Below are 115,343 nucleotides of genomic sequence, written 5' to 3' on the forward strand. Positions count from 1 at the left end.
CCACCGCAAACGCCGCCAACGGGGGCTGGGCAAGCTCACCCCAGTCGAGTTTGAGACCATCTACACCCCCGCAGTGGCGGCCTGAGAAACAGTCAGCTCCGGTGTCAACCGAAGTCTGGGCAGACCCGACCATCTACACCCCCGCAGTGGCGGCCTGAGAAACAGTCAGCTCCGGTGTCAACCGAAGTCTGGGCAGACCCCATTGCCGCGATCCGCGACAGCTCCAGCCACAGCGGTGCCGGCGGCTTCGTGGTTCCCAATGAGCTATCGCCTGCCTGCGCTCGGTCCAGCAGGTAGTCAGGGCAAGTTACAGGTCGTTGACGCGTGGCTTTAGAGCCGTGTAACGCAGGTTGGCGAAGCCGCGACTCCTGCTGTGATCGTTAACAGCGGGAGGGACGCGGCATGGCATACAGGTTCAATCCGCCACCGAATTGGCCGGCCGTTCCCTCCGGATGGACACCTCCGCCCGGTTGGCAGCCACCAGCCGACTGGCCCGCACCGCCGAAATTCTGGCAGCTGTGGACACTCGAGCCTGAGCCGCAGCCCCAAGCAGCACCAGCCCAAGCGTCGCCTGGTCCCGCGGCGTCGAGCAAGCCCGGACTGTTCGGCTCACGGAAACGGGTTCGAGAGCTCGAGGCCGAGCTCAGCGCGGAGACCGCCAAGTTTCAACAGGCGGAATCCCAAGTTCGTGAACTTAGTGCACACAACGCTTCGTTGAGCGCGAAACTGGCGAGTCTCGACGCCCGGTACGCCGAGCTCCGAGGCAAGGACGCGCTGGAGGCGGAGCGGGAAGTCCGGCAAATGCGCCGAACTCTCGCCGGCCTCCAGCAGGAAGCGCAGAAGCAACGTGACGCCCAGGCGCAGAGCCGGGTGGACGCCGAGACGGAACTGGCTGCGGTCCGACAGCAGATCGAGGAGGCAGCGAAGAAACTTGACTCACTGCGCAGCCAGATCGTCGTGACTGAGGAGATCACGCTGCTGCAGGAGGCCGGCATTTACGAGTTCCGGCACCGGCTCGCCGACGCTGTGGCCTACAAGGCAGCGCTGCAGCGCCTGAAGGACTCCATCAAGATCTCCGCCAAGAACAACCACGCGATCACCGCGAGCACCGACTGGACGGTTAACGGCTCCGCCGTCGAAGGCCAGCGCATGGTCCGAGACTTCTCCAAGCTGATGCTGCGCGCCTACAATGCCGAAGCAGACAACTGCGTGAGGTCCATGCGCCCCTACCGCCTCGACTCCGCCAAGGACCGTCTGACCAAGACCCGCGAGGTCATCTCCCGCCTGGGCAAGACCATGAACATCAACATCTCCCCCAGCTATCACAGACTGCGCCTCGAAGAACTCGAACTCACCGCCGACCACCTCGCGAAGGTCGAAGAGGAAAAGGAACGCATCCGAGCCGAACGGGAGCGCCAACGGGACGAGCAGCAGGCTCAACGGGAGTTCGAGCGCGAAAAGGCGAGACTGGCGAAGGAAGAGGCACATTGGCGCAACGCCCTGCAGAAGTGGGCCGAGTCCGGTGACGAGCAGCAGGCCGGGGCGGCACGGGCGAAACTGGACGAGATCGGTGACGCGATCAGAGGCGTCGAGGAGCGCGAAGCGAACATCCGCACCGGGTGGGTCTACGTGATCTCCAACGTCGGATCCTTCGGCGACGGTGTCGTCAAGATCGGATTGACCCGGCGGCTCGATCCTCTCGAGCGCGTACGCGAACTGGGAGACGCCTCGGTTCCGTTCAGGTTCGATGTCCACGCCAAGATCTTCGACGCCGACGCGGTGAGCTTGGAAACGCGGCTGCACCAGCACCTCGCCGATCGGCGTGTCAACCGGGTCAATCTCAGGCGTGAGTTCTTCTACGCCACCCCGTCCGAGATCCTCACGATCCTCGAAGACATGGGTTTGAAGGACAACCTCGTCGACTACGTCGAGGAGCCCGAAGCGCAGGAGTGGCGTTCCAGTCGGCAGTTGGCCCGCGACACTGACCTGCCGGCCGTCTCCGCGACGGTTGTGTAGCCGGCAACCACACAATCAGCGAGGTACAAATGGGTTTCTCTGTCAAGCTAGCTCCTGGCGTGCGGATCAGAGCCTCGAGCCGAGGGCTGCGTGCCAGTGTCGGACCACGCGCCGCGCGAGTCCACGTCGGCGGCGGCCGCGCGGGCTTCTCGACCGGCGTCGGCCCAGTGGGGTTCTACACATCGCTCGGTACCAGTCGTCGGACACCCTCCCGCAGACCTTCCACGGCATCGTCCTCCAGGTCGCTCGCCGCCGCGGTCAAAGCCCAACAAGCCGAAGCGCTGGCGTCGGCACTGCAAGCCATTCTCGCGCTGCATCGACCCGAATTCCCCGAAGCTCAACGTCCGGCCGCTCCGCAGCCGGCGGCACCGGACGAACACACGATCCTCGCCAAACATCGAAAGGCCAGCTTGTCGGGCATCAGCGTGTTCGCGCGGACAGCACGCCGGCAGGCCAAGGCAACGGCTGGGCAGGCCGCACAGGCCGAACTGGCTGCCCTTCGCGAGGAGAACCGCCTACTCCACGAGCAGTGGCAGGCCGAACTCGACGGGCTCTGGCAACGGTTGCTCGACAACGATCCAGACATCGTCCTCGGCACGCTGGCCGAGGCCTTTGAGGACAACGATGCGGCCGCTGCGCCGATCGGAGTGGAAGCAGGTGAAGCTTCCATCGTCGTCCTGGTGCCGAACACGTCCGCAGTACCCGAGCGTCGTCCCACAACGACGGCCGCGGGGAACCTCTCATTGAAGAAGCTGACCAAGCGCGAGCTTGCCGACCTCTACAAGCTGATGGTCTGCGGCTACGTTCTGACGACCGTCAGAGAGGCGTTCGCGGTCGCACCGGGGCTGCGCAGCCAGCGCATCATCGCGGTACGCAATACCGCACCCGACGCCTACGGACAGATACATGCCGAAGCGATTCTCGCCGCTCGATTCTCCCGAGAATCGCTGGACGGCGTCCAATGGGACGTCGCCGACGCGGCGGCGATCGTTAACGACGCGAGCGATGAACTCCGGGTAAAGACGACCGGCCCGAGCCAGCAACTCACCGCACTGTCCATGTCCGCGGAGCCAGACATCGCCGCCGTGATCGCCGCCGTGAACCTCGACGAGTTCCAAGAGCAGCAAAGCCCAATCAATAACACCGACAACTTCGAAGTCATCCTCGCTAACCCCGGTCGGAGAAAGATCGAAGTGATCAAGCTCGTCCGCGAGTGCGTGGACGGACTCGGGCTCCGGGAGGCGAAGGAGTTCGTCGAATCGACGCCACGGCCACTGCTCAATCACGTCAGCCATGCGCAGGCGCAAAGCGTCAAGGCCAAGCTCGAGCGCGCAGGCGCGGAAGTCGTCGTTGTCAATAGCGCCTAGAACCGGTTGGATGTCGCCGACTACACAACGAACACCAGGACATCAAACCGAGAAGGCGATCGCTCGGACATCGCTGCGTCGATGGCTACAACGTGCCCACAGCGGCCTGACTGGCGGATTTGCTCGGCCCTCAACTCCCAGAGAATCCGATGCCCGCAGCTGTGCGTGCAACCACCACCACTCAACATCCGTTGCTCGTCATTGGCTCAGAGTTCTCCGTGCTCGGCTGGGATACCGAGACACGCCGTCAAAAGTCTCGTCACCTGCCTCCATCTCGGGCGCTTGGCTACTCGTTCGGCAACGACGATGGAGTTCTCGGAGCCAGTCTCGCGAGACCGTCGCATGAGCGCATCGTTCAACCTCGTCCCGCATCCCTCGATACCCGCCAGGAGGTCAAGAGCACCACTCCTAACCAGCGGGTTGCAGTTCCTTCTGGCTATCTCGTGACAGGGCATCGCCGCCTCCGACGAGCTGCTGCGGGTCGACTTCAGTGAACATCACATCGCACTCATCATCACAGCGACCGGCCGTACGCCAGCGCCGCAGGACGCGACGTCCGTAGTTGTTCGTCCCGGCAACCCGATCAAGGTCAGCTCCGGTCGGAGTCCGCCCCGCAGCCCGTTCCGCGACGTAAAACGCCCACATCCGCTCTTCAGCAGATTCCGCGGGCGAAGACAAAGTCCCAGTATTGACCGGAGCAAGTACAGGTGAACGCTCGGATAGGACAGCGATCTGGCCCGCCTCATTGGGGTCAGAATCGGCCCGCTGCTTGCCGTTTCGGTGCCGCTTCAGCGCCCTGTTGAGCAACTCGACAGCCAGCAGCAGAGCCAGTGGCGGGCAAGCCGCGACCACGATCGAGAACACCGTCAACCGCGGCGCGGATCCAATGTTCGCGCACAACGACAGCGAGATACCGAACCCGAAAGCCGTCCAAGCCGCCCACCGTCCACCGCCACGCCGGCCATCGTTCGGCTTCCACAGCTCCACCGTCGCCGTCGTCAGCAGACCATCGACGATCAGTGGCCAGATCGCCGCGGTCGACTCATCAGCACCGAAGCGCAACGCGAACTCGCGACCATGCCGGTACGACGCATAGGCCGCGCCCAACGCGACCAAGGTCGTACACACACATTGCACCCACAGTGACGCCTGCTCACTGTCCGACTTCAACGACGTCACGAGGTGCCACCTCGACGACGTCGATCGATCTCAACCGAACCGCAAATCTGCAGCTCACGGCACCTTTGACCCCGTGAGGTTGCTGCGTGAATCGCGCCGGGGGCACCGAGATTTCCCAGGTCAGCGCCGTATTTCCCGTCGAAGCAGCGACTCAGCGGACGTGTTTACCCAGGTCAAGCCGTGTGAGTTCGAATCAGACTGTCACAATGAACCCTTCGACGACGACGCGCACGTCGGGTCACTCGCCTTCGGCCTGCTCCGGCTCATTCCTGCGGAGCGTACGAGGAGCACCGCAGCCTGATCGCCGGGTCCGGCGATCAGGCTCGTACCGGACGTCGTGAATGTGCTGCTAAGCGGCGATGTAGGTACCTCGCCAGCGGATGTCCCCGCCCTCTTGCTCGTCCATCTCGGCCGCGAAGTCCAGCAGCACCTTGGCGCCGCGCGTTCCGACGCCGTCGGCACGCGCACCGTGCAGGTTACTGAGCGCAACAGCATTACGCGGCGCGCTGACAGCGAGTGCGGCTTTCGTGCGTGAGGCGATGTAGCATCGGACGATCTTGTTTGTGGTCAGCGAGACAAAGGCGCCGATGAGACAGTTAGTGTCCTGGTCGCACCCGGGTCAGCGCCGTTTCCGGCCCGCTCTCGTCAACCACGCCCGGACGTCGCCGCGCGGTGGCATGGGCGAGATAGCCGACCTCGCTGCCGCGGGATAGCTGCACTCGGTGATCGTCCTGAAGCGGATTTGGACGAAGCTGCGGCAGGAACGTCTTCGCGACGCTGTCCGGGTGGTGGCCACCTTCATCGGTGAAGGGGGCCATTTCCGGAGCCGAGCGCGGTGACGACGTCCGCGGTCCCGGAACGCCTCGGGCGGGGCAGACGGCGCGCGAACTGCGCATGGTCCCGCTCCCGAGGAGCCGCTCTCAGGTCTTCAAGGTCTCCGTCGTAACGAATGGCGTTCACGCCGCGACCCAGTCCCCGTGACGGAGACCGATGGCGGCGACAGGAACCTCTGGGAGCGCAGCAAGGCGGCGGCGGACCGGAGCAAGCGGGAGAAGTCCGACGACACCGAAGTCCGGGTAATCGAGATGCACGAGCGCTCCCGCATGCTGCTCGGCGATTGGGCGGACAAGCTGGACCTCGCCCTCACCGACATCACCCCCGTCCACCATCCGGCAACACCCGAGAGGTGGAATGCGGGGGCGACCAAGGAACGCATCGAGACGACCTTCTCCTGCGAGGGCAGGCAGTTCACGGCCATCTACGACGGCTTGTTCCACGTGCACTTGCTCGGCAATCCGGCGAACACCGCCATTCAAATCGGTGAAGCCATCGCCAAGATCGAAAAGTCCGAAAAGCGCGTCGAAGCGGCGAAGCGTGCCAAGCGGGCGCACGCGGAAAACCGCCGCAGAAACCTGCGCTACGGCGGCATCATCGGCGCAGCCACCGTCATCGTGGCCGTCGCAGCGACGCTGATCTAGCAGGCTGCCACCAGCTTGCCGATCGAATATTCCTCCGGAGAAAAGCCCGATCGACGGCCGTGTCAGGCCGCGAGCTGCAGCGAGGACGGCAACTTCCACTGGTTCACCGAAAGCTTCAGCACCACCTTCACCACGACGGACGATGACACATTCCGCAGCACGCTCAGCTCGGGGTCACTCTGCGATCTGAAGTCCCGCTGGGAGATCACCTTGGACGGCGTTCCCTGGCGCAGCGGACACTTCGGGCAAGCGGGGCCGTCGATCGACCTGGACGTCCCGCTTCGAGGAGTGCGTGAGGTCAAGCTGGTCGCCACGGCGCCACCGCGTGCACAGAACTGCTTTCCCGAGATTTCCTGGCTCGCCAGAGACTGACGCCGGGCAGTCGATCGGCCGCGCCAGGGCCGAGGCGGCTTCGCACGGTCGCGCGTCTGGCGTAGTCTCCGGCGATACGCCGCGACCGTGAGGATCTTTCCAACTTCGGTGACAATATCAGTCCGATGATTATCGTGAACAGGACTATATCCGTCCTTTCCGGCCGCGGCTGTCCGCGAGGCAGTTTCATGACGGAAGGAGGGCAAAACCGACCCAACGTCACTGCCCGGAATAAACTCCCGCAACCCGCTGCAGCGATCACCAGTTCAGGCGACTTGACAACCTGTATCGCCAAAGTCTTGAGACCGCGAGACGGTCACGACGTAGTGCGTCGCCGAGCATCGACCTGCTCGTCGTCGTGGTCTGGAATACTGACCCGGTGGGTTATGACCTCGACCGGTGTGGACCGCACGTTTTCCAGCGGATGGCGCAGGCGTTGTGCAGTGCCGCGCTGGGGCCGGGCGTCCGGGCGATGGGTCCTGGCCCGGACGGCGGCCGGGACGCGACGTTCGACGGGCCGGTGCCACTGAGTTCACACGGTTCAGCGTGGTCGGGTTACGGCGTCGTGCAGGTCAAGCACAAAGCGAGCACCGGCGTGCGCCGGGTCGATGCGAGCTGGCTCATCGACGAAATCCGCGGTGAGCTCACCCCATGGCGGCAAGGCAAGCGCCGGAGCCGGAAGCCGGAACTGTACCTGCTCGTGACGAACGTGCGGCTGACCGCGGTCCCCGGCTCAGGGGGTCTCGACCGGGTCGACCGCGAGCTCGAAGAATTCCGGCAAGCACTCGGCATGCGTGGTTTCCTGGTCTGGGACGGCGAGACGATCGATGCGCTGCTCGACGCGCATCCTCAGGTGCGCCGGACGTATTCCGCCTGGGTGACAGCCAGCGACGTCCTGACAGCGGCACTGGAGCGGTTCGGCTCGCCCGGCGAGGGCATTGCCGAAGCGCTGCCCGCGGCGATCAGCAAGGAGCTGCTCGCCCGGCGCTCGGCCCGGCTGGACGAAGCCGGCGACGGCGGCGAGCACGCCGTGCCGCTGGCTTCGGTCTTCGTGGATATGCCCGCTCTCGCGCACACGCTCGACCAGACTCGTACGGTCTGGCTGACCTCCCACGACCAAGTCCCGGCCGACCATGACGAGCAGCCGCAACTGGTACCCGACGTAGCTGGTACCGAAGCCGAGGTCGAGGCGGCCGCCGGGGAGGTAGCGCTCGACGCCCTGCTGAGTCCCTGGGGAACAACTGCCCCGCTGGCCGATGAGAGCGATCTTGAGAACTTGACCCTGGACGAACAGCTGCTCCGTGACTTGGTCGACGCGCAAGGCACCGTCGAGACCCCGGCACTGGGCATTCTGCTCGCAGCCGGCAACCTCGTGCTGTCGGGTGATTCCGCTTCGAACCGACACAACCCCTCGCAGTGGGTAGTGGTCGGTGGTCCTGGACAGGGCAAGAGCACCATCGGGCAGTTCCTCTGCCAGCTCTACCGGGCTCACCTGCTCGCCGGGTTGCCCATCGCCCGCGCCATGCCCGAACTGGGTGCGGCGGTGCGAGCGCTGATGACCACGGCAGACGCGGAAAACCTTCCGCCGGTGCGAGCGCAGCGGTGGCCCCTGCACATCCCGCTCGCCGCCTTCGGCGACGCGCTCACGGACGGGGCCGCCACCAGCATCTTCGACTTCGCCGCGAACCGCCTCGCTGACTACCACCGCCCCGGAACGGTCGATGCGCACGATCTTCGAAGCTGGCTGCACGCCACGCCGTGGTGCGTCGTGTTTGACGGGCTCGATGAAGTGTCCGCCCCGGCCATCCGGGACCAGGTGCTCAAGGCGATCACCGACTTCCGGGTCGAAATCGCTTCGGCCGGCGCCGACGTACTGCTCGTGGCCACCACCCGGCCCCAGGGGTACAACGACGAGTTCGGGCCTGGTCTGTTCCACCACCTCCGCCTGCAACCCCTCCCGGCGCCCGTCGCGGAGCGCTACGCCACGCGGCTGGTCGAAGCTCGCTACAACGCCGACCCGGCCGGCGGAGCGAGCCTGCTCAAGCGAGTCCGAGCCGCCTTGGCCGAAACCAGCCCCGCCACCACGTGGCTGATGCGGTCCCCGCTGCAGGTGACCATCATGACGATGCTGCTCTCCCAGATCGGGGAAGCGCCGACGGATCGGGCCGGCCTCTTCAGCGAGTACTACGACACCATCTACCGCCGGGAACTCGGGAAGAACCTCACGACCAGCCGGCTGCTGCGCGAACACCGTCACGTCATCGACGCTCTCCACAACCAGATCGGGCTGCTCCTCCAGGCCCGCGGCGCGGTGGGCGCCACCACTGGATCGCAGATCGCACTCAGCACTGTGGTCCGGCTGCTGTGGGAAATCCTCGCCGACGAAGGATTCACGCCAGAAGAAACGACCGAACTCGCGAGCCGGCTGCGCGACACCACCACCGAACGCCTGGTGTTCCTGGTGGGCGCCACTGCGGACTCAGTCGCCTTCGAACTGCGCTCGCTGCAGGAGTACTGCGCCGCCCGCGCTCTCCTGGACGGGCCGGACCACCTCTTGCTACCTCGGCTGGCCGTCATCGCCGGAAGCTCCCATTGGCGGAACACGCTGTCCCTCGCCTGCGGGCTGGTGTTCACCCGCCGCCGGTCCTCGCGTGACCTGATCATCACGTTCTGCCACGACCTCGACAGCACCGACGTCGCCTCCTCGGCGCCTGCGGCGTGGGTGGATCCAGCGACCGGGGAAATCCTCGCCGATGCAGTCCAGCCCGGCGTTCTCGGCGGCCGGACCACCAGGGCGGGCGCTGAGCTGGCCGCGACTTTGCTCGCCGATGGCGTCGCCTACAGCCAGCCCCGCTACCGCAATCACCTGCTCTCCATTGCTCACGGGCTGTTCGATCGCACCGACAGCCTCGCGGTCAAGACACTCCTCGAGCTGGCAGCACGCGCCGACCTTCGCGCCGGTATCCGTGCCGCGGCCGTTGACGTCCTCCACAGCGCTGAACCGTCGCGACGCCTGACCGCGCTGTATTCGCTGTTCGTCCAAGGCAGCCTTGTCGATGATCACGAGGCTGATGTCATCCTGAGCAGCCACCTCGCCGGTACGCAGCTCGCCGTCCGCCAGGAGTACGTGCTGCAGGCCTTGGCGGCCGATCTGCGGCTGATCGTCCGGCGCCTAGCCACCGACCTCCTGCAAATTCCGCTGGCGGAGCTCATCCACGCCGTCACGACGCTGGATCGACCATTCACCGGCTCGATGCAGCGCTTGGACGATGGTGCGGCATCACTCGTGCTCAACACCCTCGCGCGATTCGGGCGCGCGGAAACTCTCCAGGAGCAGCTGCCGCTCGAGCCCGGGCCCACCACGACCGACCTAGATTGGATGCCAGCCGACGGTTGGCGTCATATCTCGACGAGCAGCACCAACAGATTGGCCACCGGCAGGGGATGGAGCTGGCTGCGATCAGCAATCGACTACGCGCGCAAACCCACCCGCCACCACCTGCGGGCCGCGGTCGAAGCGGTGGACAGCGCCGACCTAGACGACACCATGCTCGCCTGGGTCCTGTCCTGCCTCCCGTGGCCCGTCACCGCCCTGCACGGCCACCGCGAAGATCCCGCACACCATCCTCGCGACCTCCTGTCCACCTCGCCCAGGGCGATCCGGACGATCGAACGGGAATGGGCCACGGGTATCGAGCTCGCGGATCTCCTGGCCCCGCACGCCGACGGATCCTTTCCCATTGCTGCGAGCCGGGTTCCCGGGGAATTCAGCGAGGAAGCTCCCCGCGCCCATCCGATCCACACTCACGAACACCTCGAAGCCGTGCTCGAAGCTGGCCGTGCTTTGCGCGACACCCCGTGCGGCGCTCACGTCTCGCGCCGAGCGCTGTGGCTGTTGCAGCAGATACCACCGTGCACTCCACCGGAGCTGCTCGCCGGCGACCCAGCCCGTCGCGCGCTGGCGGCTCTGCGCCAGCACGCCATCCACATCGACCGGTGCGGGGTCGGCTGGATACCCGCGCTGGCCGTCGACCCAGGGCACGGCATCGACCTCGAATGCCTCGGCAGGCGAACGACGTTCCTGACCGTCGCTGGCACCACCGCTCCGTGCTGCGAATCCCCGGTGCAGTGGACCGTCGACACGCTGGCAGCCGACTGCGTTCGCGATCCACACCGGAACTGGGGCGTCGGACGCCTCGCCGAAGCTCTTCACGACCTGGTGCCCGGCCACCTCATCGAAGCCGCCGGGACAATCGCCGGACCGCACGGCTCCACGGGTCGACGTCTTGTTCGGCCTCGCCCTCCGCGCGGACATGTCGCAAGTCGCCGTCGACAAGCTCGATCCGGCCTGGTTTCACCACCCCCTGCGGAGCACCACCGTCGCCAGGATGCTCGCGATTCCCGAGTTCACGTTGGCTTTGAGCCGGCACACCGACCCCACGGTCCGGGTTGAAGCTCACGCCGCGTTGCAGCGGCACCAGGTGAGCGAAGGCAAAGATCTGCTCGACCCGACCACCCTCAGGTTGCTTCGGCTACCGCCGCTGCAGGGCTACAACACTGGATGCTGAGCCCTGTAAGCACGGTTCGCGACCCGCCGATGAGCGTCCGGTGCGAGGCGCCCAAGCCGGAAGCCGGGCGCAGCTTGGTGCCACCGGTAATCGGCACGGCTCCACTCTCGGCCGACAGAACTGTGGCCCGCGTCGGCGAGGCGACCTCGTTGCTCATGTATCGTTGTCCACACCTTTGGGTGACGTTGAGTGCACATTACCGGGCGTGTTAACCCAAGCGGGTGCCGCAGCAGCACTTAACACCACCCGTCGTGGCTTGCCCGCAGTTGAATCGGCACGCAACCACCCCGGATCGACGCCCGACATCGGTCGGATACCACCCGCACGACCAGGAACAGGGTTGCGTAACGTGCCTGGTCAGGATCACCGGCGGCCAACAGCTCCAGAAATGGCGCCAGAATCGCGAGGAAGGGTGGGCCAGAACCGAGCGCTGCTGAGCGGGTTGGGAGAACCCTTCCCGAATCGCGCCTGGTGAAGAACCGGAGCTGGACGGTCCAGCCTGGCCGCCGCTCGATCCGCAGTGGAATTTCCCGGCGATTCACCGATGTGGCCGTCGACGAACACAGCGTCGCGCACGCCTTCGACTTCCACCTCGTGTCGAACTATACTTTTCTGCGCCCCGCTCGTTTCAGCGCTCGCGCAGCGGCGCTTAGCCGCCCCTCTTGCGCACAAGCCGAAGGACGGCGAGGGAGCGCCGCGACCGGCGCTCGTCACGGCCGAAGAGCACTGTGAGCGAGGCCAGGACAACGACGACGGCGTCCGTGGCACGGCGGAGGGCTGCCGCGACCACGATCGGGATCGGAACCGCAGCGAGGACTTCGGCGAAAGTGGACATCGATGAGGCTCCTTGGCAGCTCGCGTGGACTGTGACGGCGACCAGGCAACCGCGGATCTTGCCGCTAGCGGTGTTGTCCACCGTTGTCCGTGAGTTGTCTGGCTGGCGTAGCGGCCTGGCCAGGAGCAATATCGACAGCGAAGGCCTCGAGGCCGGACAGCTGGACAACGCGGGGAGGCAGTGATGGCCCGGTCGGCGGACGAGCAAGCGCCGGGTGACCATCTGACAACGTTCTTCCAACGCGTCCGCGACGAGAACGGTGCGAAGTCGCTCCGGCAGATCGGCGCCGCGATGCTTCTCGACCACGTCCGGGTCTCGAAACTGCTGAAAGGCACAGCACTGCCGGTCTCGGTGGAGCAAGCCCGCGATCTCGCCCGCGCCCTTGGCGGCGGCACGGACGAGCAGGACACCGCCGAGCGGTTGTTCCGGGCAGCCAAGGACGTGACGGCGCAAGCCCGCCTTCACTCGGTCGAGCGATGGCGGCCGAGCCGGCTCGGGGTGCACCGGGCGATTTCCATCGCCGGCGCCGATGGCTTGCCCGACCTGACGCCGTATGTTGAACGCCCGCACGACCGACGGCTTCGCGGCCTTCTGAGCAACCTGGAGCAGCCGTTGTTCGCGGTGCTGGTCGGTGAGTCCTGCACGGGCAAGACGCGAGCGATGCTCGAAGCCGTGCGGGCCTGCTTACCGACGTGGCCGATCGTGCGGCCCACGGGCCCGGCCGACCTGGTGCGCGCGTCACGCACGGTCACGGCGCGGTCGGTCCTGTGGCTCAACGAAACGCAGCACTACTTGGACGGTGGCCGGGACGAAGTCGTCGACGCGCTGCTCCGCGTGCTCGACTCGGCCGAGCCGGTGGTGGTCCTTGGGTCGATGTGGCGAGCCGGGCAGTGGGATCGGTTCACTCGTCGCGGAGCCACCGAATCGCCACGGCTGCGAGACCTCCTGCTCGAGGAAGCAGTGCGCATCGATGTCGCGACGGATTTCAGCGATCCGGTCGCTGCCGGGCACCTCGCCAAGCAGACCGATCCCCGACTGGTCCGCGCTCGGAAGACGTCGTATCGGGGACGCGTCATCCAGGTTCTCGCGGGCGGCCGCGACCTCACCGATCGCTACGACGGCGCTGCGGCTGCCGACAGCTTCTGGCGAGCGCTCGTGACAGCCGCGATGGACGCGAACCGGCTCGGTGTGCCAGGCCTGATCGATGAGGAGTTCCTTAGGGAGGCCGCCGTCGCCTACCTCTCGCCAGCGGAACGTGTGACCGAAGACGGCAGACTCCCCCGGGCCCTCCTTGAGGCCCGCACGCCGAACGACTTCGGCATCTCCGCGTTCGCCGCCGAACGGCACCGGCCCGGCACTGGCCCAGCCGACCACTACGCGCTGCACGACTTCCTCGCTCAACACGGTCACACGACCCGCGCTCACCTGCCGATTCCCGGCCCTGTCTGGGACGTGTTGCGCAATCACGCGCACCACCAGCGGCACCTCGAGGCGCTGGGAAAGCAGGCCGTAGAGCGAGGTCTGTACGGCCTGGCCGGTGAGTTCTACCGCCGCGCGGCAGGGCAGGGCAGCTTCGATGCCGCCGATCGCCTTGCCGACCTCCTGGAAGCGTCCAGCGACGACGCGAAGATCACCGCGTTCACGCTCGCCGCCGAAGGTGGCGATCCCGCGTCGATGGAGTACCTCGCGGACGAGCTCCGCGCAGCGGACCGGAAGCAGGACGCGTATCGCTGGCTCGCGCGCGCCGCGGACGCCGGCAGTATCAGAGCGCCATACAACTTGGCCGTTTGGTATGACGAAGACGGTGATTCCGACACGGCGGAGAAGGTTCTCGCCATGGCGATCGGGCGCGCGGACGCCGAAGACGATGTCTCCCTCGAATGTGCATTGCTGGCTCGGCTGCTGGCCGATCGCGGGGAGACCGACGCCTCAATCGACGTCTGGCGATCGTGCGGGGACGTGGCGACGGCGGCCTGCGAGATCGCCGACCTGCTCGAAGAAGCCGGCCGAGTCGACGAGGCCGTCTCTTCGCTCCGCGAAACCCTCGCAGCGGACTTGGCGTCCGAAGAACACGAAACGGTGCTCGAGCGCCTGCTGAGTCTGCTGGCCGAGGACGGTCGTCACGACGAGATCGGCGCGGTGGTGCGCGAGGCAGCCCGGTCACCGGATCGCCGGGTCCGAGTACGAGCGGCGGAGCTACTCGGCAAACGAGGTGACTGGTCGGGCGCTGCCGCCTCGTGGCAGGCCGACGCGGACCGAGGCGATCCGGCCGCACAGCTCGCCCTCGCCAACGCGCTGGTCCAGCTCGACCGGACGGATGAAGCGGAAACGTGGCTCCGCCGTGCCTCCACGTCCGGCGACCTCACGGCCGCCAGCCGCCTCGGCGCCCTTCTCCATGCTGAGGGCCGGACCGCGGAAGCCGTACTCCTGTGGGGGAAGACCGTGCTCCCGGACGGCCCCTGGGCAACCCTGCCGACATGGTGGGCCCTCCGTGAACTCAAGAAGGCTGCACGGACGGATGAAGCGCTTGCCTGGCTCGAGCACGCACTCCGAGCGAGCGACCGGACGGCCTTCTGGATCCACGACCTCACGTTGTGGCTCGGGCGGTGCAACCGTCTCGAAGAGGCGGTCCGGCTCTGGCAGCCATTGGCCGAAGCCGGCGACACGCACGCCGCCCGGGTGCTCGCTGACCTGCTTGCTCAGGGACAACGGCGCGACGAAGCGAGGCAGTGGCGGGAGTGGGCGGCCGCCCGTGGCGACGCGATGGCGGTCGCCGAACTCGTCGCCGACAGCGGCGACGAGCCCGCGGAATGGCTGGCTTCCGCCGCGGAGCACGGCAGCCTGCTCGCGATGTCTCGGCTCGCCGAGACCTTGCGCGGCGCCGGCCGCTTCGACGAAGCGAAGGTCTGGCAGGACCGAGCGGCCGACGCGGGAGTCCCGGCCGCACTGCGACTGTTCGCCGACGAAGCCGACGCAGAAGAGGACACCGCGATGGCGTTGAGCTGGGCCCGCCGATCCGTCGAAGCTGATTTGTCAGCCTGGCACAACGCGTCTCGGGCAGGTGGCTTCTTTGTCGGCTTGGACCCCGGGATCGCCCACCAAGCCCGCAGCGGGGGCCGCGCCGAAGAGTGGCTTCCCCGCGCGGAAACCGGTGACGTAGAAGCGATGTGGCTGCTGAGCCACGCATTGGCCGACGTCGGACTCCCCCGGCAGGCCGAGACCTGGCGCCAGCGTGCGTGTGAGACACCTGAAGCGCTCGCGCGTTGGCGTGAGCGCGCCGAGAACGGCAGCGAGCTCGCGGTCCGCCGCTTGGCCGAACTCCTGGTGGAGCGCGGCCAGGACGCCGAAGCGGAGCGGTGGCTGCGCCGAGCCGTGGAGTGCGGTGACACCCCGGCTCTGGTGCGGCTCGCGGAAGTGCTCCGGGGTGTCGGCCGCGCAGCCGAAGCGGACGCGATGCTCCGCTTCGGTCTCACTCCCGGCGGCGACACCGCGACGGGGATCGAGTAGTCTCCGCAGCGGCGAGCGGCTTTCGCTGCGATCAGGGCGAGCAGACCGGTGCAGCCGCTCCGGACGGGTAGAGCAACGTCTTGAGCAAGCCACACCCGAACAACGTCACGGCCGCAACTGCGTGCCCTTCGAGCCCGTCAGGCCACCTCGAGAAGCGCCTGTCCTCGTATGAGCTGGGTCGTCACACGCAGCCCGGACCGGACGACACAATCCGGCAGTTGCGAGCCCGAGGGGGAAGCCCGAGAGCGCACGTACGCGCCAGTAGACGGCGATACAAGCCGACATCGCCGCGACCCGACCACCGAGGAAACGACTTTGTCCGACATCATTCGACGCCGTCCGACACATCCGGACGGAGCCTTTAACCGGCGGGTTGCAGTTCCTCTGTTCGTTCCTTCTCCACCGTCTCCTCCGACAGGACGGACCTGCGTTGTCCGGCCGCCGGCCACAAAGTTGCGCATCCGTTAGGGCCGTGACCGCTAGCACGCCACCGCCGCAGGACCCGCCGCCCGTAGTTATTCGTACCAGCGAAACGATCAAGATCCGCCGGTCGGCGTGCGACCCGCCGCTTGCTCCTTGACGTAGTACACCCACATCAGCTTCTCAGCAGACTTCTCGCGCGGCACGGTCAACTCCGGAGGCAGGTCGGCATAGCAACCTGCTGGCAGTGAGCAGTCGGCCAGCTCACGCTCGCCGTGCTCCTGCGGGCCTTCGTCTAGATGCTGACTGCTACCGCGATGCCGCTTCAGCAACTCCACCGCCAGGAGCAGGGCAACTGGCGAGCAAGCCGCCACCACGATCGAGAGCACCGTCAGCCGAGGCGCCGAGCCGATGTTCGCGCACAACGGCAGCGAGATGCCAAAACCGAACGCCACCCACGCGGCCCACCGCCGCCCCTCGCTCTGCTTCCACAACTCGACCGTCGCCGTCGTCAACAAGCCGTCCCCGATCAACGGCCAAATCGCAGCTGTCGCCGCATCAGCACCGAAGCGCAGCGCAGTGTCACGACCATGCCGATACGACGCATACGCCGCACCCAGCGCCACCAGGGTCGTACACGCACTCTGAACCCAGAGTGACAGCATCTCACTCTCCGGCCTCAACCACGTCACGAGGAACCACCTCGCCGACGCCGTTCGACACCGACTACACCGGAAATTTGCAGCTCACAGGCCTTTTCGAGCCGTCGGGTTCTGAACGGAACCGCGCCGATGATTCCTGCGCCCCTCGACCCTAGCGCCCCGGCCCAGTTGGTCGCACTCGAGCAGGCCGCCACCGTGCTCCCCGGCCTGGGAGGCCGTCGCTGACGCGCTCCGCCGCGAGAGCTACTCCTTCGACCCCGGACTCCTCTCGTCGAGGATTCGGTATCCCACAGAGCCGCTCCCGCGCGGTCTCGTGGCGAAGCGTCCGGTACTGCCGCGCTCCCGACGCCGATCCATCACCGTCTCGTGAAGGGCGTTATACAGGCCGAGGGCGACCCGGCCCTCCTACCCCGGGCTCGATGGCCGAGGCACTCGGGTGGCCGGCCGGGCTCGTCGGACTCCCGCGGCTCCGCGCTCCGGGCGGCCGAGCCATCACGATCAACGGCACCGAGCACCGCGCCCGTGCCCTCCGCGGCACCAACCAAGGCCCAGAGCTGCCGCCGCCGATCCCAGAACGGCGAAATCGACTCGAAGCCCGACCGCGACACGGTCGAGGAGGCCGCCAGACGCTACGTCCTAGCAGCACTCCTTGACGGACTGCGGGCTGCGTCACACGCAGAACTCGTGACGCCACAGCCCGCGGGCAGTCCATGGCTGCGCCGCACAGGAGGTTCTCGAAACAAGCTGATCGCCAGGGCGGCAGCCCCGCCTCCGATCGCGAGGCAGCGACGTCGTCGCTGCCTCGCGTCCCCAGAGTGGGCGTAACGCTCGTGGCCACCCACTACGACTAGAGGGCGAACGAGTGCGCAGATGGAGGTTTGCGAGTGGAGCCGTGGCTGATCATCGTCATCGTCGTGGCAGCTTTCCTGCTGATCGCCTTCGGAACAAAGATGATCCATCGGATCTCCGTTCGCAGCGACGGCGAGAACAGCGAACTCACCGCAGAGGCCCACGGCGGAAGCGCACCAAGTTCAAGATGCGTGATTCTATAAACCTCCGAACCAGACATAAGATCCGCGGATCCGAGGTGGACATCGAGGGCAGTGATTTCACGGATTCCTCGACTGATATTCGATGAGACTGAACAGCGTTTTCAATTTCGTTCAGTTACTCGATGAGCTGGCAAACCACGACTTGGAAGCCGACCCGTATACCATACTCACCGGACCACAATCGTCTGGCAAGTCAACCATTCACGCCGAGACTTTGAGATCCTTGAAATATCGAGGATTAACCTTGGAAATCGATGCAAGAGAAACTGCGATCGAGGACCAGCTCGTGAGTCGCGCACTCAGTTGTGCCACCAAAGACGAATTGATCCCAAGTCGCATACTACTGCAATCAACTCGCACCCAGATTGTTATCGCAAACTCTTCACTGAACCACTCCAATCTGAAAGTCCGCAACCAACGTTGGCGACGCGGGCGCTCGGATAGCACAAGAAAAGAAGAAGTCGACGCAGGTGCCCGAGTTTCTCTACTTATCTCCGATATCATTGCCGTAAGCAGAGAAGTATTTGTAGTTGTCGACCACCGGGGCGACGCCGAGCCTTTTTACGAAGCTTCATCGGCGACCTCGCCCAGCGATTGGGTACGCTAGGAAACCTGCGCATTATGCTGGCCTGCGACACCGACGCCGCGCCAGACAAACCGCTGGGCGGCATGCGTCCTATTCAGTACAACGTACCCAAGCTGGACTGGGAGGCCGTTCAGCTATGGGGGCGCCAACTCGATCTCCGTGTCAGTGAGACCAATGCACGGATGCTGCATTCTCTGAGCGAAAATGGATGCGCCGGTATGGTGAGAACCTATCTCATGACGCTCTTCGAGAACCCTGATTGGCAACATGAATCCCACTCACTGGGAGCACCATGAACAACATCAGGTTCGAATTCCCAGCGGGGAAGCTACTCGATCGACTAGGCCCCACACTCGCCCGTCTCATTCTCTTGAAACGCTTCTCGCCCACCGAAGCTATCCGATACTCGAACGGCCAGTTCAATGATACTCGTTTTGCTCGATACATTGAGATGGTCTTTACGCAAGACCCCCTGACGGACGACTTCTATGTGAGACCAGAACTGGACGCGTCACTCCTAGACGCCATCGCCAATCGCTTTCCGAGAGTCCCGCAGGATCTCACACATCTATTGCTCACCGAGCGCGTCGGCCTTGAGGTACTTGAGCCGGAAGAATTTCTTAGCTGGATAGTTAGAGAAAGACTGAGCACAGTCAGCCAGGCGACAGTTGCAGGGATGGCCATCTACGGCGAACTCGAAATCGCGCCGGCCCTCCGTGCTCTCATGAACGACACAGCCTCCCGATCGTCTTTGGCCACGACACTGAGCACTTACGCCCTACCGGCTAGGCGATGGCTCGCCGCTGGCAGGCCTCGCCACTCGGCCGGCGCCGCCAACGTCCTGGCCAACCTTCCCGATTCGTTAGCAATGCGGCCACGGCGACGTTCCGATTTCATGCTGGACAACGGCCTCGAGCCCCAACGTTGGGACTTTGTCCGCCCGAGACGCACCCGGGAAACCGTGCAACTTGAAATGGTCCCGCTGCCCACTGCGGGCCTGCTCGGCAGCTCGAACAGTTTACAACTGCCCAGCCCCGAGTCGGACAGGTTCACGGCCGGTGTCGCACTGAGTGAAAGCACAGTGAAACTACTCCAGTTGGTGATGGGCGACCGAGGCCAGACCCATATCACCGATCGACTGCAATTCGATATTTCTCGGCAAATGGTCGAACGAACCGCCTCGGTAAGCATCGCGGCGACCGCGATAGTCGATGATACCGCGTTCGTCCACCTAGGCGCTGCTCCCCGATCCGTTGGCAACGCATTGACGCGGACAGTAACTGTGGACAACGAGCCCTTGACATGGGGCGGCGGAGCTATCATAAACCGCTATCTCCAGGAAATGACCATACTACTTACCGAACAGGCTTCCCGACTTTCGAGTGGCGACGCGTTGTCAGCCAGCGACTGGTACCGCCTGGAACGTTCGGTACGAGAGCCATGGCGATTCCTTAGCACGAAGCGCACATTCATCCACTTCGGGGTCGCCGAGTTGAGTTGGACGACAAAATTGAAGAGCGACGAACTGACCCGCAGCTTCGACCTGTGGCCATTCGACGGATCATCACTCAACACAGTCGCCGCCGAAGGATTCCGCTGCGGAGCCGATGATGGCTATAACGTGCACGTCAACTGCGTGGACACGAGTGCTATCGTGTCCGTATCGATCGACACAGTTAATCGGTCCCCTCAGATACCGGCTCTCGAACGCCCATCCCGGATCCGAACGTTCCTCGTCTGGCCCCTCGCAATCTACTGCATCGCCCTCCTGTTGACCGTGGTTTGCGGCGCGATCCTCATCGCGACCGGAATCAGTGCCGAGCAGGCGAGCCAGCTCGACAACGGCGACATCAACGTGACTTTGTCCATCTTATCATTGGCCACAGGACCCGTCGTGGCATGGTTGACAGCAGCCCAATTTAACAAGCACGGATCTCGAGTGGCTTACATTCGCCAATATGGCCGCATGGGACTTGTGGTAATCGGGACGATAACTCTTATAGTGCTCACGCTGATCGGCTCCCGCCATTCGATTGCGCGCGAGTTACTCAGTGTCGTCGACATAGTTGTCGGCGTATACCTCGGCGTCGCGGCCGCCTTGTCGTCGGGCCTCCGACTGGCCCGGACGTCAATTGTCCGCCACCGCTTGGCCGACAGCGAACGCTAGCTGGTCCGGTTGACCTATCTGCGAGCACCGAGGCGCTGCCACTGGGCTCGCTCGGCGCCCGCCCAGACCCGGACTACGCCTCAACGTCAACCTGCTAAGAGCCCGAGGCGCTCAGATGCGGCGACAGACCGCGACACAGGGTGACACCGCAAGAACCTGGCAGCCGAGGAGGACGACCTTGTCCGACACCAGCCGGCACCATCCGACTCGCCTCGAATGTGAATCTTAGCCAGCAGGTTGCAGCACTTCTGCTCGTCGCTCGTCCACGGGCTCCTCTGTCAGAACAGACCGGCGCTGTCTAGCCGTGGGCCGCGACGCTATGCGTCCGTCGGGGCCGTGCCCACCAGCACGCCACCGCCGCAGGACCCGCCGCCCGTAGTTGTTCGTTCCGGCGACTCGATCAAGATCCGCACCGGTCGGGGTTCGACCCGCCGCTTGCTCCTCGACGTAGTACGCCCACATCAGCTCCTCAGCAGACTTCTCGCACGGCACGGTCCGCTCCGGATGCGTGTCGGTGGAGCAAGCTGCCAGCCGTGGGCGGTCGACGAGCTCACGCCGGTCACGATCCTGCGGGCCTTCATCTGACTGCTGGCTGCTACCGCGATGGCGTTTCAGGGCCCGGTTCAGCAACTCCACCGCCAACAGCAGAGCAAGGGGCGGGCAAGCTGCTACCACGATCGAGAACACCGTTAGCCGCGGAGCCGAGCCGATGTTCGCGCACAACGAGAGCGAGATACCGAACACGAACGCCGTCCATGCTGCCCACCGGCGGCCTTCGCTCTGCTTCCACAGCTCGACCGTCGCCGTCGTCAGCAGGCCGTCCACGATCAACGGCCAGATCGCGGCTGTCGCCGCATCAGCGCCGAAGCGCAGGGCGAAGTCACGTCCGTGCCGATACGACGCGTACGCCGCACCCAACGCCACCAAGCTCGTACACACGCACTGCACCCAGAGTGACAGCTTTTCACTGTCTGCCCTCCACGACGTCACGACGATCCCCCTCGACGACGTCGCTCGACCTCAACCGAACCGCAAATCTGCAGCTCACGGCACCTTTGACCCCGTGAGGTTGCTGCGTGAATCGCGCCGGGGGCACCCGCAGCAATCACACCAGCGTCGACCTGCGGTTTCGCCATCCGGACGACTTCTGCGTCCGCTGCGGCGGTGGCCACCTCCTCGATCCTGTCGCCGGGCAGTGTGATGTCGATCATGGCGTGGTCCGTTTCGTGGTCGATGTTGACTCGGAGTTTCGTGAGCTCGTAGAGCCGGACCTGGAGTTCGGCTGGCGCGCGGTGAAGGTTGACTGCCAGGTGCGGCAGCAGGTCGAGAACGTCGAGGTCCTCGCGGGTGGCTGTCGCCGGTGATTCCTGATCGTCTTGATCGAGTTGGGCGATCTGGTCCAGGAGGAGCTGCCGTTCGGCCCCGATCGCGTTGTAGCGGTCCTTCAGGCCCTGGGTGAAGGGATCAGTGGGGTCGGCGTCTTCGGCTTGGCTGAGGATGTTGCTCTGCTTGCGCGCGAAGTCCGCAGCTCGCTTCTCCAGCCGCGCCCGACGCTCGCGCCGTTCGGTGCGTTCCCGATCGTCGGCCTGATCCAGCTGCGGGGTGAGCAGGTCGATGCGGCGGTGGCCGAACAGGTACTCGGCATACACGTGGTTGACCGCGGCGAGGATGGCGTCCTCCCGCCAGCAGGCGTGGGCGGACAGCGCCGGCATCACGGTCCTGCGCGGCGAAGGCCGGCTGGCCGGGCCGCACACGGTCGCCGTCGGCGGCCAGGCCTGCACCGCCGGCCACGTCGTCGTCGCGACCGGCTCCGCACCCGTGATCCCGCCGGTGCCCGGCCTGCGCGAGCTGCCGGGACTGTGGACGAACCGCGAGGCGACCGGCGCCACCGAGATCCCGCGCCGGCTCCTCGTCCCCGGTGCGGGCCCGACCGGGGTCGAGCTGTCCGAGGCGTTCACCCGCCTCGGCGCCGAAGTGACGCTCGTCGACGGCGCCGACCGGGTGCTCCCCCGCGAACCCCGCGCGCTCGGTGAAGCGCTCGGCGACGCCCTGCGCGCCGACGGCATCACCCTCCACCTCGGCCGGCACGCGAGCGCGGCGCGAGAGCGACGAGTACGTCCTCGACTTCCCCGACGGCACCCAGCTGCGCGCCGACCGGCTGCTGGCCGCCACCGGGCGGCGGCCGCGCGTCGATGGCATCGGGCTCGACACCGTCGGCCGTCGACGCGAACCCGCGCGGGATCCCGGTCGACGACCGCATGGCCGCCGGCGACGGGCTGTGGGCCGTCGGCGACGTCACCGGGCAGTGGAACCTGACCCACGTCGGCGAGTACCAGGACCGGGTCGTGGCCGCGAACATCCTCGGCCGGTGCCGCCGCGGCGGCTTCGTCAACTGCACCGACCAGCCCTGGACCGGCACTACCACCGACGGCGGTTACGCCGAAGTCGCCTACGCCCGCGCCACCGGCCTGGTCCGCATCCCCGACGGCGCCCAGCCCCTCGACGTCGCACCGCTGCTGTGCGCCGGGCTCACCGTCTACCGCGCGCTGCTCACCGCCGACGCCCGGCCCGGATCGCTCGTCGCCGTCCAAGGCATCGGCGGTCTCGGCCACCTCGGCATCCAGTACGCCAAACACTCGGCCACCGCGTCTCGGCCATCGCCCGCGGCACCGGAAAAGCCGGACTGGCCGCGGAACTCGGGGCCGACGAGTACATCGACAGCACCACCCGGCCAGGAGCTCACCCGGCTCGGCGGCGCAGCGGCGATCATCGCGACGGCGGCCAGCGGCGCGTCGATGTCACCGCTCGTGGCCGGGCTCGGCACCCGAGGACAGCTGCTCGTCGTCGGCGCCGCACCCGACCCGATCGAAATCCGCACCCCGGACCTGATCTTCGGCACCCACGCGGTGGCCGGCGCCCTCACCGGATCCGCCATCGAGAACGAGGACAGCGTCCGGCTGGCCCACGACCGAGGAATCCGCAGCCGCAACGAGATCATGCCGCTGTCGGAGGCGCCGAAGGCCTACGAACGGATGATGTCGGGCAACGCACGCTTCCGCGTCGTCCTGGACACCCGCGAGTAACAGGTGCACCGGCTTGCTCACCCGCGCACGAGGGCCCGCGAGCGCATCGCGTTCGCGACCATCGCCACGCCCTCCTCGGTGAACAGCGACTCCGGGTGGAACTGCACGCCTTCGATCGGGAGCTCGCGGTGCCGGACGCCCATCACCTCCCCCGCCGGCGACCAGGCCGTGACGACCAGGTCGTCCGGCAGCGAAGCCGGGTCGATCACCAGGGAGTGGTACCTCGCCACCGTGAGCGGGCTACGCAGGCCCGCGAAGACACCGCTGCCGTCGTGGGTCAGGGGTGCGCACTTGCCGTGCATCGGCTCGGCCGCGTGCACGATGCGGGCACCGAACGCCGCGCCGATCGCCTGGTGGCCCAGGCACACCCCGAGGATCGGTACCCGCCCGGCCAGGCCGCGGACCAGGTCCACCGAGATGCCCGCGTCCGCCGGGGCGCCGGGGCCGGGTGAGATCAGCACCAGCTCCGGCCCGAGCGCGGCGACGTCGGCCACCGAGACCTCGTCGTTGCGGTAGACCTCGCACTTCGCGCCGAGGTCTCCCAGGTACTGCACCAGGTTGTAGACGAACGAGTCGTAGTTGTCGAGCACGCAGATCATGCCGCCGCCCCTTCCACCGTCACGCCGAGGGCCCGGGCGCCGGACCCGAGCTTCGCGAGGCACTCCGCGTACTCCTCGGCCGGGTCGGAGTCGTGGACGATGCCGCCGCCGGCCTGGAGCCGGATTTCGCCGTCGCACCACACCATGCTGCGGATGGTCAGGTAGAGGTCCACATGGGACACCCCGAACGAGCCGACCGCACCCGAGTACAGCCAGCGCCGGGCCGGCTCCAAGGCGTCGATGATCTCCATCGCGCGCACCTTCGGCGTCCCGGTCATGGTCCCCGCCGGGAACGTCGCCCGGATCAGCTCGGCGGTATCGCGGTCCCCCGACGGCTCGCCCCAGACATCCGAGGTCAGGTGCATGACGTGCGAGTACCGCTCGACGGCCAGCAGCCGCTCCACCGACACGCTGCCGGGGCGGCAGACCCGGCCGAGGTCGTTGCGGGCGAGGTCGACCAGCATCCGGTGCTCGGCCAGCTCCTTCACCGACGAGCGCAGGTCGTCCTCGGCGAGCCGGTCGGCGTGGCCGTCGCGGCCCCGCGGCCGGGTGCCGGCCAGCGGGCGGATCAGCGCCCGGCCGCCCGAGAGCGTCAGGCACGGCTCCGGCGAGGCGCCGACGGCCTCGAACTCGGGGCCGCCGTACCAGAAGTGGTACGGCGACGGGTTGATCTCCGTCAGCCGGTGGTAAACCCGCAATCCGTCCACAGTGGCCGGTGCGGTCCAGGGGTTGGACAGGACGAGCTGGAAGACGTCACCGTCGAGGATGTGCCGCTGCGCGCGCCGCACGGCGTCGGCGTACTCGTCGTAGCCGAAGCCGAACGTCCCGGCGCCCACCGCGATGGCCCCGAGCGGGGTCACGACCAGCCGGTCGAGCGTCCGGGCGACCTGCTCGGCCGCCTTGCGCGCGGCCGCGGGGGTCGTGCCGCGGCCGATCACCCGCCCCTCGGTGACCAGCACCTCGGGCAGGAAGAACTCGTACACCGGCCGGCCGCCCGACGGGTGGCGGCTGGGCAGCCGCTCGAAGTCGCGCGCGGCGTCGTAGGCCAGGAAGCCGTACCAGGCCGCCTCGGCGTCGGTCGTGTCCGGCGGCAGGTCCAGCCCGCCCAGCAGGTCCACCGCCGCGGTGAGCGGCGCGGGCCCTTCGCCACCGGGGTGGGAAAGGACGGCGAGCTCGCCCGCGGCCAGCACCGCGTCCCGGCCGCCCGGCCCGGCGGTGAGCATGACGCGCCCCGCCGGGCGCAACGCCGCGGCGGCCGCCACCGGGTCCACCGTGGACACGAGCGGGACGACGTGGCGGTGCAGCCGGGTTCCGGGTGACAGCTCGGACGCGATCATCGTGCGCCCGCCGGCACCCGGAACTGCGTCCGCTCGTGGGCGCCGACGGGCTTGCCCATGGCGTAGCGGAACGCGGCGAGCTGGATCGCCCGCGGCGGGCAGCCTTCGACGAAGATGCCCAGGTCCCGGCTTTCGTACAGGCAGTTGCCGACGAGGACGACCTCCCCGCGCAGGGGCGGGTGCGAGACCTGCGGCCCGGAGATGATCGTCATTTCCCCGTCCCACTCGCACAGTTCCCCGGCCAGCGCTTTCATCGCCCCGGCGACGAACCGGCTGCACGCCGGGCAGGCGTGTTCGGCGTAGACGTGGATCCCCTCGCGCGGCACGACGATCTCGACCGGCGCCTTCACCATGTCGAACGCCAGGTCCTCGAGCGGGGTCCCGAGCAGCTCGATGTCGTCCAGGGAAAGCGGTCCCATGCCCCGCTCGTGCGCGTCCCGCAGGTAGGCGACGCTGTCCGGGTCGAAGCCGGCCAGCGTCCCGACGGCGACGTCGAGCGCGACGGCGTTGCGGCTCGCGGCCAGGAAGCCGACCTCCCGCGCCTGCCCGTCCATCGGGTAGTTGCCCTCGATCACCGTGGTCCCGTCGCACACCACCAGGTCCTGCGGGCGCATCAGGTTCAGGTCCACGGTGGACTCGTCGACGCCCGCCATGTGCACGATCCGGGTCGTGTACCCGGGCAGCAGCCCCACCAGGTTCTTCATCGCGTTCGAGTAGACGACGCTCGCGTGCGTGCGCAGCTGCGGGACTCCGATGAAGTAGTCGCAGTCCAGGATCACCTCGGGGACGGCGATCGGCACCCGCAGCGACGTCGCCTCCGGGATGCCGGTGATGCGCAACGGCAGGTCGTCGAAGCTGACGACCCGGGCGTACTTCGCGGCCTCGTGGTCGCGCAGGATCTCGTAGATGGCGTGCGTGCGCTCGGCGATCACCGGGCGTGCCCCGTGCTCGGCGACCACGCGGGCGATCGCGGCCAGCAGCGCCGGCCGCACGTGGAACCCGGGCGCCGTCTGGAACAGGTTCGGCTTGATCAGCACCTCCGCGCCGGCCGGCAGCCCGGACAGCGGGCCGCCGAGCAGGGCGAGCAGCCGGTCCAGGCCCGCCGGCACGTCGGTGTCGCCACCGACGGCCGTGAGGGCGACCGCCTCAGTCATCGGTGTCCTCCACCGCGATGACGCGCGCCGGGGCGGCCTCGGCGCCCGCCACCTTGGTCGGCAACGCGATCAGCTGGACGACCGGCCGGGTCAGCTCGTGCATGTTGGTCACGTACTCCAGCAGCGGGATGCCGGCGGCGAGCAGCGCGTGGTGCACCGGGGATTCCGCGTCGCCGGGCCGTTCGGTGAGGCAGTCGAAGCCGATGAGGACGGCGCCGTTGTCGATGGCCCACCGCGCGGCCGACGGCGTCAGGTAGGGCGGGCGGTCCCAGTAGTCGGGCCGGCCCCAGTTGTGCCGCAGGTAGTCGGTGCGGATGAGGAGCCGGTCGCCGGGCTGCCACACGGGCCGCAGCGTCTTCTCGAGGTCTTCGCCGGTCACTTCGTCCAGTTCGCCTTTGTAGGACAGGTCGGCGACGCAGGCCCGGCCGATCAGCGTCTCGAGGGGAACCTCGTCGATGCCTTCGGTGCCGGGGAAGAAGTGCAGCTTGTACTCCATGTGCGTCCCGTTGTGCGGGAACACGTGCAGGTAGGAGAACGTGCGCTTGGTGCCGTACGGGTCGGTCTCCGGTGTCATCGAGCGTTCGCTGACGAACTTCGGGAACCAGTCGGCGGGGTAGGACGGCATTCCGTCGTAGAAGCCGTGTGTGAGGTCGACGAATCGGGGCACCGGGGTTCTCCTTGCTCAGCAGGTGAAGAGACAGGTGTTGCGGACGTCCGGGTTGTTGATCATCGTGATGACGGTGGTGCCGCCGGGCGGGATCGCGCGCACGCCGCCGCCCGACAGCCCCGTCGGCGTCATGAACGCCGCCCACAGCGCGTACCACTCGGTGCGCTCGCCGGTGTCCGGGTCGATCACCGTCTCCAGGTTGGGCCGCACGATCTCCTGGACGAGCGACCCGGTCCGCGAACCGGCTTCCAGGGTTTCCCGCCAGGTCGCCGCGTCGACCTCCTGGCCGATGACGACGCCTTGGCCGCCGTAGAGGCCGGTCGGCTTGAACACCAGCTGCTCCTGCCGCTCGAGGCACTCCTCGATGCGGCCGGCGTCCGGGCCGGCGCCGGGGCGGCCGAGCATCCGGCACCACGGCAGCACGCGCTCGATCGCCGCCCGCTCGGCCGGCTCGAAGGCGTCCAGGAACTCGGACAGCATCGCGAGCGTTCCCTTGTTGCTGAACACGTTCGTCGGGGTCCAGACGACGACCTGGCCGTTCTCGTGCGCGCGGAACACCGGTTCCAGCAGCGCGTCGCAGTCCGGGTGCGCCAGCATTTCCTCGAGGCCGTAGTAGCGCAGGATGACGTCGACGCCCGTACCGTCGAGGTACGGCTTGCCCGACCGGAACTCCAGGTCGCCGATCTCCCCGACCCGGCAGACGACTTCGTTTTCCTCCAGCAGTTCGGCGATCGCGCGCCGCTGGTGGCCGTAGGTCGTCATGCCGCCGGGGCCTTCGACGATCGCGACCACCGGCTCGCCGGCGCCGATCGACTTGCCCGCGGTGCGCAGCGCCCCGGCGAGGTCGGAGCCCATGTCCAGGAACCCGAGGCCGTGCTCGGCGGCGAACTCGGCGACCGCCGGGACCCGCAGGTACGCCTTGGGCAGCGTGCCCACCATGTCCAGGCCGCCGAGCGCGCTGCCGATGTTGTACTCCAGCAGCTTGAACGCCGTGCCGTCGTAGTAGACGTCGGCGCGGCCGTACAGCGGCGGGGGTTCCTCGCCCAGCAGCCGGGTCATCAGTGCCGCGTGCCGGTCGTCGATGCCGAGCGAGCGGCGGAAGCGGTCGAAGTCGCCGCCGAAGAGCCGCCGCGGCAGGCCGCCGACGAGCTCGTAGACGGTGACGAGGTCCCGGCCGAACGCGCGGTACTCCGCCTCGTCGACCACGACCGGCCGCGGCAGCAACCGGGGCCAGGAGAGCCGTTTGGTCTCCGACAGCTCCAGGCTCGCCCGGGCGTGGCGCAACGGGCTGTCCGGTTCCGCGCACGCGGCGAGGTAGGACTCGGTGATCCGATCGGACCGTGCCGACATGGTTACCTTCCAGGGGTTCAGGCGGAGACCGCGACGGGCGTCTCGCGGCGGGCCAGGATCACGCGGTACTGGAGGATGATCACGACGCCGAAGAGCAGGTAGATCCCGGCCATGCCCTGCGTGCTGACGATCGCGCTCAGGCTGATCAGGATCGAGTTGACGATCTGGCCGAACCGGATGTGCAGGTAGTACGCGGCCAGGTAGCGCGGCCGGCCGTCGTCCGGGGCCAGCTCGGCCAGCAGGGCCTGCTGCACCGGCAGGTTCATCAGCTCACCGGCGGTCAGCACCACGACGGCGACGAGCAGCAGCCACGCGTCGTCGGTGACGGCGAGGACCGCGAACCCGCCCGCGTACAGCGCGATGCCGGCGTAGAGCCGGGCGCGGTCGGGCATCCGCTTCAGGAGCGTGTTGACGACCAGCGCGAACGCGACGACCAGCACGGTGTTGACCGCCTTGAGCACCCCGAGCATCTCCACGCCGGTGACTTCGCCGAACGGGAACACGGGCTGCACCGGGAAGTCCGTCGCCAGCCGGATCCCGATCGCCGTGCTGAGCTGCCCTTCGAGGGTCAGGATCAGCGTGGCGGCGATGATCAGCCGGCGGAACGTCGAGTCGGCCAGCACCACCCGGTAGCCCTGGACGAACTGGGCGACCCCGGTGAGCTTGGTGGCCGGCCGGGGGGTCTCCGGCTTGGTCTCCGCCACCAGCGTGACGGTGACGGTGAGGGCGAACGCCATGCCGATCGCGCCGCCGAGGATCACCGCGCCGAAGTGGGCGCTGTACAGGAACGCACCGAGCAGCGCCCCGGTGCCGAGTGCGAGGTTGATGACCCAGTAGTTGACCGTGTAGACGAACTTGCGCTCCTCCGGCGGCGTCACGTCGATGATCGTCGCGTCGTTGGCGGGCAGCGCGAGGTTCGTCCCGAACTTCACGACGGCGTAGCTGAAGTAGACGGCGAGCGCGCCCCAGCCGGAGTAGTAGGCGACCGCCATCAGCGCGAGGAACCCGGTCCCGACGACGTCGCCGATGACGAGCACGGGACGGCGTCCCCAGCGTTCGGACAGGTGCCCGCCGGCGAGCATGCCGACCACGGCGAACGCGGCGAACACCAGGATCAGCGCGCCGGCGACCGCGACGCCGACGTGCGCGGCGAGGTAGATCGCGATGAAGGTGAGGATCATCGCGTCGATCAGCTTGTGCACGAACGCGAGGCCGATCCGGACCCGGACGTTGCGGTGCAGGGCGAAGAAGGCCCTCATCGGACTTCCACTTCGATCAGGGCGCGGACGTGGTCCGCGCGGGCTTGGGCCTCCGCCGCGGTCGCGGAGCCGGTGAGGATGACGAACCCGTGCCGGGTCTTCGAGCTGACCGTCTCCGGCAGGACGTCACCGGGGACGAACGGGAAACTGAGGGTGTCCACGTAGTCCAGTGCGCGGGCTTCGCCGAGCCCGGTCACCGACCACAGCACCCCCGTGGGGAAGGAGAAGTACGCGATGTGCCCGACCAGGCCGCCCGGCTCCGGCAGCGACGTCCGCCCGGCGAGCGCGGCGAACATCGCCCGCTTGACGTCGAAGCCGCGCGCGTGCCCGATGATGTCCGGGATCTTGTCCCCGCCCAGCCGCGCCTGGGACTCCACGATCCGCGGGCCGTCCGAGGTGAGGATCACCTCGGTGTGCGTCGGCCCGCACTGGTAGCCGACGGCGTCGAGCAGCTCGACCGCGAGCGCGGCGGCGGCCCGCGTCCCGGCCGTCTCCGGCTCGCCGAAGAGGTGGCCGCGCTCGACGAAGTGCGGCAGCGGGCCGAGCAGCTTGCGCGTCACGCCGAGGACGTGGTGCTCGCCGCGCACGGTCATCGTCTCGACGCTGAACTCGGGTCCGCGCAGGTACTCCTCGACCAGCAGCGGCCCGGAGTAGGCCAGTGCGGCCAGCTCGTCGCCCCACGCGGGGAGATCGGCGGGGTCGGTGAGCAGCCGCGTCCCCCGGCTGGCCGACAGCGCGGCCGGCTTCACCACGACGGGCAGGGAAAAGTTCACCAGCAGGGGTTCGATGTCCTGCCAGCGGTCCGCGACGGCGAACCGGACGGTCGAGATGCCCTTGTCGCGCAACAGGGTGCGCATGGCGAGCTTGTCGTTGAGCAGGAACACCGAGCGCGGCGAATTGACCGCCACGCCGAGTTCGTCGGCGACCTCGTAGGCGAGCTGCATGCTCTCCTCGCTGCCGACGTGCCAGACGTGGCGGGCACCGGTGTCCCGGACGGCCGCGCGGATCGCTTCGGCGTAGGCCGCGCGGTCGGTGAAGTCGACCAGCCACAGGCTCTCGGCGAGGCTCTCGACCTCCTTCAGGTATTCGGGGGCGTCCGCACCGAACAGCCGCGCGGCCTCGGCCGGGTCCCAGATCGCGGTGATCCGGAAGCCCTCCGCCCGCGCCTTGCCGAGGTATGCCTTGTACGGCATGACCATCACGAGGTTGGGCATGTCTGCTCCTGTCCGGGCTCGGAGTGATCCAGCCTCGCCGACGCGGCCATCAGCGGACCATCGGCGACGCATCGGCGCGGGTGCCGACGACGATCTGCTGGGCGGCGGCTTCGGCGATCCGGCCCGCCAGGTAGGCGTCACCGGCCGTCGCCAGGACGTGACCGACCCGGTCTTCGTTCACCCGCAACGGATCCACCCGCCCACCGGGCGCGACGGACACGACGGCCTCGCGGACCCCGGGCAGCGCGGCGGCGATGCCCAGGCCGGTCACCTCCGTCACGACGCCGGGATCGGCGGTGAGATAACGGATCGCCGCGCCACCCCGCGGTTCGAGGCCGGCGTCGCCGACGGACTCGCCAAGGTACTGGCGGATCAGCAGCTCCATCGTGGACTGCCCGAAGCTGTGGTCCATCAGCTCGGTGATCCGGTCGCCCGCCGGGCGCGGGTTGATCTCGACGAGCTTCGGGCCCGCGCCGGTGTACTTGATTTCGACGTGCGCGATGCCGAGGTCGAAGCCCACAGCCGTCGTCGCGGCCAGGGCGGCCGACTCCAGCTCGCACCGGACCGCGTCCGGCAGCGCCGTCGGGAAGCTGTGCCCGAGCTCGATGAACCGGTTGCGCCCGCCGAGGATCTTGTCGGTCACCCCGAGCACGCGGACGGCCCCGGCCTCGGCCAGGACCTCCACGCTGACCTCGAACCCGACGAGGCATTCTTCGACGAGCACCTCGGGCGAGCGGGCCTGACCACGGCGGTTGGTCGTGGCGGACCGGATCGCGGTGAAGGTCGCGGCGACCTCGTCCGGCGTGGTGCAGCGGACGACGTGCGCACCGCTGGTCTCGTCGACCGCCTTGACCACGCACGGAAACCCGATCTCCTCGGCGGCCCGTGCGGCCTGCCCGGTCGTCGTGACGACGCGGAACTCCGGCACGGGCACCCCGCGCTCGACCCACCGCCGCCGTTGCGCGGCCTTGTCGCGGGCGATCCGGACGGCGGCCGGGTCGGGGCCGGGCAGGCCGAGCTGACGAGCTGCCTCGGCGGCCTGGATGACCTCGTACTCGGCCACCGAGAGCAGCGCGTCGAGCGGCTTCGCGGCGTCGACCGCCTTCACCGCCTCCAGCAGCGGTTCCAGCTCGTGGGTCGGACAGGCCACGACCTCGTCGACGCACGTTTCGAGCACCTCGGTGCCGCCCGGCGTCGCGTGGTAGCGGTCCAGGCCGCAGCTGAAGAAGGTGACGTGCAGCCCCAGCCCGCGGGCCGCCCGCAGGGCGTCGAACCCGGACCCGGACCGGTTCGACTCGACGAACCCGATGCGTCTCATGTCCGTTCCCTCATTCGTAGTCCAGGCCCGGCGTCCGGGCGCGCTTCAGCTCGAAGAAGTGGGGGTTGCGGGAAAGCGCGACGACGCCGTCGAAGAGGTTCAGCGCCTCTTCGCCGCGCGGGATGGCGTTGAGCACCGGGCCGAAGAAGCCCGTGCCGTCGACGTGGATCGCCGGCGTGCCGAGGTCCGCACCGACCGGCGCCAGCGCCTCGGCGTGGCTCTTGCGCAGGGCCTCGTCGTGGTCCGTGCGCTCCATCGCGTCGGCGAGGGAAGCCGGCAGGCCGACCTCGGCCAGCGCCTGGGCGACCACTTCGTGGAAGTCCTTGTTCCGCCCGTTGTGGATCCGGGTGCCCAGCGCGGTGTAGAGGTCGCGCAGCACCTCCTCGCCGTGGTACTGGGCAGCCGCGACGCAGACGCGGACCGGGCCCCACGAGCGGTCGCAGAACTCGCGGTACCACGGCTCGAGCTCGCGTTCCTCGTTGAGCACGCCGAGGCTCATCACCCGGAACCGCAGGGTGAGGTCGCGGTGGCGTTCCACCTCGAGGATCCACCGCGAGGTGATCCAGGCGAACGGGCAGGCCGGGTCGAAGTAGAAGTCGACTCTGGGGGACACGGGATTCCTTTCACTCCGGGGTGACGGCGTGCAGCCAGCCGAACTCGTCGGGTGCCTGGCCGTACTGGACGTCCAGCAGCGCGTTCAGCAGGCGGCGGGTGACCGGGCCCGTGGTGCCGTCGCCGATCGCCCACTCGCGCTCGGGGGTGACGGCGTGCCCGACCGGCGCGACGGCCCGCGCGGTGCCGCACGCGAACGTCTCGGTGATGCGCCCCTCGCGGCAGCCGCGCTCCCAGCCGTCGAGGGTGACCGGTTCCTCCGCGACGGTCAGGCCGAGCCGCCCGGCCAGCCGCAGGATCGAGTCCCGGGTGATGCCGGCCAGCAGCGTTCCGCTCAGCGGCGGGGTGACGAGCCGGTCGCCCTCCACGAAGAACAGGTTCGAGCCGCCGACCTCTTCGACGTACCGGCGCTCGCGCGCGTCCAGCCAGACGACCTGGTCACACCCGTGCGCCGCGGCCTCGCGCTGCGCGATGTACGACCCGCCGTAGTTGCCGCCGCACTTGATCGTGCCCGTCCCGCCGTCGGCCGCGCGGACGTATTCGGGGGACGCCCAGAGCCGGATCGGCGCCGGCTCGGCCGCGGCGGGCCGGGCGGGGCTGCCGATGACGGCGAACAGGTATTCCTCGGCGGGCCGGTTGGACAGGTGCGTCTCGGCGGCGATCAGGAACGGCCGCAGGTAGAAGCTGTGGCCGCGGGCGCTCGGCACCCAGGCACCGTCGACCCGCAGCAGCGCCTCGACGCCTGCGACGAAGTCGGCCTCCGCCAGCTCGGGCATGGCCATCCGGCGGGCCGAGCGCGCGAACCGGGCGGCGTGGTCGCGGGGCCGGAAGAGCACGCGCTGCCCGGCCGGGCGCCAGAACGCCTTCAGCCCTTCGAAGACGGTCTGTCCGTAGTGGAGCGCCATGGTGGCCGGGTGCAGGGTGAACGCGGCCAGCGGCCCGGTCCGGGCGTCGTGCCAGCCGCGGCCGGCGGTCCACCGCGCGGTCACCATGTGGTCGGAGTAGAGCGAGCCGAACCCGGGCATGCGGAGCAGTTCTTCGCGCTGCTCGGCGAGCATCGGCTCGACGCGCTCGGGCGCGAACTCCAGGGTGGTCATCAGAACTCCTCGCGTTCGAAGCGGGCCAGGGCCCGGTCGGCCAGGGGGCCGGCGAGGCCGGTGTAGCTCGCCGGGTCCAGCAGGCCCGGGGGCACGTCCGCGCCGAGCACGCCGGCCAGGTCCGCCCCGGTGCGCTCGGCTTCGGCGGCCGCCTCGGCCAGCAGGCGCTTGGCCGCGGCCTTGCCGAGCTTCGGGGCCAGGAAAGCGTTGACGCGTTCGGAGACGATCGCGCCGCGGGTGAGCCGCAGGTTCGCCGCCATCACCTCGGGGTGCACCTGCAGCGTCTCGGCCATGCGGACGGCGTTCGCGGCGGCGCCGGCCGTGCCGCGCAGGGCGTCCCGCAGCGGCTGCCACTCGGCGTGCCAGCCGCCCGAGGACCGTTCGTCCTCGGCCGTCATCGACTGGAAGAGGACGACGGCGAGCGGCGGCAGCTGCCGGGCCGCGGTCGCCACGAGCGTCGCGAACACCGGGTTGTGCTTCTGCGGCATGGCCGAGGACGCCCCGCGGCCCGGCGCCCGCTCTTCGCTGACCTCGCCGATTTCGGTGCGCGACAGCACGAGGACGTCCGCGGCGATCTTGCCGAGCGCGCCCGTGGTGCCGAGCAGCGCCGACGCGACGTCGGCGATCGGCGTCCGGATCCCGTGCCAGGGCAGGGCCTGCGGGGCCAGGCCGAGCTTCTCCGCCACCCGGTCGGGCAGGGCGAGCGCACCGGGTCCGTACTGTTCGTACGCGGCGAGGGTGCCCGCCGCGCCGCCGATCGACACCGGCAGGGCCGCGCGCGCCCGGCGCACCCGCTCGACGGCGTCGAGGACGCCGTGCAGCCAGGTCGCCGCCTTGAGCCCGAAGGTGACCGGCACGGCGTGCTGGGTCAGGGTGCGCCCGGCCATCGGCGTGTCCCGGTGCGTCCGGACCTGGTCCGCCAGGCTCGCGGCGGTCGCCAGCAGATCGCCTTCGACGCGCTCGAAGGTGCTGGCGCAGAGCAGCATCAGGGCGGTGTCCAGGATGTCTTGGCTGGTGCTGCCGCGGTGGACGTACTCGGCGGCGGCCGGATCGACCGCGGCGGTGAGCCCGGCGACGAAGGCGACCACGGGGTTCGCCGTCTCCCGCACGCCGGCGGCGATCGCGTCCGGGTCGAGGTCGGCCACGGTCACCGCTCGGATGGCCTTCGCCGCCTCCTCGGGGAGCACGCCCAGCTCGGCTTGGGCTTCGGCGAGGGCGACCTCGACGTCGAGCATCGCGGTCAGCAGCGCGTGGTCGTCGACGAGCGCGCCGGCACCGGTCGCGGCCCACGCGGGAGCGAGCAGCTCGCTCATGCAGTCCTCCCCAGGTCGTCGTGTTCCAGCGCGATCCCCAGGCACGACCGCGCGATGGCATCCGAGTCGCCGAGGATCACCGAGTTGACGCCCGGCCGGATGCCCGCCGCGGTCACCCAGTGCACCGCCTCGGTCGGTACCCCGAACGCGAACCGCCGCGGGTGGGGCCGGCCTCCCGCGTCCACGACGTGGTACGGCCGCCGCGTGACCGCCAGCCCGCCCGTCTCGAACTCGCCGATGCGGTACGGGCGGCACTCCCCGCGGGCGAGCAACGTCCGCAGCAGCGGGTCCGTCGTGTGCCGCAGGTCGGTGTCCGGCAGGCGCGCCTCGATCAGCGTCTTCGCGTGGATGACGACGTCGGGGCACGCGGCGGACCACGCGGCGAACCGGCCGCCGGTGCCTTCGATCCGCAGGTCCGGGCCGAGCACTTCGAGCACGCCCGCGTCCAGCAGCGCGCCGAACTGCTCGACGCGTTCGGCCGGCGGCCCGATCGACAGGTACGCGTTGAGCGGCATGTACCAGCGCCGCAGGTCGTCGCGGTAGGAGGCGCCGGAGATCCCGCCGTGGTCGACGACCATGCGGATCTCGTTGCGCAGATCGCGCAGGACGTCCGTCGCCGCCTTGAGCGGGCCGGTCACGTTGCCCGTGCGCGCCTCGGCCAGTTCGCTGTCCACATAGGACCGAAGCCAAGTGCGGAACGCTGCCGTCGAGGCGACGTCGGCGGCCGAGTACGGCGCCGCGACCCCCCTCCAGTCCCAGGTCCGCTCGATGCCGAACTTGGCCAGCACGATCCGCTGGGCCTCGGTTTCCCGCACCACCAGGGGATCCGCGGACACCTCTGCGGGCCCGGCCGCCGCGAACGCCTCGGTGAACTCCTCGGCGTAACAAGCACATCCCTGCTCCCGCGCCACGGCCGCGTAGAAGACCGTGCGCACCTCCTGGTCGATCAGCGGCCAGACATCACGGCGGAAGTCGGCGCCGCCGGCCAGCCGCCCGATCACCGCGGGTGTGAGGAACCGCGGTTCGTGCCGGCCCGACGCGCCCTTCTCGTTGCGGGCGCGCGCCTGGTACGGGACACCGCGCCGCGACCCGGCGACCAGCCGCGGTTCCCGACCGGAGGGCACGTACGCCAGCGCGCCGCCCGGCTCGCGGGTGAACCGGCCGCCGCGTCCGAGCGTGAGCAGGGCCAGGTGGTCGAAGAAGTTCAGGCCCATCCCGCGCAGGAGCACCGGCTCCCCCGCGGGCACGTCGTCCGTCGGCTCGTCGGCCGGGTTGCCCGGCCCGAAGTAGCGCAGGCCGTGGCGTCCGGCGTACCGGCTCAGCTCCGCTTCGGCCGGGGTGAGCTCGTGCGGCTGGTGCCCCAGCGCGAGCACGACGGCGGCCAGACCGGCGAGGATCGTGCCGTCGTCCAGCACGACGTCCTGGCGGCCGGCGCGGCCGTCCCGGACGTCGGCCGCCCGCGCCTGGTGGGCCACGAACCGCAACGCGGGCGGCGCGGTGCGCGCGATCCGCCGCCGCGTCCAGCGCAGGTAGTTGCCGTAGAACGCCCGTGACGGGTAGTCGTCCGGGCCGAGCGCCTCGGCTTCGGCCCGGACGGCGTCCGGCACGTCCGGGCTGCCGAGCAGCGCGATCGACCGCGCCCACTCGTACAGGCTGGGACCGCGCACGACCGGGCCCGCGCAGTCGACCGTCTCGTCGACGAACATGGTCACCTGGCCGGCGACGGTGTTCATCAGCAGCAGGCGGTCCTGCGTGCTGCGCCACACCTGGCCGCCGTCGGCCAGCCGCGGGTCGACGAGGTGCACCACGAGCCGGTGGCCGGGTGGCACGAGCGCGCCGGCGTTGGCGCTCAACCGTTCCGCGACCGACAACCCGCGCGGGCCGAGCCCGACCACCGCGATCTCCGACGTCTCCCCGAACACTGTCTCCCACTCCCGTACTGGTGACTTGGTCAGCGTCTCTGCAGGCTCCGGCCGAGCCCGGCCGCGACGCCGGCGAGCCGGGTCGTCAACCCGGCGAACTGCTCCGGCCGCAGCGCCTGCTTCGCGTCGCACAGGGCCTCTTCCGGCCGGACGTGGACGTCGATCAGCAACGCGTCCGCCCCGGCCGCGACCGCGGCGAGCGACAGCGGCTCCACCAGCTCCGGCCGTCCGCCCGAGTGGCTCGGGTCCACGATGACCGGCAGGTGGGTGCGCTGCTTCCACAGCGCCACCGCCGTCAGGTCGAGCGTGAACCGCGACGACGGCTCGAACGTGCGGATGCCGCGCTCGCACAGCACCACCTGGTCGTTGCCTTCGAGCAGCAGGTACTCCCCGGCGGCGAGCGTCTCCTCGACGGTGCAGCCGAACCCGCGCTTGAGCACCACCGGCAGGCCGCTCTGGCCCACCGCGCTCAGCAGCGCGAAGTTCTGCATGTTCCGCGCGCCGATCTGGAAGCCGTCCACCACCTCGGCCAGCCGCTTGACGTGTTCCGCGTCGACGACCTCGGTGACGAACGGCAAGCCGGTCTGCTTCCGCGCCTCCACGAGCAGCTCGAGCCCGCCGAACCCGAGGCCCTGGAACGAATGCGGTGACGTCCGCGGCTTGAAGACCCCGCCCCGCAACGCGACGGCGCCGTGCTCCGCGACGATTTCCGCCGTGGCCAGCATCTGCTCCGGCGTCTCGACCGCACACGGTCCGGCGATCACCGCCACCGAGCCGTCCCCGATCGTCGTCGGCCCGAGGGTGACCTCGGTCCCGGCCGGGCGCAGCTCCCGGCGGCCCAGCCACGCCTCGCCGCCCCGCGGCACGCGCCGGGTCGGCGACGGCAGGTCCGCCGCCGCGGCGAGCAGCTCGGGGTTGTCCACTCCGGACACCGGGAGGACGTGGCTCGCGCCGAGGCGGTACACTTGCGTCGACATGCCGGCGGACTCCAGGTACCGCAGCCAGCCGTCGACCCGGGCGCGGGTCACGGTCTCGTCGAACACGAGCAGTTGGTCTTGCTGAATCACGGCGATTGTCTCTTCTCCGGTGGTCACGCGAGCGCGTCGCTCGTCGCGAGGTTTTTGCCCCGGCGGTCCCGGACGTGGACGGCGAGGTCCTTGTACTTGTCGCGCAGGAAGCGCTTGAGCGACTTCCCGGTCACGCCGAGCGGGAAGTCGTCGCCGCCGGTGGCGACCTCGACGACGGACAGTTCGGGTTTCCCGTTGGCCCGCAGGGCTTCGTTGGCCGCGAACAGCACCTTCTCCGCGTCCACGTCCCGGCCCGTCACGACGGCCACGGCCACCTGTTCCCCGTCGTGGCCGCCCGCCACGACGGTGCAGTCCTCGATGCCGGCGACCTCGTTGAGGATGAGCTCCTCCATCAGCACCGAGTAACCGGGCCCGGCGGCCGTGTGCACGACGTCGACCGCGCGGTCGACCTGGTAGAAGTTGCCCTCTTCGTCGCGGTAGGCGACGTCGCCGGTCAGCCAGTAGCCGGCGAGCTTGCTGCGGTAGTAGGTGTCCTGGTTGCCCCAGTAGCCCACGGTCATCGACGGCGGCTTCGCGCCGAGGAAGCCGTACTCGTACGGCTCGGCGAGCGTCCCGTTCTCCCGCACGATCGCGACTTCGGCGAACCCGACCGACTTGCCGACGCAGCGGTCGTTGCGCTCGGTGGCGAGGGTTCGCGGCTGCATGAGCACGCCCCAGCCCAGCTCGGTGGTGCCGAGCCGGTCCAGGAACGCGGCCGGCGGCAGCTCCGGCGACCGCCGCCCGAGGATGTTCTTCAGGTGCCGCTCGTGGATGGCGTCCGCCATGGACACCCAGATGTTCACCGAGTCGAGCGCGCCCTTCGGCGTCTCGATCGCCGCGAGCTCCGGGTAGGCGTGGCCGAAGGCCATCACCATGGTTGGCTGGTGCGTCTCGACGGCTTCGGCCAGCTCGGCGCCGGAGACGTCCCGGTGGACGACCATCGGCTGCCCGCCCAACACGGCGTATGCGTTGAAGGACACACAACCCTGGTGCGACTGCGGAAGCGCGTTCAGGATGAGCGCGTCCGGCTCTTCCTTGTAGTTCACCGCACGCCACTTCGGACCGTCCAAAATGGTCTTGTGGGTGTGGATGACGGGCTTCGGAAGGCCGGTGGTGCCGGAGGAGTGCATGAGGCCCACGGGGTCGTCCGGGTGGTGCCGGAAGCGGTCCGCGTCCGGCAGCACGGCCGACGGCGGCCCGGACTGGTCGGTGTGGACCCACTTCAGGTTCAGCCGGTCGAGGTCCGGGGCGATCCGGGCGAGCCGCTCGGCGTCGGTGTAGAGGCCGGTGGCGCCGCTGCGCTCGATCAGAGCGGCGGCACTGTCACGCTTCGCGTTGCTGTTGATGAGCATGGAGATCGCGCCGATCTGCGCGAGCGCCGAAAGGTGCAGGAAGTACTGGATGGAGTCGGGCGGGAAGACGGCGACCCGGTCGTGCGGCCGCACCCCCCGTTCGAGGTACCAGACCGACCAGCTCTGCACGAGGTGGTCGAGGTCGCGGAGGCTGAACCAGTGCTTCGTTTCCCCGTCGGTGTAAGGGATCGGCGTGAGCGAATGGATGAAGGGCTCGTCCGGGCAGGGGTTGAGCTCGAGCATGGCGGGCAGCAGGTTCCCGCCGCCGATGCTGGGGTCGGCGAGGACCTGTGCCCGCAGTTCCGGGCTCAGGACGGTCTTGTGCGTGAACTCCATGGCATCACTTTCTGCTGCGGGACCGCGGGCTTTCGACTCCGCCACCGAGGCTGCCGGGTCCGTCCATCGGCGACGCATCAGTGCTGCATCAGCGAAGACGGCGTTGCGGGACAACGGATATCGGAGTCGCACAGCGCGTTCACCCGGTCACCGGCGGGCAAAAGAAAACCGTCCGGAGCCGGTCGGCTACGGACGGATCGTTGTGGCCCAAGCGGTTCAGCCGATGCTGCACTCCAGGTCGCCGACCGCGGCCAGCGTGGTCCGGCCGAACGTGGTCAGCAGCCCGTCGCCCAGCTCCGGTTCGTCCACCTTCGTCCGCGCGTGTTCTTGGACCAGGTCGTGGAAGTGGTAGCGCCCCGCCGCCCGCTGGCGCAGCAGGTGGGCGTCGAACAGCGCCTCCAGCGACCGCTCCGCCTCCGGCACCGGCCGGCCCATCAGCCGCGCCGCATCGGCGGCGTCGAACTCCTCGCCCGGGCGCGTGGTCGTGCCCAGGACCCGGAACAGCCGGCGCTGCCCGGCCGGCAGCCTCCCGTAGGACACCTCGAGCCGCGACGCCACGCTGCGGTCCTCCAGGCTCAGCTCGGCCAGGCGCGTGACGCGGTCGCGCAGCCGGAACACCAGGTCGTCGAGGGACCACGCCGGCCGGTTGTGGAACCGGCACGCCGCGATCGCGACCGCCAGGGGCAGGTACCCGCAGAGCGCCACCACTTCCGCGACCGCGTCCGGCCGGCCCGCCGTGCGGTCCACGCCGGCGATCCGGGTGAACAGCGCCGCCGCGTCGGGCGGACCGAACACGTCCAGCGAACGGGCCGTCACCCCGTCGAGGCCGGCCAGCCGGCGGCGGCTGGTGACGATCACCTGCGCCTTTCCCGTGCCGGGCAGCAGCGGCCGGACCTGCCGGGCGTCGAGGGCGTTGTCCAGCACCACGAGGACCCGCCGCTCGGCGAGTTCCGCGCGCCAGCGCGCCGCGCGCTGGCCGCAGCCGCCGGGGATCCGGTCCGGCGCGAGCCCGAAGTCCAGCAGCAGCCGCTCCAGCGCCGCGTCCGGTTCGAGCGGCTCCCGGCCGGCCGTGTGCCCGTGCAGGTCGAGGTAGAGGTGTCCGTCCGGGAACCGGTGCGCCAGCTGGTGGGCGAGCCGGACGGCCAGTGTCGTCTTGCCGACGCCGGGCATGCCGTCGATGGCCAGAATGCTCAGCGCGGTTCCCGCCGACCGGTGTACCGACAGGGACCGCAGCTCCTCGGCGCGGCCGGTGAAGTGCGCGGTGTCGTACGGCAGGAACGACCGGCCCGGGGCGGGCTCGGGCCGCCGCTTCGGCAGGTCGTCGCGCAGGATCCGCTCGTACAGCTCGCGGATGCTCGCGCCCGGGTCGACGCCCAGCTCGTCGCGCAGCATCCGGCGGCCCTGTTCGTAGGCGTTGAGCGCGTCGGCCGTGCGCCCGCACCGGTGCAGGGCCAGCATCAGCAGCTTGCGGGACTCTTCCCGCAGCGGGTGCCGCGAGACGAGCTCGCCCAGCTGCGGCACGAGCGCCGACGCCTCCCCGCCGTCCAGGCGCAGCGCGGCGAGCCGTTCGGTCGCGGTCAGCCGGTTCTCCTCGAACCGCGCGGCGGCGATCTCGAACACGGGATTGTCCAGTCCGGACAGCGCAGGCCCGTTCCAGAGCGCGAGCGCCGCCTCCAAGAGCTCGACGGCCGCGGCGGCGCGCCCGGCGGCCGCCGCCGCGGAGGCCGACGCGACCATCGCGGTGAACCGGTGCGCGTCGACGCCGTGCGGGTCGACGGTGATGCGGTAGCCGGGACCGTCCTTGACGACGAGGTGCTTGGCGGTCCCGAAGCTGCGTCTCAGCGCGGCGACGGCATTGTGCAGCTGTCTTCGCGCCGTCACCGGCGGCTCACCGTCCCACATGGCCTCCAGCAAGCGGTCGGCGCCGACCACCTTGTTCGCACTGAGCAGCAGCATCACCAGGAGCCGCTGCTGGCGCGGGCCGCCGAGGTCCACCCGCTCGCCGTCGCGCTGGACCCGCAGGGTGCCGAGCAACTCGAAGTACATCCGATCCTCCCCCACCGTACGCGTGCGGCCACCGTACGCGGCAGCGCACGCTGAACCGGAAAACTTAGCCGAAGAAAGCATTCGGCGATACGTAATAATCGACACGGCGTTTTCGGCACGGTATCCCGTTGAATGATCGACACGGACCGCACCCGAATCACAACCATGGGTCGATGAACGGATCCAACACGATAGCTGCGGATTCGGTCGGCCGACTTTCCCTTGGCGTTCGGTGTCGGCACAAATGACTACTCCGAATGCGCGGGCGAATAGCGCCTATGGCGGCGGCGCGAGTGCGGGCGCACGATAGGCCGCGACCACACCCGGGCCGCTCAGGCCCAGACCACCGAGCTCGCCGACGACCGCGGCCGCGAGCCCCGGCCGCGCTTCGACGGCCGCGTGCGCAGGACCATCCACCTCCACCCGAAAGCCGGCACCGAGCAAGCGGACGCGCAGGTCACGAGGGCGGATCCCCGCTTCGGCCAGCCGCGCGCCCACCGCGATCTCGGCGCGTTCCACCAGTCCCAACCTTCCTAAAGAGACGGGGACCCCCACGGAGATACGTGACGCCAGGCACGGCGTCGACGGCTTGTCGGCGACGGCCAGCGACCACGCGGCCGCCAGCGCACGAACGTCGCCCTTGCCCAGCCCAGCTTCGGCCAGCGGCTCGACGACGTCCAGTTCACGGGCCGCGCGCAGGCCAGGGCGGTGCAGGGCGCGGTGGTCGTCGGCGTGCGTCCCGGTCGCGACGTGCGCGAACCCGCGCCGGAGCGCGAGGTCGCCGACCGCGCCGAGCACCGCCTGCTTGCAGAAGTAGCAGCGGTCGCCGGCGTTGTCCCGGTACCCGGGCACGGCCAGCTCGGCGGTCGCGACCTCGGCCAGTTCGACGCCGAGACCGGCCGCGATCCCCCGCGCGGCGCCGAGTTCCGCCCGTGCGAGGCTGGGTGAGTCGGCGATCACCGCGAGTGCGCGGCCGGCCGGCAGGGCCCGCGCGGCCGCGGCCAGCACGAGCGCCGAGTCGACGCCGCCGGAGAACGCGACCGCGACGCTCCCGAGCTCGCGGACCCGGCCCAGCAGCCGATCTTCGATTCCGGCGCCCATTACTCTTTCTCCGCTGGTCGCGCGTTCGCGATGATCATTCTGCGGCTGAATAACAGCACTTTTTCCCCCACTCGATGTGCCTTGCGCGTGACGAGCCGATCACCACAGGTCGACTCCATTCCCGGATTCGTACGGCACCCCCGAAACAGTTTACATACGGCGCGCCGGAACGCTAACGTCTCGAAGGTGGTAACGACTGGGGTTACGGCGGCGACCGCCGATCTGGGCTTCGCGCGATTGGATCTCGACCGGGCCGCCCGCACGGGCGATCCGGAAGTGGTGTTCGGCGCGGGAAAGACGCCGGAGCAGATCACGGCCGCGCTGGCGCGGCTGCACGAGGCCCATCCCGGCCGCGCGGTGCTCGCCACGCGGGTCGGGGAGCAAGCGCGGGCGCTGTGCCGGGAACGCCTGCCGGAAGCCGGCGTCGACGACGCCGGCCGGACGGTGACGCTCGGGCCCGTACCGGCACCGCGCGGCCGGGTGGCCGTGGTCTGCGCGGGAACGTCGGACCTGCCCGTCGCCCGCGAATGCGCCACGACGGTGGCCGTGTTCGGCGCGGAGCCGGATCTCGTCGTCGACGTCGGCGTGGCCGGGCTGCACCGCCTGCTGGCCGAACGCGACCGGATCGCCGGCGCCGACGCCGTGGTGGCGATCGCCGGGATGGAGGCGGCGCTGCCCACCGTCCTCGGTGGACTGTGCGGCACGCCGCTGATCGCCGTGCCCACGAGCGTCGGCTACGGCTGGCACCTCGACGGCCTGACCGCGTTCCTGACCATGCTGAACAGCTGCGCCCCCGGCGTGGTGACGGTCAACATCGACAACGGCTTCGGCGCGGGCGTCGCCGCCGCCCGCGTCGCGCGGCAGTCGGTGGCGTCGTGACCGTCGCGTGGATCGACGCCGGGAACGGCTGCGCCGGCGACATGCTGCTGGCCGCGCTGGTCGACGCGGGCGCGGACTTCGCCGAAATCGTCGACGGCCTGGCCCGGCTCCGCGTCGAGGGTGTCCGGCTGACCGAACAGGTGGTGCGGCGGCACGGGCTTCGGGCGCGGCAGGTCGTGGTCGAGGCGCCCGAGACGCGGCACGCCCGCCACCTCCCGGAGATCCTCGACCTGATCGCGTCCGCCGCGCTGCCCGGTGCCGCGCAACGCTTCGCCACCCGGGTGTTCGACACGCTGGCCGACGCGGAAGCCGCCGTGCACGGCATCGAGCGGGACCACGTGCACTTCCACGAAGTCGGCGCGCTCGACGCGATCGTCGACATCGTGGGCTGTGCGCTCGGCCTGCAGGCGCTGGGCCTGCTCGAGGCGACCGTGACGGTGTCGCCGATCGCCGTCGGCGGCGGCACGGTGACCGCGGCGCACGGCCGGCTCACCGTGCCGCCACCGGCGGTGCTCTCGCTGCTCACCGCGGCGGGCGCACCGGTCGCCGCACACCCCGCCGCACGGGAGCTGTGCACACCGACGGGGGCCGCGCTGCTCGTCACGCTGGCGGACGCGTACGGCCCGATGCCGGCCTGCGTCCCGGTCGGCGTCGGCGTCGGCGCGGGAACGGCCGATCCGCCGGGGCACGCGAACATCGTCCGGGTGGTCGTCGGGTCGGCCGCGGAGCCGGACCGGACGTGGGTGCGCGCGAAGATGACCGTCGTCGAGACGACGGTGGACGACCTCGATCCCCGGCTGTGGCCCGACGTCCTGGCGGCCCTGCGCACCGCGGGCGCGGCCGACGCGTGGTGCACGCCGGTGACCGCCCCGAAGGGCCGGCCGGGCATGGTCCTGACGGCACTGGCGGCGGACGACCGCGTCGACGGCATCTGCGCGGCGGTGTTCGCCCACACGTCGACCCTGGGCGTGCGCCTGTCCCCCATCGAACGGCGGTCGCTGCCGCGCGACAGCGTGACCGTGGACTACCGCGGGCGCCCGGTGAGCGTGAAGCGCGGGTACCTCGACGGAGTCGTCGTGACCGCGCAGCCGGAGTACGAGGAGGTGAAGGCCGCCGCGGCCGCCACCGGGCAGCCGCTGCGCCGGGTGCTGGAGGAGGTCCGCGCGGCCGCGGGATCGTGAGCGAGGCTCGGCACGGGAGCCGGGCGGTGGGAACACGGGTGGGTGGACGTTCCGAACGACCCTGGCGCGGCCGCGGCGGAAGCCGGGCGGCGTGCCGCCGGGCGCGCCGAGGCCGCCAGGCATTGGCGGCACGCGCTGGCCCACCGCGACGAGAACGGCGACGTCGAAGACGACGAGCCGTCGCGGGCCTTCCCGGCTTCGGATGATTCCCGGCAGCGCGAAGAAGCCGCGCGCACGCTCTGCCGAAGCACACGAGCGCGCTGCTCACCCGGGCGGTGCCACCGGAGCGGAACACCACCGCAAAGCGGAGACGCACCGGTCGGACGCCGTCGTCGACCGTCGGCGCGCTGATGCGCTCACCACATCGAACGCGCCGGACGAGTGGTCCTAGCACCGGCTTCCTTGCCAGCCATGGTCGGCGATCCTTCCGCGAAGCCGACCTGAAACCGGGATCGACGCAGGCAATGGGACGACCGGCAAAGCTGAAGGTCATTTCCCGCCCGCCGTCGCGACAGGCGGAGCAAGCGGTACTTCGGGGCGGCAGGCGTGCGAGCACTCGAGGGCGCGGTGAGCCGCGCCTGCGCCGAGCGCCGCCGGATCGGCATCGTCTCCGCCGTCCGCGCGGTCCTCGGCCCGCTGCGGACCTCCGGCCTCGACAGCCGCGTCCGGATCTACCCGTCCTCGCCGACGAGCAGCACCTGCATCACGGTCGGCAGCAGCAACCCGGCCAGCGCCAGAGACGCCTTCTCGGCCAGGTGGTGCTCGATGCCCTTACCGGTGACCGCGAGGTCGTTGCGTAGCTTGCTGTTGGGCAACCCGAGGGCAGCCAGCGGCTTGACGAACGGGCGGCCCACCCGCAGCGCCCAACCGTCGGATTCCGCGGTGAGGATCGGCGGCGGCGCTGGCGCCGAGTGCAGCCGGTCGACCAGGGCCCGCAGCGGCGGCCGCGGCGGGAACACATAAACCACGAGCGCCCACAAGCCGACGCCGAGCCCGGCTCCCCATAGCAACGCCTCGATCATGATGACGCTCCCTTCCCGGTGAGCAGGTCGTCGACGTCGGCGTCGTGCTGGCGGATCGCGCTCAGCTCGGTCAGGAACCTCTCGGGTTCGCGCTGGCGCACGATCCGCCCGCGACCTGCACGCTGGTCCGGGTGCGAGCACGGCCGGCCTCAACCCGCATGCACATGGACGCCTGCTCGCGTGCCTCGCCGGCCAGTTCGCCGAACAGGTGACCGCGGCCGCGAGGCCACCCTCGTCTTCACCCGGCTGAGCTGACCGCGCCTGCCCATCCGGGCAGCCGGGTGTAACCGAAGGTTTGCCGCTACGCTGCGTGCTTGGCACGCCGAGCGGCCCTCACGGATCGGGTCCGCCGGGCAGTTCGAGAAGCGGCGGGGATGGGCGTCAGCGGGACAGTGGGCAGACCGGGAACGGTTCGATGTCCGGGATGAAGCGTTGCCATTCCGCGGTGGTCAGGTCCCGGCCGAGGGCCGAGCACACGCGCGCAGCGGCCTCCTCGGTACGAGTCGACCACAGGATCGCTGTGTGGTCGCGGCCGACGGAGGCCAGCGTGCCGCTGTCCGGGCTGAACGTGACTGCGGCCGCTGGTTCGGTGTGCCCGCTCAGCCTGGCTACGGAGGCGCCTTTCTCAACGTCCCACAGTGACACAGTCTGGTCCTCGCTGGTGAAGGCGAGTAGCCGGCCGTTGCGGCTGAAGTCGATGCCGGTCGCCGCGTCGGCGTGACCGGTCAGGGTCGCGATCGGTCTGCGCTCGGCCACGTTCCACAGCCGAACAGTCCGGTCGATGCTCGAGGAGGCGAGGACGCGGCCGTCGGGGCTGAACCTGACGTTTCTCACCCAGCTCTGGTGGCCAATCAGGGTCACGAGGTGCCTGGCGTTCCGCACGTCCCACAGCATCACCAGCTCGTCGTGCCCCGCGGTCGCCAGTGTCCGGCCGTCCGGGCTGAAGGTCACACCGTTGACAGCGCCGGTGTGGCCAAGCAGCTCCGCCGTCCTGATCCACCGCTTGGTGTCCCACAGCATGACGGTCCGGTCGATCGAACTGGACGCCAGCACAGCGCCGCCGGCGCTGAACTCCAGGTCGAGCACGGCGTCCCGGTGACCGGTGAGCTCGGCCACGCGGGTCATCCTCCGCGTGTCCCATATGTCGACCGTCGACCGGTTACCGCCGGATGCCGCCAGGTACCGGCTGTCCGCGCTGAACGCCACCGTGTCCACCGCACCGGGCACGACGGCGAGCGGCGATCGGGTCTGTGCATCCCACAGCATGGCCTGCGAGCCGCCTGCGGTTGCCAGCACGCGCCCGTCAGGGCTGTAGCTGACGTCGCCGACGTCGTTGGGTTCACCGGCCAGGAACAACGTCGGCCGGGCCAGGTCCCACAACACGATCTTGCGGTCTTCTCCCACGCTCGCGACCTGGCCGGTGCGAGGATGGACCGCCAGCGCGTACACGTTGTGCGTGAGCCCGGTCATCCGAGCCCGCGCGACCCGCATGCGGATGTCCCACACCATGACCGTGTGGTCGATTCCCGTGGAAACCACCGATCGGCCCTCCGGGGTGAAGGCGACGGCTCTGACCTCGTTGCTGTGCCCGGTCATGCGGGCGACGGCGCCTCCGTCGGAAGGCCGCCACAGACCCACGGTCCGGTCGTAGCTCACGGTGGCGAGGAACTCGCCGTCCGGGCTGATGGCCAGATCCGCGATCGGCGCGGAGTGCGCCGCGATGGTGAACCGCGCCGTCCTGCCCGGCAGGTCCCAGAAGTGGGCGTGCCCGTCCTCGACCGCGATCACGAGTGTCCGGCCGTCGGGGGTGACGGACATCGCCCTGACCCGCCCGCCGGAGACGGTCGCGGTGGCCGTCGGCGTCCAGGTTCCGGTCTCCCAGAACAGGATCGTGCCGGAATCGTCGGCGGTGACCAGGGTACGGCCGTCCGGGCTGAACACGATCGCGCGAATCCGGTCGCGATGTCCGGTCAGGGATGACATCTTCGTGCGCCGATCGAGGTTCCACACGACGGCGGTGGCGTCGTCCCCGCCGGTGATCGCGTACCGGCCGTCCGGACTCAGCGCGACGGCTCGCAGCCAGGTGTCGTGCCCTGTCAACCTGGCGATGAGCTCTCGCCTGGTGACGTCCCACAAGGCCAGGGTCTGGTCGCGGCTGACCGTGGCGAGCACAGTGCCGTTGCCACTGAACACGGCCTCGGAGATCGCGTCGGTGTGTCCCAGGAGTTCGGACTGGTAGGTCTCCGCTGCCGCGGTGCTCAGCACGGCACCGTGTGCCTCCATTGTCGGTGACATCCGGAAAGCCGCCGTGCTCAGCAGTTTCGACATATCCGGCTGGGACGTCCGCATCGCCACGGCCTGACCGGCGACCTGCCGGGACACGGCGATCCGGTGCATCGCGACCGCGTCCCTTCGCTGCTGCCAGGCGACGAAGCTGAGGCCGACGGCGATCACCAGCAGGATCGAGAGCCCGGCGGTCAGGCGGTGCAGCACCCGCGCCCGCCGGGCCGCCTCCGCCGCTGCGGCGTCCGCGTGCCTGCCGCTCGTGTCGAGGAACTCGCGCTCGACGGAGGTGAGGTCCGGGCGGTGGTCGGCGGCCCACTCCCTGGCGATGGCGAGGCGGGCACCGCGGTAGAGGGCACCGTCGTCCCGGTCGAGTTCCGTCCAGCCGCGCGCTGCTTCGGTGAGCTGGCGGTGCACCCGGAGTCCGTCGCGGTCGTCCACGAGCCAGCCGCCGAGCCGCGGCCAGGCACGAATGAGCGCCTCGTGCGCCAGGTCCACTGTGGACTCGGCGATGGTGATCAGGCGTTCCCTGGCGAGAACGTCGAGGAGCGGGTCGGCGGAAGGTTCCAGTTCGGCGCGCGCGATCCGGCGCCGGGTGTGCGGGCCCTCTTCGCCGAATGCCGTCAGCCGGAGGAACAAGTCCTTGGCAGCACGTTGCTGGTCGTCGGCGAGTGCCGCGTAGGTCCGCTCCGCGGTGGCGGCGAGGGCGCCGTCGATGCCGCCGGCCGCCTGGTAGCCCGCCAGAGTGAGGGTGTTCCCGCGTCTGCGCCGCCACGTCTGCAACAGTGCGTGGGAGACAAGTGGGAGAGCACCCGCCTGCCCGGTCGCTTCCGCGACCATCGCGGTCACCAAAGCACCCTCCAGCACATAGCCGTTCTCACGGGCCGGGTTGACGATGACCTGCCGCAGTTCCTCCGGGCTCAGAGGACCGACGAGCACCTGGGCGTCCCGCAGTGCCGCGACGAGATCGGAATGCTCGGCGCACCGGGCGAGGAAGTCCGCACGTACGCCGAGCACCACCCGCACCGGGCCGAACGGCTCACGCGTGACGGCCGTCAGCATCGCGATGAACGCGGCTCGGACGGTCTCGTCCCGGCAGAGGGTGAAGACTTCCTCGAACTGGTCGACGATGACGACGAACTCGTCGCCGGCTTCCGGCAAGGATTTGCGCACCATCCGGTGCAGACCGTGCGGGTCCGCCGTGATCTCCGCGCGGACGGCGTCCAGCGGTTCGCCGGATGTCCGTGTGAGCCAGCTCGCGCACGCCTCGACCGGGTCGGGACCTGGAGTCATGACGACGACGTGGGAAAGCCGCGGCCCCAGCCCGGCGCGGAGCAAGGACGACTTGCCGACACCGGACGCGCCGAACACGGCTGTGAACGGCTGGTTCGACACCCTGGCCGCCAACTCGGCGACGAGCTGCTCCCGGCCGAAGAAGCGGTCGGCGTCCTCGGCCTGGAACGTGCTGAGTCCCAGATACGGCGCGGACTCATCGTCGTCGGCAGCCGGCGCGCGGAGGGCAGCCAGCTCCGCGGACACCGCATGCCAGCGGGCTTTCCACTCGTCGGCCGCGCCACCGCACGCCCGGACATAGGCCACGGTCACGGCGAGGCTGGGGAACCGCTCACCGCGCGCGGCCTCCGCGAGGGTTGTCGGCGAGTAGTGCGCCCGCCTCGCCAGCTCCCGGTAGCCCGGACCGCCGGCGCGCTGGCGAAGCTGCCGCAGCTGTGCTGCGAACCCCGCGACCGGACCGTCACCGGCATTCAACGGACGCTCAGGCCGAGGCACCGTCGTTCCCCCCTCCCCTTCCCCGTGCCCATTGTGCGGTGTTGTTTGTGCGGTGTCCAGGAGCCGATACCGCACAACGTTTCCGCGCTAGACATGCGGCATCCCGCACGGTGCGGGACCGATTTTGGGGAGGAATCACCTTGTCAAGAAAGAAGATCACGGCGTTCTTCGCGGTCCTGGGAATGACCGCCGGAGCCTTCCTCGTCACGGCGAGCCCGGCCGCCGCCGTTTCGTGCAGGTCTCCTGGAATATTCACCGCGGCAATCCTCGAGCTCTCTCAGGACATCGGGCACAACGGGCCGCGAACCGTCAAGCTGCAGCTGGTCAACATCAGGAGCAGCGACTACAGCTACGCCTTCCTGACCGGGGCGGGAGGCACCGGCGTGCAACGAGGTGACTCGATCTGGGTCGAGTGGAAGAACACCGCGACGAGTCCATGGGAGAAGTGCCCGGCGTCGACAGCGGCCACCGACGCTCAGACAGCTGTCAGGTCCACCGGCGCCCACAACGTCAACCACCCGATGCGGGCGTGCCTGTCGTACTGGGCCACCCCGATCTACCGCAGCACCGTGTGCACCGGGTCCTTCACCGATCACCCTCAGGAGTAGTGAATCACCATGATGACGAAGAAACCGGCGGTTTCCGTTGTCGCGCTGGCGGCCATGGCAAGCCTGATCGCGGGAACGGCTCCGTCTGCCGCGGCGGCCACCGGCCCGGGCGACAGGCAAAGTGGTGCGGCACAGGCTCTGGCCACGACCTGCGTGAACGTGCCGGTCAGCTTCCGCGATATCCAGCGTGGGTACCTCTACGGCTGCTTCACCGCCTACAAGGACAGCATCGGCCCCTGGGTCGAAGGCGATTTCCGCGTCTGTGACATCGAGGACGAGCCTGCGGAGACCAACATCGTGCGCGCCCAGGTGGTCGCCGCCTTCAGCAACGGCAGCTCGTGGCAGTACCCGACCCAGGGCTGGTTCCCCGCGTACGGAGACGGTCTCGGCTGCAACTACTACGGCTACTTCCAGGACGGGCCGCACAACACCGCCTGGAGCGCGCGATACATGAAGATCACTGTCCAGGCGCCCGGAAAAGCCGAGAACGTGCAGCGCCCCGGGTTCTGAGGGTTTCGGAGGAAAGAATGATCACAGGATTCAGGCACAAGCCGGCGAGGTGCGCGGCCGTCGTCGCGGTCGCCGTTCCCGCGGCCGTCGTCATGTTCTCGGCGCCGGCATCCGCGGCACCGGTGGCGGACACCGTGGAGTGCACCGGCCCGGCCTGCGGCACCATCAAGAACTCCAGCTCGTCCGACGGTGATCTGTGGATCATCAACAACTGGCCACCGGAGAACGCGTCAGGTGCGTTCCTCCGGCCCGGCGAGACGTCGACGAAGTACTTCAGGGACACCGACGGCGTGTACATCCCCAGCGGTTGCAAGGGCGTCCGCAGCTGGGCACCCGACTGGCCGGGCGGTGTCTGGTACAAGTTCTCCGACCTGTTCAACGAAACCGTTCGCCTCGACTGCTGAGCGATGGCCGACGAGGCCACGACCGAGGGGCTCCGAGGCAGTGCAGTAGCTCGAGGACAGGGCCAAGGGAGAACGCGACGAGCCGCCCGGCGCGACTTACGCCAGGCTGAAGTCCAAGCCTGGCCCAGGCGGCGGCGACGGGATCGGCGTCGTCCGCAACAAGGGCGGTGTCCTGAAGTGGTACCTACGCGACCCGCCACCGCCGACACTCACAATTACCTCGTGAGCTACGGCTCGCCGACGTGAACTCCGCGGGCGTCGCCACTTCGGCGGCGCCCGTGCACGAATCTCATGTGGACAGGCACACTGGTGCCGCGGATTCGTGCGTCATCGACTTCAGCCGGACCGCAAGTGCCCACACCGAGGTGCGCCGATGAGCGAGAACCCAGCAATAGCCCGGTGCTGTCCCAAAGCAGGCCTCAGACGGCACCGGCCGCAGCACCACCCTGCACGTCACATGTGGTCTCTCCGTCAACCGGGCCACCACGAATCTCCACCCGGCACCCCGCACGAACGATCTTGACCAGCCGACGCGCTCGACTCGCACCGATACCAGTCCGTCGGGCAAGGCGATTGGTGTGATTGCCGCCGGAATCTCACCGGGAGACCCGCAGCAAACCGCGCCGGGTGATGTCCGGCAGCCGATCTTCGGGACGTGTGAGCTCTGCACAGGGCAGGCCGTGCTCGGCGAACGAACCCGCGAGCGCCGGAGCACGGCCTTGACCTCGGCGGGCTCAGATCTTGTAGAAGTCCGTGTAGTGGTTGGGCGAGAACCACACCACGCCGGTTGTCAGGTCGACGACGATCCGGTAGGCGTCGCGGGCCGCGCCGCATGTGCGCGGGTACACGTCGAACTCGCGGAACGAATGGCCGGCCGGTAGCTCGCCCTCGCGGTTCTGGTAGGTGCCGCCCGCGTAGTTGCACTTGCCGCCGGGCCAGTCGTACCAGCCGCGCGTGCCGGGGTAGCCCTTGCTCTGCCAGGTCGTGTTGGCCGAGCGGGCATCCGCGCAGCGGGTTTGCGTGCAGGAGCTGTACACGGTGGCCTCGGCGGCTGTGGCGCAGACACCGAGTGTGGCAGCCACCGCGGTGACCGTCACGGCGAGCCGCTGCGCGGTCCGGGAAAGCAGGGAAGCGGGCACGGAACCTCCTCGTCTCGTACGGGCACCGGAATGGTGACTGCCGCAATTCGCCGGAAGGAGACCGGAAACGTGCCGATCCGGTGAACTTCCAGCGACAGGCTCACCTTGGGCTCCGTGCGGAGGGCATCAGCCGAGGCGGATGACGATTCCGGTCAGATCGCTGAGGACGCTTGCCACCCCGGCGCGGACGGCCGCCGCCGCGCGGGCCGGCGGTCGAGGTGGCTGGCCGTCACCAGGGCCGGCGCGTCGACGAGGTCCTTGCCGGCGCCGATGATCAGGCCGGGGCGCAGCCGCAGGGCCTCGTCGATGCTCTCGGTGAACCGGCCGGGGTCCGCGGCACTCACGGTCTTGATGCTGACGCCCTCCTGCCCGGCCCAGTCGGTCACCGACACCGCGGCGCACTCGTGGGCGCTGCCTTGGACACTGGCGGCAATCGTCGCGGTCTTCGCCGGGCTCGTCGTCGCGCTGTTCGTCCGGCGCCGCCGCCGACGGGTACCGGAGTCTTCGAACAGCGCTTGAATTCTTTCTGTTCACCTCGGGTTCACCTCACGGTCGTCTCATGGGGCATGTTGTCCGTACCACGGCCGACCGGAAGGTGAGCGATGAGCACGTTGGACACCATGGCCTCGGAGCAGCTCGACGTCCACCTCGCCCAGCTCGAGGAACGCTTGGACCGGGACTACGCGAACGTCACCCGCGCCCGGCTGCACGCGCTGGTCGATCGCGAGCGCGCGCGGTTCGACGGCGCCCGCATCCACGCCTTCCTGCCCATCCTGGTCGAGCGGGCGGTCCGGGCGTCGCTGGCGGCTACTTGAAGATCGCGATGGGGTGCACGATGAGCTCCCCGCGGTGCGGGTCCCAGTCCTCGACGCGGCCGAGGCACTGGGCGTGGAAGGTGCCCTCCGGGACCTCGTCGGCGTCGCGGAACCCGCGGATGCCGCACCGGAAGCGCACCCGCGGCCCGGCGAGGGGGTCGGCCGGGTCTCCGTAGGCGGCGATGAAGGTCGTGTAGCCGGGTTCGTCGGAGCGGACCCTGCGGAACAGGCCTTTCATCGACACGAACGCGTCCAGGCCGCGCAGCCGTGCCGTGCGCAGCCGCGTGCTGTCCGGCCCGTCGGCCCAGCCGAGCGCGGTGACCAGGGCCTTGTTCTGCACCAGTTCGCGCTTGACGAGGTTGACGTACACGATGTCGTCGCGCTTCTCCAGCACTTCCATGACCATGCCGATGACGGTGATCGGCTCGGCGCGTTCGATGTACCGGCTGAAGACCTCTTCGGTCTTCTTCTGCTCCCCGGCGCCTTCGCCGGCCGGGAACTTGATCTTCCCGCTGATCGACCGGCCGCGGCTGGTGCGCTTTTCGATCTCCTTCTCCAGCGCGTCGCTGTAGCGGTCCTGCTGGTAGAGGCCCATCACCGAGTTGTGGTGCAGGTAGAACGCGATCCCGCTGATCGGCCCGGTCCCCTGCCTGCCATGCGCGCGGCGCCAGTGCCGGATGAGGATCGCCGCGGCGGCCAGCACGAGCAGCAGCGTCAGGATCCACACGCCCCACCAGATTCCCCAGGTGCTCCAGTAGCGGGAGCTGTCATCGGCAGCCACGGGTCTCCTTGAAGGCGTCGAGCAGGGACGTCGCCGTGGCGTCGGCCAGCCGGCCACCGGTCGCCGCGGCGACCCGGCCGAGTTCGGCCGGGTCCGCCTCGCCGAACCGCACGGCGTAGGTGTGCACCCCGGGTGGCACAGGACGACGCAGGAACTCGTCCACGCGCAGGCCCGCGTTGTTCTCGCCGTCGGTCATCAGCACGATCGACACCGGCTCGGTCTTCGCGAACTCCGCCGCCTTGTCGTAGGCGTGCGCCAACGCCGACCAGACCGCCGTGGCGCTGTCGAATTCTTCGGTGTCCAGGAAGCCGCGCACGGCCGCGAGGTCGGCGGGCCCCTCGACGGCGAAGTCGCGCTCGGCGAGGACCCGGCCGCCGAAGCGGATCATCGTGACCTTCTCGCCGCGGTGGAACCGCTCGAACTCCGCCGTGCCGGCGCCGGTCAGCGCGTCGAACGCCGTGCGCAGCGCGGTGATCCGGCCGCCCCGCATCGAACCGGAGAAGTCGAGCACGAAGACGACGCGGCCGGGCGTGCGGCCCCGCGGGTCCGCGTAGTAGGCGAGCAGCTTGTCGACGACGTCCTGGTCGTCGGGGAAGTACAGCGCGGTGCCGACGCTCTTCGGCAGGCGTGGTTCGAGCGGCACCCCTTCGGTGGCCGGACGGCGGAGCGTGCGTTCCATGATCTTCCGCTGGGTGTCCGGCCGCTTCAGCCAGTCCGTGACCCGCTCGTACGCGCCGCGCTTGCCGGGGTCAAGCAACAGCAGCGGGTACTCCGACTGCATGATCCCGTCCCGCGGGTAGATCAGCTCCAGCGGCGCGGCGAGCTTCCCGCTCGCGTTGAGCGACAGCAGCGTGGACTCGTAGCCGATCACGGCGTCGACGTCGGTCTGGTGGGCGGTGAAGAGGTCGGCCAGCGCACCGGAGCTGTTCGCGGTGAGCGACTGCCCGGCGCGGAACCCCCGCAGCCGGTCGCAGGCGACGTCCTGCGGCCGCAGCGCGGCGCCGGTACCCGCGGCCGCGGTCGCGACGCCGACCAGCGCGGACAACCCACTCGCCGATCGGGCCGGGTCGGCCATGGCGAACCGCAACGTGCCCGCCGCGGCGGCGTCGGCGAAGTCCGCCCAGGACACGTCCGCGTGCCGGCTGCGCAATGCGCTGGCGACCGGCGGCTTCACGCCGATGACGATGGGCGAGAGCATGATCCGCGTGGCGGCCGGGCGTTCGCCGGTGAAGCCGGACTTGCGCAGCTTCAGCTGGAAGTACCGGTCGGTGGACAGCCAGGCGAGGTCGTGGTGGTACTGCCCGGGGGTGAGCGCGGTCCCGGCGTCGACGGTGCCCCGCAGGTCGAGGTCCAGCCGGATCCCGGTGTCCGCGCGCAGGTCGTCGAGGATCGGCCCGAGGTCGGCGAGCTCGGAGCTGGCCAGCACGCTCAGCCGTTGCCCGCCCGAGCCGCCGGTGCAGGCGGTCGCCGTCAGGACCGCGGCCAGCAGCACCGCGACGAGCCGCTTCACGGGCAGTCACCGACGGTCTTGATCATTTCTTCCAGGACCGGGTTCGCCGGCAGCGGCGTGGTGCTGTCGTTGTCGGCCTGCTGCGGGGTCGGCAGCCCCTGTTCGGCGAGGAAGCCGTACAGCCGCCCGCTCTTGTTGCTGCCCGCCGGGGTGGCGACGCCGAAGCCGAGCTCCATCGCCCGGCGTTGCAGGTCCGGGTCGAAGGTGATCAGCTCGCCGAGCCGTTCCGCCTCCGGCCGCAGGGGCACGAACTGCGGTTTCGTCAGGATGTTGTCCTTCGGGTACAGCAGCACGTGGTCGGGGTCCGGGCGGCCGGTCGCGGCCTTGATCCGCAGCTGCTGTTCGAGGTACTGGTGCTCGTAGATCACCACGATCGGCTTGTCGCCCTCGGCGAGGTTCCAGTACGACTCCGAGAGGTCGGCCGAGGCGAAGCCCTGCCGGTTCAGCAGCGGCTTGACCCGGTTGGCCAGCTCGTGCGCGTTGCGCAACGTCGCCGGGCCGGCCGGTCCGCCCGCCGGGGCCGGGTCGGCCAGCGGGACCTGCCTGCCGTTCTCCAGGTAGGCGATCAGCGTCAGGTAGGTCGCGCCCGAGTTGGAGTCGCAGACGTTCGAGGTCTGGGCGAGCACCAGGTTGCTGTTGTTCACCCCGTCGATGCCGAGCGAGTTCCAGGTGGCGCCGGCCTTCATGGCCTGCACGAGCTTCTCGGTGTCCAGGGTGTAGTAGAGCGGCTCGCCGGCTCCCGGCGGCGCGGACGCGATGCCCTTGCGCAGCAGCGCTTCGGCGTACGGGCGGTAGGTGGCGAGCACGATCGGGCTGGTGAAGGGCTGCCGGACGGTGCCGCCCAGCTTGTCGGCCCGCGCCGTGCGGACGAGGCCGGCCGCGGGTTCGCCGGAGAGGAACGCGAAGTCGTACTTGTCGAGGTCGTGGATCGCGGCGTCCCGGGAGCCCGTGCGCGTGACGTGGACCCGGATGCGGTGGCGCATCAGGAGTTCCTGGACCTGCGCGTCCGCGAAGAAGTCCGCCTTGGAGCCCATCTTGCCGGCCAGTTCCAGGGTCCGTTCGAACGGGACGAGGACGTTGCCCGACAGCAGCAGCGTGACCAGCCCGGCGACCGCCAGGCCCAGGACCGGGCCGAACGACCGCAGGAACCGGCGCCGCAGGAAGAAGGCCGAGGGGCGGGGCCGGACGGTGAGGTGCGGCTCTTCGAGGGTGGGGCTCTCGGTCGTCACCGAATCGGACCTCCGGAGGGGATTCCGCCGCGAGAAGCGGACGTTTCGCCCGGGAAGTCTATCGAGCCGGTTCGTTCGTTACAGTCAATTCTCCGCAACAACGGGACGGCCGCGGCCGGAATGTTCTTCCCACCGCGGCCGCAGGACCGGACAGCCCTTAGTTGTAGCCCATTTCATCGGGCGACACGCCGTTGTAGCCCATCTCGGCGAGGACGGCGGCAGGCGCCGCGCTCTCGGCGGCGACGGCGAAGGTCGCGGAAGTTCCCAGGACACCAGCCGCGAAGAGGGTCAAGGCGACCGCGGCGACCGCTCGGCGAACCGACATCATTCCTCCGGTGGTCAATCGGGACGAAACTGACTTCCGTGCCCGGCAGACGCTCCCAGGCCCGGCACAACCGGCCGACAACGGATGGTTAAGGACCCGCCAACGCCAGGCGGCCAAATCATGCCCGGGCGGATTTTCGAACAATGGCCGAACCGCAAATTTCGAGAATCGGAACAGCGGGTTTCCGAACAGTCGCGCGGCAATACTCAGTACACCTCTTGTTCAGCAACTGTTCTTCTTCTATTATCGAGTGTGTGCAACCGCTCACGGACGGTGTCGACCTCCTGATCGGCCGGGACGGTGAGCTGTCCCGGCTGGCGAGCTGGGTGCGCGACGTGGCCGCCGGCCGCGGGCGGGCGGTCCTGGTGGACGGCGAGCCGGGCATCGGCAAGTCCACCCTCGTCCGGGCCGCGTGCGCGGTCGCCACCCGGTCCGGCTGCCAGGTCTTCCGGGGCGCCGGCGACGAACTGGGCCAGGCGCTGCCCCTGCTCCCCCTGCTGGACGCGCTGCGGATCACCGGGTCCGCGCCGGATCCCCGGCGGGGAGCCATCGCCGGGCTCCTGCGCGGCGACACCGCGCGGGGCACGGGAACGGATCTCGCCGCGGCGGCCGCCGAACAGCTGCTGACCCTGGTCGACGAGCTCTGCCAGGCCGGCCCGGTGGTGCTGGTGGTCGACGAGCTGCAGTGGGCCGACCGCGCGACTGTGGCGGTGTGGGGCAGGCTCGCCCGCTCGGTCCGGCAGCTGCCCCTGCTCCTGATCGGCGTGCTGCGCCCGGTGCCCCGCCGCGACGACCTGCGCGCGCTGCGGCGGATCGTCGGCCCCGCCGAGCGGCTGCGTGTCGGCCGGCTCACCGAACCGGCGGCGCTCGACCTCGTCGCGAAGCTGGCCGGTGGCAAACCGGGCGACCGGCTGGCACGGCTGGCCGACGGCGCCGCGGGAAACCCGTTGTACCTCACCGAACTGCTCGACGCCCTGACCCGCGGCGCCGGGCTGGCCGTCGACGAGGCGGGAATCGCGGAGCTGACCGGCGGGCCCACCCCCGACTCGCTGCCGGAGGCGATCGCCGACCGGCTCGGCTTCCTGCCGGAGCGGACGCGCACCGTGCTGCGGGCCGCTGCGCTGCTCGGCGTCGGCTTCTCGGTCGCGGACCTGACGATCGTGGCCGAGACCGAACTGGCCGTTCTCCTGGCCGCGCTCGACGAAGCGCGGGCGGCCGGCGTGCTGGTGGCGGCCGGCGACGACCTGGCGTTCCGGCATCCCCTGATCCGCCAGGCCCTGTACGAAGAGCTCCCCGCGGGGGTCCGGGTCGTCTGGCATCGCGCCGCGGCGCGGGCACTGGCCGACGCCGGTGCCCCGGTCGTGCGGGTCGCCCGCCAGCTGCTGCCCACGGTGTCCGGCGAAGACGACGGCGAGCCGGTACCGCGCTGGGTCGTCGGCTGGCTGCTCGGCGCGGCCGTCCCGCTGATCGGCCAGGCCCCCGAAGTCGCGGTCGCGCTCCTGCGCCACGCGGTGCGGGACGACCACGCCGCGACCCCGGCGTTGGGCTGCCGGCTGGCCGACGCGTTGTACCGGGTGGGCGACTTCGCCGAAGCCGAACGCGTCGCCGTCCGCGCCCTGCCGCGGGCCGCCGATCCGGAACTGCGCGTCGACCTGCACACCACGGTGACGCAGTGCCGGGCGATGACCGGGCGCTCCGCCGAATCCCTCGCCGAGCTCAACCAGGCCGCGACCGCACCGGACCTGCCCGCCCGGCACCGGGCACGGCTGCTCGTGCTCACCGCCCGGACGCATCGCGACCTCGGCGAAGTCGACACCGCCGCACGGGTCGCCACCGCCGCGCTGGCCGATGCCGGCGACGACCACTGGGCGACCGGGTGGGCCCTGCACGTGCTCAGCCTGGTGGCGATGATGCGCGGCGAGTGGACCGCGGCGCTGCCGCTGTTCGAGCGCGCGATGGCCACCGCTTCGGACGATCCCGCGCTCACCGACCTCGGCCTGCTGCTGCGCGTCAACCAGGCCGTCACCTTCGGCGCGCTCGACCGCTACCCCGACGCGCTCGCCGCCGCCGAACGGGCCCGCGAACGCGCGGACCGCGCCGGCAGCGTGGTGCGGCTGGCTCAGGCGCAGAGCGCGCTCGGGCAGCTGCTGCTGGGCAACGGCCGGTGGGACGACGCCGTCGCGGAGGTCGACGTCGTCCCGGACGAGCTCAAGGATCCGAGCGTGGCGTGCTGCGACCACGGCGTCGCCGCGATCATTCACTTCCACCGTGGCGAAACGGCGGCGGCACAGCGGCACCTGGACGCGGCGGCACCGTGCGCGGACCGGATCGGCGGCCGGGTCGTGGAATCACTGGTCCTCGCGCGCAGCCTCGCCTTCGAGCAGGGCGGCGAACCGGACCGGGCACTCGCCGCGCTGACCGCCGCGCTCACGAGCGAAGACGAAGGAGAGGGCCTGCTCGGTGACGCCGTCCGGCTGGCCGTGGAACTCGGTGACACCGCCACCGCGGCCGCGGTCGGCGCCCGGGTCCGCGCGATCACGGCCGGGGCGGACGTCCCGCACCGCCGGGCACTCGGCCGTTACTGCCACGGCATGACCGAGCGGGACGCGGCGACCTTGCTGCGCGCCGCGGACGGCTACCGCGACGCGGGCCGTCCCCTCCCCCGCGCCAAGGCCCAGGAAGCCGCCGCGATCGCGTTCGCCGAAGCCGGCGACCGCGGCTCGGCGCGGGCCGCCTTCACCCGCACGCTGGACCTGTACGGCAGCTTGGGCGCGCACTGGGACGTGGCGCGGCTGCGCGCCCGTTTCCGGACGTTCGGCATCCGGCGTGGCCCGACGGTGAAGCACCGCCAGGCCACGCACGGCTGGGAAAGCCTCACACCGACGGAGACCAAGATCGCCGGCCTCGTGCTGGAAGGCCTGTCGAACCCGCAGATCGCGACACGGTTGTTCCTGTCGCCCCGCACGGTCGCCACCCACGTCTCGCACATCCTGGCCAAGCTCGGGGCGCACTCCCGCATCGACATCGCCCGCGAAGCGACCCGGAACCCGGCGTCGGGTTAGCGGTCTCCGGAGTGGCGCATCCGGCTCCACAGCGGGACGACGAACCACCACAGCGCGAACCAGCCGAGCGCGCCGGCGGTGAACCACGCGGCGAGCGCGGGCCCGAGGGTGACGCTGAGGATCAGCAGGAGCGCGGAGCCGATGGAGAGCATGAGCAGGGTCAGCCCGCACAAGGCGAACCGGCTGGACGCGAGCACGAGCTGCCGCTTGAGCCGCCGCTGGTAGACGAGCCGGTGAAAGGCCGCCGGCGCGATCAGCAGCGCGGTGGCGGCGGCCCCGAGCACGAGCGCGGCCACGTAGACGCGCCGTTCGAACTCGGTCAGCGTCGCGAAGCGCGGCGTGAAGGCGACGGTGAGCAGGAAGGCGAGCAGCAGCTGCACGCCGGTCTGCGCCACCCGCACTTCCTGCAGGATCTCGGCGTAGTTGCGGTCCAGCCGCTGCGTCGGCGTCTCGCGACGCACCGCGAAGTTCCACTGGTCGTGGGCGTCCGGCGGCTCGGCCGGTCGGTCCGCGAAGGTCTTGTCGATCTCGTTCACCGTCATGCGGCCACGGTCCCGCGAACCACGGATCAAGACATCGGTCGATCAAAGTATGCCGGAAGGCCATCCGCTCATCCGACGTCATGAGAAACCACCTCGACGACACCTCGTGAGGTTGCCTCGGCCAGCAACAGCCTGGAGTTCGGGGGCTCGTGGTACGGCGGGAGCCCGCTCGACATCGCCGAGATCCGGGTCCGCTGACGGGTGAACCAGGACCGCTGCCGGCCTCGATCCGTACGGACCGTCGCACGAACACCCGCCGATACGGCTTCGAGGCAGCCGGTGCCCCGCTGTGCTCGCACCGACATCTCCGCCACCCCACCGTTCGGGTGCTCGCCACGGTGGGCTCGTGCCCGAAATCGGTTGACGCTTGGAATTCCGGTCTGGTTTTCGCTCCAGCGAGCGGTCACCGGACCACCGGGTGTTCCCGGACCACAGCACGCCGGCGGGTGAGGTGCCCGGAAAGGTCCACCACGCGAGAACAGCGGTCGGCCACAGCGTCGTCGTGCGTCGCGATGATGATGGTCTTGCCGGACTCGTTGAGTTTCCCCAGCAGGTCGAGAATGACTTCGCGGTTCTCCGCATCGAGGGAGCCCGTCGGCTCGTCGGCCAGGACTATGTCGCACGGCTTCAGCAACAGGCGAGCCACGGCAATGCGCTGCTGCTCGCCGCCGGACAATGAGAAGATCTTGCGATCCTCCGCTCCCGGCATTCCCACCCGGGCGAGCGCTTCGGCGATGCGTTCCCGCTTCGGTGTTCCGCGCTCCGCATAGGTGAGTGCGACACGGAGGTTGTGCGCCACCGACTCGTTGTCGATGAGGGCGAAGTTCTGGAACAGGTACCCCAGCCGATACCGGCGATGGAGGTTCGCCGCCCGGGTTCGGGGCCTTGGGGCTTCCTCGCCGAGGATGCGGACCTTGCCGGAATCCGGGGCGTCCAGCAGTCCGATGAGGTTGAGGACGGTGGACTTCCCCGTTCCGCTCGCGCCGGTGAGGACGACGAACTCCCCCTTCCCGACCCGGAGATCGAGATCCGTCAAGACCGGCCGGTCGCCGTAGCTTTTCCGGACTCCCAGGAGTTCACAGGCGAATTCCACTGTCACAGCTCCTTCAATCGCCTACTTGCGTTTCGGCGCTCCACCGTGAGGACGGTTACGACGACGACCAGAGCCTCGATCACCAAAGTCACGACGGCCACGGCCACCAGTGCCGGTGCCTGGTCGAACGAGCTCGCTTGATCGCCGGGCATCGAGTCGGTGCTCGTTGCCAGTACGACGAGTGCGAGACCGGCGAGGAGGGTTTGCCCGAGCCAGGTCCCGCCCAGCGTCAGAAGCAGTTCCCGGTAGGTTCGAGCGAAACCGACGCCGTGGAATCTGCGCACGGCCAGTCTTCCGCGCAGCCGGTCGGAGCCGATGATCGTGATCGTCGCCGTCAGCGTCACCATGACGAACAAGGCCGCGCCCCCGAACACCGTGACCTCGGTGATGCCACTGTGAACGTCGTTGACCTGCGTGGTCAGGGCCTCGTGCACGCTCACGAGGTGCTGGAGATTGTCGGCGAGCTTGAGTTCCTGCAACTTCGGGGCGAGCCCGTTCAGGACGGCCGCGGGGTCTTCGTCGACGCGGACCTTCAACCCGGTGTTCAACCCGCCGGTGATGGAGTTGAGCCGGTCCACTGTCAGGCTGTTCGACGGCGTCATGATCTGGATGACGGGGTCCGTGATCCGGTTCCCGTCCCCGGGGTTGACCCGGGGATCGAAGCTGAACACCTTTTGCCCGGCGGCCGTCCAGATGATCCGGACCTGCTGATCGGTGAACCATTCCGGCGGCCGTTCGCCGGTTATCCGCTCTTCCGCCTGCACCGCGCCGGTGATCCCCGATCCCCCGGTGCGCGTTTCCCGCAGCAGTTTTCTGATCTGCGCCTCGCGCGCCTTGAACTGCTCGGGCACGGCGACCACCCAGGCCCGTTCGTCATCTTCGATGTCGACGACTTTCCGGGATTCGTCCAGGATGGGGTACTGCTCAAGGTAATTGGTGTTCACCTGGATCGGCGGCGCCGGCCAGCGTGACGTGGGGTCCGGAGGCGCGCCGGGCTCGTAGTTCGCGGCGTCGATGAAGATCGCTCCCGCGCGGTCGAGTACGGGATAGAGGTCACGCGCCTCCGCGACCGACGAGGCGTTGCCCCCGGTTTCGAACTCCTGCTGGTCGTTCCCGATGAGCCGGGGGTAGAAGATTCCATAGCCTTGGACCTTCTCCCAAGGCGCGATTTGTTCCCGCTGATTCTCCAGATCGGCGAACTGCTGCCACGCCAAGACGGCCAGGACGGCCACCACCGCTCCGCTCACGGCTTTCACGACCGCGAGCACCGCGGTGGCCAAGCCGGCGGACGAACGGCTCCGGGGCGTGCTGTGCCGCGTTCGATCGTTCACTGCAGGCTTCCTTTGACGAGGTCCGGGACTTGCACACGATTGACGACGATCAGCCCGACACCCAGCGTTGCGGCGAATCCGGCCGCCGTCACCGGGATCACCGTGCCGGCGAGGGAACGCAAGAACACCGGGTCGACACCGGGAACGGCGAGAACGATGGCCGAGCAGGCGACCAGCCCGCCGAGGATCGACGCGGCCTGCACTCGCCCCACGACTTCGTACCAGATACGCGTCGCGGGGTGGCCGAGCAACCGCAGCACGCCGATGCGCTTCCCCTCACGCAGGAGGATGAAGACGATGATCAAGGTTGCCGCGACGGCGAGGAGGGCCGTCAGGGTATTCAGGCTCGCCCGCTTTTCGGCCGGCGCTCGGCTCGGATCCGGCGTCAGATCCGCGGTCGTCAGGCCGGCGACCCCCGCCTCGGCCAGTCGCTGGTGGACGATGGCGAGGAAGCGTTCCGTGGCGGCGCGGTCGGGAGTCTCGACCACGTACCGGCCGGCGGCCGGCAAGGCGTCGAAGGCTTGGCGCAATGGTGCGAACGTGAGGTCGTACCGGTCGCCGAGGACCGACGGCACACCCACGTTGCCCGCTTCTCCGGCGCGCGCCGAGGAAACGGTCACCGGACCGCCGCGCGATTCGGCCGCGGTCAGCCAGCGCCCCTCGCTCAACGTGAATTCGTCGGTCAGGGCCGTCCGGTCCCGACCGAGCAGAACGTAATGCGTGATGTGCTTCCGTTCCGAGGGTGACGTGGTCACGGTGGTACGCAGCACGGCGGCGTTGGTCACCGTGGCCGCCTCGGTGAGGATGCGCAGCGCCACGCCGGGATCGTCGGCGCGTGGACTCTCGGGCCAGACGAACTCGGCTCCGAGGCGATACGCGGCGGTTTCGCCTTCCGATTCCCGCTCGAGGACCTTGCCGAGGAGAACCACCACCGGGATGGCAAGCATGACTCCCGCGAAGAGGAGGCACAAAGTCAGTCTCATCTGTGATCACTCTCGTCGAGCGGGCCGCCGCGGGTGCCGGATCCGGCGCTCACCGAAACCCGGCACCCGCTTCACTCGATCATTCCCAATGCGTCAGAGCAGAATCACGCGTTCTGGTTGTACCAGGTGTTGCAGGTCCACTTGAAGCCGTTCGTGACATAGGCTTTGGACCAGGAGCCGGCGTTGGCGTACCTCTTGTCGACCGCAGCTCCGAGAGCCGCGGTCGAACTGTGGTAGTTGTTCGGGTGGTTGTAGTTGGAGTGGCACGACTTCTTGAGGCCGCTGATCCCGGAGCCGTGGCACCAGTCGCCGCCACCGGCTCGTTCACAGTCGGCCGCCACGGCCGCCGGCCGGCTCGGCGCGGCCTGTGCGGTCGAGACGACCCCCACGGACATGAGCAGCGCGAACGATGCGACCGACGCCACCTTCGCAGCTTTCCCGGACGTGAAACCCGTTGACATTTTCATCCCCATTCCCTCGATTTAATTCCGCGCACAGAGTGCACATGAAACGTCGCCGGCGTTCTCGGTGTCCCCCTCTCGTCAGCGCACTTCGCCAATTTCGGCGATTGACAGCCGACGTTCACGAGTGGCGGCGGGGCCACGACGCGATGCCGTGCCCCGCCGCCGTCTCCCCCTTGCCCCCAGATTCGACGGGACACCTGGCCATGGAACCCGTCGCGCTGTGGTTCCACCTTGGGCCCGATCGGTTGCGCGGTCCAAGGGGGTGGCCGTCGCCTGTCCTGCCGGCGCCGGGCGACGCCTGGGAATCGGGCGATGTGCCGGCCCAGACTGAGTGACATGCAGCGACAAGGACAGGCCCGGATTCGGTCGCCGATGTCCGGGCCAGGCCCCGGGGCTAGGCCATCGGCGTCCTCGGCCACTAGCCTGGCACTTGTTTCTCACCAGTCGATGGCACCGGGGGTGCACATGGCTGAACAGCCGGACGCCTTTGGCGCGGAACTGCGGCGCCGCCGGACGGCAGCGGGATGGTCGCTGGCGACACTGGCCAAACGAGTGCACTACAGCAAGGGCCATCTCGGCAAGATCGAGACCGGGACCAAGCTGCCGGGCAGCGATCTGGCCCGGCGCTGCGACGCGGTCCTCGAAGCCGGCGGGCGACTGGTAGCCCTGGCCGGCAAATCCCCGCCCGACAGCCCATCGACGGTTGTCGCGGCCGAGCACGGTGGCGAAATGTGGGTGATGAGCATGGCCCCGGACGGATCGAGCTGGCTGGTACCCATGGCTCGGCGCGACGCGCTGGCGACCGGTGCCGCCTCGTTGTTCGGGCTGAGCCTCGGCGGTCAGGGCGTCGCGGCCGCGGCCGAGCACGGCGCCACGGTCGCGACCTTCCGCGCGTTGTTCGAGCAGATCCGGCAGCTGGGTCAGACCACCAGCCCCAGCGTGGTGCTGCCCACCGTGATCGCCCAGACCCACACCCTGCGCGGGATGGCGAACGCCGCTTCCTCCCCCGCACGGGAAGAACTGCTCCGGCTCGCCGCCCGCTACGCGGAGTACGCCGGCTGGATGGCCCAGGAAGCCGGCGACGACCGGGCCGCGTTGTGGTGGACCCGCATCGCGGTGGAAACGGGCACCGCCGCCGGTGACCGGGAACTGGCCACCTACGCCTTGATCCGGCAGGCGCTGATCACGCTCTACCGCGACGACGCCGCGGGCACCATCGACCTGGCCAGGCAGGCGCAGGCCGATCCTCGGATGTCACGACGCGTTCGCGGCCTCGCCGCCCTGCGCGAAGCCCAGGGCCACGCGCTGGCCTGCGACTACGACCCGTGCCGGCGGGCACTCGACCGAGCGGCGGAACTCCTGGACAACCCGGAGACCACCGCACCGGACGGCCCGGTGATGGGTTCGGCGTCGGTCGCGGGCGCCAGCCTGAGCGCCCTGGTGACCGGTTGGTGCCTGCACGACCTCGGCCGGCCCCAACAGGCGGCGGACATCCTCGACGAGCAGTTGCTCGTTCTGCCCGACACCGCTCGCCGCGCCTACGCCCGCTTCGGTGCCCGCCGGGCACTGGCCCACCTCGCCGCCGGCGAGGTCGAACACGCCAGCACCCTCAGCCAGCAGGTCCTCGACGCCGCCGTCCTGGTCGACTCCGCGACGGTCCGCCACGACCTGCGGCGCCTGGCCCAGTCCCTCGGCCGCTGGCGCACCCACCACTCGGTACGAGACGTGTATCCCCGGCTGAGCCGAACACTCCGCACACCGGCCCTGTAACGCCCGCCCACCACCCGGCACAGGGCCATTCGGCCGAGCAACCCCTTGCCATCCTCGGACATCACTGCGAGCCTCGGTACCTTCGGCGACCGATCCATCACGCAATGGTGTTCGTGGGAGATCATGTGGGCGGGGTCTTCATCAACTACCGCACCGGAGACGGCGAGTTCGCGGCCACACTCATCACCAGGGTGCTCTCCTCGCGGTTCGGGACGGAACACGTGTTCCTGGCCAGCAGGTCGATTCGTCCCGGCGAAGACTTCGCCAAGAAGATCCTGGAACGCCTGGCACAGTCCGACGTCCTGCTGGCCATCATCGGATCACGCTGGCAGTTCGTCACCGAACGGCAACGCCGTCGTGAGCTCGAGGCACCCGACGACTGGGTCCACCGTGAGATCGCCGAGGCGTTCCGCCACGGCCTGCGGGTCATTCCGGTGTTCCTCGACCACGCGATCGCCCTGACCGAAGCCGAGCTCCCCGCCGACATCGCCCCGCTCGCGCGCTGCCAGTTCCTGCGGCTGAGTCACCGGAACGACGCACGGGACCTCGCCAGGCTGGTGGAAGAGCTCGCCGACCTGGTTCCCGATCTCCTCTTCGACCGGGTCTTCATCACTTTCCCGGAGCCGAGCCGGAACCTGGAACCCACCGCGTGGTTGCGCCCCGAGTACCGGATCGCGCCCTTCACCGGCCGCCGCAGCGAGCTCGCCGAGCTGACCGGGTGGCTCGGCACCCCGAAACCCGTGTCCGCACAGCTGATCACCGGACCGGCCGGGCAGGGTAAGACGCGCCTCGCCCAGGAGCTGTGCCAGGACATGGCCGGCTACGGCTGGGTCGCCGGGCTGGTCCACGACAACGCCGCCATCGCCGACCTGACCAACCTCGGCAAGATCGGCAGTCCGCTGCTGGTGGTCGTCGACAACGCCGAGGCCCGGTTCGAGGAGATCCACGCACTGGCCGCCGCGCTGATGGAGCGTGCCACCACCGCACCGCCGGCACGGTTGCTGCTGCTCAGCCGGGAGACCGGGGAATGGCTGAGCCGGTTGCGCACCCACACCAACGACCGCGTCAGCAGTCTGTTCCGTGCTCTCGACGAGCTCGTGCTCGGCCCGCTGGCCCCCACCGTGACCGAACGGCGCGCCGAGTTCCTCCGCGCGTCGGCCGCCTACGCGGACTATCTCGACCTGCCCGCCACCGCGCTCACACCGCCGGCCGACCTGGCGCACCACCGCTACTCGTCCACCCGGAGCATCCACGCCACCGCGCTCATCACGCTGCTCGACGAACACGGCGGGCGCACGGAATCCCTGCCGGCACCGGACCCGGAACTACACCGCACAGCACGACCCGAATGTCCTTACCGCGGGCTGCGACCTTTTCGGGAAAAGGACGCCAAGTTCTTCTGGGGCCGCGATCCGCAGATCCGCCAGCTCGAAACACTGCTCGAACAACACACCATGGTCATGGTCACCGGGGCGTCGGGCAGCGGGAAGTCGTCACTCGTGCGCGCCGGCCTCCTCCCGGCACTGCGCGAACAGGACATCGCGGTGACCGTGCTCCGGCCGACCGCCGACACCGAGCCGTTCGAACTCCTGACCAACGCCGTGGCACCGATCGTGAGGGACGACCTCACGAACAGGGACATCCCGCTGCTCGCGGACTCGATCGTCGAATCGGTGGGGCACTGGGTGCTGGTCGTCGACCAGTTCGAGGAACTCGACGCGGCGGCCCCCGAGGCCGCGCGGGGCATGCTCGACCTCGTGGCCGACCTGCTGCGCGCGGCCCCACCCCGACCGGCGGGGACACCCGCACTGCGGGCGGTGTTCACCGGTCTCTCCGCTGACGTCGTCTCGATGCCGCACACCGTCCCGCTGCCCAGGATGGGGCCGGCCGAGCTTCGCGCGGCCGTCGTGGGACCCACGAACCTGGTGTCCTTCGAACCGGGTCTGGCCGACCGGATCATCGCGGACGCCACGGACGCCCCCGCTCAGCTCCCGCTGGTGGAGCTCACGTTGACGCGGCTGTGGGAGTCCGCGCAAGGCGGAACGCTGACCCACCGCGCCTACGACGACCAGGGCGGTGTGGCTGGGGCCCTGGCCTCCTACGCACAGGAGTTCCACGCCCGGCAGCTGCTGCCGGACGAACAGAAGATCGCCGAGCGGCTCCTGGTGCAGCTGGCCAAACCGGCGGAGCACGGCACCTTCACCCTCACCCCCGTCCGGCTCGACCAGCTCGACGCCGAGTCACGGGAAATGGCCAGGACACTCGCGAAACACCACCTGGTGGTGCTCCGGCACGACCCCGACGAGCCGGAAGTCGTCTCACTGGCACACGAAGCCCTCGTCCAGCAATGGCGGCAACTCCACGAGTGGCTTGTCGCGGCACAGGATTTCCGGTCCTGGCAGGAACAGCTCAGGACCGCGCTGCGGCAGTGGCGGCAGTCCGGCCGGGATCCCAGCGCACTGCTGCGTGGCGTCCCCCTGACCACAGCCGAAGACTGGCTGGCCCAGTACCCTCCCGGCCTCACGGGCGAGGAACGGGACTACATCGTCGCCAGCCGTGTCCGCCGGCGCCGGAGTGTGCTCGGCTGGCGGGTGGTCACGGCTCTGATCAGCGTGCTCGCGTTGACGGCGGCCGCGTTCGCCGTGGTCGCCGTCAGCCGCAACCGGCAGCTCGAAGACCAGCTGCGCCGTGCGGCCGCGATTTCCCTCGGGCAGGACGCGCAGCGCCGCGTGGACACCGAGCCGCTGACCGCGCTGCAGTTCGCACAGGCGGCCTGGCGCCACGACCCGGCCAGGCCGGAGGCCTATGCGGCGCTGCTGCGACAGTACGTCGGGTACGCGGCGGTCGACGAGATCCGGCCGGGGTTCTGGTCCGGCACCGTCAAGGTGGCCGCCAGCACCGAGGACGGCCGGGTGACCGCCATCGCCGAGGAGGACGGGAAGGTCACTGTGTGGACCGGCCTGTTCGGCCCGGCGCCGCTACGCTGGTTCGTGGCCACCATCCCCCAACAGCGGGGATTGCTGCTGAGTGCGGACGGCCGGTGGCTCGCCGTCGCGAGCGAACGCAACGGGGTCACGCTCTGGGACATCGACCAGCACACCGGCCCGCTCCCGTTGCGCCCCGACGAAACCGACGTCCTCGTGAAATACTCGATACGCAGCGCGCGGTTCTCCCCGGACGGGAAGGTCTTCGTCGTCACGCTGCAGCCCAACAGCCACCTGGACAGCCCGGAGGCCGCCAACCTCGTCGAGGTGTGGGACGTGCCGTTGCGCCGGCAGATTGCCGGCCACGTCAGCCCGGAACCCTCGGTAACGACCGGCTACGTGCGGCGAGTCGAGCCGGACGGCAAGCGTGCGTGGTTCGAGGAGGACCGCGCCGGCCGAACTCGGCACTCCGTCCTGCGTGATCTGGCGACTGGCGCCGTCCTCGGCGAGACCGCCGCCGGGTTCGTCACACCGGACGGCCTGTTCGTCGGCTGCCAGGACGGCACGCCCCACCACCTCACGGTCCTCGACCGCGCCACCGGGGAGCCGGAACTCACCGCGCCCGTGTTCGACTGCCCCGAGCCGGACACCGGCTGGCTCACCGATCTCAGCGGCAGGTACGCGCTGACCGGCAGCCGGTCCGCCGAGGACTCCTTGCGGCGGCTCACCCTCGCCGATCTGCACACCGGCCAGTCTTTCCTGCTGGACGTCCCGCCGGACCCCCCACAGCACCAGGTGAACACTCTGGCCGGCCACCGCACGCAACCGATACTCGTGCTCCCCAACGCATCCGGATCGGGTCCACCGACGGTCTTCGTCCTCGCGAAGGGAACACTGCTGCGCACTGCGGCACCGACCCCGGTCGACGACGCCACCTTGGCGGCCTTCTCGCAGGAACTCGCCGCCACCGCACTCAGCCCGGATGGCCGGGTGCTGGTGGCACTGACCAACGAGAAACCGGACTTCGGGATCTACGCGGTGGACACGAACACACGGCGGCGCATCGCGGGCACCGCCGCCGGCACGCTGCGGCTGGGGACGAATCCGAAGATCGCCTTCAGCCTTGACGGGAAGACGCTGCTCGCGACCGGCAACTCGGGAGAGCTGACGGTGCTGCTGGCCTCCGACCTGAGCGTGGTACGCACGATCCACCTCGGAAAACCCCAGCTTCGCGACGCGAGCACCTCCATCGTCCCCCTGCCCGGCGACAAGGTGGCGGTGCTGCACGACCGCGGTCTCACGACATGGCGAATCAGCACCGGCGAGCAGCTCGCGGGGGAGATCCCCGCATCTTACGGCTTCTTCATCGAGGATGACCCCAGTGGCGAACGGCGTCCCACGGCGGTTCGCTGGCCTGTCCGTCCCGAACAGGTGCTGGTCTCCACGACCGCCGACGTCGAGCTGTGGGACCTGAACAGCAGCTCGGCCGTCCGGCAGTTCCAAGGCGGCTCGGGAACCGGGGCGCCGGCCATCCTCGCCGACCCGGCAAGATCGCGGGTCGCGGTGCACTACCAGGCTTCCGGCCGGCTCGAGTTCTGGCACCCGGAGCGGGCGGACATCCGTGACCAGCCCATGCCGGTACCCGGCGACCAGTCAGCGGTGGCCTTCACGGGTGACGGCAAACTGCTCACCGCATCGAGCGGCGATCTGCACGTCTGGGACGACGGCGTGCGCAGCCAGATCGCGACCCTCCGGGCACCAGGGGCGCCGACGAAGTGGTTGATACACGACAACACGCTGGTGGCACCGTCCCGGCAGGGGCTGCTGACCATGGACATGGACCCGCGGCACTGGATGGAGCACCTCTGCCGCATCAACAACCGTGGGTACACGTCGCAGGAAAGCGACCTCCTGCCCACCGGAGCCGATCCCACGGCGCCGTGTTCGGCCACTCCGTGATGGCACAGGTCAGCCGGGAAGGCAGACGACACCACGGCAACCGAGAGGATCGCCCGACGTCCTGTTGCCTCCTTCGTCCACCACGAGTCCGGGCTCGGCGTTGATGCCGTACCTGGCATTGTTCCTGGTGTGGTTTCCGGCCACCTTGATGATGCTGCCGGGACCGGCGCTTTCGACACGAATACCATCCAGCCCCGTCCACTCGTCACCACCGGTTCCGTTGCCCTCGAACACGTTGCCGGAAATGTCAAGCGGACCTACCGGAACATCGTCGCCGATAGCTCGCACCAGTACACCGTTTCCCTGCTTCCGCACAAAACTGTTTCCTGACACGACCCCTTTCCCCGAAAACACATGTATTCCACTCGACCCTCCTCCGGTGAACACGTTTTCGACAATAGTGAAAGAATTCCACAATGCAAGCGATTCGTCCTGACTTATGGTATTGCCCGATAAATAGGTGTTCGTCGCACTTGCGTCAAAGAGAAGGTTTATCTTGCTGTCCCGCACCGTGACGGTCGTACAGTAAGGACCGAGGTAGGCGACGCTTACGTCGTCGCTTCCGACGATACTCACTGATGAGCTGGTCCGCTCGGGGTCATCGTTGGGGCAGCCAACGGAATACACGTGAATGGAACCACCCTCCACGACGCACGTACTGTCGTGCCGGCAGCGTGCCACGCCTCTCCCCGTGTCCCCCGAGATGATCGACCTCGTCATGACGACGGACGAGTTGTGACTGAAGTCGAACGGATGGAACGCCGACACGGCAACGCTGCGCAGTCTCACCTCACTCGCCCGCTCACCCACGATCGCCCACGGGCCGGTACCGGCCATACTGGCCGACACCGCGACGTTCTCGACGGTCACGGCCCCCACATCGGTCATGGCGATACCCGTCGGATACCGGCTGATCGAGCCGTTGCGCACGGTGATGTTCCTGATCGCCCTCCCCGTTCCGATCACGATCCCCTTCGCGTCCTCCGTGGGCCGGTCCGTGGAGATGGTGTGACCACCCAGGTCGAGGACGACGTTGCCGGCGGCGATCGTGAGGCCGGCTCCGGGACAGACAAGGTCCTGCGTCACGATGGAGTCGGCGGTGACGGTGTCCCCGCACCTCACCTCGTGCAGTCCGGGCGACACGGTGAACCGCCTGGTCCGCCGGTCCGACGCGGCGCCGGCGCTCACGGTGAGGGTCACGGTGTACTCCCCCGGCGCGGTGAACGTGTACCCGAACCGCGGCGCGCTCGACGTGGTCTCGGTACCCCGGTCACCGGTCACCGTCCACTCCGTACGCCGTGGCGGGCCACCGGTCAGGTCCGCACCGAACGACACCCGCCGGCCGGCCCGAGGCGCCTCCGGCTCCACGCTGATCCGGGCGATGCGGGGCGGGGCGCTCGGATCCTCGACCACAACCCGGACGGTCGCGGTGGTGACCTGCCCCTGACGCAGCCGTGCCGTGACGCTTACCTGATAGCTTCCAGGCCGGTTCCACCGGTACCGCACCTTGCTGCCCGTGGCCCCGGAGCCGTCGCCGAAAGTCCACCGGGCGCCGGCGATGCCGGAGCCACCGGTGGCGAGGGCGGCGAATTCGAACTCCTCACCGACCACTCCGCGATCCCGTGGGCTGACCGAAATGGACACCGAGCTCGCCGGCCGGGGGCCGGGACGGGTGTCACCGGCGACTTCCCCGGGCGACGTGTCACCGTCCGGCCCGGAGACGGCCTCGGTGGGTGCTTCCCCCGGCAGGTGCTGTCCGGACCGGTACTTGACGATGGGTCGTACCCCGCCTTCGGGGTCGATGACGCCGGCCTGCTCGCTGCCGGGGTCGTTGTAGAAGATCACGCCGTCGCGGGTCAGCAGGTCGAACCGCACCGGACGGTCGAACAGCCGCGGTCGCGCGACCACTCGCGACGTCGTGAGGTCGATGATCGAGACCTCGCCGGTCGAGTAGTCCGGTACCGCGGCCCGGTTTCCGACCTCGACCGCCTGCCCCAGCGTCGAAGGGCCGTCGCCCAGCGAGACGGGTTTCGCGCACGAGCCGGAGTCGAAGGCACAGCTCAGGAACAGTCCCCTCGAACTCACCGAGATCAGCAGCCTGTGCTGCTCAGCGGATCCGGTCACCGCAACGGTGTCGCCTGCCCGCAGGTCCACCGCGACGGCCTGCTCGACCGCATCGGTCTCCGGATCGAGCAGTGCCATCGTGCGACGTCCGGGGTCCAGCAGTACCGGCCGGCCGGCCACGATGGCGAGCCGGCTCTCGCCGGGTGTGGCCGCGTGGGCTCGCGAGTGCCGGCTTTCGCCGTCGAACCAGACCAGGTCACCGGTGTGTTCGTCCAGTACCCAGAAACGTCCTTCGGCGTCGATGACGGCCCCGTCCTGTGCGGCCTTGACGCCGAGCGGATACGGTTTTCCCTGGCTCTCCATCGTTTTCGGATCTGCTTTGGCGAGCAGGCCGCGCTGCGTGTCGAGCGCGTAGAACGCGTGCGGCGTCGGGAACACGGCGAGCTGATCACCGCTCTGCGCCACCGGTGACGTCGAACGGGAAGGCTCCAGAGTCGCACCGTCGACCCGGACGACCGACCCCCGGGCGCGGTTGAGGGCATACCCGGTCGCCCCCTCCTGGGCGGCGTACAGCGCAGTCCCCGGCTGGTCGACCTGGACCCCGGCTGCCACTTCGGCCGAAGCTCCGTCCAGCAGGGTCAGCTGCCCCACCTCGTTGGACGCCACCCAGGCCACCCCGGCGTGCAGCCGCACACCCGGTAGGACGTCGTGCGGGTCGTCCCGGCCGACGACGATCCCGGCCACCATCGTGCCGGCCACGACGATCCCCGTCGCCACTCGCGGCCACCGCGAAGCGGTGCTGAACGGAGACTTCATGTGATCACCTTGTTTCCCCGGTCACCTCGACGACTCCCCCTGCCCTCGCGCCCACCGGCGATGAGCGGCCGGGGATCGACACCGGCTCTGAGCCTGCGCCACGAGAGACGCGCCGGGTACAGCCGGCGTCGCAGTTCCGACTCCAGCTGCCATGCCTGTTCGACAGCGTGGTCGTCCGGCTCCCCCGGTGCGTAGACAGCTGCCGTGACCAGTGGCGCCAGCCGCACCAACGGGTCAGCGGCCGCACCCAGCACCCGAGTGGCGCGGTCCGCCACCTCCTCGGCCGTCAGCGACGCCGGCATCGGAATGCCGCGTTCGGTCAGCCGGTCGACGGCCTCCTGCCAGGCACCCGCCACCCGCGCCGCGTTGCCGGGCGCGTGGCGGTGCCGCCGGCGCCGGCGTGCCTTCATCGCCAGGATCCACGTCACCACGAGCACGGCCACCACCATCGCCACACCGGTCACGAGCGCCGCGTAACCCAGCACACCATGCCGGTCACTTCCCGGTCGGACGGGTGTGTTCTGCCGGTCCGCCGCGGGAAGCGGCGTCACCGCCGGCGGGTCCGGCAGTTTCTCCGCGGCTGCCGGGTCGTCCGGCGGCTCACTCGAACCGGCCGGCGTGCCGGTGGGTTCGAACGCCACCCAGCCGTAGCCGTCGAAGCGCACCTCCGCCCACGCGTGGGCGTCGCGGGTGGTCACGGTGTGGGTGCCGGTCGAGCTGTCGCCGAGCCGGTAGCCGACGACGACCCTGGCCGGGAAACCCGCGGCGCGGGCGAGTACCGCGAACGCGGAGGCGTGTTGCTCCGCATAGCCTTCGCCGCTTCCGGTCAGGAGCCGGGTCAGCGCGGCATAGGAATGTCCTGGTTGCGCGTCCAGTTGGTACGGCAGGCCACGCAGGTGCTCCTCGATCGCCACCAGCTTGCCGTACGGCGTGGTCTCGGTCGCCGTGAGCTGCCGGGCCAACGCCTCCAGCACCGGCGGCAGGCCGCCGGGCAGAGCCGTGTACTCCGGGGCGGCACTCGGCGACGCCCGCAGGAGGCCGTCATCTCGCTCGGCGACCTCCCCCACGAGGTCGTAGCCGAGCCCGTGCAGTGCCGGCACAGTGCTGACGAGAACGCCGGAAGCAGTGCTGAAGCCGATCGGATTCCCGGCGTCGTTGGCGATGTCGAGCCGGGCCGGCCGGCCGGCCACGGGCAGGAACGGCCCGTCGAGATCCTTGACCTCGAACCGCGCGGACACCGTCCGCGACCTGGTCAGCGCCGGGTCCGTGGCAAGGTGGTGGCCGGCGACCAGGAAGCGGTCCGCCGAGGTCCACGACACGCCGTCGAACTCGTCGAGGGCAGCGACGCTGATCCGGTCGACCCGGGTGCCGCCGGCGATCCGGACGGTGAACAGGCTGCGGGGTGGTTCCGCACGCAACTGCCCCTTGAGCCCTGCCAGCGGGGTGAGCATGTCGGTGACCCGCACGGGCGGCGGCAGCAGCGCACGGAGCTCGAAGCGGTGCGCACCGGAGGCCAGCGGCAGGTACAGCCCGCCGAGCACACCCGACAGGACCACCACCACGACGACCGGCGCACCGAACGCGAGCCTGCCGGCTGTCACCCGGCTCGGTTCGCCGCCCGTCCGGCCGGCGCGCAGCAACACCAGTGCCAGTGCGGCCCCCAGGAACAGCGCGGTCGCGGAGACCTGGACACCGGGTTGCCTGCCGACGAACAGCAGTGCGGTGGCGAACGCCAGCAGAGCAGGCAACACCGGCGCGAACGCCATCCGGGTGCGCAGGACGAGCGTGCTCGCCGTGAACGCCGTCGCCCAGGTGATCAGAACCGGCGTGATCAGCAGGTCGCCACTCGGGTCGGCCGGTGGCGCCACGGCCAGCATCCGCGTCCAGCCGCCGAGCACACCCCGCGCGATCTCCGCCGCGGTCTGCCGGGTCGGCAGGCCGTGTTCGATGGTGCTGCGGAAAACGCCGTAGCCGGCCAGGAGGACGAAGCCGCCGATCGCCACCAGCAGAGTGGAGTGCGTCCGCCAGCGCCGCACCCCGGCCACCGCGGCGGCCGCGGTCCCGGTCAGCACCGCGGCACACACCGGTGGCAGGTATTCCGTACCGGCGAAGAACCGGCCGTACAGCAGGCCACCCGCCGCTGTCGCCGCCGCACACAGGAGGACCTCGGTGAGCCGGTACGGCGCCACCGATTTCGGCTTCTCCCGGCTCACAGCGGGAACAGCCGGTTCCATCTGACCGCGAACTCCGTGCTGGTGCGTGCGTCGACGGTGAAGACGCCGGCCACGGCGGACGGCGAACTCGGCTCCGTTCGTCCGATCCGGACGAGCGTGACGGTGGGAAAGTCCCGGCGCATCGCGGCGAGGATCGCCGGCTGCCCCGGGTCGGCGCGTCCGGTGACGATCGTGAGAGCGGCACACTCTCCGGTGGCGACCGCGTCGCGGACGAGGTCGGTGAGCGCCGGCAGGCCACGATCCTCGGTGGACCGCTGTGCACCGGCCAGGAGATCCAGCGCGGAGGTCACCTCGCTGTCCCCGGATCCGTCCCCCTCGGCCGGGTTCGCCGTGATGCGGCAGGCGAGGGGGAAGTTCGACCGGCCCGCCGCCACACACACCGACGCGGCCACCTGCACCGCCTCCTCGAACGACTCGTTGTCGTAGGGCTTCGCGCTGGTGTCGAGGATGATCAGCTGGCGTGGCTCGTCCGGGACGGCGTTGTGCCGGACCATGAGCGTGCCGTTCCGCGCCGTGGACTTCCAGTGGATACGCCGCCAGTCGTCGCCGGGCTGGTAGCCGCGCAGGCCGTGGAAGGCGACGCCACCCTGCGGCGAACCGGCGGACGTCGCTCCTTCCACCTCACGAGGCCCACTGACGGGCACCGGGGCGATGCGGTGCACCCTTGGGTGCACGTACAGCACCGACTCACCGCTCCCGGCGCGTTCGACCTGGAACAACCGCAAGGGATCGGTGTGGCCGAGCGTCAGCGCGGGGATGACGTACCGGCCACGACGACCGGTCGGCAGCGGGTACACCGTTTCGAACTCGTCCCCCGCGGCCAGGCTCGGCAGCGGCACGGTGACACGGCGGCCGGCGACGGTCTCGACCACCAGCGAAGGAGGACTGCGTCGCCTCCCTGTGTTCGCCACGGTCATCACCCCGTAGGCGGAAGTCCCCACCTGTACCCGGCTCGGGCTGACCTCCCGCACCGCGGCCAGCCTCGGCCGCGTGAGCATCCACACCCCCGCCACCACCAGCGCCGCGACGCCGGCCAGACCCAGCATGACCAGCTCGGGGTAGTCGGCCCGCATCCCGGCGAGCAGCAGCACCACGGCAGCCCCGGCGACCACGGCGCCCGCCCGGGTGATCACGAGCGCGCCCGCTGTTCCGGCTCACGGGGAACCGGGACGCCGTGGAGGATTTCCGTGACGATCGCCTCGGCTGTCCGCTTCTGGAACCTGGCCTCCGAGGTCAGCAGCAGCCGGTGGGCCAGCACCGGCACGGCAACGGCCTTCACGTCGTCGGCCGTGACGAACGCCCGCCCCATCGACCCCGCGTAGGACTGGGCCGCGTTGGCCAGTGCGATGCTGCCCCTGGGGCTGACGCCGAGGCGTACGTCGGGATGTTTTCGGGTCGCCCGGGTGATCGTGGCGACGTAGGCTTGCAGCTTCGCGGAAACGTGGAGCTGACGCAGGTCGCTGATCATCGCGCGCAGCTGGTCCAGCTCGATCACCGGCTTCAGCTCCTCCGGGCTGCGCCTGGCGACCCCGTCCGCGATGATCGCCACCTCGTCGCCCAGCTCCTCCGGGTAGCCGATGGTGACCCGCATCAGGAACCGGTCGAGCTGAGCCTCCGGCAACGCGTAAGTACCCTGGTGCTCAACGGGATTCTGGGTCGCGATGCAGAGGAACGGGTGCGGCACCGCGTGCGCCACACCATCCACCGTCACCTGGTGCTCAGCCATCACCTCCAGCAACGCCGACTGCGTCTTCGGTGAGGCCCGGTTGATTTCGTCGCCGAGCAGGATGTTGGCGAACACCGGCCCCTGCCGGAACTCGAAGGTCCCCCTCGCCTGGTCGTAGACCTGCACACCGGTCACATCGGTCGGCAACAGGTCGGGGGTGAACTGGATCCGCCGCACCTCCGCACCGGCGATGGACCTCGCGATCGCCTTGGCCAGCGACGTCTTGGCCACCCCCGGCACGTCCTCGATCAGCAAATGTCCCTCGGCGAGCAAACACACCAGAGCGAGGCGAACGACGTCCGGCTTACCCCGGATGAATTCCTCGATGTTTCCGGCCAGAGCGTGCAGGCGCCGTTGAAATGTCGCTGGTTCGGGCACTTGCATCGCTCCAGACCTTCGCTGTTGCTGCTGCATGGTGCACACGGCCTCGCGCCGAGATTTTCACCTTATATGATAATCAGTTTCCGCCTTCACTTCGCCGGATCACCAGGCGTCGCCCGTCGTCCACCACCGAAGGCAAGGGCGACGGCCGGCTCCCGGTTTGGTACCCGCCGGTCCGGGGTACTACTGCTCTCGTAACGCAACCAGTTTCGAGGTGAAAGCGGTGAAGGAAGCCCGGTCGCGGTGTCCGATCAACCTGTCGCTGGAGATCTTCGGCGACCGGTGGACGCTGCTCGTCCTGCGTGACGTCGTCTTCGGCGGGGCGCGGCACTTCCGGGAGTTGCTCGGCGGTGCGGAACGGATCTCGTCGAACGTGCTGGCCGACCGGCTGGCCGTGCTCGTCGAGCACGGGCTGCTCACCCGGGCCGGGGACACGTCGCACAAGCAGAAGGTCATCTACAGCCTGACCGAACGCGCGATCGACCTCGTCCCGGTACTCGTGCAGCTCAGCGCCTGGGGAGTGCGGCACCTGCCCGTGGCCGACGCCTACGCGGCCCGCGCGGAGGTGCTGACCGCCGGCGGTCCCCCGCTGTGGGAAGCCTTCATGGACGAACTGCGCGAAACTCACCTCGGCACCCGCCGCGGACAGGCGCCGGACGGACCGACCGTCGCCGAGCGCCTCGATGCCGCCTACGCGGCCTCCGTGGCCGACCGAACGGAGTGACGATGGAAACCCGGCTCGACGAACGGTTCAGCGATCCCGGCACCCAGGCCACCGGCTGGGCCGAAACCACACGGGCGCTGGAAGAGGCCCAGATCAGCTGGCTCACGACCGTCCGCGCCGACGGCCGGCCGCACGTGACGCCGCTGGTCGCGGTGTGGCTGGACGGGGCGGTCCACTTCAGCACCGGCGCCACCGAGTAGAAGTACCGCAACCTCACGGCGAACCCGAACGTCGTGCTGACCACGGGCCGCAACGCCTGGGACGACGCCCTCGACGTGGTCGTCGAGGGCGTGGCCCGCCGCGTCACGGACCGCCCGACGCTCGAGCAGCTCGCCGCGGCGTGGTCGCGGAAGTGGGACGGCAGCTGGGTTTACGAGGCGACCGACAACGGATTCCGGCAAGGCGACCACGACGACGTCGCGGTCTTCGCCGTCGAACCGGCGAAGGTCCTGGTCTTCGGCCGGCAGCGGACGAACCCCTCGGAGACGTCGATGCTGTCCACTGTGGAGTTCACCCACACCAGCCACCGGTTCTGACGGGCCGACCGCGGCCCCGCTGACGATCAGTGGGTCTTGTGCGCCACGACACGGCGGGATATTTCCGCCGGGCCGAACATTTTCGCGAACGGTATGGCGCTGCAGTCCCGGCACAGCGTCGCGCACGCCACGCGCAACCCCAGCGGGACGCCGATCGCGCAGTCCTCGACAACGGCGCGCAGGCTTCCGGTGCGGGACGAGCAGTTCTCGCACCTGTCCCCGGTCAGGCAGGGACTGGGTACCGGGTCCCGGCCTGCCTGTGATTCGCGCCGGCGGATGTCGATCGCCCGGCGGCGCTCCAGCTCGCCGTCCAGTGCGGCCAGCGCCGGGGGCAGTGCTCGCAGGTACGTGGCGCGCGGCGCCTGGAACACCCGGCGCCACCACGGTGCGAGGAGGCCGAAGGCCACCCGGCGGCCCTCCAGGAACGCTTTCAGCAAGCGGGGGTCGTGGCCGGTTCTCAGTAGGTGCACCGCGCTGGTCAGGCTTCGGCACAGCTCCGGGAGCGCGGCGGGGTCGCGGGACCCCGGCAGCGGATGGACCACCGTCTTCCCCGCCGGTTGCGCCTCGGCGGCAGGAGGCCGCTTCCGCTTTTTCGGCGGAGTGCGGTGCCGTGGCTTCCGCTTCGTGGACCGCTGCATGCCTGCTTTCTAGTTCACCGGCGCGGGGACCGGTCCCAGCCCGGGCCCGCTCCGGCTGCCCGACGCGGTCGTACAGCGCGGCCGCGCCGGCCGCGTCACCCCCGGCCTCGCAGGCCTCGGCGAGGGCGGCCGCCGGGGCGGGTTCTGCCGCCGCCTCCTCGACCCGGCTCCACGCCCGGTGGACGTCCCGCCGGGCGCCGCCACCGCGCACGAGGTCGCCGAAGTGCCGGCGCGTCACGCCGAGGAGCGTGGCACGCAGGTCGGCCGGCACCGTCCGGTTCCGGGCGTCCCCGCCGTGGTCGAGGACCTGCTGCAGCTGCCGGGCGGCCTCGGCGAAGTCCTCCCTCTCGATCAGCTCGTGGACGCCGGCCACCAGCCGGTCCACGAGCTCGTCGTACCGCTCGTCCTGGCCGGGTGGGGCCAGCCGCAAGGCGGTGCGGTAGGCGCGGGTCGCCCGGTCGGCCGGCGGCCGCCGCCGAGCAGGTCGCGAACCGTGGCCGCCGTCGTCCCGGCTACAGCGGTGGATCGGGGAGCTCGAGCCATTCCAGGTCCATCGGCACCAGCGTCGTGGACAGCACCAGCTCGCGAAGGAGGTTCACGGTCAGGGTCAGCCCCACCGGCTCCCCCACCTCCTCCCGGCGCAGCCCATGTACCCCGGCGTCGGAAAGCCGTTGCCGGACCCGGGAAACGAGGTGCTCGACGCGCTTGGCCGTCCAGTTCTCGCGCGGCCGCCGTTCGGCGAGCTCGGCGGCCGCCTGCTGCCGGGAGAGCGGCAGCGGCTGGGGGTCGTAGCCGAGGTAACGCTGCCCGAGCACCGCCAGCACGAGGTGCTCCTCCGCCGACAGCCGCCAGCGTTTCGGCGGTGCTGTCGGGTGCGTGGGGCGGCGCGTGACGAGATCGGTGTCGCCGTCGGAGACGAGCAGCTCCAGCACGTGCTCCCGGGTGCCGCGCAGGAACAGCGCGGTGTAGCCGGCGGCCAGCGGCAGCGGTTCGGCGTCACGGTGCAGCAGGACGCTGTCGGACAGCCGGATCGGCGAGCGACCGGTGTTGCTCAGCCACCAGCGGTCCCGCTCGCGCACGAGCTGCCCGTGGAGCCGGCTGATCCGCAGGTCTTCCTCGCCGACGCAGACGTCCACCTCCAGCCGGTTGCGCCCGAAGGTCACCCGGCTGCCGGGCGACGGCGGTACCGCCACGCCGCCGGTGACGGTGAGCGCGCTCAACGTGCCCGGTACGACGCCGGCGACGCCGTGGCGAAGACTGTGCTGGCGGTGCGGGTCCAGGCGTCCGGTGGTCACCACGGCCTCCGCTCGCCGGCACGTCGGATCCGCGGCCCCGGTCCGGCGGCCCCCTCGGCCGTCGGACCGGCCGTGGCGAGGTGCACCACGTCGATCCGTCCCGGTCTCGCCATTTCCGTCCTGCCTCCTCCGGTCCCGCTCTTTCTAGCCGGAGCCGCCGGGGACCGGTCCCCGGCTCACGGCAGCCGCCGGACGAGGACCTCCGCCAGGGAGCGGGCGGGCACGCACAGCGCGTTCCCGTCGGCCGCCCGGGTGTCTTCGACCGTCACGGTGGCGACCTCGTCCCGGCTCGGCGGGGTGCCGCGCAGCACCGGCAAGGCCGGGGTGTAGGAGTGGTGGACGACCTTCACGGCGCACTCCGGGTTCCCGCCCGGCACCGGCGCCACGACAGCGCTGCGGTTGCCGACGCGGATCCGGTCGCCCGGCACCTCGTCGTCCTCTTCGATCGGCCATTCCCGGCTGTACTCGACGGTGATCGTGCGCGGGGCGTGCTCCCAGGTGCAGCCCCAGCCGCCGAACCCGCGGTCCGGTCGGGTGACCCGGCCCAGCACACCGGTCGTCGAAGCGTCGTCGAGCAAGCCACAGGCTTCGACGTGCGCCAGCGACCCCTCCGGAAGCGGGGCACGCCGCGGCAGCGGCCCGTTGGCGAGCGCGGTCAGCACACCGGAGAGCACCGAGTCCGAGTAGGAGCACACCGGCGCGTCCTGGGCGCCTTCGATGGCGCGTGAGGTGACGACGATCCGGTTGGCGTCGGCCAGCGAGATGGCCCGCTCGCAGGAGCCGTCCCGTATCTCGGGGTACTCGATTTCGCCCATCTTGCCGGGCACCGGCGGCCGGGGCGGGTACCGCAGCGGGCCGGTCAGGTCGAGCCGGGTCTGCACCTGCCCGGCCTCGTTGGGCAGCGTCGTGGTGACCACACAGCTGCCGAAGTTCAGCACCTCCGGGTCCACGAACGGCTCCCCGAACCCGGTGAGCGAGTTGAGCGAGATCGCCGCGCACGGGTCCGTCGCGGCCGGGTCGGCGCCGAGGGTGTTCGCCGCGGCCGGGACGCTGCCGGTGGTGGTCCACAGCGGCTGGGCGATGACGAACCCGGCGACCAGCGCGGCCACCGCCGCCACCGCGGCCCCGGCGAGCAGCCGGCGGCGCAGCCGGCGACGCGGCCGGGGCACGGGCACCTCCGCCGCGAGCAGCGTGACCACTTCGGCGGCGCCGGGCCGGTCGGCCGGGTGCCGGGCCATGAGCGCGGCGGGCACCGGCGCGAACCGCCCGGCGCGCTCGGCGGGCGCGGGCCGTCCGGCGGCGGCGCGGCGCATCTGCGCGAACGGGCCGTCCTCACCCGAGCCCCACGGCGAGCGGCCTTCGATCGCGGCGTAGAGGGTGGCACCGAGGGAGAAGACGTCCGAGGCGGGGCCGGCTTCGGCGCCGTCGGCCACCTCCGGCGCGACGTACCCGAGCGTGCCGGTGAGCTGCGCGCCACCGGTGCGGGTGACCTCGGTCCAGCGGGCGATGCCCAGGTCGGTCAGCTTGGCGACGTCGTCCGCGGTCACCAGGACGTTGCCCGGCTTGACGTCGCGGTGGACGATGCCGCGCGAGTGCATGTCCGCGAGCGCCGCGGCGAGCTGCGCGCCGATCCGCCGGACCCGGTCCTCCGGCAGCGGCCCGCCGTCGTCGACGAGCTCCTCGAGGCTCCGCGCGGCCAGGTACTCGGTGACCAGCCATTGGGCGTCCCCGTCGGTGACCGTGTCGAACACGGTGACGACGTTCGCGTGCAGCAGCCCGGCCCCGATCCGCGCCTCACGCCGGATCTGCCCGGCGTCCTCACCCAGCGCGCGTTTGAGCGTCACCTGCCTGCCGAGCTCGAGGTCGACCGCCCGCCAGACGACGCCCATCCCACCCCGGCCGAGCTCCTCCTCCAGCCGGTAACGGCCGGCCACGACTCGCCCCTCGCTCACCCGAGCAGTGTACGAAACGTGTCATCCTGGTGGCGGGCCGTACCGGTTCTCCTCCGGCTTGCCCCGTCCGCTCCAGAAGACGGTCAGGACGATCCAGCCGACGCAGGAGATGACGCCGACGCACCACCAGCCGGACCGCCCGGTGTCGTGCAGCCGCCGGACCCCGACGCTGACGAACGGCACCAGCCACGGCAGGTACAGCACGGTGCCGAGCGTGTAGAACCAATCCTGGTCCACGACGTTCTCGACGTACCCGAGCGTCAGCACCAACGGCACGTAGGCCAGGAAGAAGTACCAGAACTCCGGCCGCGAGGCCCGGCCCCGGAACCGGAAGCTCAGCCGCACCGCCCGGGCGAGCGCGGCGCCGAAGCCGATCCTGCTCCGCCCGGCGACGACCGGCGCACCCTCGATCCGCATGCGCCGAGCCTGGGGCGCACGGGCGGGGACCGGTCCCCGGGATCCCGCCCCACACTGCCGAAACATCGCGCAGCACCGGAAGCCGTGAGGGAGCAGTGACCGAGACAGGCGAGTATCCGCGGGTGCGGCCGGCCTGCGTCCACAGCGAACGACACCGCGAGTACGTCGTCATGGCCACGACCACCATCCGGTCCTCGCTGAGCGACATCCCGGTTTCGTGGCCCGCCACCGGCCTCGTCGAAGCCACGGTGACCTGCGGCTCGTGTGAAAGCCGGCTGCGGGTGCGGGTGTTCAGCCCCGCCCGGCGCCTGCGGTGGAAGCTGACGTGGTTCGGGCTGGCCGTGCTCGGGGCGTCGATCGCCACGCCGTCGATCATCCGCCTGGTCGCGCTGGACGCGCTCGACGAACCGGCCGCGCTGCCGATGCTCACCAACCTGCTCGGCTTCGGCGGGATTGTCGTGGGAGCGCTGTTCTTCTGCACCGACGACGGTGTCCGGCCCACCTCGTTCTGGAGCGAGCCGGACACCGTCTTCGCCGTCAGCCGCCGACGTACGGGTTGTGCACGACGTTGCCCAGGTGGCAGCCAGACGACTTGCAGATGACCAGACCCATATCGGCGATCGTGTCCCCGCTCAGTGAGAAGCTCAGGTTGGTGTAGGTGGTGAAGTCACCCGAGTCGCACCCCGAGTGGTCGTACCGCTTCGTCGGCGTGTAGTCCCAGCGGTGCGTTGACGAACCGAGGCGGTAGAAGAACTGCGCATACGGCGCCTCGGCGTCGCATCCCCAATCCGCGACGACGAGGTCGTAGACGTAGAAGCTACTGGGGCCGGTGAAGTCGATCCCGGCGCCGGCGTAGCCGTAGGACTGGCTGGCGCTCAGGTTCAGCTCGGCATGGGCGACACCAGGAGCCACGACCATCACCATCGTCGCTGCGAGGGCGGCGAGGGCCGATCGGAGTCCTGTCCGGCTCAGCCGCTTGCGCCGTGCTCCGCGATCTCTGTTTGCACTACGACGAAACAACATCATGACCTCCAGCCAAGAAGTGGACAGGACGGAAGTTTGCCCGGAAACGTTGGGTGGGCGCCGTCGTTTCGAGTACGGTCTAAGCGTCGTTTTCCGGTAACCGCGGAGTCCTTGGGGAGGGGCACTCGTGCCGCAGTTGCGCATCCACTTCACCGATCTCGATCTCGCTCGAACCCGGCTGAAACTCGAAATGGATCTCATGTGGGAGATCGTCAGCAGCGTCCAGCTCCTCCAGCACACGAAAGAGGGGGCGTGCTTCGATCCCTGGCGGCGCCGGGTCCGCGACCGCGTGAGCCGCGACAGCGTGCTCCGCTCAGCGGTGCTGACCCTGATGACCGTGGCCCCCCACGCCACGTACTTCCCGGATTTCCTCACGCCGGCCTTGGACACCGCCGACATCGACGCGGCTGTCGACGCGGTTCTGTCGGCACCGTCCGCCCGCCGGACGCGTGAGGTCGGCCGGCTCCGGCCGGCCGATGGTGCGGCGGCGAACTGGCTGAACGAACTCGCCGCCGGAAAGGTGCCGGCCCTCCGCCATTTGCGACAAGCGCTGCGGGTGTATTTCCGGTCCCTGATCGAGCCGAAGCTCCAGACCATCGACGGCGGGCTGCAGAAAGAATGGGCAGACGGCGCCCAACGCTACTTGCGGGCTGGGCCCGAAGGGTTGCTGCGGTGGTTCAGCCCCGCTGCGACATGGGAGCCACCCATTCTCACGATCGACTACCCGCTCGATCGCGATCTGTACCTCGGTGGCCGCGGGCTGGTGCTGGCTCCCTCCTACTTCTGCGCGCTCCACCCCGTTGCCCTGGCAGATCCCCGGCTGCGCCCCATTCTGGTGTTCCCGATCGCGGCCGGAACACGGCTGCTGGCCGCCGGGCACTGCGACGATGGCAATTTGAGTGCGTTGCTGGGCGCCACCAGGGCGACAATCCTGCGTGCGGTCGTGAGCGGCAGCACTACCACCGGTCTGTCGAAACTCGTCGGCGTCGCGCCGGCGACCATCAGCCACCACACGGGCGTCCTGCGGGCCGCGGGGCTTATCACGACCCACCGGCACGAGCGGGCCGCGACGCACACCATCACCCCGCTGGGACTGCGGGTTCTCACCTCGAGCCCCGTCGGCGCGGAGAAATCACTGGGAGCCGCTGGTGGCCGCGGGTAGGGTTCCCGTGCGTGACCGGTGATGACGTGTTGCAGGACCAGCCGCATCGGCGTGTTGTCCGCGTCGGCGACACCGTCCGCAGGCCCACCTATCCGTGGTCGCCGGCAGTCCATGCCCTGCTGCGGCACCTGGCGGCCGTGGGCTTCCCGTCCGCACCTCGGGTGCTGGGCGTCGACGAGGACGGCTGCGAGGTTCTCACGTATCTGGAGGGCGAGTCCGGACCACAGGGCTGGGCCAAGGTGGCCGACGACGCCGGCCTGACGAGGTTCGCCCGGTTGCTGCGGGACTACCACGACGCGGTGGCCGGTTTCCGGCCGGCCGATGAGCTCAGGTGGTTCACCGGCGAAAGCGGCACGGGTGGCCACGAGCTGATCTGCCACGGCGACTTCGGCCCGTGGAACGTCGTCTGGCAAGGCGAACAGCCGGTGGGAATCCTTGATTGGGACTACGCCCGTCCTGGCACGCGGCTCCACGACGTCGCCTACGCATTGGAGTACGTCGCTCCCTTCCGAGACGACGCGGAGTGCCTTCGGAGTCTGCGTTATCCCCATCCGCCCGACCGGCGGCACCGCTTGGAGCTGTTCGCCGGTGTGTACGGCCTGACGTCCACCGCCGGACTGGTCGATGCCGTGCTCGAGGTCCAGCGGGACGGCGTCGAGCAGGTCCGGCGGCTGGCCGGTGCGGGATGTCAGCCCCAGGCCGACTGGGTCGCCGAGGGTCTTCTGGTGGAGTTGACGAACAGGCTCGCCTGGAGCCAGGCCCATCGGCATCTGTTCGAGTAGGCGGTCGATCAGCTGGCCGGCTTCCGTCAACCTCTGACGGGTGCCCGGGAACGGCGGTCCGTTCCCGGGCACCCGGTGACCCTCACGCGAGGGTGCAGGCCGCGCCGTTGAGGGTGAACGACGTGGGTGCCGCGGTGTTGCCGGTGTGGTTGGCCTGGAAGCCGATCGTGGTCGACGCACCGGGCGCGATCTCGGCGTTGTAGGCGACGTTGCTCGCCGTCACCTGACCGGACAGCGGTGCGTAGCCGGCGCTCCAGCCGGACGTGATGGTCTGGCCGCCGGGCAGGGTGAACACCAGAGACCAGCCCTTGACCGCGGCCGAGCCGGTGTTCGTGATCGTGATGTTCTCGGTCAGACCGGTGTTCCACGCGCTGACCGCGACGCCGACCCGGCAGGTTCCCGGCGGCGGGTCGTCCGGCGGAGTGGTGGAGCCGAACTGCGAGAAGAACTGCCACACCAGCGCCGGCACCCAGGTCCGCGACCCGCTGTCGCCGGTCGCGCCGTCCTGCGGGGCGGCGATGTGTCCCTCGTCGAACGCGGCCCACTGCACCGGGTACCCGGCCCGGCAGCCCGCGTAGCTCGTCACCCGGTGCGTGAGGCTGCCCTGCGCCGGCTCGGGTGGGTTCTGCGCGGTACAGCCGTTGTTGCGCACGAACCGGTCCCGCATCGACCGGCCGCCCGAGATGTTCAGCACGTTGTCCCGGAGGCCGTGCACGCCGAGGTACGCGACGGGCTGGGTGCCGCCGTTGCACCCGCTGAGCACACCGCCGGACTGGATGGCCACCGCCCGGAACACCGTCGGGCGGGAACACGCCAGCGAGTAGCTCATCGCGGCGCCGTAGCTGAAGCCCACGGAGAACAGCTGGGTCGTGTCGACGCAGAGGTCACCCTGGACCTGCCGGATGATGTCGTCGGTGAAGGTCACGTCCTCGCCGCCGGAGTTCGCCCAGCCGTTGTTGAACCCCTGGGGCGCCACGAAGATGGCACTGTTGTTCGCCAGCCGCTGCAGGCCGTAGTACGCCCAGGCCCCGGTCTGCACGGTCCGGCCCGTGTCGACGTCGGTGGACGAACCGCCCAGCCAGTGGAAGCCGAAGATCAACCGGTAGGGGCGGGTCCGGTCGTAGCCGTCGGGGATCCGCAGGATGTAGTTGCGGCTCTTGCCGCTGGTCTGGATCGTCCGCGTGCCGCTCGTCAGCGTCGGGGCCTTGCCACAGCCCGCCGACGCGGCTTCGGTCCGCATCGGTTCGCTCGCGGCGATCCCTCCCGAACCCAGCACGAGGAGCGCGGCGGCTACCGCCACCACGACCTTTCTCATCATCACCTGGCTCCTTCCGGTCGGCGACAGTCCGGTCGGCTGGGAGCGCTCCCATCGATAACGATATCGGCCCGCGCGGCGGAGCAGAAGTGCCAAGTCCCCCGCGCCGGGCCGACGCACCTGACGGGAATGCCGTCCGCCGGGCGGTGGGCCCGCGACCAGCCGGCCACGACCGTCCACACAGGACGTCAGGCGCCGGATGACCTGCCGGGTGCGAGCCTCGTCGGGGCCCGGGACGAGCAGCACCACACCGTGGTCCAGCCGGGCCGCCGGCACACCCGGCCCGGCGGCCTCGGCCGGCTCGGGACAGTCGCCCTCGGCGTCGCCGAAGCCGACCACGGCGATCAGGTACCCGGCGGCCCGCACCTCCGGGGGACAGCGCGGCCTTCGACGAGGTCGCGGGCCCGGGCCACCGTCGACGAAATCCTGCAGCATGTCATCTCCGTTCCACCGGAGCGCTACCCGCGGTCACGTCCGCCGCCGGCCGCGCGCCGGACCCGCGCCGCGGCCTCGGCGAGCCGGGCGGCGAACCGCTCGTCGGTGTGCGCCCGGCCGGCGATCCGGGCGGCGATCCCGGCGAGTCCCGGGCCGCCGGGCAGCAGGAGCAGGTCCGCGCCCGCGTCGAGCGCCGCCATGACGGTCTCCAGCTCGGAACGCCCCCGGGTGGTGGCCGGGGTGTCCAGGTCGTCGCTGACGACGAGGCCGGTGAACCCGAGCTCGCGGCGCAGCAGCTCCACCGTCGCCGCCGAGGTCGACGCGGGCTCGGCCGGGTCGATCGACGGCACCACCACCGGCCCGGTCATGACCGCGCCCACGCCGGCCGCCACGACCCGCCGGAACGGTTCGAGGTTCACCGGGACCGACTTGTCCACGGCCGTGTCGTGCTCCGCGGGGTCCAGGGCGAGTTCCGGGTGGCCGGGGAAGTGCTTGGCCACCGCCAGCACCCCCGCGCTCTGGACGCCCGTCACGAACGCGGCCCCGATCCGGCCGGCCTCGTCGTGGCCGAAGGGCAGCGTCCGGCCGGTCAGCCACGGGTTCTCGCCGGAAAGGACGTCGAGCACCGGCGAGAGGAACACCGTCACGCCCAGCGCGCGGGCGGCGCGCGCGACGGCGGCCGCGGCCGCCGCGATCTCCTCGCCGGGCAGCCCGGCCAGGGTCCCGGCGTCCGGGAAGGCGGGCACCAGGTCGTGCAACCGGGCGATGCCCCACGGCTCCTGGTCGACCGCGAACACGAGCGGTTCGGCGGCGACGGCGTCCAGTTCGGCGACGAACGCCGCGAAGTCCGCGGCCGACTCGCCGGCACGCCGCTCGGACGTCATCGCCTGGGCGACGTACTCGTCGCGGGTCTCCCCGATCAGGACCGCCCGCGTACCGCGTCGCACCAGGTCACGGAGCCAGAGCTCGGCCGTCAGCTCGCCGGCGACCGGCAGCAGCACCGCGTGCGCGTCACGCTCGAACTCGGTCACGCTGGACTCTCCTCGACTTCGCTGGGTAGTTGGTGATACGAATAACCTGATACAGAGAGTACACAGTCCCGTCAAGCCCCCGTCCACCTGCGGAACCGAATCGAGGAGACTGGCCGATGGTCACGATGAAGGACGTCGCCCGGGCCGCGGGTGTTTCGCAGGCCGCGGTGTCCTACGCCTACAGCCGGCCGGAGAAGCTCTCGGCGGGCCAGCGCCGGGCCATCATGGCGACCGCCGCCCGGCTCGGGTACGCCGGACCCAACGCCGTCGGCGTCAGCCTCCGCTCCGGGCGCAGCGGGGCGATCGGCGTGATGCTGATGGACACCCTCGAGTACGCCTTCACCGACCCCTCCACGCGGTGTCTCCTCGAGGGCATCGTGCGGACGCGGCGCTTCGACGACCTGGGCCTCACCCTGCTGCCGCTCCCCCACGACGGCGGCGACCAGGCCGCGCTGCGCGGCCTGGTGGACGGCGTGATCGTGCACAGCCTGCCCGACGACCACCCCGCCCTGCTGACCCTCCGGGCGCGGGACATCCCGATGGTCGTGGTCGACGCGCCGCACCTGCCGGGCGTCCCGCTCGTCGGCATCGCCGACCGGGAGGCCGGCCGGTGGCAGGTCGAGCACCTGCTCGACCTGGGGCACCGCCGGCTCGGGATCATCGCCGAACGCCTGGTGCCGGACGGCCGGCACGGAATGGTCGACGCGGAGCGGCGCGCCCGGTGCGCCGAACGCGTGGTGCGCGAGCGGATCACCGGCTACCAGGAGGCCTGCGAAGCCGCCGACCTGGACTTCGAGCGGATCCCCCTGGTGGAGGTCGGCGGGTTCGACCTCACCGCGGGCGTCGCGGCCGCGCACAGCCTCCTGGCCGGCCACGACGTGACGGCGGTCGTGGCGACGTCGGACACGATGGCGCGCGCCGTGCTGGACGCGGCGGCCGAGCGCGGGCTGCGGGTGCCCGGAGACCTGTCGGTGATCGGGTTCGACGACGCCCCCGAAGCCGCGCCCCGCGGCCTGACCACCATCCGGCAACCCATGGTCTACAAAGGACAGCTGGCGGCGGAGCTCCTCTTCACCCAGCTGCGCGGCGACCCGAAACCGGACGACGTGTACCTGCCCACGGATCTGGTGCGGCGCAGCACGACCGGCCCCGCGAGCCTGCGCAGTGGCTAGCCTGGCGGGATGAACCGATCGATCATGTCCCTGGCCGATCTGGCCACCCCGATGGCCGTCCGGGTGGCCGCGACGCTCGGGCTGGCGGACCACGCGGGTGCGGAGGGCGCGACGGCGAACCGGCTCGCGTCCCTCACCGGGACGTCGGCCGCGGCGTTGCGCCGGCTGCTCGATCACCTGGTGACAGCCGAAGTTTTCGCGCTGGACGCGGAATCCGGCCGCTACCGGCCGACGGATCTCGGCGCCCAGCTGCGGGAAGACGCGCCCGAGGGGGTCAAGCCGCTGCTCGACATCACCTGTGCCGGAGGCCGGGCCGAGCTCGCGTTCGTCGATCTCCTCGAAGTGATGACCGGCGGCGCGCCCGCGTACCCGCACCGGTACGGCCGCGATTTCTGGGCCGACCTCGACGCCTCGCCGAAACTGCGGAAGTCGTTCGACGCCCAGATGAACTGGCGGTTCCGGGCGCACGCGCCGCTGATCGCCCGGAACTTCGACTGGAGCCGGTTCCCCGAAATCCTCGACGTGGGTGGCGGCGACGGACCGCTGCTCGTCGAGATCCTGCGGGCCCACCCGGGCGTCCGCGGCCGGATCCTCGACCTGCCGCCCACGGCCGCGGCCGCCGCCGGACGGCTGACGGCCGCGGGGTTCGCCGGCCGGGCGAGCGCCGTGCCCGGCAGCTTCTTCGACCCGCTGCCGCCGGGGGCCGACGCCTACCTGCTGTCCGACATCCTCCACGACTGGGACGACGAGCACGCGCGCAAGATCCTGGTCCGCTGCCGCGAGGCCGCCGCGCCGGACGCGTCCGTCGTGCTGATCGAGCCGGTGCGGGGCCACGGCGCCGGCACCGCGATCGACCTGTTCATGCTGATGTGCTTCGGCAGCAAGGAAAGGACGGTCGAGGAGCTGACCGAGCTGGCCACCGGCTGCGGGCTCTCCTTCCGCGGCGCGGCCCCGGTGACGGACGGCCGCTGGGCGCTGGAGTTCACGGTCGCGCCGCGGTCGTGAGCCGCGGGTGCGGGGTTCAGCCCGTCATCGGCGCCGACATCAACGGGGGTTCGCACATCCACTAGTGGGATCGGCGGCGGATTTTCTTCCGCGTTCTTCGGAATTTCCGGCTACTCCCGAGTTCCGGCGCTGCCACGAGAGCGGTGCACCCTATGCTGCGGCTCCTCTCCGCACAGAAGGTGTAAATGGATCCGGAATTCATCGAGGTCAACGTCACCGTGCCGCGAACGCCGGCCGAAATGTGGGCGGTCGTCGAAAAACTTGAATTTTATTCGCGATTTGTCCGGGGAATCACCTGGTGCGAGCGGCTGGCGACGGGGCGGGGACGGGGCACGCGGTACCGGTACCTCGCCGGTGGCGGCGAGGACGTCGTGGAGATCATGACCCACCGCGCCCGCGAGCAGCTGGCCTGGGCGAGCGTGGAGGCGCGGCACCACCGGCTGTCCGTCACGCTGCGCCCGGTCCCCGGCGGCTGCGCGGTCACCGTCTGGCTCGCGCTGCTCGGCACCCCGGCGCCGGGGACGTCGGAGATCCGGCGGCGGATCGTCGACGCGATCGCGGCCGTGAGCGACCACGTCGGTGGCGTCCCGGCCGCGGACGTGCTCCCGCCGCACCGGTCGCGGCTCGAAATCGGGCGGTCCCTCGTCAAGGCCGGGGTGCTCACCCCCGCCCAGCCCGCCGGGATGCTGCGGCAGCTGAAGGCCGTGAGCCGCTGGGGACCGACCCTCGCGGGCGGGTTCGAGTCCGGGGCACGCCGGGCGCCGGGCTCGCTCGTGCTGTGCGACGAGCGGTCCTGCCTGCGGTTCGGCGAGCTCGACGAGCGCACCACCCGGCTGGCGACCGCGCTCCGGCGGTACGGCGTCGACGACGAGTCGCGGGTACTCCTGATGTGCCGCAACCACAACGCGATGGTCGAGGCGATGATCGCGTGCGGCAAGCTCGGCGCGGACGTGCTGCTGATGAACACCGGCCTGGCGCCGGCCTCCGTGGCCGATTTCGCGGGGCGGCACCGGCCCGCGCTCGTCCTGGCCGACGACGAGTTCGCCCGGCACCTGCCGTCCGCCGTTCCGCGCGTCAGCACCTGGTCGTCCGGCGAAGAGCCCGGCCCCACCACGGAAGAGCTGATCGGCACGTCGCCGGCCGGCCGGATCACGCCGCCGGGCAGCCCGGGCCGGATCGTCGTCCTCACCTCGGGCACGTCCGGCCTGCCCAAGGGCGCCCGCCGGCCCACGCCGCGCGGTCCCGCGGACGCCGCCGCCGTCCTGTCGGTGATCCCGTTGCGCGCCGAAGCACGCATCCTGGTCGCCGCCCCGTTGTTCCACACCTGGGGCCTCGCCGCGCTCCAGCTCGGCATGGCGCTGCGGGCGAGCCTGGTGCTGCGCCGGCGTTTCGACGCGGAAGCGACGCTGCGGCTGGTCGAGAAGTACCGGTGCACGGCGTTGTTCGCGGTGCCGACCATGCTGCGGCGCCTGCTGGACGTCCCCGAACACGTCCGGGCCCGCTACGACCTGTCGTCGCTGCGGGTGGTCGCCAGCTCCGGCGCCGCCCTGCCGGGCCGGCTGGCCGAGGAGTTCATGGACGCCTTCGGCGACATCCTCTACAACCTCTACGGCTCGACCGAGGTGTCGTGGGCGGCGATCGCCACCCCCGCCGACCTGCGGGCGGCGCGCAGCACGGCGGGCAGGCCGCCGATCGGCACGCGGGTCCGGATCCTCGACGACACGGGCACCCCGGTGCCACCGGGCGCGACCGGACGGCTCCACGTCGGCAACAAGATGCTGTTCGACGGCTACACCGACGGGGCACAGCCGGCCGTCCGCGACGGGCTCATGGACACCGGCGACCGCGGCTACCTCGACGCCAACGGCCGGCTGTTCGTCGAGGGCCGAGCGGACGAGATGGTCGTGTCCGGCGGCGAAAACGTGGCACCGGCGGCCGTCGAAGAAGTCCTCCTGACACTCGACGCTGTCCGGGAGGCCGCCGTGGTCGGCGTGCCCGACACGAAGTACGGGCAGCGCCTCGCGGCGTACCTGGTGCTCGCCACCGGCGCGGAGCTCGACGCCGACACGGTCCGCTCCCACGTGCGGCACCGCCTCGCCCGGTTCGCGGTGCCCCGCGACGTCGTGTTCGTCGGCGAGCTGCCCCGCAACGAGACCGGGAAGGTCGTGAAGGCCGCCCTGCGCCGCACCTACCGGTGGTAGCCGAACCGGTCCACAAAGGACAGCTCAGGCAGATGCCCGTCACCGGCAACCGGGGACTACTGCTTCGCGGCCGCCCAGGGCATGAGCTTCTCGACGAGCGCCCGGCTGAACGGGCGGACCAGCTCCTGCAGCTCGACGCAGGCGGGCTCGCCGATGTGCGCGTAGGGGGCCGTGCTGTTCTCGTCGGTCGCCTTCTCGAGCTCCGCCCGGCGGGCCGCGCCCGTGGACGTGAACGTGGGGGCGGCGTCGCCGGTGAGCCAGTCCCGCTCGCGGAGGGCGGCGACGGCGGAGTTCCAGTCCTCTTCGGACCACGACCGGGATGTGCGCAGGGTCTCGGCGGGGACGGCGCCGGACGCCGCGTGGGTGACGAGGGCTTCGATGCCGCTCAACCCCGCCGTCAGCAGGGCGGCGATGTGCGCGTCGCCGCGGTATTCCCGGAGCAGGGTCTGCGCGTGCCACAGCACCAGGTGCGGCTCGGTGGGCCACGCCAGTGCCGCGTGGGCGGCGAAGAGCGGGCGGCCGGTGACGTCCCCGGCGACCGTCTCGGCGGCCGCGCGCGAGAGGGCCGCGGCCTGACGCATCTCCGGCGAATCGATCGCCTCGCCCAGGACGGCGCGCAACGCCCGGTCGGCCGCCGCGTACCGCGCGGCCAGGACGGCCGCCGGGTCGGTGGTGGACCAGGCCTCGGTGATCGACGCGTGGACGAGGGCCGGGTTGAAGTTGTAGAAGGTCGCGACGACGACCGGAGCCGGGACCGCGCCGAGCGCCGCCGACCGCGACGCGAAGTAGCCGGCGCGGCCGGTGAGACCGAGTTCCGCGTAGGCGGCCGCGGCTTCGGGGGCGAAGTAGATCATCCCGTGGTAGGGCTCGAGGAGTCGCCAGGTCCGGCGCGCCGCTTCGATCACGCGGTCAACATACCATCCAGTCGGTACGGCGGGGGTCTCGCGCCGGATCGGGTGTGGGCGGCCCTCGGGAGGGGGCCGACGGCGGCGAAGCTCCCGGTGGCCTGGACACTGGTGACCGACGACGACTTCGTAAAAGCACTGCGGGCCCGCGGAATCGACGTGGCCGTGACGCCGCCACCGCTCAGGGAACCGGCGTGAAAACCAGCCGGCCGTCCAGACTGGCGGTCGCCAGGTCCAGCCGTGACCGGCAGCCGGTCTTCGCGAACAGCTTGGTCAGGTGGCTCTCGACCGTCTTCTCGCTCACCCGCACCGCCGCCGCGATCTGACGGTTGGTCAGGCCCTGCTGGATCAGCCCGATGATCCGTTCCTCGTCGCCGGTCAACGCCACCACCCCGGACCGGCGGGACGGCGCCGCGACACCGCTTTCCTTCATCGACGCCGTGACGCTCGTCCGCAGCCATTCGCCACCCAGCTGCTCGGCTATTTCGTACGCCTCGTGGTACCACGGGCGCGGGTCCTCGGCGAGGAAAGCCACCGTGATCAGCGCGCGCATCAGCTCGGGCCGGTTCCCGTGCCGGCGCAGGACGTCCACGGCTTCGGCCGCGGCCGCGCGATCGTTCTCGGCCAGGCCGCGCAGGATCAGCTCGGCGATCCCCAGGGTCACGCCGGGGTGGCGGGCGTGCAGCCGCTTCGCGTCGCGGCAGAGCACCTGCAGCTTCCCGACGTTGCCCGCCTGCTTCTCCAGGTAGCCCATCCGGACGAGGAACCACCGCAGCCCCACCAGGTCGCCGGGGTGGACCGGGTCGCCGACGATGTCCGGGTACGCGGCCCAGCCCCGTTCACGGGCCCGGTCCCAGTCGCCCGCCCGGTAGGCGATGCCGATCTCGACCCAGGTGCGGATCGCCCGGAACGGGAAGTCCGCACTGACCTTCGCCAGCCACTGTGCCGCCCGGTCCGGCTCGCCCCACGACGCATGGATCTCGGCGGCGATCACCCTGGTGAACTGCCGGAGTGGGGACGGGATTCCGCCGGTGAGCTCCAGCCGCCGGGCGTCGGAGGGGATGCCGGCCCACTCGCCACGCGTGAAATTCCGGGTCAGCCGGCCGAAAACGGCCATCGGGCCGCTCTTCGGCTCGCCGTACCCGGGCCCGACCAGCAGCCGGTTCAGGCTGAGGATGTCGTGCTGGTCGCCCGCCTGCTCGAGCCCGCGCGCCCAGTCCGCGCCGACGGGTTCACCACGGAAGGCACCGAAGGCGGCCTCCCCTGCGAGCGCGTAACTCCCCGCGCCGAACGCCGCGGCGAAGTCCAGGGCCGCCCGGCCGGACGCCTCAACCGCGAGCGCGCTCCGGACCGGCTCGGGCACCGGACCACCCAGGTGCACCGCGACGAGCGCGGCCGAGACGGCCAGCTCGTACCGCACGCCTTCGGCGAAACCCGCGGCCACCGCTTCGGCGACCACGTCCCCGAGACACCGGTAGTCGCCGGTCCGGATGAGCAGCCGCAGCGCGGTGCTCAGGACCCGGCTGTGCGTGGCCGAGCCGGGCTCGCAGTGCCGCAGGGCCGCGCGGTGGCAGCGCGCCGCCGTCGCCGGGTCGTGCCGGCCCACCCGGTCGGCCTCCCGCTCGAGCAACGCCACGAGAGCGGGGTTCGGCGGCAGGGCCGGCCCGGCCAGCGCGACGTGCTCGGCGACGATGGCCGGCTCGGCCGGGGCGATGTGCCCGGCAGGCTCGGCCAGGGCGACGTGCTCCGCGACGACGGCCGACTCGGCCGGGGAGACGTGCTCGGCAACCCCGGCAGGCTCGGCCGCCGCTACCTGCCCGGCAACCCCGGCAGGCTCGGCCCCGGCTACCCCACCCGGCCCGGCCCGCAGCAGGTGCTCGGCGATGGCCCGGTGCACCGCAGGCAGGTCCACCGGGCACGCCCGCACCACGGCGGGCACCAGCGCCGGGCACGGCACGCTCAACCTCCCGTATTCGTCGTGGTCCAGTGCGCCGGCGACGACCAGGTCGTCGACCGCGCGACCGCACCTGTCCAGGTCGCGGCCGGTGGCGGCCGCGAATGCAGGCAGGTCGTCGACGCCGAACAAGTCGCTTCGGTGCGCCAGTGCGACCAGCTCGGCCCCGAGCTCGCCGAACCTCGTCACGTGGCGGACCAGCGGGTGGCCGGACGGCAGCGCGATCGGCCGGTCCGGATCGGCCAGGCACCGGTGGCCCAGCACCTCGGCGAACCGGCCGTCCCGGACGAGCTCGCCGAAGACGGCCGACAGCGTCCCCGCGTTGCCGGCGAGCGAGCCGAGCGCGGTGAAGACGGCCGGCGCCACGGCGTCGTCCAGCCGTCCGCCCGCCAGTGCCTCGAGCAGGCTCGCCGTCTCGTCCGCCGGCAGCGGGGGCAGGTCGAGGATCCGCCGGGCCATCGCGCTCAGCCGCGCCGGCCCGCCGCCCGCGTCCGTGCGGCAGGCGGCCACCACCGCGCACCCGGCCTGGTACGCCGCCTCGATGATCGCTTCGGGCCGTGGCGCGGTGTGGACGTCGTCGGCGAGGACGACGACCGCGCCGTCGCCGCGCAGGGCGAAGAAGAACCGGACCAGGTCGGCGAACAATGCCGCCCGCGCCGGTGCGGAAGAATACGTTTCCGGCGTACTGCCCCGGGCCACCGCCGCCACCGCGGCCGCGACGCGCGCGTCACCGATCTTCGGCAATTCGGCGCGGACGGCCGCCATCACCGGCACCGTGCCGAAGTCGTCCCATTCCGGGACGTCGCCGCAGCCGAAGGCGATGACGTGGGCCCCGCGGCTTCTCGCGCGTTTCCGGAATTCGCGTAGCAGGGCGGTTTTCCCGGCGCCGGCGCCGGCTCGGACGAGCACCAGGCCGGCCGTCTCCACGCAGCCGTCGAGAACCCGCAACTCGGCGTCCCGGCCGGCGAACTCCCCGGAAACCCGCATCCCCGCCCTTTCCGGCACCTCGCCATTCTCGCACGGACACCGTCCCGAAGGGACACTCCCGTCCGGACCGGCACCGAATATGAAAATAATTCGAAACGGTGCCGGTTCATCGGCACCCGGAAGAACCCGTATCGTTCACACAGCCCTCCCCCGACCGTAAGAGCCGCAGAGCCGTAAGAGCCGCCGTGCACCAGGTAAGACCTTTTCCCGCGCAAGAACGTCTGGCCGCCGAAATCGTCGAGGCGATGCGGCGGCCCGGTCGTGCCTGGCTGACCGTGGTCGCCGGGCCGGCGGGCTTCGAAGGCGACCCCGTGGCGGCGGCGGTCTGCCGGCGGTGGCACGAGACGCCGGACGGCGGCGGCGCGACCTTCACCGTCGCCTTCGACCCGGACGTGACCGAGCTCCCGCTCCCCGCCCCCGCCGTGCTGCGGTGCCGGCCGGGCAGCGTCCTCTGTCTCAAGGACGTCCACCTCCTGCGGCCGGCGGCCTTCGGCGCGCTGGAGGCGGCCGTCCGGCAGCTCGCCGGCCCGGGCACGGCCTGCGTGGCCACCGTTTCGCTCCCGGTCGCCGCCGCGGCGCGGCCGGAGATCGGCCGGGTCTTCGCCCGGTTGCGCGACGACGGCCTCGCCCGCCTCGCGGTCGTGCGTCCCCTGTCCCGGGCGCAGTTCGAGGCCGAGCTGACCACCGTGCTCGACGCCAAGCCCGAACCGGCGCTGCTGACCCGCCACCGGGCGCTCAGCCGCGGCTGGCCGGCCGCGGCCGCGGAGGCCGGCCGCATCGCCGACGAACACGACATGATCCGCCTGGTCGACAAGCACGCCTTTCTCCGGCCCGGGCACGGTTACCCGCGGTTGAGCGAGTCCGACGAGGTCGTCCGCCGGCTCCGGCGGCTGGGCGAGGAAACTTGGCGCGCCGCGAAGGCCGTGGCGGTGCTCGGTCCGCTGGGCGAGGCGCTGCCGGCCCTGCTCGCGACCGCGGTGGGAGTGTCCGAAGCAGACGCTCAGGACCTGCTTGCCCGGCTGCGCGACGCCGGCGCGCTGCACCACCACCGGGTCGCGGCCGAATGGCGCTTCCGGATCCCCCTGGTCGGCGCCGCGCTGCGGGCCGCGCTCGGGCCGTACGAGCGGCGGCTGCTGGCGAAGATCGCCGTCGAAGCGCTGTGGCGGGGCGCCGCGCGGTGCGCCGATCCCGGTTACCTCCCGGACCAGATCGCCTACGCCGGCAAGCTGATCGACCCCGTCCGCGCGCGTGAAGAGCTGCTGAAGCACGCCGAGCGCACGGCGAGTGCCCCGAGTTTCGAGACCATCGCCTGGCTCCGCGCCGCGGCCGGCCTCACCGTCGATCCCGCCGAGCGGAGCCGGCTCCTCTACCGGCACACCCTCGTCTGCCTCTTCCACGGGTGCGCCCACCTCGCGCTGGAGTCCTCGACCCTGGTCGTCGAAACCCTGCCGGCGGGGTTCACCGAGGAAGAGCGGGTGGACGCGCTGTTCATCCACATGATGACCCTCTTCGGGGCCGAGGACCTCGGCACGCTCGCGCGGATCGCGCGGGGCGAGCTCTGGCCCTGGTCCGGTGGCCCGGCCGAACGCGGTGCCTGCCGCGCGTTCGCGCTCTTCCTGCTCGGCCGCTGGCGGGAGACCCACGACCTGCTCCAGCGGCTGCGTCAGGCGCCCGGCGCCGAGGTCATCGCCCGGCACATCGGCTACCTCGGCCCGATCGCCGACCTCTGGCTGGGGCACAGCGGCGAGTTCCGGCGCGACGTCGCCACTCTGCCCGCCCGCGCCGCCGAGGGCGGGCCGGCCGCGGTCGCCGAGGTGCTGAGCCGCACCGAAGCGCTGCTGGTCCTCGGTGAAGCCGAAACGGCGGAACGCCTCCTGGCCGCGACCCCGCGGGTGCCCGTGCCGGTGTCCGTCCCGGCGCAGATGGCCACGGCGTTCCACCGGGGCGAGTTCGACCTGGCGCTGGAACTGGCCTGCAAGAGCATCGCCACGAGCTCGCCGCACGGCTGCGACGCCCCGCAAAGCACGATGTTCCAGCTGGCCGCACTGGTGCAGATGGCCAGGGGAAAGCTCGTCCGCGCCCGCGAACTGCTCGCCACCGCCCAGGCCCGGCACCCCGCCTTCCCGCACGCACTCGCGCTGCCCGAGGCGTGGCTCGACGCGGTGTTCGCCGACTTCGAACGGTCCCGGTCCGTCCTCCGGGCCGCGTTGGACCGCGCCGACGAAGAAGGCGTCGTCGTGCACACCGACGCCCTGTGGATCGCCCTCGCCGACCTCGCCGTCTCCCGCGGGATCGACGCGCACCTGCTGCCGGAGTACCTGCGCCGGCTGGAGCGGGCCGCCACGCGGCTGGGCACCGGGTCCGCCGAGATCCACCACCTCACCCTGCGGGCCTTCGTCGAGTCGGACACGCGCGCGGCCGCCGCGGCGCTCCACCTGCTCGACCGCCGCGGACAGCCGTTCGAACAGGCCCTCGGCTGGGAGCGGCTCGCCCGCTACGGCGTCGCCGGCCCCGAGACGCTGTCCCTCGCCTACGAGCGGTACGGCTCGATCGACGCGCTCATCCGCCGGTCCCGGCTGCGGAAGAAGATGCAGCGGCAGGGGATCCCGGTCCCCGGACGGCAGGCCACCGTCGCCGAGAACGAGCGTCTACTCGCGGTCCTGGTCTGCGAAGGCCTCACCAACAAGCAGATCGCGGTGGTGCTGGGCGCGAGCGGCAAGAGCGTCGAAGGCCGGCTGTCCCGGCTGTTCACCCGCACCGGCTACCAGTCGCGGGTCGAGCTCGCGACCGCCATGCTCACCGGCCGGTTCGAAGCCGGCGGCTGACCCGGTTTTCCGCCCCGAGGTCTTCGGCTGCGCGGACTCCCGCGACGGCGCGAAAGCCGTTCCGCGTTTCGCGGAAAACCCCCGGTTTCGCCGTGCGCCGGCCGGCGGGCATCGATAGCGTCACGGACGCCATGACCAGCACTGTCCTTTCTGTACAGCAGTGGCTCAACGCCACCTACCGTGCCGTCGCCGGGTACGAGAAATGTCCGGAAGACGGCGTTCCCGGCCGGTCCACGACCTTCGCGCTGATCCGCGCGCTGCAGCACGAGCTCGGGATCACCACGCTCGCCGACAACTTCGGCCCGTCGACGCTGGCCGCACTGGACCAGCGCGGCGGCGTGCGGCGCGACGACCCGGCGCCGAACCTCGTCCGGATCGTCCAATCGGGACTGATCTGCCGGGGCTACGACATCGCGGCACTCGACGGCAGCTTCGGCAGGTCCACCGACGCGGCGATCACGGCGTTCACCGCCGACACCGGTGCCACCGCCCCCGCGGACGGCTCGTTCTCGCCCAAACTGCTGAAAGCCCTGCTGTCCCTGGATTCCCACCGGCTCGCCCGCGGCGGCGACCGGCAGGTCCGCGCGCTCCAGCAGTGGCTCAACGGGCAGTACCCCGCGCGCCGCGACTTCTTCGTCGGCGCCACCGACGGCCTGGTGTCCCGTGACCTCGTCACGGCCGTGTCCTACGCCATCCAGTTCGAGCTGGGCATGACCGACGACAACGCCACCGGTACGTTCGGCCCGGCGACCCGGGCCGGGCTCAAGACCCACACGGTCGCCGAGGGCGACACCGGCGTCTGGACCCGGCTCTACACGGCGGGCCTGGTCATGAACGGCCACGGCTCCTTCACCGGCGTGTTCGGCTCGGCGATCGCCGCCGCGACCAGGCGGTTCCAGGAGTTCGCCGCGCTGGAGGTCACCGGGAAGGGCGACTTCCCGACCTGGGCCCTGCTCATGGCGTCCAACGGGGACCCGGACGGCCCGGGCGCCGCCTGCGACTGCGCCACCACGGTCACGCCCGCCCGCGCCAAGGCGCTCCACGACGCCGGTTACCGATTCGTCGGGCGCTACCTCGACCAGCGGCCGGAGAGCAAGCTGGACAAGAAGATCAAGCCGGGCGAGCTGCAGGTCATCTTCGACAGCGGGCTCAAGGTGTTCCCGATCTCCCAGTACGCCGGCGACAGCCTGGGCTACTTCACCCGCGAGCAGGGGCGGCAGGACGCCGCGGACGCCCACCAGGCCGCCGCCGGGTACGGCTTCCCGCCCGGCACGGTGATCTACTTCGCCGTCGACTTCGACGCGACCCGCGCCGACGTGGACAGCAACGTCGTGCCCTACTTCGAAGGCGTCGTCGCCGGGCTGGCCGCGGCCGGGCACCGCTACCGCCACGGGGTCTACGGCGCCCGCGACGTCTGCGCCCAGGTCAGCGCGCGCACGCACGCCTGCTACTCGTTCGTCGCCGGGATGTCCACCGGCTACGCCGGGAACAAGGGCTTCCCGCTCCCGGAGAACTGGGCGTTCAACCAGGTCCAGACGCTTTGGGTGGGCGACGGCGACGGCCGCGTCCAGATCGACAAGAACACCTACCGGCCCGGGAGCGACCCCGGCGTCGCGTCGGTGACGGCGGGAGCGAGCGAATGACGACCTTGTCCCGGCGGAGCGTGCTGGCCGGCGGCCTCGGCGTGACCGGCGCGCTCGGCGTGGCCGGGCTCCTCGGCACCACCTTCGCGGACGCCGCGGAACCCGGCTGGTCCGGCGACGTCAGCCTCAACGGCTGGCCCGTGGTGCCCGAGGTGCCGTCGTTCCCGGTGGAGGGCACCGACCTCGCGGTGGCGGTGCTCCCCGGCGACGTCGCCACCACGCTGCTGCACTGCGCCCGGCGGTTCTGCTACGAACTGGGCGGTTCCCTCGCGCCCGGCGACATCACCGGGCACACGACCGACCGCGCGGCGGCGGCCGGGTACGAGAGCAACCACCTCTCCGGGACGGCCATCACGATCCGGCAGTCCGCCTACCCTCGCGGTGCCGCGGGCGGCTTCTTCCCCCAGGAGCTCGTCGTCATCCGCGACATCCTCGCCGAGTGCGAAGGCGTCGTGCGGTGGGGCGGCGACCTGAGCCCGGTCAAGGAGTCACACCTGCAGATCGACGTCCCCCCGGGCGACGAGCGGCTCAGCCGGGTGGCGGCCAAGATCGCCGGCTGGAAGCTGGAACCCGGCGCCGGCGCGGGCAGCGACCTGGACCCGTTCACCGAGCCCCGGCGGGCGACGGCCCGGCTGCTCGAACGCGCCCAGCGCGGCGCACGTTAGGAATCGGTAACCCGCGCGGCCGGTGCCGGTGGGCGTTTCGTCCCGTTGAATGGACCCCCCCCAGAGGGCGACAACGGAGGAAAACGAGATGAACCGAACCCGGCGCTGGATCCTGGCCATCACGGTGACCGGCCTGGTCGCCGTGGCGGCCGGTCTGTACTGGTTCCAGCCGTGGCAGCTGGTGGTCGACGAGACCGTGCAGGAGGATCTGCCCGCCGCCGCGCCGGTGGCCGCCGCGCCGTCGCCGTCCGCCACGCCGTCTGCCACGTCGCCGACCTCGCCGTCCGCCACGCCGACGTCGCCGTCCGCCACACCGGCCGCGCCGGCCGAAGTCGCGAGCGGCAGCCTGATCAGCCACGAGCACCGGACCACCGGGACGGTCCGGGTCATCCGGGCGGCCGACGGGTCACTCGTGCTGCGCCTGGAGAACCTCGCCACCAGCAGCGGCCCCGACGTGCGCGTCTGGCTCTCCGACGCACCGGTGAAACCGGGCAAGGACGGCTGGGACCTGTTCGACGACGGCAAGTACCTCGACGCGGGCAAGCTCAAGGGGAACAAGGGAAACCAGAACTACCCGCTGCCCGCCGGCACCGACCTGAGCGCCTACACCAGCGTGAGCCTCTGGTGCGACCGCTTCAACGTCTCCTTCGGCGCCGCGGAACTGGACCGGCGCCCGGCCTGACCCGCGTCAGCCGTCCACGCCCTCGACCGGGTCCGGCACCGAGGTGACCGCCAGCATGTGGGGCCAGATCGCCGCACCCATCCGCTCGGGCGTACCGGGACACCCACGACGCAACCAGTCGATGACCGTACCCAGCACGGCTCCCGCGATGAACGCCGCCGCCGGATCTTCCTCGCCCTCGGCGAAACCACGCTTCACGTGGGTCGCCGTCGTGATCCGCTCCAGCAGGTAGTTGATCACCCGGGCACTGCCGCCGTCGCCGAGCAGGGTGCGGTAGAGGTGCGCGTTCTCCGCGACGTGCGTGAACAGCCGGGGCAGCGGGTTGGCGACGGAACTGCCGCCGGCCAGCGGGGCCGTCGCCACCAGCTCGTCGAACAGGGCGGTGCACGCGCACGCGGCCAGCTCCGCCAGGTCGGTGTAGTGCTCGTAGAACGTCGAGCGGTTGACGCCGGCGCGCTTGGTGACGTCGGAGATCGATATCTGCGGCAGGTCCCGGTCCACGATCAGCTCGCGCAGGGCGGCTTCCAAGGCCGCGCGCGAGCGCCGGGTGCGGGGATCGACTGGCGGTGCGGGCACCCGCGCATCCTATAGTTTCCGACAGATGTTGGTTATCCATCAGTTGTCGGATAGGCTGGCCTTCCAAGATCAGGGAGGCTGTCATGTCGGTTCTGGGCGCGCCGCCGGTGGCGGCGACGCTGGCCCGGGTCATGCAGGGACTGCACCCGCTCGGCTCCGTCGTGCTCAGACGGCGTGCCGAGGCGAAGTTCCCGGAGTTCCCCGGCGACACCCGGGAAATCGCCGTCCCCACCGCCGTCGGCCCGGCCCGCGCGGTCGTCTACCGCCCCGCCGGGCCGGCCGCGAACCCGCCGGCGCACGTCAACTTCCACGGCGGCGGGTACGTCATGCGCGGCATCGAACTCGACGACCCGCTGTGCCGGTACCTGGCCGCCGAAGCCGGCGTGGCCGTGGTGAACGTCGACTACGCGGTCGCCCCGCGGCACCGGTTCCCCGCGCCGCCGCACCAGGCGTTCGACGTCGTCCGGTGGGTGGCGGCGCACGGCGGCGAACAGGGCTGGGACGGCACCCGGCTGACGGTCGGGGGCCAGAGCGCCGGCGGCGGGATCGCCGCGGCCGTGGCGCGGCTGGCGCTCGAACACGGCGGCCCGGCCATCGCCCTGCAGGTCCTGCACTACCCACCGCTCGACCTCACCGTCCCGGCCGCCGGCAAGCCCGCGGCGATCCCGAAACCACTGCTGCGGCCCTGGATGGGCGAGATCTTCGACAACGCCTACGTCCCCGACCGCGCCGCACGCGCCGACCGCCTGGCCTCCCCCGCCGGCCCGGCCGACACCGCGGACCTCACCGGCATCGCCCCCGCGCTGGTCATCACCCCGGAGTACGACCGGCTCCACGCCGAAGGCCTGCGGTACGCGCGGCGGCTGCGCGCGGCCGGTGCGCTGCGCGAGCACCACGACGTCCCGCGGGCCGACCACGCCTACGACATGAACGACATCGACCAGGCCCGCACGAACTACGCGCTCATCGCGCGGCACATCAGGACGGCCACCACCACGGCCACCACCAGGGAGGAATCATGAGCACCCCGCTTCCGGTCTACCCCGGAACCCGGTCCCCAAGCTGCCCGTTCGACCCGCCCGCCGCGTACGCGGACTGGCGGCGGGCCGAGGGCCTGCAGCGGGCCACGCTGTGGAACGGCGCCACGGCCTGGGTCGTGAGCCGGTACGCCGACGTCCGGGCCGTACTGGCCGATCCCCGGGTCAGCGCCGACGCCCGCCGGTTCCCGGAGCTGAACCCGGGCGCCGGGCAGGGACGGCCGCACGCCTTCCCGCGGATGGACGACCCGGACCACGCCCGGCTGCGCCGCATGCTCACCGGCGAGTTCACCGTCAAGCGCGTCACCGCGATGCGCCCGCACATCCAGGACCTGGCCGACCGGTTCCTCGACGCGATGATCGCCCAGGGGCCGCCCGCGGACCTCGTGCGCGACTACGCGCTGCCGATCCCGTCGCTGGTCATCTCGGTGCTGCTCGGCGTGCCGTACGCCGACCACGAGTTCTTCCAGGCCCACAGCACCACGATGAACCGCGCGGAGGCCTCCGCCGAGGAGAAGGGCGCCGCCGGCGCCGCGCTGTTCGGGTACCTGGCCGAGCTGGTGGAGCGCAAGCAGCGGGAGCCGGGCGACGACCTGATCAGCAGGCTGCTCGCCGACCGCGTCGCCACCGGCGAGCTCGCGCCGCAGGACGTCGCCATGAACGGCATGATCCTGCTGTTCGCCGGGCACGAAACCACCGCCAACATGATCGGCCTGGCGACGCTGGCCCTCCTGCGGAACCCAGCCGCGGCCGACCGGATCCGGGAGACCGACGACCCCGCGGTGATCGCCACCGCCGTCGAGGAGCTGCTGCGCTACCTCTCCATCGCCCAGGACATGATCCTGCGCGTGGCCGCCGAGGACATGACCATCGGCGGGCAGCCGGTCAGGGCCGGGGACCTCCTGACGATCAACCTGCCGGCCGCCAACCGGGACCCCGAGCTGCTCGAGGCACCCGACACCTTCGACATCGGCCGCGTCACCCGCGGCCACATCGCCTTCGGCCACGGCGTCCACCAGTGCCTCGGCCAGTCACTGGCGCGGGCAGAACTCCAGCTCGCGCTGCCCGCCCTGCTGCGGCGGCTGCCGACGCTGCGCCTGGCGATCCCGCTGGAGGACGTCCGGTTCCGCCACGACATGTCCGCCTACGGCGTCCACGAGCTGCCCGTCACCTGGTGAGGCGTTCGCGCCGGCCTGCGCTTGACCTTGACACTGTGACAAGGTCTTCACTGCGGGGAGGAGGTGGTCACCATGAACCACGCAACGGACACACACCTGCTCGACGCACTGGGCGCCGGGAACTCGTCGAGGCGCCTGGCGGCGGCGCTCGCCGCGGGCACCCGGCCCGACCCCGCGCTCGCCGGCGCGCTCGTGGACCGGTGCGCGGTCGAGCCGGACTTCTTCGTGCGCGACATGCTGACCTGGGCCCTGACCCGCCTCCCGGCGGAGGTCACCGTGCCCCGGCTCGTCGCGGAGCTGGGTTCCGGCCGGGCGCAGGCCCGCAGCCAGGCACTGCACACGCTGTCCAAGATCGGCGACCGGACGACATGGCAGGCGATCACCCGGGCCCTGCTGCACGACCCCGACGACGAGGTCGCGCGCAGCGCGTGGCGGGCCGCCGTCGTCCTCGCCCCGCCCGGGGACCACCCGGAGCTGGCCGCGGACCTGGCGCACCAGCTCGGCCGCGGCGACCGGGACGTGCAGCTGAGCCTCAGCCGGGCCCTCGTCGCGCTCGGCGACGTCGCCGAGCCGGCCCTGCGGCCGGGCCTCGCGAGCCCCGACCCGGCGGTGCGGGCGCACGCCCGCGCCACCGAACAGTTGCTGCGCGACCCGGACAGCGCGTTCGACCTGGCCGTCGACGAGGCGAAGCGGATCGTCGCGCTCGGACCGGACGCCGCCGCGTGCTGATCGGGGAGGTGGCCCGCCGGTCCGGGGTGAGCACGCGGATGCTGCGGCACTACGACTCCCTCGGGCTGGTGCGGCCGACCGGCCGGACCGTCGGCGGCTACCGCGAATACTCCGAAGCGGACATCCGCCGGATCTTCCACGTCGAAGGCCTGCGGTCGCTCGGCATGTCGCTGCGGCAGATCGGCCAGGCGCTGGCGGATCCGGCCTTCACACCGTCCACTTTGGTCGGTGACCTCATCCGGCGGACCGAGGACCGGCTGAAGCGGGAGCAGGAGCTCCTCGAGCGGCTCCGCGCGATCGACGCCTCGGAGCCGGCCGGCTGGGACAGCGTCCTGCACGTCGTCGAGCTCCTGCACGGGCTCGACTCCCCCGATCCCTCACGCCGGCAGCGGGCGGCCCTGGCGCCGGTCGAGGACGTCCCGCTGCTCGCCAAGGCGGTCCTGAGCGAGGCGAACCCGAACGTCGCCGGAGCCCTGCGCTGGGCACTGGCCCGCGCGGGCGCCGACGGCCTGGCCGGCCTGACGGCCGGGCTGCGTTCGGCCGACGTCGACGTCCGGCGGCGCGCCGTGCAGGCGATCGCCGAGCTGCCCGGCGACGAGGCGACCGCGGTGCTCACCGGCGCGCTCGAGGACGCGGACCCGGCGGTCCGCCGCCACGCCGCCCTCGCCGCCGGCAACCGCGGCACGACGGCCGCCGTCCCGGTCCTCGTCGGCATGGTGATCGAGGGCACCAACGACGTCGAAGCGGCGGAAGTGCTGGGGACGCTGGCGGCGGACGCCGAACTCGGCGAACGCATCGTGCGGGCACTGACCGAGGAGCTCACCGGGGCGCCGGCGGTGCGGATCCGCGTGGCCCAGGCCCTCGCCGAGCTGCCGGGAACGACCGCCCGGGACGCCTTGCGGCGCTTGGGCGACGACGAGGACGCGGCGGTCGCGCTCATCGCCTCCGCGCTGGCCGGGGAGCAGTGATCACCGCACCGCGGAATCCTTGGCTCGATAAGTCGACTTCTTCGCCTGGTTCCCGCACACGCCCATCGAGCACCACCGCCGCGTGCCCGGGCGGGACGTGTCCAGGAACAGTGCCCCGCACCGCGGTCCCGCGCACCGCCGCACCCGCGCGAACTCCGGCGACGTCACCAGATCCAGCGCGTCGCGGGCCAGCAAGGCCAGCATCGCCGACGCGGGATCCTCAGCCTGCCAGCGCAGTTCGCCCGACGGCGTGAGCGAAGGCGCCGGGACCGGCGACGCCGCGAACCGGTTCAGCCGCTGCCGCGTCGAGGGGCGCACCGACGTCGTCAACAGCTCGTGGATCGCCTCGCGGACCGCGCGAGCGTCGTCGGCCGACGCCGGGCGGACCGGCGTCGCGAACGGGCCGAACCGGTCGATCCACGCGCCCCAGGCCGCCGCGTCCGGCAGCTCCTCCGTCTCCGACGGTGTCGCCCGGTACCGCAGCGTCCGGATGAAGTCGAGGCACAGGCGGCCGGCTCCCGAGCGGAATCTGTCCGTCATACGCGTCACAGTACGCCGGAACCGGTTTGACTGGTACCGTCGGGAACCGATCAAACCGGTTCCAATCCGGTGACAATCCCGAGGGGGCGCGCGCATGACCGAGACCGAGCAGAAGGCCCCGCCCGGCTGGCTCGTGCTGCTGCTGGCCGTCTCCTGTGGACTGACCGTCGCCAACCTCTACTACGCCCAGCCGCTGCTCGCCGAGCTGCGGCACACCTTCGGGGTCGGGGAGGCCGCCGCCGGCGGGGTCGTCACCGCCACCCAGATCGGGTACGCCGCCGGGATGCTCCTGCTCGTCCCGCTCGGCGACCGGCTCGAAAACCGCGGGCTCGTCGCGACGCTGCTCGCCGTCGCCTGCGCCGGGCTGGTCGTCACCGGCGTCGCACCCGGGTTCGCCGTGCTGCTCATCGCCTCGCTGGCGGTCGGGGCGGCGTCGGTCGTCGTGCAGATCCTCATCCCGTTCGCCGCCGACCTCTCACCCGACGCCATCCGCGGCCGGATCGTCGGCAAGGTCGTCAGCGGGCTGCTGTTCGGGATCCTGCTCTCCCGCGTGGTCGCCAGCCTGCTCGCCGAGGTGACCGGCTGGCGCGTGGTGTTCCTGATCTCGGCCGGCGCGATGGCCGCGCTCGCCGTGGTGCTGCGCTTCATCCTGCCGCGCCGCGCACCGAAGACCGGCGTCCGCTACGGCGAGCTGCTCCGCTCCACCTTCGCGATGGTGCGGAAACACCCGGCACTGCGCCACCGCGCCCTCTACCAGTCGGCGATGTTCGGCGCCTTCAGCGCGTTCTGGACGACCATCGCGTTCGTCCTCACGGCACCGCCGTTCAACTATTCCCAGCTGGGCGTGGGCCTGTTCGCCCTGGCGGGCGCGGCCGGCGCCGCGGTGGCGCCGCTGGCCGGCCGCTGGTCGGACCACGGACACGGCCGCAAGCTCACCGCGGGCGCGTTCGTGCTCTGCGCGGCGGCGTTCGCGCTGGCCGGCTTCGGGGCGCACAGCGTGATCCTGCTGGCGATCGCCGCGATCGCCGTCGACACGGCGGTCCAGGCGACACTGGTGACCGGCCAGCACGTGATCTACCAGCTCGACCCGTCGGCCCGCGCCCGCGTCAACAGCGTGTACCTGGGCACGTTCTTCATCGGCGGCGCCATCGGTTCCCAGGCCGGGTCGATCGCCTACCACCTGGGCGGCTGGACGGCGGTCGTCGTGTTCGCCGGCGTGCTGCCGCTGCTCGGCCTGGCCGGGATGACCCGCACGCGCGTCTAGGTTCAGTGACGCGGCTTGAAGTAGTGCCTCGTGATGTACTTGCCCACGCCCGTGCCGAGCGTCGTGCCGTCGACGTCGGCGGAGCGGAAGTGGATGCCGGCCCAGACGCGGGCGCCGACCACCTCGGCCGTGGCCTGCGAGAAGCTGCCGAAGTGCCGGGTGGTGCCGCTGTCGACGCTGTACGCGCTGAAGGGAACCTTGTCCCGGCCGAAGAAGTGCGCGTAGGCCGTCATCTGCGCCGCCGTGCGGCAGGTGTGACCGGACGGGTAGTCGGGGTTCGGCGGGGTGACCACCAGCGGCGTCCAGCCGGGATCCGGTTCGGTGGCCGGGTTTCCGTCGGTGCCGGCCTCCCGGATGGCGGTGACCGGCCGCCAGAAGTGCCAGAACTCCTTGTCGTTCGCGCAGGCGATCGCGCCGTCCGTGCCGGCGAAGTCCGCCAAGGCGTAGAACCGCGCGGTTTCCAGGACGCCGAGCTTCTGCGTGCGCGCGAGGTCGCGCTTCATCTCCCAGCTGACGGAGCGCCGGTCGTGCCACCACAGCGCCGCCTCGGTCTGGTCCGCGGTGCGGGCGGTGCTCGTCGCCGAGCCGAGCCGCTTGACCTCTTCGACATCGCGGGCGTACGCGCGGCTCGTGACGGCCGGCGGCCCCGGCGTCCGGAACATCGTCGCGTCCGGAACGGCGAACGGCTTCAGGAACCCCACCCAGGCGCCGGTGTTCTCGAACGCCGGCGGGGTCGGGCGGTACTGCCCCGGCTCGGTGCCGACCGTCCAGGGGCGGGGGTCGAAGGCGCCGTCGTCCCGCCGGTCGGCGATCATCGCGGCGGCGGCCTGGGCACCGACTCGGATGCCGCCGCGCTTCGCCGGCCCGTCCGGGAGGCCGGCGAGCCACTCGTCGTACTGGACGCGCAGCCTTTCGCGCTGTTCCGGGAAAATGGCGTCCAGCACGCGGTAGGCGGCCGTGCCGACGGCGGCGTCCACCGACTCCCGGCCGCCGGCTCGCGGGGCGACGAGGTAGGGCTCGTACGGTGTGCCCTCGATCGCGTTCACCGCGTCGTAGACCGCCCCGCTGACCATCGCGAACCCGCGCCCGGCGATCTGCGGCGGCGCCTGGTGCGCGACGTCCCAGATGGCTGTCTGCGCGTTGAGGTCCCAGACCACGACCGCGTTCGGTGCCGCGCCGGCGGCCGAGGGTGCGACGACGAGCGGCGCGGTGAGCGTGAGCGCGGCGAGAACCGCCGCGCAGCGTGCCTTGACCATAGTCAACCCCATGCGGTTCGCATCGACACTGCTACGCAACGTATCGCCACCCCGCCCGCGGAGGCAATCCCCTTTATGCGAAGACTGCCCGATTCGCCTCGACCCACTCGGCGTACGTCGTTCCCGGCCGGCCCAGCAGTTCCTCGACGACGCCGGTCGGCACCTGCGGGTACCGCAGGGATTCTTCGAAGCCTTCGAGCAGCCAGCCGACGGCGTCTTCCGGGACGCCGTAGGCGATCCACCGCGCACGCTGCTCGTCCGGCGTCAGCTCGCGGAACCGGATTTCCCTGCCCAGCACCGACGCCAGGGTTTCGACCTGCCGCCGCTGGCTGATCGCCTCCGGTCCACTGAGGACATAAGTGGCGCCGATGTGCCCTTCGGTCGTCAGCACCCGGGCGGCCACCGCGGCGATGTCGCGGAGGTCGATGGGGGTCGCCGTCGCGTCGCCGTAGGCCATCGCCACCTCGCCCGCCTGGACCATGGGCGCCCAGTCGAGCGTGTTGTTCATGAACATGCCGGGCCGCAGGAAGGTCCAGGCGAACCCGGCGTCCCGGACGGCGGCCTCGACGGCGGCGTACTCGTGGCCACTGGACCCCTCGTGCTCGTCCCCGACGCTGCTGCCCGACAACGCGACGACCCGCTCGACGCCGGCCGCCGCGGCGAGCTCGCAGAACCGCCGGACAGTCCGCGCCATCGGGGCCAGGTAGACCGCGGAGACGTCCTTGAGCGCCACGGGCAGTGTCGACGGCCTCGCCAGCGACCCGACGACCACCTCCGCTTCGGCCGGCAGCTGCGCGCGTTCCGGGTCGACGGTCAGCGCCCGCACGGGCACGCCCGCCGCGACGAGTTCGTCGACCACCAACCGGCCGACGCTGCCGGTCGCGCCCGTCACCAGGATCGTCATGAGCAACCTCCTTGTTCTCGTATGCCGTACGGGATCGTACGCCATACGAGAACCCGGGTGCACGGGAAAACGAAACTTCAGGAGGTGATGGTCGGCAGTTCCGGTGCCGCGACGTCGTAGATCTTGCCGTCCTGCGTCAGCAGGGCCGCCAGGACCTTGGCCTTGCGGTCCGTCTGCTCGGCGGTCCCCCAGCGGACGATCTTCCCGTTGGCCAGCGTGAACTCCACGCTCGCCGGCGTCTTCGCCGTCGCCGTCGTGACCTGCTTGAGCAGCTGCTCCGGGATCACCCCGAGCACCGCCGTCACCGCGCGGGTCACCGGGTCGTCGGCCGAGACCTTCGGCAGCTTGAGCTCCGGCAGGCCCGGTGGCCGGGCCGGGATCGTCTTGAACACCACGCCGCCGCCGTCGACCAGGTGGACGCCGTCGCCGCCCGGGCCGCTGTCGAAGAACGCGATCGCCGTCCGCTCGGTCACCGTGATCTCGACCGTGTTCGGCCACGAGCGGGACACCTCGACCGTCGCGATGCCCGGCATCGCCGCCACCCGGTCGCGGATCTCGTCGGTGCTCAGCCGCAGCATCGGCTTCTCCGCCGGGACCGCCGCCACCGCGCGGATCTGGTCGGCGGGCACCGTGCGGGCCCCGTTGACCGCGACGTCCCGCACGCCCAGCATCGAGCTGAAGAACAGCAGGTAGACCAGGGCCACCACGGTGAGCACCGAAAGCAGCGCGACCCACCGGCGGCGGATCTCCACCTGCCGGGTGGGCCGGTTGCGCGGCGACGGCCGCGCGGCGACGCGGGTCCGGCGGCGCTCCTCCTCGGAGCGCCGTCCCCGGCGTTGCCGGGCCAGGGAAGCGCGATCCGGCACGTCTTCCGCGCCGCCGGAAGCGGAAGACGGACGGCGGCGTTCCCTGGTCGGACTCATGGCTTCAGCGCTTGTCCAGCTCGGCGAGGATCTCCGGACCCAGCTGCGTGACGTCGCCCGCGCCCATGGTCACGACGAGGTCGCCGGGCTTGGCCAGCCCGGCCGCCAGCGGCGCCGCGACGTCGAACGCCGGCTCGTAGTGCACCGACGCCGTCACCTTGTCGGCGATCAGCGCGCCGGTGACGCCCGGTACGGGTTCCTCGCGCGCGCCGTAGACGTCCAGCACCACGACCTCGTCGGCCAGCGACAACGCCTCCGCGAACTCCGTCGAGAACGTCTTGGTCCGCGAGTACAGGTGCGGCTGGAACACGACGATCACCCGGCCGGACCCGGCCGCCGTCCGCACCGCGCGCAGCTGCGCGGCCACCTCGGTCGGGTGGTGGGCGTAGTCGTCGTAGACGCGGACGTCGCCGGCCCGGCCCTTGAACTCGAAGCGACGCCGGACGCCGCCGAACGCCCCGAGCCCTTCCACCAGGCCTTCGACCGGCGCCCCGAGCTCGATCCCGGCCAGCAGGGCCGCGACCGCGTTGAGCGCCATGTGCACGCCCGGCACCGCGACCTTGACGTCGATCAGCTCGCCCCGCAGCGAGAGCTGGACGATCCCGCCGTCCGGCAGCGCCTGGTAGGACCTGATCCCGGCATCGTCGGCACCGCCGGCCCGGCGGCCGTACCGCCGCACCCTGACACCGCGCTCGGCGGCCTCGTCGCCCAATGCGTCCGCGCCCTCGTCGTCGGCACAGACGATGAGCAGCCCGCCCGGCACGATCCGGCCGACGAACTCGGTGAACACCTTCGTGTAAGCCTCGGCCGTGCCGTGGTGGTCCAGGTGGTCCGGCTCGACGTTCGTCACGACCGCGACCGACGGCGAGTAGGTCAGGAACGACCCGTCGCTCTCGTCGGCTTCGGCGACGAAGACGCCACCCTCGCCGTGGTGGGCGTTGGCGCCGGACTCGTTGAGGTCACCGCCGATGGCGAACGACGGGTCGAGCCGGCAGTGCTGCAGCGCCACGGTGAGCATCGACGTCGTCGACGTCTTGCCGTGCGTGCCCGCGATGCAGGCGACCCGGTGGCCTTCCATCAGCCCGGCCAGCGCCTGGGCCCGGTGCAGCACCGGGATGCCCGCCGCACGCGCCGCGGCCAGCTCCGGGTTCGTCTCCTTGATCGCCGTCGAGACGACCACCGCGGACGGCGGCTCCGCAAGCGCCGCGATGTTCGACGCGGCCTGGCCGACGAACAGCTCCGCGCCCTGGGCACGCAGCGACAGCAGCGCGCGCGACTCCTTGGCGTCCGAGCCGGACACGAACGCGCCCCGGGCCAGCAGGATCCGCGCGATGCCGGACATGCCGGCCCCGCCGATCCCGATCAGGTGCGCCCGGCGCAGCTCTTCAGGCAACTCAAGCACGGGCGGCCTCCAGAACGATCCGGGCGAGGGTTTCGTCGGCCTCGCGGTGGCCCATGCCGACCGCCGCCGCGCCCATCTTCGCAACGCGGTCGGCGTCGGTGACCAGCGGGACGACGAGTTCGGCGACCTTGGCCGGGCTCAGGTCGGCGTCGTCGATCATCAGCGCGGCCCCGGCGTCGACGGCGGGCCGGCCGTTGGTGGCCTGCTCGCCGTTGCCGATCGGCAGCGGGACGAACACCGCGGGCAGCCCGACCGAGGTCACCTCGGCGACGGTCATCGCGCCCGAGCGGCAGATCGCGACGTCGGCCGCGGCGTAGGCCAGGTCCATCCGCTCCAGGTACGGCACCGGCACGTACGC

The 115,343-nt window shown here is 70.6% G+C and carries 94 protein-coding genes (1 of these 94 running past the window's edge); 40 read left to right on the forward strand and 54 right to left on the reverse strand.

Annotated features, from left to right (window positions below):
- Nucleotides 1-714 precede the first annotated feature (714 nt).
- On the forward strand, nt 715-2,016 hold the full coding sequence (locus tag I4Q55_RS22245) for a DUF4041 domain-containing protein (protein ID WP_242546514.1): 1,302 nt from the start codon (nt 715-717) through the stop codon (nt 2,014-2,016).
- A 59-nt stretch (nt 2,017-2,075) separates the two neighbouring features.
- Nucleotides 2,076-3,383 (forward strand): ribosomal protein L7/L12, encoded by a 1,308-nt coding sequence (locus tag I4Q55_RS50600; RefSeq protein WP_307793278.1) that lies wholly within the window; start codon nt 2,076-2,078, stop codon nt 3,381-3,383.
- A gap of 408 nt (nt 3,384-3,791) precedes the next feature.
- On the opposite strand, the gene I4Q55_RS22255 is transcribed toward I4Q55_RS50600, so the two are convergent.
- Nucleotides 3,792-4,562, reverse strand: coding sequence for a DUF2637 domain-containing protein (locus tag I4Q55_RS22255; RefSeq protein WP_206790247.1), 771 nt, complete (start codon nt 4,560-4,562; stop codon nt 3,792-3,794).
- A 596-nt stretch (nt 4,563-5,158) separates the two neighbouring features.
- Entirely contained in the window at nt 5,159-5,380 is a 222-nt protein-coding gene (locus tag I4Q55_RS22260) for a hypothetical protein (RefSeq protein ID WP_206790248.1), read from the reverse strand.
- 159 nt (nt 5,381-5,539) lie between these two features.
- On the opposite strand from I4Q55_RS22260, the gene I4Q55_RS22265 reads away from it, so the two are divergent.
- From I4Q55_RS22265 to I4Q55_RS22280, 4 genes are all read left to right on the forward strand, one after another.
- The gene (locus tag I4Q55_RS22265) at nt 5,540-6,040 is read left to right on the forward strand and encodes a hypothetical protein (RefSeq protein WP_206790249.1); all 501 of its coding nucleotides are present in this window, start codon (nt 5,540-5,542) and stop codon (nt 6,038-6,040) included.
- Between the two features lie 15 nt (nt 6,041-6,055).
- Nucleotides 6,056-6,412 carry a hypothetical protein gene (locus I4Q55_RS22270; RefSeq protein WP_206790250.1) on the forward strand — a complete coding sequence of 119 codons (357 nt, stop codon included), beginning with the start codon at nt 6,056-6,058 and terminating at the stop codon, nt 6,410-6,412.
- A gap of 379 nt (nt 6,413-6,791) precedes the next feature.
- On the forward strand, nt 6,792-10,865 hold the full coding sequence (locus tag I4Q55_RS22275; RefSeq protein WP_206790251.1) for an NACHT domain-containing NTPase: 4,074 nt from the start codon (nt 6,792-6,794) through the stop codon (nt 10,863-10,865).
- Between the two features lie 1,133 nt (nt 10,866-11,998).
- On the forward strand, nt 11,999-15,322 hold the full coding sequence (locus I4Q55_RS22280; protein ID WP_206790252.1) for a hypothetical protein: 3,324 nt from the start codon (nt 11,999-12,001) through the stop codon (nt 15,320-15,322).
- Between the two features lie 536 nt (nt 15,323-15,858).
- On the opposite strand, the gene I4Q55_RS22285 is transcribed toward I4Q55_RS22280, so the two are convergent.
- Nucleotides 15,859-16,407, reverse strand: coding sequence for a DUF2637 domain-containing protein (locus tag I4Q55_RS22285; RefSeq protein ID WP_242546515.1), 549 nt, complete (start codon nt 16,405-16,407; stop codon nt 15,859-15,861).
- A gap of 881 nt (nt 16,408-17,288) precedes the next feature.
- On the opposite strand from I4Q55_RS22285, the gene I4Q55_RS22290 reads away from it, so the two are divergent.
- The 4 genes from I4Q55_RS22290 to I4Q55_RS22305 all read left to right on the forward strand — a co-directional run bounded on the left by I4Q55_RS22290 (nt 17,289) and on the right by I4Q55_RS22305 (nt 20,209).
- Entirely contained in the window at nt 17,289-17,456 is a 168-nt protein-coding gene (locus tag I4Q55_RS22290) for a hypothetical protein (RefSeq protein ID WP_206790253.1), read from the forward strand.
- A gap of 82 nt (nt 17,457-17,538) precedes the next feature.
- A complete protein-coding gene (locus I4Q55_RS22295) occupies nt 17,539-18,063 on the forward strand; it encodes a hypothetical protein (protein WP_206790254.1) in 525 nt (174 codons plus the stop codon).
- 14 nt (nt 18,064-18,077) lie between these two features.
- The gene (locus I4Q55_RS22300) at nt 18,078-18,338 is read left to right on the forward strand and encodes a hypothetical protein (RefSeq protein WP_206790255.1); all 261 of its coding nucleotides are present in this window, start codon (nt 18,078-18,080) and stop codon (nt 18,336-18,338) included.
- Nucleotides 18,335-20,209, forward strand: a complete 1,875-nt coding sequence (locus I4Q55_RS22305) for a hypothetical protein (RefSeq protein ID WP_206790256.1) — start codon at nt 18,335-18,337, stop codon at nt 20,207-20,209. The genes I4Q55_RS22300 and I4Q55_RS22305 overlap by 4 nt, the downstream gene beginning before the upstream one ends.
- Before the next feature lie 225 nt (nt 20,210-20,434).
- Here I4Q55_RS22305 and I4Q55_RS22310 read toward each other — a convergent pair whose 3' ends face one another.
- Nucleotides 20,435-21,199: a DUF2637 domain-containing protein gene (locus I4Q55_RS22310; protein ID WP_206790257.1), complete on the reverse strand. Its 765-nt coding sequence runs from the start codon at nt 21,197-21,199 to the stop codon at nt 20,435-20,437.
- Nucleotides 21,196-21,921 (reverse strand): hypothetical protein, encoded by a 726-nt coding sequence (locus I4Q55_RS22315; RefSeq protein ID WP_206790258.1) that lies wholly within the window; start codon nt 21,919-21,921, stop codon nt 21,196-21,198. Before I4Q55_RS22315 ends, I4Q55_RS22310 begins: the two co-directional genes overlap by 4 nt.
- Here I4Q55_RS22315 and I4Q55_RS22320 point away from each other — a divergent pair.
- Complete coding sequence (locus I4Q55_RS22320; protein WP_242546516.1) at nt 21,878-22,525, forward strand: FAD-dependent oxidoreductase; 648 nt, start codon at nt 21,878-21,880, stop codon at nt 22,523-22,525. The genes I4Q55_RS22315 and I4Q55_RS22320 overlap by 44 nt on opposite strands.
- On the forward strand, nt 22,468-23,292 hold the full coding sequence (locus I4Q55_RS22325; protein ID WP_242546517.1) for an alcohol dehydrogenase: 825 nt from the start codon (nt 22,468-22,470) through the stop codon (nt 23,290-23,292). The genes I4Q55_RS22320 and I4Q55_RS22325 overlap by 58 nt, the downstream gene beginning before the upstream one ends.
- 17 nt (nt 23,293-23,309) lie before the next feature.
- Here the strand turns inward: I4Q55_RS22325 and I4Q55_RS22330 are convergent, their stop codons facing one another.
- From I4Q55_RS22330 to I4Q55_RS22405, 16 genes are all read right to left on the reverse strand, one after another.
- Nucleotides 23,310-23,891 carry an aminodeoxychorismate/anthranilate synthase component II gene (locus I4Q55_RS22330; RefSeq protein ID WP_206790259.1) on the reverse strand — a complete coding sequence of 194 codons (582 nt, stop codon included), beginning with the start codon at nt 23,889-23,891 and terminating at the stop codon, nt 23,310-23,312.
- A complete protein-coding gene (locus tag I4Q55_RS22335) occupies nt 23,888-25,228 on the reverse strand; it encodes an anthranilate synthase component I family protein (protein ID WP_242546518.1) in 1,341 nt (446 codons plus the stop codon). The genes I4Q55_RS22330 and I4Q55_RS22335 overlap by 4 nt, the downstream gene beginning before the upstream one ends.
- Nucleotides 25,225-26,382, reverse strand: a complete 1,158-nt coding sequence (locus I4Q55_RS22340; protein ID WP_206790260.1) for a DUF362 domain-containing protein — start codon at nt 26,380-26,382, stop codon at nt 25,225-25,227. Before I4Q55_RS22340 ends, I4Q55_RS22335 begins: the two co-directional genes overlap by 4 nt.
- Nucleotides 26,375-27,049 carry a cyclase family protein gene (locus I4Q55_RS22345; protein ID WP_206790261.1) on the reverse strand — a complete coding sequence of 225 codons (675 nt, stop codon included), beginning with the start codon at nt 27,047-27,049 and terminating at the stop codon, nt 26,375-26,377. Before I4Q55_RS22345 ends, I4Q55_RS22340 begins: the two co-directional genes overlap by 8 nt.
- Before the next feature lie 15 nt (nt 27,050-27,064).
- Nucleotides 27,065-28,399, reverse strand: a complete 1,335-nt coding sequence (locus I4Q55_RS22350; RefSeq protein WP_206790262.1) for a hypothetical protein — start codon at nt 28,397-28,399, stop codon at nt 27,065-27,067.
- Nucleotides 28,400-28,416: 17 nt separating this feature from the next.
- Nucleotides 28,417-29,658, reverse strand: a complete 1,242-nt coding sequence (locus I4Q55_RS22355) for an MFS transporter (RefSeq protein ID WP_206790264.1) — start codon at nt 29,656-29,658, stop codon at nt 28,417-28,419.
- Nucleotides 29,655-30,872 carry an ATP-grasp domain-containing protein gene (locus I4Q55_RS22360; RefSeq protein WP_206790266.1) on the reverse strand — a complete coding sequence of 406 codons (1,218 nt, stop codon included), beginning with the start codon at nt 30,870-30,872 and terminating at the stop codon, nt 29,655-29,657. The genes I4Q55_RS22355 and I4Q55_RS22360 overlap by 4 nt, the downstream gene beginning before the upstream one ends.
- 49 nt (nt 30,873-30,921) lie before the next feature.
- Nucleotides 30,922-32,190 (reverse strand): ATP-grasp domain-containing protein, encoded by a 1,269-nt coding sequence (locus tag I4Q55_RS22365; RefSeq protein ID WP_206790268.1) that lies wholly within the window; start codon nt 32,188-32,190, stop codon nt 30,922-30,924.
- A gap of 10 nt (nt 32,191-32,200) precedes the next feature.
- Nucleotides 32,201-32,803 (reverse strand): DsbA family protein, encoded by a 603-nt coding sequence (locus tag I4Q55_RS22370; protein ID WP_206790270.1) that lies wholly within the window; start codon nt 32,801-32,803, stop codon nt 32,201-32,203.
- Nucleotides 32,804-32,813: 10 nt separating this feature from the next.
- The gene (locus I4Q55_RS22375) at nt 32,814-33,899 is read right to left on the reverse strand and encodes a branched-chain amino acid aminotransferase (protein WP_206790273.1); all 1,086 of its coding nucleotides are present in this window, start codon (nt 33,897-33,899) and stop codon (nt 32,814-32,816) included.
- The gene (locus tag I4Q55_RS22380; protein WP_206790275.1) at nt 33,899-35,212 is read right to left on the reverse strand and encodes an adenylosuccinate lyase family protein; all 1,314 of its coding nucleotides are present in this window, start codon (nt 35,210-35,212) and stop codon (nt 33,899-33,901) included. Before I4Q55_RS22380 ends, I4Q55_RS22375 begins: the two co-directional genes overlap by 1 nt.
- Nucleotides 35,209-37,134, reverse strand: a complete 1,926-nt coding sequence (locus tag I4Q55_RS22385) for an FAD/NAD(P)-binding domain-containing protein (protein WP_206790277.1) — start codon at nt 37,132-37,134, stop codon at nt 35,209-35,211. The genes I4Q55_RS22380 and I4Q55_RS22385 overlap by 4 nt, the downstream gene beginning before the upstream one ends.
- A 29-nt stretch (nt 37,135-37,163) precedes the next feature.
- Complete coding sequence (aroF, locus tag I4Q55_RS22390) at nt 37,164-38,201, reverse strand: 3-deoxy-7-phosphoheptulonate synthase (protein ID WP_307793279.1); 1,038 nt, start codon at nt 38,199-38,201, stop codon at nt 37,164-37,166.
- A gap of 23 nt (nt 38,202-38,224) precedes the next feature.
- Nucleotides 38,225-39,889, reverse strand: a complete 1,665-nt coding sequence (locus tag I4Q55_RS22395) for a class I adenylate-forming enzyme family protein (RefSeq protein ID WP_206790279.1) — start codon at nt 39,887-39,889, stop codon at nt 38,225-38,227.
- A gap of 216 nt (nt 39,890-40,105) precedes the next feature.
- Nucleotides 40,106-41,935, reverse strand: a complete 1,830-nt coding sequence (locus tag I4Q55_RS22400; RefSeq protein ID WP_206790281.1) for a BTAD domain-containing putative transcriptional regulator — start codon at nt 41,933-41,935, stop codon at nt 40,106-40,108.
- Between the two features lie 276 nt (nt 41,936-42,211).
- On the reverse strand, nt 42,212-43,036 hold the full coding sequence (locus tag I4Q55_RS22405) for an asparagine synthase-related protein (protein ID WP_206790283.1): 825 nt from the start codon (nt 43,034-43,036) through the stop codon (nt 42,212-42,214).
- Nucleotides 43,037-43,222: 186 nt separating this feature from the next.
- Here I4Q55_RS22405 and larB point away from each other — a divergent pair, with 186 nt between their 5' ends.
- Nucleotides 43,223-43,915, forward strand: coding sequence for a nickel pincer cofactor biosynthesis protein LarB (gene larB / locus I4Q55_RS22410; RefSeq protein ID WP_206790285.1), 693 nt, complete (start codon nt 43,223-43,225; stop codon nt 43,913-43,915).
- Nucleotides 43,912-45,096 carry a nickel pincer cofactor biosynthesis protein LarC gene (gene larC, locus I4Q55_RS22415; RefSeq protein ID WP_206790287.1) on the forward strand — a complete coding sequence of 395 codons (1,185 nt, stop codon included), beginning with the start codon at nt 43,912-43,914 and terminating at the stop codon, nt 45,094-45,096. The genes larB and larC overlap by 4 nt, the downstream gene beginning before the upstream one ends.
- Nucleotides 45,097-45,767: 671 nt before the next feature.
- On the opposite strand, the gene I4Q55_RS22420 is transcribed toward larC, so the two are convergent.
- Both I4Q55_RS22420 and I4Q55_RS22425 read right to left on the reverse strand, forming a co-directional pair.
- A complete protein-coding gene (locus I4Q55_RS22420; RefSeq protein ID WP_206790288.1) occupies nt 45,768-46,118 on the reverse strand; it encodes a hypothetical protein in 351 nt (116 codons plus the stop codon).
- Nucleotides 46,119-46,499: 381 nt separating this feature from the next.
- A complete protein-coding gene (locus I4Q55_RS22425) occupies nt 46,500-50,189 on the reverse strand; it encodes a helix-turn-helix domain-containing protein (protein WP_206790289.1) in 3,690 nt (1,229 codons plus the stop codon).
- A gap of 140 nt (nt 50,190-50,329) precedes the next feature.
- Between I4Q55_RS22425 and I4Q55_RS22430 the strand changes: the two genes are divergently transcribed.
- From I4Q55_RS22430 to I4Q55_RS22440, 3 genes are read left to right on the forward strand one after another with little or no spacing between them, the layout of a single operon-like run.
- Nucleotides 50,330-50,797, forward strand: coding sequence for a hypothetical protein (locus I4Q55_RS22430; protein WP_206790290.1), 468 nt, complete (start codon nt 50,330-50,332; stop codon nt 50,795-50,797).
- Between the two features lie 9 nt (nt 50,798-50,806).
- Nucleotides 50,807-51,307: a hypothetical protein gene (locus tag I4Q55_RS22435; protein ID WP_206790291.1), complete on the forward strand. Its 501-nt coding sequence runs from the start codon at nt 50,807-50,809 to the stop codon at nt 51,305-51,307.
- A 17-nt stretch (nt 51,308-51,324) separates the two neighbouring features.
- A complete protein-coding gene (locus I4Q55_RS22440) occupies nt 51,325-51,711 on the forward strand; it encodes a hypothetical protein (protein ID WP_206790299.1) in 387 nt (128 codons plus the stop codon).
- A 734-nt stretch (nt 51,712-52,445) separates the two neighbouring features.
- Here the strand turns inward: I4Q55_RS22440 and I4Q55_RS22445 are convergent.
- A complete protein-coding gene (locus I4Q55_RS22445; RefSeq protein ID WP_206790301.1) occupies nt 52,446-52,850 on the reverse strand; it encodes a ribonuclease domain-containing protein in 405 nt (134 codons plus the stop codon).
- Between the two features lie 152 nt (nt 52,851-53,002).
- Entirely contained in the window at nt 53,003-53,194 is a 192-nt protein-coding gene (locus I4Q55_RS22450) for a hypothetical protein (protein WP_206790303.1), read from the reverse strand.
- Nucleotides 53,195-53,201: 7 nt separating this feature from the next.
- Here I4Q55_RS22450 and I4Q55_RS22455 point away from each other — a divergent pair, with 7 nt between their 5' ends.
- Both I4Q55_RS22455 and I4Q55_RS22460 read left to right on the forward strand, forming a co-directional pair.
- Nucleotides 53,202-53,369, forward strand: a complete 168-nt coding sequence (locus I4Q55_RS22455; protein WP_206790305.1) for a hypothetical protein — start codon at nt 53,202-53,204, stop codon at nt 53,367-53,369.
- Nucleotides 53,370-53,452: 83 nt separating this feature from the next.
- A complete protein-coding gene (locus I4Q55_RS22460; RefSeq protein ID WP_206790307.1) occupies nt 53,453-53,665 on the forward strand; it encodes a three-helix bundle dimerization domain-containing protein in 213 nt (70 codons plus the stop codon).
- Here I4Q55_RS22460 and I4Q55_RS22465 read toward each other — a convergent pair.
- From I4Q55_RS22465 to I4Q55_RS22480, 4 genes are all read right to left on the reverse strand, one after another.
- Complete coding sequence (locus I4Q55_RS22465) at nt 53,658-54,446, reverse strand: hypothetical protein (protein WP_307793280.1); 789 nt, start codon at nt 54,444-54,446, stop codon at nt 53,658-53,660. The genes I4Q55_RS22460 and I4Q55_RS22465 overlap by 8 nt on opposite strands.
- Nucleotides 54,433-55,956, reverse strand: coding sequence for a substrate-binding domain-containing protein (locus tag I4Q55_RS22470; RefSeq protein WP_206790309.1), 1,524 nt, complete (start codon nt 55,954-55,956; stop codon nt 54,433-54,435). Before I4Q55_RS22470 ends, I4Q55_RS22465 begins: the two co-directional genes overlap by 14 nt.
- Nucleotides 55,953-57,185, reverse strand: coding sequence for a hypothetical protein (locus tag I4Q55_RS22475; protein WP_206790310.1), 1,233 nt, complete (start codon nt 57,183-57,185; stop codon nt 55,953-55,955). The genes I4Q55_RS22470 and I4Q55_RS22475 overlap by 4 nt, the downstream gene beginning before the upstream one ends.
- 157 nt (nt 57,186-57,342) lie before the next feature.
- On the reverse strand, nt 57,343-57,510 hold the full coding sequence (locus I4Q55_RS22480; protein ID WP_191308511.1) for a hypothetical protein: 168 nt from the start codon (nt 57,508-57,510) through the stop codon (nt 57,343-57,345).
- Nucleotides 57,511-57,764: 254 nt separating this feature from the next.
- Between I4Q55_RS22480 and I4Q55_RS22485 the strand changes: the two genes are divergently transcribed.
- Nucleotides 57,765-60,572 carry an AAA family ATPase gene (locus I4Q55_RS22485; RefSeq protein ID WP_206790311.1) on the forward strand — a complete coding sequence of 936 codons (2,808 nt, stop codon included), beginning with the start codon at nt 57,765-57,767 and terminating at the stop codon, nt 60,570-60,572.
- Here the strand turns inward: I4Q55_RS22485 and I4Q55_RS22490 are convergent.
- The 5 genes from I4Q55_RS22490 to I4Q55_RS22510 form a co-directional block, all read right to left on the reverse strand.
- Entirely contained in the window at nt 60,569-61,114 is a 546-nt protein-coding gene (locus I4Q55_RS22490) for a DUF6328 family protein (protein WP_206790312.1), read from the reverse strand. The two genes, I4Q55_RS22485 and I4Q55_RS22490, sit on opposite strands and share 4 nt — an antisense overlap.
- A gap of 403 nt (nt 61,115-61,517) precedes the next feature.
- Nucleotides 61,518-62,213, reverse strand: coding sequence for an ABC transporter ATP-binding protein (locus I4Q55_RS22495; protein WP_206790313.1), 696 nt, complete (start codon nt 62,211-62,213; stop codon nt 61,518-61,520).
- Complete coding sequence (locus tag I4Q55_RS22500; RefSeq protein ID WP_206790314.1) at nt 62,210-63,538, reverse strand: hypothetical protein; 1,329 nt, start codon at nt 63,536-63,538, stop codon at nt 62,210-62,212. The genes I4Q55_RS22495 and I4Q55_RS22500 overlap by 4 nt, the downstream gene beginning before the upstream one ends.
- Nucleotides 63,535-64,485, reverse strand: a complete 951-nt coding sequence (locus I4Q55_RS22505; protein ID WP_206790315.1) for a hypothetical protein — start codon at nt 64,483-64,485, stop codon at nt 63,535-63,537. The genes I4Q55_RS22500 and I4Q55_RS22505 overlap by 4 nt, the downstream gene beginning before the upstream one ends.
- Before the next feature lie 140 nt (nt 64,486-64,625).
- Nucleotides 64,626-64,946, reverse strand: coding sequence for a lactococcin 972 family bacteriocin (locus I4Q55_RS22510; RefSeq protein ID WP_206790316.1), 321 nt, complete (start codon nt 64,944-64,946; stop codon nt 64,626-64,628).
- A 504-nt stretch (nt 64,947-65,450) separates the two neighbouring features.
- Between I4Q55_RS22510 and I4Q55_RS22515 the strand changes: the two genes are divergently transcribed.
- Nucleotides 65,451-66,755, forward strand: a complete 1,305-nt coding sequence (locus I4Q55_RS22515; protein ID WP_206790317.1) for a helix-turn-helix transcriptional regulator — start codon at nt 65,451-65,453, stop codon at nt 66,753-66,755.
- Between the two features lie 113 nt (nt 66,756-66,868).
- Nucleotides 66,869-71,638: an AAA family ATPase gene (locus I4Q55_RS22520; protein WP_206790318.1), complete on the forward strand. Its 4,770-nt coding sequence runs from the start codon at nt 66,869-66,871 to the stop codon at nt 71,636-71,638.
- A 9-nt stretch (nt 71,639-71,647) separates the two neighbouring features.
- On the opposite strand, the gene I4Q55_RS22525 is transcribed toward I4Q55_RS22520, so the two are convergent.
- Genes I4Q55_RS22525 through I4Q55_RS22540 form a run of 4 tightly spaced genes read right to left on the reverse strand, consistent with a single transcriptional unit; the run spans nt 71,648 to nt 78,892 of the window.
- Nucleotides 71,648-74,518, reverse strand: coding sequence for a PKD domain-containing protein (locus I4Q55_RS22525; RefSeq protein WP_206790319.1), 2,871 nt, complete (start codon nt 74,516-74,518; stop codon nt 71,648-71,650).
- Nucleotides 74,515-76,752, reverse strand: a complete 2,238-nt coding sequence (locus I4Q55_RS22530) for a transglutaminase domain-containing protein (RefSeq protein ID WP_206790320.1) — start codon at nt 76,750-76,752, stop codon at nt 74,515-74,517. Before I4Q55_RS22530 ends, I4Q55_RS22525 begins: the two co-directional genes overlap by 4 nt.
- On the reverse strand, nt 76,728-77,885 hold the full coding sequence (locus tag I4Q55_RS22535; protein ID WP_206790321.1) for a DUF58 domain-containing protein: 1,158 nt from the start codon (nt 77,883-77,885) through the stop codon (nt 76,728-76,730). Before I4Q55_RS22535 ends, I4Q55_RS22530 begins: the two co-directional genes overlap by 25 nt.
- Nucleotides 77,882-78,892: a MoxR family ATPase gene (locus I4Q55_RS22540; RefSeq protein ID WP_242546520.1), complete on the reverse strand. Its 1,011-nt coding sequence runs from the start codon at nt 78,890-78,892 to the stop codon at nt 77,882-77,884. Before I4Q55_RS22540 ends, I4Q55_RS22535 begins: the two co-directional genes overlap by 4 nt.
- Before the next feature lie 190 nt (nt 78,893-79,082).
- Here I4Q55_RS22540 and I4Q55_RS22545 point away from each other — a divergent pair, with 190 nt between their 5' ends.
- The 3 genes from I4Q55_RS22545 to I4Q55_RS49305 are packed head-to-tail and all read left to right on the forward strand — an operon-like array spanning nt 79,083 to nt 80,119.
- Nucleotides 79,083-79,583 carry a helix-turn-helix domain-containing protein gene (locus I4Q55_RS22545; protein ID WP_206790322.1) on the forward strand — a complete coding sequence of 167 codons (501 nt, stop codon included), beginning with the start codon at nt 79,083-79,085 and terminating at the stop codon, nt 79,581-79,583.
- A gap of 2 nt (nt 79,584-79,585) precedes the next feature.
- Entirely contained in the window at nt 79,586-79,783 is a 198-nt protein-coding gene (locus I4Q55_RS49300; RefSeq protein WP_242546521.1) for a pyridoxamine 5'-phosphate oxidase family protein, read from the forward strand.
- A 33-nt stretch (nt 79,784-79,816) separates the two neighbouring features.
- Nucleotides 79,817-80,119: a hypothetical protein gene (locus I4Q55_RS49305; protein ID WP_242546522.1), complete on the forward strand. Its 303-nt coding sequence runs from the start codon at nt 79,817-79,819 to the stop codon at nt 80,117-80,119.
- Between the two features lie 26 nt (nt 80,120-80,145).
- Here I4Q55_RS49305 and I4Q55_RS22555 read toward each other — a convergent pair whose 3' ends face one another.
- From I4Q55_RS22555 to I4Q55_RS22570, 4 genes are all read right to left on the reverse strand, one after another.
- Nucleotides 80,146-80,556, reverse strand: a complete 411-nt coding sequence (locus I4Q55_RS22555; RefSeq protein WP_206790323.1) for a hypothetical protein — start codon at nt 80,554-80,556, stop codon at nt 80,146-80,148.
- A 713-nt stretch (nt 80,557-81,269) separates the two neighbouring features.
- Complete coding sequence (locus I4Q55_RS22560; protein ID WP_307793281.1) at nt 81,270-82,052, reverse strand: FHA domain-containing protein; 783 nt, start codon at nt 82,050-82,052, stop codon at nt 81,270-81,272.
- Between the two features lie 176 nt (nt 82,053-82,228).
- Nucleotides 82,229-84,004: a serine/threonine-protein kinase gene (locus tag I4Q55_RS22565; protein ID WP_206790324.1), complete on the reverse strand. Its 1,776-nt coding sequence runs from the start codon at nt 84,002-84,004 to the stop codon at nt 82,229-82,231.
- Nucleotides 84,005-84,025: 21 nt separating this feature from the next.
- Complete coding sequence (locus I4Q55_RS22570; protein WP_206790325.1) at nt 84,026-84,421, reverse strand: DUF805 domain-containing protein; 396 nt, start codon at nt 84,419-84,421, stop codon at nt 84,026-84,028.
- A gap of 95 nt (nt 84,422-84,516) precedes the next feature.
- Between I4Q55_RS22570 and I4Q55_RS22575 the strand changes: the two genes are divergently transcribed.
- On the forward strand, nt 84,517-85,023 hold the full coding sequence (locus I4Q55_RS22575) for a hypothetical protein (protein WP_206790327.1): 507 nt from the start codon (nt 84,517-84,519) through the stop codon (nt 85,021-85,023).
- Here I4Q55_RS22575 and I4Q55_RS22580 read toward each other — a convergent pair.
- Complete coding sequence (locus tag I4Q55_RS22580) at nt 84,959-85,333, reverse strand: hypothetical protein (protein WP_206790328.1); 375 nt, start codon at nt 85,331-85,333, stop codon at nt 84,959-84,961. The two genes, I4Q55_RS22575 and I4Q55_RS22580, sit on opposite strands and share 65 nt — an antisense overlap.
- Nucleotides 85,334-85,571: 238 nt before the next feature.
- Between I4Q55_RS22580 and I4Q55_RS22585 the strand changes: the two genes are divergently transcribed.
- Nucleotides 85,572-86,606, forward strand: a complete 1,035-nt coding sequence (locus tag I4Q55_RS22585; protein ID WP_206790329.1) for a helix-turn-helix transcriptional regulator — start codon at nt 85,572-85,574, stop codon at nt 86,604-86,606.
- A gap of 11 nt (nt 86,607-86,617) precedes the next feature.
- On the forward strand, nt 86,618-87,388 hold the full coding sequence (locus I4Q55_RS22590; protein ID WP_307793282.1) for an aminoglycoside phosphotransferase family protein: 771 nt from the start codon (nt 86,618-86,620) through the stop codon (nt 87,386-87,388).
- A gap of 82 nt (nt 87,389-87,470) precedes the next feature.
- Here I4Q55_RS22590 and I4Q55_RS22595 read toward each other — a convergent pair whose 3' ends face one another.
- Both I4Q55_RS22595 and I4Q55_RS22600 read right to left on the reverse strand, forming a co-directional pair.
- The gene (locus tag I4Q55_RS22595; RefSeq protein WP_374194482.1) at nt 87,471-89,138 is read right to left on the reverse strand and encodes a cellulose binding domain-containing protein; all 1,668 of its coding nucleotides are present in this window, start codon (nt 89,136-89,138) and stop codon (nt 87,471-87,473) included.
- A 23-nt stretch (nt 89,139-89,161) separates the two neighbouring features.
- A complete protein-coding gene (locus tag I4Q55_RS22600) occupies nt 89,162-90,169 on the reverse strand; it encodes a glycoside hydrolase family 3 protein (protein ID WP_206790330.1) in 1,008 nt (335 codons plus the stop codon).
- 116 nt (nt 90,170-90,285) lie between these two features.
- On the opposite strand from I4Q55_RS22600, the gene I4Q55_RS22605 reads away from it, so the two are divergent.
- The 3 genes from I4Q55_RS22605 to I4Q55_RS22615 all read left to right on the forward strand — a co-directional run bounded on the left by I4Q55_RS22605 (nt 90,286) and on the right by I4Q55_RS22615 (nt 94,547).
- Nucleotides 90,286-91,341 carry a LacI family DNA-binding transcriptional regulator gene (locus tag I4Q55_RS22605; protein WP_206790331.1) on the forward strand — a complete coding sequence of 352 codons (1,056 nt, stop codon included), beginning with the start codon at nt 90,286-90,288 and terminating at the stop codon, nt 91,339-91,341.
- Between the two features lie 9 nt (nt 91,342-91,350).
- Nucleotides 91,351-92,346 carry a methyltransferase gene (locus I4Q55_RS22610; protein WP_206790332.1) on the forward strand — a complete coding sequence of 332 codons (996 nt, stop codon included), beginning with the start codon at nt 91,351-91,353 and terminating at the stop codon, nt 92,344-92,346.
- 185 nt (nt 92,347-92,531) lie between these two features.
- Nucleotides 92,532-94,547 (forward strand): AMP-binding protein, encoded by a 2,016-nt coding sequence (locus I4Q55_RS22615; protein WP_206790333.1) that lies wholly within the window; start codon nt 92,532-92,534, stop codon nt 94,545-94,547.
- A 56-nt stretch (nt 94,548-94,603) separates the two neighbouring features.
- Here I4Q55_RS22615 and I4Q55_RS22620 read toward each other — a convergent pair whose 3' ends face one another.
- Entirely contained in the window at nt 94,604-95,452 is an 849-nt protein-coding gene (locus tag I4Q55_RS22620) for a hypothetical protein (RefSeq protein WP_206790334.1), read from the reverse strand.
- Nucleotides 95,453-95,633: 181 nt separating this feature from the next.
- Nucleotides 95,634-98,411, reverse strand: a complete 2,778-nt coding sequence (locus I4Q55_RS22625) for a LuxR C-terminal-related transcriptional regulator (protein ID WP_206790335.1) — start codon at nt 98,409-98,411, stop codon at nt 95,634-95,636.
- Between the two features lie 227 nt (nt 98,412-98,638).
- Here I4Q55_RS22625 and I4Q55_RS22630 point away from each other — a divergent pair, with 227 nt between their 5' ends.
- The 4 genes from I4Q55_RS22630 (at nt 98,639) to I4Q55_RS22645 (ending at nt 104,208) form a co-directional block, all read left to right on the forward strand.
- Entirely contained in the window at nt 98,639-101,218 is a 2,580-nt protein-coding gene (locus tag I4Q55_RS22630; protein ID WP_206790336.1) for a LuxR C-terminal-related transcriptional regulator, read from the forward strand.
- A 131-nt stretch (nt 101,219-101,349) separates the two neighbouring features.
- The gene (locus tag I4Q55_RS22635) at nt 101,350-102,861 is read left to right on the forward strand and encodes a glycoside hydrolase domain-containing protein (RefSeq protein ID WP_206790337.1); all 1,512 of its coding nucleotides are present in this window, start codon (nt 101,350-101,352) and stop codon (nt 102,859-102,861) included.
- Nucleotides 102,858-103,526, forward strand: coding sequence for a hypothetical protein (locus I4Q55_RS22640; protein WP_206790338.1), 669 nt, complete (start codon nt 102,858-102,860; stop codon nt 103,524-103,526). The genes I4Q55_RS22635 and I4Q55_RS22640 overlap by 4 nt, the downstream gene beginning before the upstream one ends.
- Before the next feature lie 88 nt (nt 103,527-103,614).
- The gene (locus I4Q55_RS22645; protein ID WP_206790339.1) at nt 103,615-104,208 is read left to right on the forward strand and encodes a DM13 domain-containing protein; all 594 of its coding nucleotides are present in this window, start codon (nt 103,615-103,617) and stop codon (nt 104,206-104,208) included.
- A gap of 6 nt (nt 104,209-104,214) precedes the next feature.
- Here the strand turns inward: I4Q55_RS22645 and I4Q55_RS22650 are convergent, their stop codons facing one another.
- Nucleotides 104,215-104,784 carry a TetR/AcrR family transcriptional regulator gene (locus tag I4Q55_RS22650; protein WP_206790340.1) on the reverse strand — a complete coding sequence of 190 codons (570 nt, stop codon included), beginning with the start codon at nt 104,782-104,784 and terminating at the stop codon, nt 104,215-104,217.
- An 83-nt stretch (nt 104,785-104,867) separates the two neighbouring features.
- On the opposite strand from I4Q55_RS22650, the gene I4Q55_RS22655 reads away from it, so the two are divergent.
- The 4 genes from I4Q55_RS22655 (at nt 104,868) to I4Q55_RS22670 (ending at nt 108,696) form a co-directional block, all read left to right on the forward strand.
- Entirely contained in the window at nt 104,868-105,806 is a 939-nt protein-coding gene (locus I4Q55_RS22655) for an alpha/beta hydrolase (RefSeq protein WP_206790341.1), read from the forward strand.
- Entirely contained in the window at nt 105,803-106,999 is a 1,197-nt protein-coding gene (locus tag I4Q55_RS22660) for a cytochrome P450 (RefSeq protein WP_206790343.1), read from the forward strand. Before I4Q55_RS22655 ends, I4Q55_RS22660 begins: the two co-directional genes overlap by 4 nt.
- A gap of 72 nt (nt 107,000-107,071) precedes the next feature.
- A complete protein-coding gene (locus I4Q55_RS22665; protein WP_206790344.1) occupies nt 107,072-107,728 on the forward strand; it encodes a HEAT repeat domain-containing protein in 657 nt (218 codons plus the stop codon).
- Nucleotides 107,722-108,696: a HEAT repeat domain-containing protein gene (locus tag I4Q55_RS22670; RefSeq protein ID WP_206790345.1), complete on the forward strand. Its 975-nt coding sequence runs from the start codon at nt 107,722-107,724 to the stop codon at nt 108,694-108,696. Before I4Q55_RS22665 ends, I4Q55_RS22670 begins: the two co-directional genes overlap by 7 nt.
- Here I4Q55_RS22670 and I4Q55_RS22675 read toward each other — a convergent pair whose 3' ends face one another.
- Entirely contained in the window at nt 108,697-109,236 is a 540-nt protein-coding gene (locus I4Q55_RS22675; RefSeq protein ID WP_206790346.1) for an ABATE domain-containing protein, read from the reverse strand. It lies immediately after the preceding gene.
- 94 nt (nt 109,237-109,330) lie between these two features.
- On the opposite strand from I4Q55_RS22675, the gene I4Q55_RS22680 reads away from it, so the two are divergent.
- A complete protein-coding gene (locus I4Q55_RS22680) occupies nt 109,331-110,500 on the forward strand; it encodes an MFS transporter (RefSeq protein ID WP_206790347.1) in 1,170 nt (389 codons plus the stop codon).
- Nucleotides 110,501-110,502: 2 nt separating this feature from the next.
- Here the strand turns inward: I4Q55_RS22680 and I4Q55_RS22685 are convergent, their stop codons facing one another.
- The 5 genes from I4Q55_RS22685 to murG form a co-directional block, all read right to left on the reverse strand.
- Nucleotides 110,503-111,756, reverse strand: coding sequence for a vanadium-dependent haloperoxidase (locus I4Q55_RS22685; RefSeq protein WP_206790348.1), 1,254 nt, complete (start codon nt 111,754-111,756; stop codon nt 110,503-110,505).
- A 73-nt stretch (nt 111,757-111,829) separates the two neighbouring features.
- On the reverse strand, nt 111,830-112,660 hold the full coding sequence (locus I4Q55_RS22690; RefSeq protein WP_206790349.1) for an NAD(P)H-binding protein: 831 nt from the start codon (nt 112,658-112,660) through the stop codon (nt 111,830-111,832).
- Between the two features lie 77 nt (nt 112,661-112,737).
- Nucleotides 112,738-113,583: a cell division protein FtsQ/DivIB gene (locus tag I4Q55_RS22695; RefSeq protein WP_206790350.1), complete on the reverse strand. Its 846-nt coding sequence runs from the start codon at nt 113,581-113,583 to the stop codon at nt 112,738-112,740.
- Nucleotides 113,584-113,587: 4 nt separating this feature from the next.
- Complete coding sequence (gene murC, locus I4Q55_RS22700) at nt 113,588-114,925, reverse strand: UDP-N-acetylmuramate--L-alanine ligase (RefSeq protein WP_242546550.1); 1,338 nt, start codon at nt 114,923-114,925, stop codon at nt 113,588-113,590.
- A 52-nt stretch (nt 114,926-114,977) separates the two neighbouring features.
- A protein-coding gene (gene murG, locus I4Q55_RS22705) for an undecaprenyldiphospho-muramoylpentapeptide beta-N-acetylglucosaminyltransferase (RefSeq protein ID WP_206790353.1) crosses the window boundary here: on the reverse strand, nt 114,978-115,343 show its final stretch. It continues 759 nt past the right edge of the window; 366 of the gene's 1,125 nt are visible here — the last part of the coding sequence; its start codon lies beyond the right edge, outside the window; its stop codon occupies nt 114,978-114,980.

The organism is Amycolatopsis sp. MtRt-6, assembly GCF_017308975.1.
In the GTDB taxonomy this organism is placed as follows: Bacteria; Actinomycetota; Actinomycetes; order Mycobacteriales; family Pseudonocardiaceae; genus Amycolatopsis.

What these genes read in the sequence shown, in the direction of transcription:
- I4Q55_RS22260 (WP_206790248.1), bottom strand. Translation starts at nt 5,380, where the DNA reads ATGGCCCCCTTCACCGATGAAGGTGGCCACCACCCGGACAGCGTCGCG.
- I4Q55_RS22280 (WP_206790252.1), top strand. Translation starts at nt 11,999, where the DNA reads ATGGCCCGGTCGGCGGACGAGCAAGCGCCGGGTGACCATCTGACAACG.
- I4Q55_RS22285 (WP_242546515.1), bottom strand. Translation starts at nt 16,407, where the DNA reads ATGCTGTCACTCTGGGTTCAGAGTGCGTGTACGACCCTGGTGGCGCTG.
- I4Q55_RS22295 (WP_206790254.1), top strand. Translation starts at nt 17,539, where the DNA reads ATGAGACTGAACAGCGTTTTCAATTTCGTTCAGTTACTCGATGAGCTG.
- I4Q55_RS22300 (WP_206790255.1), top strand. Translation starts at nt 18,078, where the DNA reads ATGCTGGCCTGCGACACCGACGCCGCGCCAGACAAACCGCTGGGCGGC.
- I4Q55_RS22305 (WP_206790256.1), top strand. Translation starts at nt 18,335, where the DNA reads ATGAACAACATCAGGTTCGAATTCCCAGCGGGGAAGCTACTCGATCGA.
- I4Q55_RS22320 (WP_242546516.1), top strand. Translation starts at nt 21,878, where the DNA reads ATGGCGTCCTCCCGCCAGCAGGCGTGGGCGGACAGCGCCGGCATCACG.
- I4Q55_RS22315 (WP_206790258.1), bottom strand. Translation starts at nt 21,921, where the DNA reads ATGCCGGCGCTGTCCGCCCACGCCTGCTGGCGGGAGGACGCCATCCTC.
- I4Q55_RS22325 (WP_242546517.1), top strand. Translation starts at nt 22,468, where the DNA reads ATGGCCGCCGGCGACGGGCTGTGGGCCGTCGGCGACGTCACCGGGCAG.
- I4Q55_RS22330 (WP_206790259.1), bottom strand. Translation starts at nt 23,891, where the DNA reads ATGATCTGCGTGCTCGACAACTACGACTCGTTCGTCTACAACCTGGTG.
- I4Q55_RS22335 (WP_242546518.1), bottom strand. Translation starts at nt 25,228, where the DNA reads ATGATCGCGTCCGAGCTGTCACCCGGAACCCGGCTGCACCGCCACGTC.
- I4Q55_RS22340 (WP_206790260.1), bottom strand. Translation starts at nt 26,382, where the DNA reads ATGACTGAGGCGGTCGCCCTCACGGCCGTCGGTGGCGACACCGACGTG.
- I4Q55_RS22350 (WP_206790262.1), bottom strand. Translation starts at nt 28,399, where the DNA reads ATGTCGGCACGGTCCGATCGGATCACCGAGTCCTACCTCGCCGCGTGC.
- I4Q55_RS22355 (WP_206790264.1), bottom strand. Translation starts at nt 29,658, where the DNA reads ATGAGGGCCTTCTTCGCCCTGCACCGCAACGTCCGGGTCCGGATCGGC.
- I4Q55_RS22360 (WP_206790266.1), bottom strand. Translation starts at nt 30,872, where the DNA reads ATGCCCAACCTCGTGATGGTCATGCCGTACAAGGCATACCTCGGCAAG.
- I4Q55_RS22365 (WP_206790268.1), bottom strand. Translation starts at nt 32,190, where the DNA reads ATGAGACGCATCGGGTTCGTCGAGTCGAACCGGTCCGGGTCCGGGTTC.
- I4Q55_RS22375 (WP_206790273.1), bottom strand. Translation starts at nt 33,899, where the DNA reads ATGACCACCCTGGAGTTCGCGCCCGAGCGCGTCGAGCCGATGCTCGCC.
- I4Q55_RS22380 (WP_206790275.1), bottom strand. Translation starts at nt 35,212, where the DNA reads ATGAGCGAGCTGCTCGCTCCCGCGTGGGCCGCGACCGGTGCCGGCGCG.
- I4Q55_RS22395 (WP_206790279.1), bottom strand. Translation starts at nt 39,889, where the DNA reads ATGGAGTTCACGCACAAGACCGTCCTGAGCCCGGAACTGCGGGCACAG.
- I4Q55_RS22400 (WP_206790281.1), bottom strand. Translation starts at nt 41,935, where the DNA reads ATGTACTTCGAGTTGCTCGGCACCCTGCGGGTCCAGCGCGACGGCGAG.
- I4Q55_RS22405 (WP_206790283.1), bottom strand. Translation starts at nt 43,036, where the DNA reads ATGGGCGCCGGAATCGAAGATCGGCTGCTGGGCCGGGTCCGCGAGCTC.
- I4Q55_RS22420 (WP_206790288.1), bottom strand. Translation starts at nt 46,118, where the DNA reads ATGATCGAGGCGTTGCTATGGGGAGCCGGGCTCGGCGTCGGCTTGTGG.
- I4Q55_RS22435 (WP_206790291.1), top strand. Translation starts at nt 50,807, where the DNA reads ATGATGACGAAGAAACCGGCGGTTTCCGTTGTCGCGCTGGCGGCCATG.
- I4Q55_RS22440 (WP_206790299.1), top strand. Translation starts at nt 51,325, where the DNA reads ATGATCACAGGATTCAGGCACAAGCCGGCGAGGTGCGCGGCCGTCGTC.
- I4Q55_RS22455 (WP_206790305.1), top strand. Translation starts at nt 53,202, where the DNA reads ATGCTGACGCCCTCCTGCCCGGCCCAGTCGGTCACCGACACCGCGGCG.
- I4Q55_RS22460 (WP_206790307.1), top strand. Translation starts at nt 53,453, where the DNA reads ATGAGCACGTTGGACACCATGGCCTCGGAGCAGCTCGACGTCCACCTC.
- I4Q55_RS22480 (WP_191308511.1), bottom strand. Translation starts at nt 57,510, where the DNA reads ATGTCGGTTCGCCGAGCGGTCGCCGCGGTCGCCTTGACCCTCTTCGCG.
- I4Q55_RS22490 (WP_206790312.1), bottom strand. Translation starts at nt 61,114, where the DNA reads ATGACGGTGAACGAGATCGACAAGACCTTCGCGGACCGACCGGCCGAG.
- I4Q55_RS22505 (WP_206790315.1), bottom strand. Translation starts at nt 64,485, where the DNA reads ATGCTTGCCATCCCGGTGGTGGTTCTCCTCGGCAAGGTCCTCGAGCGG.
- I4Q55_RS22515 (WP_206790317.1), top strand. Translation starts at nt 65,451, where the DNA reads ATGGCTGAACAGCCGGACGCCTTTGGCGCGGAACTGCGGCGCCGCCGG.
- I4Q55_RS22525 (WP_206790319.1), bottom strand. Translation starts at nt 74,518, where the DNA reads ATGAAGTCTCCGTTCAGCACCGCTTCGCGGTGGCCGCGAGTGGCGACG.
- I4Q55_RS22530 (WP_206790320.1), bottom strand. Translation starts at nt 76,752, where the DNA reads ATGGAACCGGCTGTTCCCGCTGTGAGCCGGGAGAAGCCGAAATCGGTG.
- I4Q55_RS22540 (WP_242546520.1), bottom strand. Translation starts at nt 78,892, where the DNA reads ATGCAGCAGCAACAGCGAAGGTCTGGAGCGATGCAAGTGCCCGAACCA.
- I4Q55_RS49300 (WP_242546521.1), top strand. Translation starts at nt 79,586, where the DNA reads ATGGAAACCCGGCTCGACGAACGGTTCAGCGATCCCGGCACCCAGGCC.
- I4Q55_RS22570 (WP_206790325.1), bottom strand. Translation starts at nt 84,421, where the DNA reads ATGCGGATCGAGGGTGCGCCGGTCGTCGCCGGGCGGAGCAGGATCGGC.
- I4Q55_RS22595 (WP_374194482.1), bottom strand. Translation starts at nt 89,138, where the DNA reads ATGCTGCAGGATTTCGTCGACGGTGGCCCGGGCCCGCGACCTCGTCGA.
- I4Q55_RS22605 (WP_206790331.1), top strand. Translation starts at nt 90,286, where the DNA reads ATGGTCACGATGAAGGACGTCGCCCGGGCCGCGGGTGTTTCGCAGGCC.
- I4Q55_RS22610 (WP_206790332.1), top strand. Translation starts at nt 91,351, where the DNA reads ATGAACCGATCGATCATGTCCCTGGCCGATCTGGCCACCCCGATGGCC.
- I4Q55_RS22615 (WP_206790333.1), top strand. Translation starts at nt 92,532, where the DNA reads ATGGATCCGGAATTCATCGAGGTCAACGTCACCGTGCCGCGAACGCCG.
- I4Q55_RS22630 (WP_206790336.1), top strand. Translation starts at nt 98,639, where the DNA reads ATGCGGCGGCCCGGTCGTGCCTGGCTGACCGTGGTCGCCGGGCCGGCG.
- I4Q55_RS22635 (WP_206790337.1), top strand. Translation starts at nt 101,350, where the DNA reads ATGACCAGCACTGTCCTTTCTGTACAGCAGTGGCTCAACGCCACCTAC.
- I4Q55_RS22640 (WP_206790338.1), top strand. Translation starts at nt 102,858, where the DNA reads ATGACGACCTTGTCCCGGCGGAGCGTGCTGGCCGGCGGCCTCGGCGTG.
- I4Q55_RS22645 (WP_206790339.1), top strand. Translation starts at nt 103,615, where the DNA reads ATGAACCGAACCCGGCGCTGGATCCTGGCCATCACGGTGACCGGCCTG.
- I4Q55_RS22655 (WP_206790341.1), top strand. Translation starts at nt 104,868, where the DNA reads ATGTCGGTTCTGGGCGCGCCGCCGGTGGCGGCGACGCTGGCCCGGGTC.
- I4Q55_RS22660 (WP_206790343.1), top strand. Translation starts at nt 105,803, where the DNA reads ATGAGCACCCCGCTTCCGGTCTACCCCGGAACCCGGTCCCCAAGCTGC.
- I4Q55_RS22665 (WP_206790344.1), top strand. Translation starts at nt 107,072, where the DNA reads ATGAACCACGCAACGGACACACACCTGCTCGACGCACTGGGCGCCGGG.
- I4Q55_RS22675 (WP_206790346.1), bottom strand. Translation starts at nt 109,236, where the DNA reads ATGACGGACAGATTCCGCTCGGGAGCCGGCCGCCTGTGCCTCGACTTC.
- I4Q55_RS22680 (WP_206790347.1), top strand. Translation starts at nt 109,331, where the DNA reads ATGACCGAGACCGAGCAGAAGGCCCCGCCCGGCTGGCTCGTGCTGCTG.
- I4Q55_RS22685 (WP_206790348.1), bottom strand. Translation starts at nt 111,756, where the DNA reads ATGGTCAAGGCACGCTGCGCGGCGGTTCTCGCCGCGCTCACGCTCACC.
- I4Q55_RS22690 (WP_206790349.1), bottom strand. Translation starts at nt 112,660, where the DNA reads ATGACGATCCTGGTGACGGGCGCGACCGGCAGCGTCGGCCGGTTGGTG.
- I4Q55_RS22695 (WP_206790350.1), bottom strand. Translation starts at nt 113,583, where the DNA reads ATGAGTCCGACCAGGGAACGCCGCCGTCCGTCTTCCGCTTCCGGCGGC.
- murC (WP_242546550.1), bottom strand. Translation starts at nt 114,925, where the DNA reads ATGTCCGGCATCGCGCGGATCCTGCTGGCCCGGGGCGCGTTCGTGTCC.